The sequence below is a fragment of the Nocardioides rubriscoriae genome (assembly GCF_008087085.1).
GTDB lineage: Bacteria > Actinomycetota > Actinomycetes > Propionibacteriales > Nocardioidaceae > Nocardioides > Nocardioides rubriscoriae.
Genome location: NZ_VIYJ01000012.1, coordinates 1 through 113,532, shown reverse-complemented (window position 1 = coordinate 113,532; position 113,532 = coordinate 1). Strand labels below are relative to the sequence as shown.

Below are 113,532 nucleotides of genomic sequence, written 5' to 3'. Positions count from 1 at the left end.
CGTCGAGCTCGCGCCCGGCGCCCGCGTCGAGGTGCGGATGGACTCCAAGCTCGTGGTGGAGCAGATGTCGGGGCGCTGGCAGGTCAAGCACCCCGACATGCGGCCGCTGCACGCCGAGGCGAGCGCGCTGGCGCCCGCGGACACGACGTACACGTGGGTCCCGCGCGAGCGCAACAAGCACGCCGACCGGCTCGCCAACGAGGCACTCGACGGGCACCGCTCGGGCGTCACCGTGGTCGGCACGCCGGTCGACGAGCAGCCCGCCGAGTCGGCGGTCGAGGAGGCGGAGAAGCCTCCGGCCCGCGGGTGGGGCGGGCTCGGCGCCGCGACCACGCTCGTCGTGGTGCGCCACGGCGTCACCAAGCACACCTCGGCCAAGCGGTTCTCCGGAGGGCTCGGCGGCGACAACCCGCCGCTCAGCGACGAGGGCCGCGACCAGATCAGGGCCGCCGGCGAGTGGTTGCTGCCGATGGCCGACCAGGTCGCCGCCGTCGTGGCCTCGCCCGTGCGCCGCACCCGTGAGTCGGCCGACATCATCGGCGAGATGCTCGGGGTCGAGGTCACCGAGGAGCCCGGCTTCGCCGAGATGGAGTTCGGCCACTGGGACGGCCTGACGTTCGCCGAGGTGGGTGAGCAGCACGGCGACGAGCTCTCGGCCTGGCTGGGTTCGCTCGACGCGGCCCCGACCGGTGGCGAGTCGTTCCGGACCGTGCAGACGCGGGTGCTGGCCGGCCTGGAGCGCCTGCTGGCCGCCCACGCCGGGCGCACGGTCGTCGTGGTGAGTCACGTGACCCCGATCAAGACCCTGGTCGCGCACGCCCTCGACGCGCCGCTCGAGGCGGTGTTCAAGATGGAGCTCTCGCCGGCCTCGGTCACGGTCCTCACCTGGTACGACGACGGCCGCGGCTCGATGCGGCTCTACAACGCCCTGCCGCCGGCACGCGACGCGTTCGCCTCCGGCACCTGGTGAGACTGCGGCCGGTCTGCCGCGGTGGTGGACCGCCTCACGTCGGCGCTCCCGTTACGTCGCACAGGGTCGTGAGCAGGGTCCGGGACTCGGTGGTGGCGGGTGGGGCCGGCGCGTGGTCTCCAGTCCCCGGCACGTCACCGTCGCGGCCACCCGGATCGGGGCGTCCACGGCGGCCGGCTGACCTGGCTCACGGTTCCTCGCGACCCGAACCCCGTCATCGCGGAACCGGCGGGGGTGAGGGTTCTGCCGTGGTGCACCTCGTTCCAGCGCTGCTCCTCGGCACCACAGATCAGATGTCACCTACCTACGCGAGCCGGGCCTGACCGCTGGCTGGCGTGTGATGTTCAGCCGACCTGAGACGAGACAGGACGTGTCGACTGGCTTGGAGTGGGCCCGCCGGTCGCGGCCGCGGCGTCTCGCGTGCGCGCCCAGAGGCTCGCCAGGACCATCGCCGACAGCAGCACGAGGCTGATGCCGGCGATGGTGGCCTCGAGGCTGATCCCCACCACGAGCAGGGGCAGAAGTGCCGTGCCGGCGGCCGAACCCAAGGCTCGTCCCGCCGTGGCCCGGGCGAGGGCGCCGGTCACGTGTCCGGGGTGACGACGGGCAGCAGACGTGTCGAGCAGGCCCTCGAGGGCGGTCATGAACAAGCCGGACGACAGCTGCGCCACGCACAACATCGCGGCGTGGACGGGCGCCAGGACCCAGCCCACCACCATGCCGAGCGCGCACGTGATCCACAGGCCGAGATGTTCCGTGCGGTGTTCCGGGATGCGCCTGGTGAGCGCCGGCGCAGCCAACGACCCGAGGGTGAAGGCGATGGCAGCAGGGGCGACTGCCTCCCGGCCGTGAAGCTCGGCAGCCAAGGCGACCGAGAGGAGCGTGGGCGCTGAGGCGAGGAACATCAGAACAGTACCGCCGACCGTGGTCGCTGAGGCCGCCCCGCGTCGCAGGTGAGGCCTTCGCACACGCCGGCCGCTCGGGGCGATGGACGAGTCGCCCGCCACGATCACCGTCGGCACCAGAGCCAGCACGTAGGCGGCCATCACTGCGAGCAGGACCGTGTCCGGCGAGACACCGCCGCGAGCAGGTAGGAGGGCGGCGACGGCGACGCCCGCCGCCTCGACGGAGGCGACGATCGTTCCGTACCAGGTGAGGGCCGTGGGGCCGCTGCTGACGGCCGCCACCTCGGCCCGCATGCCGGCATACCCAGTCCAGGCCGTGACGTTCATGGTCGAGATGCACAGGGCGAGCACCCACACGGGGGCGCCGGTGAACAGCAGCAGGAACACGCTGACCCGCAGCATCGCCTCGGCGACGGCTGCGCCGCGGAGCAGGTGTCGGCCGCTGAGCAGTGACGCCATCCAGCTGGCCGCGGGCGCGGACAGCGCCACACCGATCAGCATCGCCGCGCTGCACAGCCCGGCAGCCGCGAGACCGTAGGACGCGACGACCTGCAGCATCAGCACGGTCCAGGCCACCGAGAGGCACAGCGAGTCCACCAGCCCGGCCGCCATCAGCCGGACCAGGCGACGGCGTGCGGCCATCGGGTCCATCTGGCTAGGTGCCGACGAAGAAGGGTCGCGGCGGCGGGAAGCCGTTGAAGTGTGAGGCGTAACTCAGCGTGTAGGCGCCCGCGGAAGCGATGAAGACCCGATCGCCCTCGGCCATGGTGCACGGCAAGGGAGCGCCGTAGAACATGGTGTCGGCGCTGTCGCAGGTGGGACCCGTGACCGTGAAGGGCACGTGCGCGGCCACCCCGTGGTCGTGACGCGAGGTCCACAACGGGTAGCGCCACTGACCCACGGTCTGATGTGTCTCGATGAGGCCGTGATAGGCGCTCACGTCGAGGTAGATCCAGTCCTCGCCCGCTCGCTGCTCCCGGCCGAGGACGCTGGCCACCATGACCGCCGACTCCGCGACGATGTGCCGACCGGGCTCAGCGGCGATGAGCGAGGGCTGATAGGGCAACAGGCCGTCCAGGGCACGGTTGACGGTGTCGCCGATGTCGTCGATCGAAGGCACCGGACCGTCGTAGCGGGCGGGGAAGCCGCCCCCCATGTTGAGCATCGTGATCCTGATGCCGTCGTCGCTGAGTTGTCGCATCACTCGACCCATCGAGGCGATGGCCTGGACCCAGGCCGAGGTGGCGACGCACTGGGACCCGACGTGGAACGTGAGGCCGTAGGGCTCCAGCCCGAGCTCCCGGGCCATGAGGAGCAGGGCACGGGCCTCCTGGGCCTCTGCGCCGAACTTGCGTGACAACGGGAAGACGCTGGTGCTGTCGTCGACGCGCACCCGGATGTAGACGGCGCTGCCCGGGGCACATCGTGCGATCTTGCCCAGCTCGTCCTCCGAGTCGGCCGCGAAACGCCATACTCCAGCCTCAGCCGCCCCGACCACGTGGGAGGCGGGTTTCACGGTGTTGCTGTAGAGCACGTCGCCCGGGTTGACGCCCAGCTCCTGGAGCATGCGCAGCTCGCCGAGCGAGGCGACCTCGAAGCTGCTTGCGTGCTCGGCGACCGTGTTGAGCACCTCCGGAGCCGAGTTGCACTTGACCGCGTAGAAGGGCTGCACCTGGGGCAGGGCACCAGCAAATCGCCGCAGGCGTTCTGCGATCATCGCCAGGTCAGTGGCGAGGAACGGCGTGGGCAGGTCGAGGCCGCCGAGGACACCGGGATGGAGGGTGGCCGGCCAGTGGTTCGGCAGACCCAGTGGCTGTCGAACCTCTCTGGCCTCGGACAGGTTCACCCGGGGTCTCCTCATAGGTGTCAGTGGGCCGGACGGACGCGCTCGTGGCGATGCCCATCAGCAGCCCACCGGTCGGATGGCACGACGTGCCAGGGTATTCCTAGCACGCCCGGGGAATAAATCTCCCCCATTGCGGTAACCCGGCGCCGAGCCCGACCGTTATCACGGGGTGACCACCCGACGAGTGGGCCTTGCGAGGCCACCGAGATCGTCAGTGGCAGTGCTGATGATCGCCGCGCTCTGGGTCCTCGGCCTGTTGATGGTCGCCGAGACGCCTGCTGCTCAGCACGTGTCCAACTTCGGACTCGCGGGCGTCGCGCTGCTGGCCGGCTGCGCTGCCTGGGTCCGCGCACGTCGTCACCAGGGTTCCTTCGCGCGGTTCTGGTGGCTTCTGGGCGCCGGGGCTCTCTCGTGGTCGGCAGGGCAGGTGGTGTGGACCTACTACGAGTCGGTGCGGGGCCAGGAGGTCCCCTTCCCGTCACCGGCCGACGTCGGGTACCTGGGACTGCCACCGCTCGCTGCGGCGGCCCTCATGTCACTGCCGCTGGCCGCCCCCACCCTCGCCGGACGGGTCCGCACCCTCATGGACGGGCTGATGGTGGCGACCTCCATGCTCCTGTGCAGCTGGATCATCGTGCTCGGCCCGGTGTTCCGGGCCGGCGCGGACTCGTTCGGGTTGCAGGTGATCTCCCTTGCCTACCCGATCGGTGACGTCATCGTCATCACCCTCGTCCTCTACACCTGGCTCAGGGCACGTCAGCTACATCGACACCTGCCTGTGTCCCTGCCGCTGGTCGGCAGCGGGCTGTTGGCCTTCGCGATCTCGGACTCGGGCTTCACCTACCTGACGACCATCGGCGCCTACAGGTCGGGGAACGTCATCGACATCGGCTGGTTTGCCGGATTCGTGTTGATGCTCGTCGCGGCCATGTGGCCGGAACCGGCGGAGGCGGCGAGCTCCGAGCAGGACCTGACCGTCCGACCCCTGGGCAACCTGCTCCCCTACGGCGCCGTCTCGGTGGCGCTGCTGACCTCGGTCATCGAGCTGGCGCGCACCGGACAGGTGGATGTCGTCGTGTCATGGATGCGCACGGCACTCATGATCCTGCTCGTGGCGCGTCAGATCCTGACCATCAAGGAGAACCAGGCCCTGACCGACCACCTCGAGCAGCGGGTCGAGGCGCGGACGGCCGAGCTCCGCAGGAGCCGCAACCTGCTGGTCGCAGGGTTGGAGAAGGAAGCGGACGCCGTACGCCGATTGCAGGACCTGGATCGGGCGAAGGACGAGTTCGTCGCGACGGTGAGCCACGAGCTGAGGACCCCGATCACGAGCATCATGGGCTATGTCGAGCTGCTGCTCGACGCCCATGCGGACGACGTCGATCCCGTCCACGCGGACATGCTGCGAACCGTGCAGCGCAACGGGGACCGCTTGGCCTCCCTCGCTGAGAACCTCCTCGCCGTCGCACGGCTGGACTCCGATGAGTTCGACCTGGATCTGAAGCCGGTCAATCTCGGTGACGTCGTGGGACGCATCGAGGCGGCCCTGCGCCCCGTCGTCAGCGAACGGGACCTCGACGTCAGCTACACGATCCCGCCGGAACCGATCCTGACCCACGGGGACGTGCAGTACCTGGAGCGGGTCCTGTTCAACCTGATGAGCAACTCCCTGAAGTTCACCGAGGACGGCGGCACGATCGGCTGCACGCTCACGCGGGAGGCTGACCGGGCCGTCCTCGAGATCAGCGACACCGGTATCGGGATCCCCGCCGACGAGCAGAAGCACCTGTTCACGCGCTTCTTCCGGTCCTCCACGGCCCGGCGCCAGGCGATCCAGGGCACTGGCCTCGGACTCAACATCGCGTCATCGATCGTGACTCGTCACGGCGGGGAGATGGACCTCTGGTCCGAGCAGGGGCGCGGGACGAAGGTCCGAGTGGCGCTCCCGACGGTGTCCGCGGTACCAGGCGTCCGGGGGTCTTCACCGTGGAACCCACTGGTCTCGGCGCAGTCGGGCGCCGAGCTGCTGCTCTAGGTGGGGGAGAACCCGACGACGACGCAGAGCCGGTGCGAGCCGGTGGGAGGCCCGTACCGGGGTTGTTCCAGCCTGCGTCGAACGCACAGCTCGGGGCCAGGACGACATGGCCCACCGAGGCGGTCATGGGTCGAGGGTTGCCGATTGCCGCCGCAGCGCACGCCCGACCCTGCCGCTGCCAGGCCAGGCGAGGACGCGGCGGGTCCTCGCCGCGACGTGCGTCGTGTCGATCGGCAGGCCTGATCAGACCTGGGTGACCACGACGTCGAGCTGCGTGCCCTTGGCCGTGGGCTCGCCGACCTCGACGGTCCAGCCGAGGTCGGTGAGCGCGGCGGCCAGTGCGGCGGGGGTGCGCGGGTCACGGCCGTCCTCGAGCAGGGCCCGGACGATGCGGCCCTTGGTGGCCTTGTTGAAGTGGCTGACGACCGAGCGGCGACCGTCGACCTCGTGCAGCACCCGGACGGTGGCCACGCGCGGGGCGAGGTCGGCCGGGGGACGCCAGAACGCGGCGTACATGCTCGAGCGGAGGTCGACGAGCAGGCCGCGGCCCAGGGCGTCGACGACCGCGGGACCGAGGGCGTCACGCCAGACGCCGGCGACGGGGCCGGTGCCGGGCAGCGAGGCGTCGCCGGACAGGCGGTAGGCCGGGATCCGGTCGCCGGGGCGGATCAGGCCGAAGAGGCTCGAGGTGATCGCGACCCGTGACGTGGCGCGGCGCTTGGCGGCCGCGGTGAGCGTGTCGAGCCCGAGGTTGTCGTAGAGGACACCGGTGTAGACGGCGTCGGCGCGCGCGGTCGGCGACGAGACGGCGCGGGCGTTGAGGTCGACGAGGTCGAGCTGCGACTTGGGCACGTCGAGCGCGCGCGCCGCGAGGTCGCGATCGCCCTCGCAGAGCGCGACGAGCGCGTCGAGCACCCGGGTCCGCGCGTCGGTGAGCTCGGGGGAGGAGAGGGCGGCCAGGTCCAGCGGCTTGCCGCGGCGCGGTGCGGACTTGCCCTCGCTCGGCGGCAGCAGGATGAGCACGGCGGCTAGGTTAGGGCCATGTCCAGCAGCCGCGTGGTCCGGGTCCGGACCGACGACAGTGCCGTCGTCACCACGCTCCGCCACGGGATCGAGCAGATCCAGGCCGAGCTCGAGGTGACGCCCGCGTTCCCGCCCGAGGTCGAGGAGGCGGCCGCGCGCGCGGCGGCGTCCCCGCGGCTGCCCGGCCTCGACCGGACCTCGATCCCGTTCGTCACGATCGACCCCGACGGGGCCCGCGACCTCGACCAGGCGCTGCACGTCGAGCGCGACACCGAGCACCCGGGCGGCTACGTCGTGCGCTACGCGATCGCCGACGTGGCGGCGTTCGTCACCGCCGGTGACCCGGTCGACCTCGAGGCCCACCGTCGCGGCCAGACGCTCTACGGGGCCGACTCCAAGGTGCCGCTGCACCCGCCGGTGATCAGCGAGGATGCCGGGTCGCTGCTGCCAGACCAGGTGCGGCCGGCGCTGCTGTGGACGATCCGGGTCGACGAGACCGGCGAGGGCACCGACGTGCACGTCGAGCGGGCCCTGGTCCGCTCGACCGCCCAGCTCACCTACGAGGCCGCGCAGACGGCCATCGACGACGGATCGGCGGTCGAGACGCTGCTGCTGGTCAAGGAGGTCGGCGAGAAGCGGCTCGCGCGCGAGGCCGCGCGCGGCGGGGTGTCGCTGCCCCTGCCCGAGCAGGAGATCGACACCGGTGAGGGCCACACCTGGACCCTGGAGTTCCGCTCGCTGCTGCCGATCGAGCAGTGGAACGCCCAGATCTCGCTGCTCACCGGGTTCGGCGCGGCGACGCTGATGGTTTACGCCCGCGTCGGGGTGCTGCGCACCCTGCCCGCACCCGACCCGCGCGACCTGGCCCGGCTGCGGCGAACGGCGCGGGCGCTGGGGGTCGACTGGCCCGCCGAGCAGCTGCACCCCGACTTCATCCGCTCCCTCGACCCGGGCAACCCCGCGCACGCGGCGGTGATCGTCGCGAGCACCCGGCTGTTGCGGGGCAGCGGCTACGTCGCCTTCGACGGGGAGGTGCCGGCCGAGCCGCAGCACTCGGCCCTGGCCTCGGAGTACGCCCACGTGACCGCGCCGCTGCGGCGCCTGGTCGACCGCTACGGCGGCGAGGTCTGCGTCGCCCTGTGCGCGGAGACGCCCGTGCCCGACTGGGTGCTCAGGGCCCTGCCCGCGCTGCCGGAGGAGATGCGCACCTCGGGGCACAAGGCGTCGGCGTACGAGCGGGCCGTGGTCGACCTCGTCGAGGCCGGGCTGCTGACCGGGCGGGTCGGGGAGACGTTCGACGCCGTCGTGGTCTCGGTCGACGAGCAGGACGAGCGGCGCGGCAAGGTCACCGTCGGTGCGCTGGGGGTCGAGGCCTCGGTGACCGGCACCGCGGCGCTGCCCCTGGGCCACGACGTCCGGGTGCGCCTGGCGAAGGCCGACGTCGCCACGCGCTCGGTGGCGTTCGAGCTCGCGGGCTAGCGGTCGCCCCGGTCGCCGCCGGTGCCGGCCACGAAGTCGCGCAGCACGGCGTCGGGGTGCTCCCACGCGATGCGGAAGGCCGGGTGCAGGCGCAGGGTCGCGACGTCCTCGAGCGGCACCCACCGGTGGTCGTCGCTCTCGGCACGGTCGTGGGTGGCCACCTCGCCCTCGGTCTCGCCGAGCACCGTCTCGTAGGACCAGCCGCCGCACAGGGCGACGCGGGACCCGCGCACCCGTACGGCGTCGGCGGCCACGCCGAGCTCCTCGTGCGACTCGCGCAGCGCGGCCTCGACCGGGGCCTCACCGCGCTCGAGCGCCCCGCCGGGGATCGACCAGGTGCCACCGTGGTGGGCCCACCCCACGCGCAGCTGCAGCAGCACGGTGGCCTCGCGGGCCAGCAGCAGCCCGGCGGCGCCGTACGGACCCCAGTGGGAGTGCCCGGCCGAGCACCTCGTCCAGCTCATCACCCCTCGTCTCACAGCTCGCGGATCACCCGGGCGGGGTTGCCCACGGCGAGCACCCGCGCGGGCAGGTCCTTGGTCACGACCGAGCCGGCACCGACCACGGTGTCGGCGCCGATGGTGACGCCCGGGCACACGATCACCCCGCCGCCGAGCCACACGTTGTCGCCGATCGTGATCGGCTGCGCTCCCTCCCACTTGTCGCGTCGCGGGCCGGGGTCGAGCGGGTGGGTCGGGGTCAGCAGCTGCACGTTCGGGCCGATCTGGACGTCGTCACCGATGGTGATGGCCGCGACGTCGAGGGCGACGAGCCCGAAGTTGGCGAAGCAGCGCGCCCCGATCGTGATCTGCGAGCCGTAGTCGACCTGGAACGGCGGCCGGATCTCGGTGCCCTCGCCCACCGACCCCAGGAGCTGCTCGAGAAGCCGACGGCGCAGCGGACCCTGGCGCGCGGTCGTGGCGTTGTACGCCGCCGCGAGGTCGCGCGCGGCGAAGCTCCACTCCGCCAGCTCGGGGTCGTCGGCGATGTAGTCGTCGCCGGCGAGCATCCGCTCGCGCATCGTGCGCGCGTCGAAGGCTCCGTCGGGCGGGCCGGTGGGGGAGGGCTGCGTGGTCACCCCGACAGCCTAGGAGCCGGTCAGTGACCCTTGCCCTTGCCCTTCGACCCGGACCTGCCCTTGCCCTTCTTGCCCGCCTTGTGGCCGCCCTTGGCGGGGCCGGACCGAGGCCGGGTGGTGCCGGCCTGCGGGGTCGTCCTCGGGGTGCGTGTCGAGGCCGGGCGTGGCGCGGGCGTCCGGACGACGGGGGCGGGGGTGGGTGTGGGGGTGGTGGTCGGGGTGCGCGTGGCGCGCGGTGTCGGCGAGCCGCTCGTGGTCGGGCTCGCCGGGGCACCGGCCTCGGCCGAGGCCGGGTTGCTGCCCGGTGACCCGTCGAGCAGCAGGGCCGACAGGGCGACGACCAGGGCCATCGCGGCCGCGACACCCACCAGGGCCCAGCGAGGGTGTCGCCTCTGGTCGGGCTCGCCGTCCGGTTCGCCGGCCGGTACGCCCCCGGGTGCGCCGCCGGGCGCCGTGCCGAGCGCCGTGCCGGGGACGGCGAGGGGGAGGATCGTCGTGACCGGCTCGTCCGGAGGTGGCGTCACCGCAGGCCCGGCGCCGACCCGGCCGAGGGCCTCGAGGCGCTCGACCACCGCATCGGCGGTGGGGCGCTCGTCGGGCTGTCGGGCGGTCATGGTGGCGATCAGGCCCGGCCAGCCGACCGGGAGCGAGACGGGGACCAGCGGGCTGCGGTGCAGGCGGGCCAGGGCGGCCTCGACCGGCGGGCCGGCGTACTCGCGGCGCCCGGTCAGACCCTCCAGCAGCATCAGGCCGAGGGCGTAGACGTCGCTCGCGGTCGTCACGGGCTCGCCGGTCACCTGCTCGGGGGCGAGGTAGGCGGCGGTGCCGATCGTGTGACCGGTCATCGTCAGCGCCGCGGTGTCGTCGAGGAGCCGGGCGATGCCGAAGTCGGTGAGCCGGGCCCGCCCGGCGCCGTCGATGAGCACGTTGGACGGCTTGACGTCGCGGTGCACGACGCCGTGGCCGTGGGCGTGGGCGAGCGCTGCGGCGACCTGCGCGCCGATGACGGCCAGCGAGGTCGCGTCGATCGGTCCGCGGGCGAAGCGGTCGGCGAGCGTGTCGCCGTCGACGAGCTCGAGGGCCAGCCAGGCCAGGCCCTGGTCCTCGACGCCCGCGTCGAGGACGGTGACGACGTTGGGGTGGGTCAGCAGGGCCAGCAGCCGGGCCTCGGAGGCGAAGCGGCTGCGGTCGACCGCGTCGGTGGTACGCAGCAGCTTGACGGCGACGTCACGGCCGAGGACCGGGTCGTGCGCGCGGCGTACGTCGGCCATGCCGCCGGTGCCGAGCACGGGGCCGAGCTCGTAGCGGCCGCCGACGCGGGCGGGGGTGTCGGGCATGGGCACTTCCGTCGGGTGGGGTTCGACGAAGGTACCCCGATCATGCTGCGACCGCGCGTCAGTCGCCCCTAGGGGTGAAGGGGGGGGCGGGGTGCGGGTCAGGCGCTGCGGCGCTGCTCCTGCAGCAGCGCGGTGTAGGCGGGCTTCGCGCGCCCGTCGTAGGTGAGCAGACCGAAGTTGGACTCCCGGTCGGCGGGGTCGACGGCCGTGTCGCGCAGCGAGTAGAGGTACAGCGGCCCGACGTAGTCGCGGCGCCGGGCCTCGCGGATGCCGGCGACCACCATGTCGGCCTGTTGCTGCAGGCTGACCGCGTCCGGGGAGGTGCCGGTGGGGGCGCCGTACTCGGTGACCCACATCCGGGTGGCGCCGTCACCGTGGGAGACCATGATCTGGCGCAGCTGGTTCATCCGGTAGAAGGTGTTCCACTCCTCGGTGCCGTTGGGCATCGCCGGGTAGCTGTAGGGGTGGACCGAGACGGCGTCGAAGTTGCGCAGCGCGACCCGGTCGTAGATGCCCTGCAGGAAGGTCACGGGCGACACGGCGGTGTGGTCGGGCACGTCGTTGGCCGGCGACATCGCACCGACCAGGATCGGGGCGAGGGGGTCGCCGACGCGGATCCGGGGGGCGACGGCGTTGACCAGCTCGGCGTACTGGCCCGCGTCGGGCGGGGCGATCCAGAACCGCTGGAGGTTGGGCTCGTTCCAGATCTCCCAGGCGCTGACCTTGGACCGGTAGCGGACGGCGGCGGCCTCGGCGAAGCGGGCGAACCCGACCGGGTCGACCGACAGCGGCCGGCCGGCGGAGTCGTAGCGCTGGGCCCAGTCGGGCTGGTAGCCGATGACGGCGAGCACGCGGATGCCGCGGGCGGCGGCCTCGGTGAAGACCCGGTCGGGCTGCGACCAGTCGTAGCGGCCCTGGACGCCCTCGACCCGCGCCCACGACAGGTCGAGCCGGACGCGGTTGATCCCGAGGGCGCGCATCTGGTCGAGGTCGCGGCGCAGGTCGCTGATCGGCTCCTCCATCAGCGAGAAGCCGGGGCTGAACCCGACCGGGACCCGCTGCGAGGTCGCCGACCGCGGCCGCGTCGGACGCGACAAGAGGTTGAGCGGGGCCCGCTGCGCGCTCGGCTGCGCCGTACGGCCTGCGCGGGCGGCGCGGGCAGCGGTCTTGGTGGTCTTGGTGGTGCGGGCGGTGGTGCGGACCGTGACCGACGCGCTCGACCCGGCCGAGGCGGCCGGGGCGGTGACCGCGCGGGGGGCCGGCGTGCTGCTCGCACCGGTGGCGGTGGTCTGGGGACCGACGAGGGCGAGCACGGCCAGGGCGGCGGCGGTGCAGGTGCGTCGGACGAGGCGGGCGTTCACGATCGCGTCCCTCGGGGCTGCGGTGCTGACAGCGACGGGAGCGGCGTGACCCGGGCGGGTGAAGTGGGGGGAGTGGTCACGTCCTGGGTATCGGCAGGTCGCGGTCGCCGGTTGAACGCGGATCCAGAGGCCCTGGGGTGGGACACGGTGACGGGGGCGGCGCGGGCGGACTAGGTTCCCTCCCACGAGGTCCGACGCGGAGGGAGAGGTCGTTGCGATCGTTCGAGCCCGAGGTGTCCGACGGCCAGGCCGTCCCGGTCTTCTTCCTGTCCGACTCGACCGGCATCAGCGCCGAGACGATGGGCAACGCACTGCTCATCCAGTTCCCCGACCTGGTCTTCGAGCGGACCACCATCCCGTTCATCAAGAGCGTGGAGGAGGCGCAGGACGTGGTGCGGATCCTCGACGAGGCCATGGACGGGCCGGTGACGCCGCTGGCGTTCACCACGGCCGCCGAGGACCACATCCGCCACGAGCTGCTGCGCACGCGGGCGCCGATCATCGACTTCTTCGACATGCACATGGACAAGGTCGAGGGCGTGCTCGGCCGCCGCGGCGTGCGTGAGGTCGCGCGGCTGCACGGTGTCGGCGACATCAAGCGCTACAACACGCGGATGGCGGCGGTCGAGTTCACCATCGAGCACGACGACGGTCAGAGCCTGCGCGCGCTCGACCGTGCCGACGTGGTGCTGCTGGCGCCGTCGCGCTGCGGCAAGACGCCGACCAGCATGTACCTCGCGCTGCAGCACGGGCTGTTCGTCGCCAACTACCCGTTGGTCGAGGAGGACCTCGAGTCACGCGACCTGCCGCGTCCGGTGGCCGGGCTGGCCGACCGGTGCTTCGGCATCACGACCACCGCCGAGCGGCTCAGCCGGGTGCGCAACGAGCGCCGACCCGGCTCCCGGTACGCCGCCCTCGACCAGTGCCGCTGGGAGCTGCGCCAGGCCGGCGAGCTCTACGCCGCCCACCACGTCCCGGTCATCGACTCCTCGGCCAAGTCGGTCGAGGAGATGGCGACCCTCGTCCTGCAGACTCTCAAGCGCAGCGGCGGCGTACCCAGCCGCGAACGCATCAAGGCCCGCGACGCCCAGGAGGGCACATGAGTGACAACGTCCGCTGGTTCTCCGAGATCGGTCTCGGTGACCTCGAGCAGGTCGGCGGCAAGAACGCCTCCCTCGGCGAGATGGTCTCGCACCTGACCGACCTCGGCGTGCGGGTGCCCGACGGGTTCGCCACGACCGCCGAGGCCTACCACCGCTTCATCGGCGAGACCGGTCTGGCCGAGCGGATCGCCGGGCTGCTCGAGGACCTCGACACCGACGACGTGCGCCGGCTGGCCGAGGTGGGCAAGGAGATCCGCGAGGCGGTCGTCCTGCAGGACTTCCCCGCCGACCTCGAGGCCGACATCCGATCGGCCTACGACACGCTCGCGGCCGGGTCGGGCGACCAGGCGTCGTTCGCGGTGCGGTCGTCGGCGACCGCCGAGGACCTGCCCGACGCGTCGTTCGCGGGGCAGCAGGAGACCTTCCTCAACGTGCGCGGCATCGACGCGGTGCTGCACGCGGTGCGCGAGGTGTTCGCCAGCCTCTACAACGACCGGGCGATCGCCTACCGCGTGCACCACGGGTTCGCCCACGGCGACGTGGGCCTGTCGGCCGGGGTGCAGAAGATGGTGCGTTCCGACGTCGGCGCCTCCGGGGTCATGTTCACCATGGACACCGAGTCGGGCTTCACCGACGCGGTGTTCGTGACCTCGGCGTGGGGCCTGGGCGAGGGCGTCGTCCAGGGTGCGGTCAACCCCGACGAGTTCTACGTCTACAAGCCCGCGCTGCGGGCCGACCGGCCTGCGATCCTCAAGCGGGGCCTGGGTGCCAAGCTGACCAAGATGGTCTACACCGACGACCCGACCGTCGGTCGCACGACCGAGTTCGTCGACGTCGACCCGGCGCAGTCGGCGCGGCTGTCGCTGACCGACGCCGAGGTCACCGAGCTGGCCCGTCACGCGCTGGTCATCGAGGAGCACTACGGCCGACCGATGGACATCGAGTGGGGTCGCGACGGCGTCGACGGGCTGCTCTACATCCTCCAGGCGCGCCCCGAGACCGTGCAGTCGCGGCGTACCGGTGCGCTGGAGCGCTTCTCGATCGAGAAGGCGGCGACCAAGGACGCCACCGTGCTGGTCGAGGGCCGGGCGATCGGCCAGAAGATCGGCGCCGGACCTGTGCGGGTGCTGCGCTCGGTCGACCAGATGCACGAGTTCGGCGACGGCGAGGTGCTGGTGGCCGACATGACCGACCCCGACTGGGAGCCGATCATGAAGCGGGCCTCGGCGATCGTCACCAACCGCGGTGGCCGCACCTGCCACGCGGCGATCATCGCCCGCGAGCTCGGCATCCCCGCGATCGTGGGCACGACCTCGGCTACCTCGACGCTGGCCGACGGTGCCGAGGTGACCGTCTCGTGCGCCGAGGGCGACACGGGCCTGGTCTACGAGGGCGTGCTCGAGTTCGGCGTCGAGCGCACCGAGCTCGACGCGATGCCCGAGGTGCCGGTCAAGATCATGATGAACGTCGGCACCCCGGAGCAGGCGTTCTCCTTCGCCCAGCTGCCCCACCAGGGCGTCGGGCTGGCGCGCCTGGAGTTCGTGATCAACCGCCAGATCGGCATCCACCCCAAGGCGCTGCTCGACCTGCAGGCCGACCCCGAGCGGCTCGAGCCCGCGCTGCGCGCGAAGGTCCAGGCCGCGGTGGCGGCGTACGACTCGCCGCGTGACTTCTTCGTGCAGCGCGTCGCCGAGGGCGTGTCGATGCTGGGCGCGGCGTTCGCGCCGTACCCGGTGATCGTGCGGATGAGCGACTTCAAGTCCAACGAGTACGCCAACCTCGTCGGCGGCGAGAAGTACGAGCCGCACGAGGAGAACCCGATGATCGGCTATCGCGGCGCGTCGCGCTACCTGTCGGAGGATTTCGCCGACTGCTTCGCGATGGAGTGCGAGGCGCTGCGGTTCGTGCGCGACGAGATGGGGCTGACCAACGTCTGGGTGATGATCCCGTTCGTCCGCACGCTCAAGGAGGCCGAGGGCGTGATCCGGCTGCTCGGCGACAACGGGCTCGTGCGCGGCGAGAACGGCCTCAAGGTCGTGATGATGTGCGAGGTGCCGAGCAACGCGGTGCTCGCCGACCGGTTCCTCGACCACTTCGACGGCTTCTCGATCGGCTCCAACGACATGACCCAGCTGACGCTCGGCCTCGATCGCGACTCGGCGCTGGTGGCCGACGGGTTCGACGAGCGCGACCCGGCGGTGCTGCACATGCTCGAGCTGGCCATCAAGGCGTGCAAGGCGCGCGGCAAGTACGTCGGCATCTGTGGCCAGGGGCCCTCCGACCACCCCGAGCTCGCCGACTGGCTGCTCGAGCAGGGCATCGAGTCGATGTCGCTCAACCCCGACACCGTGGTCGCGACGTGGCAGCGGCTGGCGGCCCAGGGCGCCGCGACGTAAAGATCCGGGCGTTCGGCGGGCGCGGGAACGGCGGGATCGGCACACTGGGCGGGCCGTGTGGCTCCCGCCGCACACCGATCAGGAGGACCCCCCACATGTCCCTCTCCATCCGCATCGCAGGACTCACCACGACCGCCGTGCTGGCGCTGGGCGGCGCGCTCGCGGCGCCCGGGGCCACGGCCGCCGGTGGTGCGCCGGAGCCGTGCAGCCGCCAGCAGGCCCACGTGACCAAGGCCGAGGACGCCCTGGCCCGGGTGACCGCCGTCTTCGCACGTCAGCAGGCCAAGGTCGAGCAGGCCCAGGACGACGTCGCCGCCGCCGAGCCCGGTGAGGAGAAGGCGCAGGCCCGCCGCGACCTGGCTCGGGCCAAGGAGCGGCGCGACGGCACCCGGCAGACCAGGCGCGCCCAGCAGCAGCGTCTGGCCAAGGCCCAGGAGCGGCTCGCCGCCTGCCAGGCCGCCCAGTCGGCCCCGCCCGCCGAGGGCTGAGCCGGCCCGCTCGACCAGCGGCACGGCGCCCCCTCGGGGGTCGTGCCGCTGGGGGCGGGCAGCCGTGACGTCAGTCGCCGGCAGCCGGCCAGAACCCCGCCGGGTCCACCGGCGGGGAGTCGGTGACGGTGCGCAGCAGCGAGCCCGCGCTGTGCTTGTTGCCGGTGGTCGAGGCCGCGAGCATGGCCTCGTGGCCGTCGTCGTCGGAGACCTCGGGCGGGACGACGAGCAGGCGCAGTACTGCGTGGTCGGAGGTGCGCAGCACGATCACGTGGGTGTCGTCGTGGGGGAACCAGCCCACCTTGAGGTGGCCCCCGTCGATCGGCACCCGGCGGGGCGAGGAGTCCCAGTCGGGCGGCGAGAAGAGGGCCCGCACGACCCGGCCGGCTGCTGGCGGGAAATGGTCGACCAGGTCGGCGAGCTCGAGGTCGAGGTCGCGGCTCTGCGGCCACCACGCGCCGTCGAGCGTGTCCTGACCGGGGTGCTCGGCCAGCGCGAGGCGCAGCGGCACGCGGGTGCCGGTCGAAGGGTCCTGCAAGGGCGTCGGCATGAGAGCCGCCTCTCGACCGGTCGGATGGTCCGGCGGAGGATCCGTGGTCGGTCAGTCGTCGCGAACCTACCGCGCCGCGGGCACCGGCGGTGCATCTCGGCGCATCTCGCCGAGAGCTATGCTCCGGCTGATGAGACCCGTGCCCGCGGCCGAGGTCCGGCGGGCCCTCGGGGCGGTCGCGGCCTGGGCCCCCGACCTCGACCCCGACGACCGCTACGTCGACCTCGTCGACCTGGTCGCCTCGGGGCTGCCCGAGCGGGTCTCGCGGCGGCTTCGTGGTGCGCCGCTGCGGGTGGGCTACTCGGCGGTCTCGATGGGCGTCGCCTCGCGGCTGTGGTCGCTGACGGTCGTCCCGGCGCTGCGCGGCGGCATCGTGGTCGACCCAGCGGCGGTGTGCGCCCGCGACGACGACGGGTCCGTCGTGCTCGGCGTACGGCCCGGTGAGGGGTTGACCGACCTCACCCTCGACGACCTGCACGACGTGGTGCTGGCCGTGCTGGGGCCGGTGGTCGAGGCCCTGCCGCTGTCGGCGCAGCTGCACTGGGGCAACGTCGCCGGCAGCCTGGCCGTCGTACCACGTGTGCACGGGCTGCGGGGGGCCGAGCCCGCCGTGGCCGACCTGCTCGGTCGGGCGCCGTGGGTGGGGCTGATGGACGGCGCCCGCCGGCGTACGTGCTGCCTGTTCTACCTCGCGCCGGGCGCGGGGCTCTGCGGCGACTGCGCGCTCGACCGTGTGCCGGCCGTCTGACGTACGGCGGCCACGAACGCGCGGACCCGGTCGTGGTCCTTGACCCCGCGGCTGACCTCGACCCCGCTGGAGACGTCGACGCCCCATGGCGCGAGCTCGGCGATCGCGTCGGCCACGTTGTCGGGGTCGAGGCCGCCGGCGAGCAGCCACCGGCCGGTCGGGCGGGCGCGCAGGTCGCTCGCCGTCCACCGGTGGCCCGAGCCGGGGTCGGGGGAGTCGAGGAGCAGCGCCTCCTCGCCGTAGCTGCCCGTGCGCGGCTCGGGGTCGGCAGCCAGCGAGGTCGCGCGCCACGTGCGCACGCCCGCCTCGGCGGCCGAGGCGAAGGCCGCGGCGTCGTACGTCGGTCCGTGCAGCTGGAGCACGTCGACCCCGGTCGCGCGGGTCTGCGCGACGGCGTCGGCGAGGGCCAGCTCGTTGGTGACCAGGACCGTGAGGGCACGTCCACCGACGCGGTCGACGAGGGCCCGAGCGAGCCCGGGCGTCACGTGGCGCGGGCTGCGGCTGCTCATCACGAACCCCACCGCGTCGGCGCCGGCCGCCACCGCGGCGTCGACGTCGTCGGGGGTGCGCAGGCCGCAGATCTTCACGAACGTCACGGCGCCAGCCTCTCACCCGCGGTTATCCCGTGGCACGCCCCTGCGCGGTCGGGGCAGCATCGCGTGCGTGTCCCCGACCACGCCGACCCTGCCGACGGCCCGCCTGCGCCTGCGGCCCTTCACCGACGCCGACGCGGCCGACCTCGTCGCGCTGCACTCCGACGCGACGGTGCTGCGCTACTGGGACTCCCCACCGTGGCGCGACCCCGCCCGCGCCGAGGTGTTCCTCGCGACCTGTCGGCGGGTGGCGGAGGAGGGCAGCGGCATCCGGCTGGTGGTGGCCCACGGCAGCGACGGCGCCTTCCTCGGGTGGTGCGGCGTGAGCGGGTGGAACCCCGACTTCCGCAGCGCCCGGCTGACCTACTGCCTGCGCGAGAGGGCCTGGGGGCAGGGCTACGCGACCGAGGCCGCGCGTGCGCTGCTGGCCTGGGCCTTCGACACGCTGCCCCTCAACAGGGTGCAGGCCGAGGTCGACACCCGCAACGCCGCGTCGGCGAGGGTCCTGGAGAAGCTCGGCTTCGCGCGCGAGGGCACCCTGCGCGAGGACTGCGTCGTGGACGGGGTGGTCTCGGACTCGTGGGTCTACGGCCTGCTGCGACGCGAGTGGTCGCCGTGATCGAGATCGGGTCACGGACCCGGAGGCTGCCGGCGCCGGCGCACGTCGTGTGGGCGTCGCTGGTCGAGCCCCGACGACCGGGCGCGCGGGCCTGGCTGGACCTCCTGGCCGACGAGGTGGACCCGACGGTGGTGTCGGCGACCGCACCGACACGCGTGGTCTGGTCGTCGCTGTGGCCCGGCCGGCCTGACGACGAGATCTACCTCGACCTCTCCCGGGTGGGTCTGGAGACAGCGCTCGGTTTCACCCTGCTCACGCCGGACGAGATGCCGGACGAGGCCACGACCAACCACCTGCGTCATCGGCTCAACCGGCTGCTGTTCGGCGACCTCAGGCTGTCCTACGGCCAGTGAGACGTCCGCGACCATGCGACGAGCGCAGGCGCCGACGGTCACGGTGCCACTTCGGCTGTCCTGTGGAGGCGATCCAGGCGTCGGACGTGCGCCCGGAACTGCCGAGAGTCAGGCGCGCCCACCCGACGCTGGTCGAGGTGCGACGAGCGCCAGCGAGGAGCCTCGAGACCCGGTGAGCGACCCTGCCAACCCGTGCCCGCCTTGGCAGCGCCGGCTGCGGTGGTTTCGAGGCTCGGCCGCGGGCGGCCTCGCACCTCAACCAGCGGGGTGCCCGACTTTGCCGCCAGGAGGGCTCCGCCCGACCACGCCGCGACCAGTGCTCGCGCCACCGGTCGCGCTCTTGGTGGAGCGGTGGAGACTGCGACAGCCCGCCCTCGTGCGCCTCCAGCGGTACCGTCCGCCGCGTGGCGTTCCTGTTGCACCTCAACGGCCCGCCGGGCATCGGCAAGTCCACGATCGCGCGGCGGTACGTCGACGAGCACCCGGGCGTGCTCAACTGCGACATCGACGTGCTGCGCACCCTCATCGGTGGGTGGTCGGACGACTTCGTGCGGGCGGGAGCACTGATCCGGCCTGCGGCCATCGGGATGATCGAGGGCTACCTCGCAAGCGGTCGCGACGTCGTGCTCCCGCAGCTGCTCGTCGACCCTGGCGAGGTGGCCCACTTCGAGGCCTGCGCCGTGCGCTCGGGCGCCCGTTTCGTCGAGCGGATCCTGATGGACGACGACATGGATCGGGCGATCAGTCGGTTCCACCGGCGGGGGCACGACGAGCCCGACGACCCCTGGCACGCCCGGGTCCGCGCGGTCGTCGCTGCCCAGGGCGGTGACGACGCCCTCCGCGCACGGCACGAAGCGCTTCGAGCGCTGACGCAGACGCGTCCGGACGCCGTCGTCGTCGAGAGCACGGACGGAGACGTGGAGACCACCTACCGACGCCTGCTGGCCACGTTGCCCGCCTGACCTCCGGGGCGGGGCGCACGACGTAGCGTGCACCCATGAACGGCTTGGCTGGCACCGTCCTGCGATCGGCACGCGTGACGCTGCGTCCATTCCGGGACAGCGATGCCGAGGAGCGGGCGGCGCTGGGTCGCGAGGCCGACATCGTGCGCGCCTTCGGCGGGTCGCCCGACTGGGACGGTCACCAGGCGATGAGCCTGGAGGATGCGCGGGACTGGCTCGGCCACGCGCGCGGCGACGACGACCCGCACAGCTGGGCGGTCGAGGTCGGCGGACGCTTCGTCGGGACCGCCCGACTGCACTCGCTGAACGAGGACGACCGCCGGGCGACGTACGCCGTGGGTCTGCTCGACCCGGCCCTGCTCGGCCGGGGGCTCGGGACCGAGGTGACCCGGCTCGTCCTGGACCACGCGTTCGGCGTCCTGGGCTGCACCGCGTGGACCTGCGGGTGCTCGCCGACAACGCCCGCGCGATCGCCTGCTACCGCAGGTGCGGCTTCCGTGAGGAGGGCCGTGAGCGCGAGGCCGCGCTCGTCGACGGCACCTGGCGCGACGACCTGGTCATGGGGATCCTGGCGCACGAGCACACGACCCAGCGTGAGGACCCGGACGACGTCGGTGCTGGTGCGGAGCAGCCGTGGGTCACGCTGGCACCGCACTACGAGCGGGCCCGGGGACGCGAGGACTCGCTGGACCGTCTGGTCGAGTGGCCGCCCAAAGAGGTCCTCGGTGACGTGACAGGACGCTCGGTGCTCGACGTCGGCTGCGGCGACGGGAGCAAGCTCGTCGAGCTCGTACGTGCCGGGGCCAGGGCCTGCGTAGGCGTCGACGTCAGCGGCCACTTCGTCGGTGACGGTGGTGAAGGTGGTGCCGCGGCCCCCGACCCGGAGCTCGTCCAGTGCGATCTCAACGAGCTTGAGTCGATCCCGGGAGTCGCGGGCCGGACGTTCGACCGGGTCCTGTTCCTGCAGTCCTTCGGCTACGCGACCGACCCGGTCCGCACCCTGCGGACCGCGCGTTCGCTGCTCACCGACGACGGGTTCGTCCTGCTGACCAGGACGCACCCCATCCGGTACGCCGTGGAGCGGACCGAGCTCAACGGGACCTCGCTGGGCGAGGAGTACTACTCGACCGAGCGCTTCTCCTACGCCACCGGGTGGAACGACCAGGTCAGGCTCCACAAGCAGCCCTCCACGATCGCCGACCTGCTCACCGTCTTCAGTGCAGCCGGGCTGTGGGTCGAGACCGCCGTCGAGCCCCAGCTGTCGGACGACGACCGGCGCCGCCACCCGCACAAGCAGCGGTGGATGGACACCTACCTCGGCATCCTCGTCTTCCGGCTGCGCCCCCATCCAGGTCGCTAGACGGACGTGGGCCGGGCACCACTCAGCGCAGCTTGTGCTTGGCGGCGATCCCGGACGTGGTCAGCTTGCTCGGCAGGCTCATGTCCCGACGCTACCGACCGATCCTGAGGCGGACCTCGGAGGAGACGCCGGGGCGGGCTACGCTGCGCGGACACGTCTCGTGGAGCAGGAACCCGGTGTGACTCCGGGGCGGTTCCGCCACTGTGACGCCGGACCTCCTCGTACGACCAGCACGACACGCACGACACGGGGAGGCCGGCGCAGCCAGACACTGGCCACGGGACCTCCACCGACAGGGGCGAGAACCCCAGGAGAAACCATGCGCTTCGCGTTGCTGTCCACCTCTGACACCGATCTGCTCTCAGCCAGGGCCGCGGGCGCCCTGGGCGCCGACTGGGTGTGGGCCAACCCCGCCCGCCCCGGGCACCAGTCGATGGCCGAGATCATCGAGGGCTGCGACCTCGTCGTCGGCCGCGTGCTCGGGTCGCCGCAGGACCTGTGCTCCGGGTTCGCCCGGATCCGGGCCACGGGGATGCCGATGGTGGTGCTGGGCGGTGAGCAGCAGCCGAGTGCCGAGCTGATGGAGCTGTCGTCGGTACCGATCGGCGTGGCCGCCGAGGCCCACCGCTACCTCGCTGAGGGCGGCCCCGACAACCTCGCCCAGCTGCACCGGTTCCTGTCCGACACCGTGCTGCTCACCGGCGAGGGGTTCGAGGCGCCGGCGGCGATCCCGGCGTGGGGCTGGGGCGCCTCGGCACCGCCGTCCGAGCTGGGGGGACTGCCGAAGGTGGGGGTGCTCTACTACCGGGCCCACCAGGCCAGCGGCAACACCGCCTTCGTCGACGCCCTGGTCGCCGCCATCGACGCGACCGGGCTCGCCGTCGGCGTCCCGGTGTACGCCGGCTCGCTGCGCTCTGCACCCGATGAGCTCTACGAGGCGCTGGGCCGCCTCGACGCCCTCGTGGTCACCGTCCTGGCGGCCGGGGGCAGCACCCCGGCCGGGGCGAGCGCCGGCGGCGACGACGAGGCGTGGGACGTCGAGCGGATGGCGGCGCTCGACATCCCTGTCCTGCAGGGGCTCTGCCTCACCAGCAGCCGCGCCGACTGGGAGGCCTCCGACGACGGGGTCACGCCGATGGACTCCGCGACGCAGATCGCGATCCCGGAGTTCGACGGCCGCATCATCACGGTGCCGTTCTCGTTCAAGGAGATCGACGCCGACGGCCTGCCGCGATACGTCGCCGACCCCGAGCGGTGCGACCGGGTCGCGCGGATCGCGGTCAACCACGCCCGGCTGCGCCACACCCCGCCCGCCGAGCGCAAGGTCGCGCTGATGCTGTCGGCGTACCCCACCAAGCACAGCCGGGTCGGCAACGCCGTCGGCCTCGACACCCCGGTGTCGACGGTGCGGCTGCTGCGCCGGATGCGAGACGCCGGCTACGACCTCGGGGCGCCCGGCGACATCCCGGGCCTCGAGCTCGAGGACGACACCGAGGCCGGCGACGCGCTCATCCACGCGCTGATCGCCGCCGGTGGCCAGGACGAGGAGTGGCTCACCAACGCCCAGCTCACCGACGCGCACGTGCGCGTCACCCGTGCGCAGTACGACGCCTGGACCGCCGACCTGCCCGCCGACCTCAAGGCCGCCATGGTCGGGGCCTGGGGCGAAGCGCCCGGCAGCCTGTTCGTCAACGACGCGGGTGAGATCGTGCTCGCGACCATCCAGGCCGGCAACGTGGTGCTGCTGATCCAGCCGCCGCGGGGCTTCGGGGAGAACCCGATCGCGATCTACCACGACCCCGACCTCGCGGTGACCCACCACTACCTCGCGGCCTACCGGTGGATCCGGCACGGCTTCGGTGCCCACGCCGTGGTCCACCTCGGCAAGCACGGGTCGATGGAGTGGCTGCCCGGCAAGAACGCTGCTCTCTCAGCTTCGTGCGCGACCGACGCGGCGATCGCCGACCTGCCGCTGGTCTACCCGTTCCTGGTCAACGACCCGGGTGAGGGCGCGCAGGCCAAGCGCCGTGCCCACGCGACGATCGTCGACCACCTGATCCCGCCGATGGCGCGCGCCGAGTCCTACGGCGACATCGCCCGACTGGAGCAGCTGCTCGACGAGCACGCCAACATCGCCGCGATGGACCCCGCCAAGCTGCCGGCGATCCGCGGGGAGATCTGGCAGCTCATGCACGCCGCGGAGATGCACCGCGACCTCGGTCTGGAGGAGCAGCCCGACGACGAGTCCTTCGACGACTTCATCATGCACGTCGACGGCTGGCTCTGCGAGATCAAGGACGCCCAGATCCGCGACGGCCTGCACGTGCTCGGTCAGGCGCCCGCAGGCGAGGCGCGGGTCAACCTGGTGCTGGCGATCCTGCGCGCGGCACAGGTCTTCGGCGGCCAGGAGCAGGCGGTCCCCGGGCTGCGCGCGGCCCTGGGTCTCAAGGAGGGTGCGGAGGAAACCACGGCGGTCGACGAGATCGAGGCGCAGGCGCAGGCGCTGGTGCGGCACATGGACGACGCCGGCTGGTCCCTGGCCGCAGCGAGCACTGCTCACGACGACCCCGAGGTCCAGCGGGTGCTGGCCTTCGCCGCCACCCAGGTGGTGCCGAGACTCGCCCGCACCACCGACGAGCTCGACGCCGTGCTGCACGCCCTCGACGGGGGTTTCGTGCCGGCCGGGCCCAGCGGCTCGCCCCTGCGTGGGCTGGTCAACGTGCTGCCGACCGGGCGCAACTTCTACACCGTCGACCCGCGTGCGGTGCCCTCGCGGCTGGCCTGGCAGACCGGGGCCGCGATGGCGGAGTCGCTGGTCCAGCGCTACCTCGACGACACCGGCGAGCACCCCACCTCCGTCGGTCTGTCGGTGTGGGGCACCTCGGCGATGCGCACCTCCGGCGACGACGTGGCCGAGGTGCTGGCGCTGCTCGGCGTGCGGCCCGAGTGGGACGAGGCCTCGCGCCGCGTCGGCGACCTGCGCGTCGTACCGCTCGAGGAGCTGGGGCGACCGCGCATCGACGTCACCGTGCGCATCTCGGGGTTCTTCCGCGACGCCTTCCCCCACGTCGTCGCGATGCTCGACGACGCGGTGCGGCTCGTGGCCGCCCTCGACGAGCCGCCCGAGCACAACTACGTGCGCGCCCACATGCTCCGCGACCTCGAGGAGCACGGCGACGAACGCCGGGCGACCACGCGCATCTTCGGCTCCAAGCCGGGGTCCTACGGCGCGGGCATCCTGCAGGTCGTCGAGTCCGGCACCTGGCGCGACGACCACGACCTCGCCGAGGTCTACACGGCGTGGGGCGGTTTCGCCTACGGCCGCGGGCTCGACGGCGCCCCGGCCGCGGCTGACATGGAGGCCAACTACAAGCGCATCAAGGTAGCCGCCAAGAACATCGACACCCGTGAGCACGACATCGCCGACAGCGACGACTACTTCCAGTACCACGGCGGGATGATCGCCACCGTGCGCGCGCTGACCGGCGCCGACCCGAGGGCCTACGTCGGTGACTCCACCACCCCCGACGCCGTCCGCACCCGCACCCTGCAGGAGGAGACCAACCGGGTCTTCCGCTCCCGGGTGGTCAACCCGCGCTGGATCGGCGCGATGCAGCGCCATGGCTACAAGGGCGCCTTCGAGCTCGCCGCCACCGTCGACTACCTCTTCGGTTTCGACGCGACCGCGGGCGTCGTGCACGATTGGATGTACGACACCCTGGCGAAGGAGTACGTGCTCGACGCCACCAACCAGGAGTTCATGAGGAAGTCCAACCCCTGGGCGCTGCGCGGCATCGTCGAGAAGCTGCACGAGGCCGCCGACCGCGGGTTGTGGGCCGAGCCGGACGCCGCGGTGATGGCGGCCATGCAGCAGGTCTACCTCGAGCTCGAGGGCGACCTCGAGGACCGCAACGGTGGTTGAGGTGGGGGGACCCAAGCGGGTCCGGGTGATCGGCGTCGGCCCCGGTGACCCCGATCAGGTGACGGTCGAGGCGCTGAGCGCGATGCGCAGCGTTGCCTTCTTCGTGGTCTCCGACAAGTCGCCTCGCGGCGGGATGCCCGACCCGCTCGTGGCGGCGCGGGGCCGGCTGCTCCGGCGCCACCTGGGCTTCGAGCCCGTCGTCGTCCGCATCAAGGACCCGGCCCGCGAGCGTGCGCCCGAGCGCACCGGCACCCAGGAGGAGTACGAGGCCGTCGTCGAGGCGTGGCACGAGGCCCGGTCGCTGGCCTACGAGAAGGCCCTGCTCGCGCACGAGGGGGACGCGGGGTTCCTGGTCTGGGGCGACCCGGCCTTCTACGACTCGACGATCCGGGTGCTCGAACGGGTCGCGCGTCGCGGCCGCCTCGAGCTCGCCATCGACGTCATCCCGGGCATCTCCAGCCTCCAGCTGCTCGCCGCCCGGCACCGGGTCGTGCTGCACGAGGTCGGCCAGCCGCTCCACGTCACCTCCGGCCGCCTGCTGCGCCAGGCGATCGACGCGGGCCAGGACAACCTGGTCGTCATGCTCAACCGGGTCATCGAGCTCGACGGCCTCGAGGACTGGCAGATCTGGTGGGGCGGCAACCTCGGCACGGCCTCCGAGGAGCTCGTCGCCGGCCGGGTCGGTGACGTGCTCCGCGCGATCGAGGTCGCGCGGGAGCGGGCGCGCGAGGCGGCCGGTTGGGTGATGGACATCTACCTGCTGCGGCGGCTGTGATGGTCGCGGGTGCGCTGACCGGCCAGGACGTCGGTCGAGGAGGCTGCGCCAGCAACCGTCACGAGACAATGCGGCCGCAGGTGGGGGTCGGCCTGGGTGGGTCGGTTGCGGTGGTGTGGTCTCGTGACGATCGCGGGCGACCTCCTCGACCACCGTGGGGTGGGTCGTCCACGGTGGTCGAGGTGCGAGGAGCGCTGGCGACGAGCCTCGACACCACCACCACGGGCCGGCCGTCGTGAGCGGGCTGCTGGTCGCCGGCACCACGTCGGACGCCGGCAAGTCGGTGGTGACGACCGGGCTGTGCCGGGCGCTGGCCGACCGGGGCGTGAAGGTGGCGCCCTACAAGGCGCAGAACATGAGCAACAACTCGATGGTCGTCGTCGACGCAGCCGGCACAGCAGGTGAGATGGGGCGCGCGCAGTGGATCCAGGCGGTCGCGGCGCGCGCCGTGCCCGAGGTCGCCATGAACCCCGTGCTGCTCAAGCCCGGCGGTGAGCGCCGCAGCCACGTCGTGGTGATGGGGCAGCCCGCTGGTTCGGTCGAGGCCACCGACTTCGTCGACGGCCGACGGCACCTCGCGGCGGCCGCCCACGCGGCGTACGACGACCTGGCCTCGCGCTACGAGATGGTCGTGGCGGAGGGCGCGGGGAGCCCGGCGGAGGTCAACCTGCGCTCCAGCGACTACGTCAACATGGGCCTCGCGCAGCACGCGCGGCTGCCCACGGTGGTCGTCGGCGACATCGACCGCGGGGGAGTGTTCGCCGCGTTCGTCGGCACCCTGGCGCTGCTCGACGACAGTGACGCGCGGCTGCTGGCGGGCTGGGTGGTCAACAAGTTCCGCGGCGACCTCGGCCTGCTGCAGCCAGGCCTCGACGAGCTCGTACGACGCACCGGCCGGCCCGTGCACGGCGTGCTGCCGTGGCGCCCGGACCTGTGGCTCGACAGCGAGGACGCCCTCGACCTCGAGGCGCGCACCTCGGGCGGCGGGGCGCGCCGGGTCGCGGTGGTGCGGCTGCCGCGCATCAGCAACTTCACCGACGTCGACGCCCTCGGGCTCGAGCCCGACCTCGACGTCGTGCTCGTGTCGACCCCGCAGGGCCTGGCCGACGCCGACCTCGTGGTGCTGCCCGGCACCCGCGCGACCATCAGTGACCTGGCCTGGCTGCGCGAGCGCGGCCTCGACGCCGCGGTCCTGCGGCACGCCGCGGCCGGGCGCCCGGTGCTCGGCATCTGCGGCGGGGCCCAGATGCTCGGCCGGACCATCGCCGACCCGCGCGGCGTCGAGGGCCCGCCGTCGACGGTCGACGGGCTCGGCCTGCTCGACCAGGTCACGGAGTTCGGCCACGACAAGGTGCTGCGGGTGCACGAGCCGGCCGGCTACGAGATCCACCACGGCCGGGTCACCGGGGAGCACGAGCGTGGTCACGTGACCGCCACGATGGTGCACGGCCGGCTCGAGGACGACGACCACCGCGCCGACTATCTCCAGCAGGCACTGGGGATCCGCTCCGCCGCGTCGTTCCCCGCCGCACGCGAGCGGCGCCTCGACCTGCTCGGCGCGCTGGTCGAGGAGCACCTCGACGTCGACGCCCTGATCGCCCTGGCGCAGGCCCGCTGGTGAGGGTGCTCGTGCTCGGGGGCACCGCCGAGGCCCGCGACCTCGCGGCGCGCCTGGTCGACGCCGGCGACCAGGTCGTCACCTCGCTGGCGGGCCGGGTCGCACGGCCGCGGCTCCCGGTCGGCGAGGTGCGCATCGGCGGGTTCGGCGGGGTGGAGGGACTGCGCGACGCGGCGGCCGAGTTCGACGCGGTCGTCGACGCGACCCACCCCTTCGCCGCCGGCATCTCCGCCAACGCCGCAGCGGCCTGCACCGAGGTCCCGCTGTTGCGCCTGCAGCGGCCCGGCTGGGCCGGTGCCGGTGCCGGTGCGGGCGACTGGCACTGGGTCGACGACCACGAGACGGCGGCGACGGTGACGGCCCGACTCGGTCGACGGCCGTTCGTCACCGTCGGGCGCCAGGAGCTGGGCCGGTCCGTGCTCGTGCTGGGTGACCTCGCGGTGCTCGCGCGGGTCGTCGACCCGCCCGAGATCGACGTCCCGCCCGCGTGGACGATCCTCCTCGACCGCGGCCCCTACGACCTCGACGGCGAGCTGGCGCTGATGCGCGGTCACCGCGCCGACGTGCTCGTCACCAAGGACTCCGGTGGCAGCCACACCTACCCCAAGATCCAGGCCGCCGGGCTGCTCGGCGTCCCCGTGGTCGTCGTCCGCCGTCCGCCGGCGCCGGTGGGCGTCGAGACCGTCAGCGACGTCGACGCCGTGCTGCGACGGCTGCGACGGCTGCGGCCCCGGCGCACACCACCAGCGCCGCCAGGTCGACCCGCCGCGCCAACGTCCGGGCGCGGGTGAGGTCGTGCACCGTCGGTGCCCGTCCGTCGCCCAGCACCGGCCGCTGCTCGGTGCGGTCGGCGTAGACCGTCTCCCCACCCAGCCGTACGCCGAGCGCGCCGGCGAACGCCGCCTCGACCGGTCCGGCGTTGGGGCTCGGGTGCGCGCCGGCGTCACGGCGCCAGGCCCGCACGGCGCCGCGGCGGTCGTCGCCGAGCACCACCGCCAGCGTCGCGGCGAGCCGGGCCCCCGGCACGTTGAGCACGTCGTCGAGTCGGGCGGCGGCCCACCCGAAGTGCTCGTAGCGCTCGGTGTGGTGGCCCACCATGGCGTCGAGCGTGTTGGCCGCGCGGTAGGCCAGGAGCCCCGGCGCACCGGCGAGGGCGCCCCAGACCAGCGGCGCCACCACGGCGTCGGACGTGTTCTCGGCCACCGACTCGATCACCGCGCGGGCCACGCCAGCCTCGTCGAGCACGGTGGTGTCACGACCGACCAGGTGGGTGAGCCGCTGGCGCGCGTCGCCGAGCCGACCGGCGTCGAGCAGCGTCTGCACGGCCGCGGCCTCGCGGTCGAGCGAGCGGCCGCCCAGCACCGCCCAGGTCGCGACCGCGGTGGTGACGGTCGTGCGGGGGAGCACGGCGCCGAGCAGGCCCGCCCCGCCGACGAGCACCGCGACGTGGCGCACCCCGGGGCTGCGACGATCGGCGTACCCCACGCGCTCGAGGGTCAGGGCCGCCCGGCCGAAGCCCGCGACCGGGTGGAAGCGGCGCGGGTCGCCGAGCGCCTGGTCGGCGGCGAAGCCCAGCACGAGACCGAGAGGACGGTTCACCGATGAGGATCCTGGTGACGGGGGGCGTGCGCTCCGGCAAGTCGCGCCACGCGGAACGACTCGTGTCGGGGCTGCCGGCGGGGGCGGTCCGCTACGTCGCGCCCGGCCCGCAGCGCGACGACGCCGACTGGGCCGCGCGGATCGCCGCCCACCGGGCCCGTCGGCCCGCGACGTGGGAGACCGTCGAGACCCGCGACCTCGCCGCGGCGCTGGCCACCGACTCCCCGGTGCTGGTCGACTGCCTCGGCACCTGGCTGACCGGGGTGATCGACGAGGCCGGTCGCTGGGACGACGCCCAGGACGACCTCGCGGCCTGGGTCGACGGCCTGGTCGACCAGGCCGTCGCCGCGATGCGCGGTGACGTGGTGCTGGTGACCAACGAGGTGGGCCTCGGGGTCGTGCCGGAGCACCGCTCCGGTCGGCTCTTCCGCGACCTGCTGGGCTCGGTCAACCAACGGTTCGGCGCGGACTGCGACGAGGTGCACCTGGTCGTGGCCGGGCGCGTGCTCACGCTCTAGAGCCACGAGAGCCCCAGCAGCAGCGCCGCCAGGGCGAGCTCGATCGCCGCACCCATGACGTCACCGGTCACACCGCCGAAGCGCTGCGTGCAGCGCCGGACGAGCGCCACGACCACCAGTGCCGGCACGATCCCGAGCAGCACCCCGCCCACGACGGCCACCGGCGTCGGCACCGTCGAGGTGAACGCGACGCCCAGGCCGTCGGGTCGCGCCGCCGGCACCGGCGCGGCGCAGACGACCCAGAGCGCGCACCGCGACAGGCAGACCAGCACGCCCGCGAGCACCGCCAGTCGCCCGTCGCCGACGTACGCCGACAGGGCGGCGGCCTGCACGCCCAGCACCACCACGACGGCGACGACCCCGGCGGGCCCGGCGGTGCCGGACTTCATCACCGCCAGGGAGCGCTCGCGGTCGTAGGAGGCGGTGAGGCCGTCGGCGACGTCGGACAGGCCGTCCCAGTGCAGGGCCCGGCTGCCGGAGGCCAGGGCACCCAGCGCCACGAGCGCGACGGCGAGCGGCGGCAGGTCGACGAGCCCGCCCGCCCACACGACCAGCCCCACGACCACCCCCAGCGGCACGACCGCCAGCGGTGCCAGCAGCATCGCGGCCCGGGCGGTCGACCGGTCGACCCGGCCGGGGGCACCGACCCGCAGGGCGGTGAGGGTGCCGACCGCGAGCCGCCAGCCGTCGACCAGGGTGCTGCTCAACCCATGAGCTCCGACAGCAGGGCGACGTCGCGCAGCAGCGCGGCGGCGCTGCGTACGACCGGCACGGCGGCGACCGCGCCACTGCCCTCGCCCAGGCGCAGGCCCAGGTCGAGCAGCGGCGCCAAGCCGAGCTTGTCGAGGGCCAGGGACTGGGCCGGCTCGGTGGAGCGGTGGCCGGCGGCGAACCACGCGGCCGCGCCCGGGGCGAGCCGATCGGCGGTGAGCGCGCAGGCCACCGACATCAGGCCGTCGAGCAGCACCGGCACCCCCGCCTCGGCCGCTGCCGCGAGGAAGCCGACGGTGGCGGCGAGGTCGGCGCTGCCGAGTGCGGTCAGCGTCTCGACGGGGTCCGCCGTCCGGTCGCCCGCACGGGCCAGGGCCGCCGCGACGACGACGCGCTTGCGTTCGAGGCCGTCGTCGTCGACGCCGGTGCCGCGGCCCACGACGTCCTCGGCCCGTACGCCGAGCCCCGCGGCCACCAGGGCGGCCGCCGGGGTGGTGTTGCCGATGCCCATGTCGCCGGTGAGCAGCAGCTGCGCCCCGGCAGCGACCTCCTCCAGCGCGACGGCCCGACCGGCCGCGAGGGCCTGCCGGGTCTCGTCGGTGGTGAGGGCGTCCTCGAGGTGGATGGCCCCCGAGCCCCGCCGCACCTTGCGGGCCCGAACCTCGTCGGGCACGTCGTCGAGGTCGTCGTCGACCCCGAGGTCGAGCACCCGTACGTGCACGCCGTGGGCGGCCGCGAGGGCGGAGACCCCGGCGCGTCCGGCCACGAACGTGCGGACCATCGCCCCGGTGATCGCGGGCGGGTAGGCACTGACGCCGTGGGCGGCGACGCCGTGGTCACCGGCGAAGATCACCAGCCGCACGCGGTCGACGGTGGGCGGCGGGACCGCGCCCTGGGTGGCCGACCACCAGACCGCGAGGTCGCCGAGCCGGCCCAGCGCCCCGGCGGGCGTGGCGAGCCCGGCGAGTCGCTCGGCCGCCGCCGCCGCGGTGGCGGGGTCGGGCGGGGCGACGTGGGGTGCGGTCACAGCGACGCCGCCAGCTCGCGACGGGCGACGACCGCGCGCTCGCGGTCGTGGAGACGGCCGACGAGCCCCGCGAGGCCGATCCCGATCGCCGCCCACATCACGGTGAGCGTGGCGATCGAGGCGCGCCGGAAGTACCACAGCGTGTCGGCGGGGAAGTCGCCCAGCTCGTCGACGGCGGGCATCAGGGAGCCGACCGCGACCATCGCCACGACGTACGCCGCGACCCCGGCGAGCCCGGCGGTGAAGGCGCCGTGCCGGTCGAGCAGGCGCAGGGCCAGCCCGGTCGCCAGCACCGCGACGACCACGGAGACCAGCAGGAACCCGAAGTAGTCGGTGGTGCGGGCCCCGATCGTGTCGGCGCTGCCGACCGCGGGCGGCGAGGCGGGGTACTTCAGGAACGGCACCAGCGCCACCGCCACGAACCCGATCAGGGCGACCAGGCCGGTGGACTGACGGGGGCTCAGCCGTCCGACCCGGCCGACCGTGCCGGCCGCCACGAGGGCGACCGTGCCGCCCAGCACCGTGGCGATGCTGAGCGAGCCGGTGAGCAGGCCGAGGGTGCGCTGTTGGGTGCGCGGGACGACGGCGACGTCGTCGTGGTGGCCGGCCTCGTCGGTCTCGGTGGCCGCGTGGGCCTCCTCGACCTGCAGGGCGGCCTCGACGTGGGGCTCACCCACGACGTAGGCGGTCGCGAAGGTCGCGAGGCCGGCCAGGAGGCCGACCAGCAACCCGCGCACCAGGAAGGCGCGCGCAGTCATCTCGGCGAGGGCCGTCAGTGGCAGGGGTAGCCGAGCAGGTGGCGGGCGTCGTGCACCCACTCGTGGATCGCGGTGCCCGAGGGCACGGAGACCGCGCCCTGGTCGGCGCTGATGAAGAAGACCACGACGGTCGTGAGCAGCGCGAACAGCAGGGCCCAGGGGCCGAGCTCGCGGAGCGGGATCGTCGGGAGCTGGATCTCGGGGGTGGCGACGGCGTGAGCCATGAGGGTCCTCCTGAAGGGATGAGTGCGTCCCTTGTCGATGGGGTGGAATGCGGACCTTCGGGTCTGACTTCCGCCGCTCCATCGCTGGAGGCGGCGGTCACAGTAGCGCGACTGTGCCGGATTCCCACCGGCTTCCTCGTGCCCGCAGGCTCACCCTAGGGCATCGCGGAGCCCGGCGAGCAACATCTCGGTCACGGGTTGTGGCCGGACCGCGATCCGGACCCAGGTGGCGTCGAGCCCGGGGAAGGTGTCGGCCCGTCGTACGGCGATCCCGGCGGCCCTCAGTCGGGCGTGAACGCCCTCGCCGACACGGGCCAGGACGAAGCTGGAGGTGGAGTCGACGTGGTCGACTCCGAGATCGGCCAGGCCCTGCTGGAGATTCTCCCGCCACTCGGTGATCAGTGCGGCGCGTCGCGCCGACTCGTCCCTCGCCTCTCCAGAGGCGAGAGCGGTGCTCGCAGTGATGGCGGTCGTCGACACCGACCACGGCACCTGGGCCCGTCTCAGCTGGGTCAGGAGGGCCGGCTCGCCGACGACGTAGCCTGCGCGGATCCCGGGGATCGACCAGTGCTTGGTGAGGCTCCGGACGACGAGAGCGCCGCTCTCGCCGAGGACCGAGGCGGGCTCGCCGGGCACGGTGTCCATGAAGGCCTCGTCGACCACGAGCAGCCGCCCGGGCCTGCGCAGGGCGAGCACGACGTCCCGGGGGTGCAGCACGCCGGTCGGGTTGGTCGGGTTGCCCAGCACGACGAGATCGGCGTCCTCGGGCACCAGGGAGGGGTCGAGCACGAAGGGGTGCCGGAGCACCACCGACGTCACCGGGTGCCCGGCCTGCTCGAGCGCGGCGTGCGGCTCGGTGAACTGCGGGTGCACCACGACCGGACGCCGCCACGGTCTGCGCGCCACCAGCGAGAACGCCTCGGCCGCGCCGGCGGTCAGCAGAACCTCGGTGGGATCGCGCCCGTGGTGGGCCGCCACCGCCGCCTGCGCGGCCGCCGGGTCGGGGTAGGCGCCCACGTCGTCGAGGCTGGCCCGCAGGGCGTCGTCGAGCCACCGTGGACGCGGCCCCGGGAAGACGTTGACGGCCAGGTCGAGCAGCCCGCGTGCCTCCACGTCTCCGTGGTGCCGCAGCGGGTCCTCCGGTGCGTGGGGGTCAGGCACGGGCGTGGACGGCGTCGGCGAAGCGCTGGGCCAGGTGGGGGTGACCGGCCCAGTGGGTGTGGAGGTAGGAGGCGTGCAGGGTCGCGCTGCCGAAGCCCACCGGTTGGCCGTCGACGACCCAGGTCGGGTCGAGGCCGGTGACCGGCTCGACCGTCGTGTGGTGGAACTCGTGGCCGGCCACCTGCTCGCCGGCCCGCGTCAACAGCCCGTCGGCCGCGGCGGTCGCCGTGGGGTAGCGGAGGGTCAGCCCGACCATGCGAGCCTCGGCGTCGATGGCGCCGACCATGGGAGTGCCGTCGAGGGTGCGGCACAGGTAGAGCAGGCCGCCGCACTCGGCCACGGTCGGGGTGCCGGACGCGACCGCGTCGCGCACGGCCCCCAGCAGCGCCGTGTTGGCCGAGAGGGCGGCGGCGTGCTCCTCGGGGAACCCCCCGCCCAGGACGAGTCCCGCGGTGCCGTGGGGGAGGGTGTCGTCGAGCAGCGGGTCGAAGGTCACGACGTCGCAGCCGGCGGCCGTGAGCAGCTCGGCGGTCTCGGCGTAGCGGAACGTGAACGCCCGACCCGCCGCCACCGCCACGACCGGGCGGCGCCCCGACGGCGTCGTGACCTCGGCGGTGGGGTCCCAGGCAGGCGCGTCGAGGTCGGGGGCCGCGCCGGCGACCGCCAGCACCGCGTCGAGGTCGACCGTCTCGGTGATGCGTGCGCCCAGGGCTGCGACCAGAGCAGCGCTCTCGTCGCGCTCGGCGACGGTGACCAGACCGAGGTGGCGCGACGGCGTGGCCAGGGTCTTGTCCCGGGGGATGGTGCCGAGCACGGGCAGCCGCACCGACGACGCCACCTCGGCGGCATGGCGGGGGGAGCCCGCCTGGTTGAGGATCACGCCCGCCACCTCGACCGACGGGTCGTAGGTGGCCAGGCCGTGCACGACCGCGCCGACGGTGCGTGAGGACCTCGAGATGTCGACGACGAGCACGATCGGCGAGCGGGTCAGCGCCGCGACGTGGGCGGTCGAGGAGAAGCCGGCGCTGCCGACGCGGCCGTCGTAGAGGCCCATGACGCCCTCGACGACGGCGACGTCGGCCGACGTCGGCACCGTGGCGCCGTGCGCGAGCAGCGGGACGACGCGGTGCTCACCGACCAGGTGCGGGTCGAGGTTGCGACCGGGGCGGCCGCAGGCGAGGGCGTGGTAGCCGGGGTCGATGTAGTCGGGCCCGACCTTGTGGCCGCTCACGACCAGCCCGCGGGCCCGCAGGGCCGCCATCAGGCCGGTGGCGACCGTGGTCTTGCCCTGGCCGGTGCCGGGGGCCGCCACCACGATCCGCGGCAGGGACCGGGGGAGGGGGAGCGCGTTCACCACTCGATGCCCCGCTGGCCCTTCTGGCCCCGGTCCATCTGGTGCTTGACCTTCGTCATCTCGGTGACCAGGTCGGCGGCCTCGACCAGGGCGGGGTGGGCACGACGGCCGGTCACCACGACGTACTGCCGGCCGGGGCGGTCGCGCAGCGTCGAGACCACGTCGTCGACGTCGACCCAGCCCCACTGCATCGGGTAGGTGAACTCGTCGAGGACGTAGAGGTCGTGGCGTTCCTCGGCGATCCGGCGCTTGACTTCGGCCCACCCCTCGGCGGCGTCGCGGGCGTGGTCCTCGGCCTCCCCGGCCTTGCGCGACCACGACCAGCCCGACCCCATCTTGTGCCACTCGACGGGTCCGCCCTCGCCGGTCTGCGCGTGCAGCTCGCCGAGGCGCTCGAGCACGGTCTGCTCGCCGATGCGCCACTTGGCCGACTTGACGAACTGGAACACCCCGACGTCCCAGCCCTGGTTCCAGGCGCGGATCGCCAGGCCGAAGGCGGCGGTCGACTTCCCCTTGCCGTCGCCGGTGTGGACCATCAGCAGCGGCTGGTTGCGGCGTTGTGCGGTGGTGAGCCCGTCGTCGGGGACGACGAGCGGCTTGCCCTGCGGCACGGTCAGCTCCCGTACTTCTCGTGGTGGACGGCATCGGCGAGCGGGCGGCGCTCGCGCCACCCGTGTCGCTCGAGGTCGGGTCGGTCGTGGAGGTGTGAGACCGGCCCGACGCAGAGCCAGGCGACCGGGCGCACCCCTGCGGGGATGCCGAGCAGGTCGCGCAGGAACGGCTCGCGGTAGAACGACACCCAGCCGACGCCGAGTCCCTCGGCGGTCGCGGCCAGCCAGAGGTTCTGGATCGCCAGGCACGTCGAGTAGAGGCCGGCGTCGTCGATGGTGTGCCGGCCCAGCACCTGCGGGCCACCCCGGTCGGGGTCGTGGGTGACGACGACCCCGAGGGTGGCGTCGAGGACGCCCTCGACCCGGATCGCCTCGAAGGTCGACGCCCGCTCCGGCGGCAGCGAGGCGGCGTACGTCGCGCGCTCGGCGGTCACGTGCCCGTGGAAGCGGGTGCGGGTGGCGCGGTCGCGCACCAGCACGAAGTCCCAGGGCTGGCTGTGCCCGACGCTCGGGGCGGCGTGCGCGGCGCCGAGCACCCGGGTGAGCACGTCGTCGGCGACCGGCGCCCCGGTGAACTCGGCGCGCACGTCGCGACGCGTCGCGATCGCCTCGTAGACGTTCACGCGGCGCGCACCGCTGAGGTCAGCGCCTCGGCGGTCACCTCGCCGACCGGCACGTGCTCGGCACCGAGGTCGGCGGCGAGCCGGGCCGCCAGCCCGAGCCGCATGGCTCCGGACTCGCAGTCGACGACGAGCGAGGCGACGCGCTCGGCCGCGAGCAGGCGGGCGGACAGCGCCGTGCGGCCGAGCGGGTCGACACCGCTGGTGGCCCGCCCGTCGGTGACCACCACGAGCAACGGACGACGCCGCGGGTCGCGGATGCGCTCCACCCGCAGCACGCGGTGCGCCTCGAGCAGGCCCTCGGCCAGCGGCGTGCGCCCGCCGGCGGGCAGGTCGTCGAGCCGGCGCGCGGCGACGTCGACCGAGTGGGTCGGTGGCAGTGCGAGGTCGGCGCTGCTGCCGCGGAAGGTGACCAGGCCTACCTTGTCGCGGCGCTGGTAGGCGTCGAGCAGCAGGCTCAGGATGGCCGTCTTGACCTGCTCCATCCTTCGGCGCGCGGCCATCGAGCCCGACGCGTCGACGCAGAACAGCACCAGGTTGGACTCGCGGCCCTCCCGGGTCGCGACCCGCAGGTCGCTGCCGCGGAAGACCACCGGGCCGGTGCCGCGACCACGGGCCGCTTGGTGCGGGGCCGCGGCCCGCAGCGTCTCGAGCAGGTGGATCGGGCCGCGCGTGCCGGTGGTCGACCCCACCCGGCGACCGGCGTCGGTGACCGCGCGGCTGCGCTTGCCGGCCTCGCCGGCACCGGTGCCGTGCACGGTGAACAGCCGGGCGCGGTAGGGCGTGCCCGCCGCGGTGGTGGTCTGCTGGTCGGCACCCTCGGCGTGGGGAGCACCGTCCCCCACGTCGGTCGAGGAAGGTGCGTCGGCGCCTGTCTCGGGACCGTCGACCGACGAGTCCTCCCCACCGCCACCGTCCGGACCGCCGCCCGGGTCGGGCTCCGGGTCCGGCTCGGGCTCGTCGTCGCCCAGCACCTCGTCGAGCAGGTCCTCGTCGAGCCCGGGCGCGTCGAACGGGTTTCGTCGGCGCCGGTGCGGCAACGAGAGCCGTGCGGCGGCGCGCACGTCCTCGAGCGTCACCTCGTCGCGCTCGTGCCAGGCGGCATGGGCCACGGCGGTGCGGGCGGTGACGATGTCGGCGCGCATGCCGTCGACGTCGAAGGCCGCGCACAGCTCGGCGATGCGCAGGAGCATGTCGTCACCCAGCACGACCGATCCGATCCGGGCCTGGGCGGCCCGGATCCGCGCCGTCACCGCTCGCTCGCTCTCGTCGTACGCCGCGGCGAAGGCGACCGGGTCGGCGTCGTGGGCCATCCGGCGGCGCACCACCTCGACCCGCAGCGCGGGGTCGCGCGGCGCGGCGACCTCGACGGTGAGCCCGAAGCGGTCGAGCAGCTGCGGGCGCAGCTCACCCTCCTCGGGGTTCATCGTGCCCACGAGGACGAAGCGCGCGTCGTGGGAGACCGACACCCCGTCGCGCTCGACGGTCGAGCGACCCATGGCCGCGGCGTCGAGCAGGAGGTCGACGAGGTGGTCGTGCAGCAGGTTGACCTCGTCGACGTAGAGCAGGCCGCGGTGGGCCTTGGCCAGCAGGCCGGGCTCGTACTCGGCCTTGCCCTCGGACAGCGCGCGCTCGAGGTGCAGCGAGCCGAGCACGCGGTCCTCGGTGGCGCCCACGGGCAGCTCGACCAGGCGCACCGGGCGGGTCTCCACCGGTGCGTCGGCGGCGTACGACCCGTCGGGCGAGCTGCCGCCCGGGGCACACGAGAAGCGGTCGCCGGCGACGACGTCGATCGGCGGCAGCACGGCGGCCAGCGCGCGCACGATCGTCGACTTGGCCGTGCCTTTCTCGCCGCGCACGAGGACGCCGCCGATCTCGGGCGAGATCGTCGTCAGCACGAGCGCCAGCGACATGTCACCCGCGTCGACGACGGCGGAGAAGGGGTAGGGCAGGTGGTGCTGTGGCATCGGAGGCTCCCGCTCGCTCGCCATGGACAGAAGCCTCGAGGCCGGTCTTCGGACTTCCTGGATCACCGTCGTCGGGTCCAGGTCACCGCAGCGGGCCTGTGCCGGACTCTCACCGGCTTCCCAGATTCTCCCGTCGGTCGCACAGGGTCGTACGACGTCGGGGCACCTCGGGGCTGTGCGGTCAGGCTAGCGACCCGGCTGCGCGTCGCGCAGGCGGGCCGTCCAGTGGTCCACTTCTCGCTGGGTGTGGAGGCGCACGACGACCAGTCCGGGGTGGGCCGTCGCCGCGTCGGGCACCGCCGTGCGCAGGCGGTGCCGAGTCGCGATCGCCCACCGCACGACGTGGCCGCGGTCGGTGAGGAACGTGTGGAGTGGCGCCTCCCGGTTGCCGTTCCACAGGGTCTGACGGCTGAAGCGCCGGCGCAGCGTGCGGCCGGTGAGCCGCCACAGCGTCACGCGGAAGGGCAGGTCGAGCCACACCATCAGGTCGGCGCGGGCGGCCAGCAACGGGCGGGCCGAGGAGTACTGCCACTCGGTCACCCACGCCTCCCGCGCGGTGAACGCGTCGACCTCGGCGGCGAAGGTCGGGCGCGGCTCCCAGTCCTCGCCGTGGAAGAGCGCGTCGATCTCGACGTGCTCGATCCCGAGCACCTCGCCGATCCGCGCGGCCAGCGTCGTCTTGCCGGTGCCGCTGACGCCGGCGACGACGATCCGGCGTGGGCGGTGGGGCAGCGGGTCCGAGGCACCGAGCACGGCGCAGACACTAGCCCGGTAGCGTCTCGGCCCGTGCCCGACCCGCTGCCCTCGCACGTCACCGTCGTCGGCCTCGGCGCCGACGGCTGGGCCGGCCTGTCGCCGCAGTCGCGGTCGCGGGTCTCGGCCGCCGAGGTCGTCGTCGGGTCGTCGCGCCAGCTGGGCCTGCTGCCCGACGTCGCGGGCCAGCAGCGGCGTACGTGGCCGAGCCCGTTGACCTACGACCTGCTCGCCGACCACGCCGACCGGCCCGTGGTCGTGCTCGCCTCCGGCGACCCGCTGGTCTCCGGCATCGCCACGTCGTTGGCGCGTGTCGTCGGCGCCGACCGGGTCGAGGTGCTGCCCGCGGTGTCGTCGGTGTCGCTGGCGCGGGCCCGGATGGTGTGGGACGCCGAGAGCAGCGAGGTCGTCACCGTCGTGGGTCGCCGGGTCGAGGCGGTGCTGCGCCACCTCGCCCCCGACCACCGGGTGCTGGTGCTGTCGTCGGACGAGACGACGCCCGCGACGCTCGCGGGCCTGCTGGTCGACGCGGGCTACGGCGCGACCCGGATGACGGTCCTGGGCGACCTGGGTGCCGACGACGAGTCGCGCACCGAGGGGGTCGCCGCGACCTGGTCGGCGGTGTCGCCGCGGCTCAACGTCGTGGCCCTGGACTGCCGCGGACCGGTCGTCGGCTCGTGGGTCGCCGGGCTGCCCGACGAGGCCTTCGAGCACGACGGCCAGCTCACCAAGCGCGACCTGCGCGCCTGCGCCCTGGCCCGCCTGGCCCCGCAACCCGGCCAGGTCCTGCTCGACCTCGGTGCCGGCGCCGGCTCCGTCGGCATCGAGTGGATGCGCGCCCACCCGACCTGCGCGACCGTCGCCGTCGAGCGCGACCCGGCGAGGGCCGAGCGCATCGCGCGCAACGCCGGCCGGCTCGGCGTACCGGGGCTGCGGGTGGAGTGCGGCGACCTCGACCAGGTGCTCCCGCGACTGGGGCCCGCGCACGCGGTCTTCGTCGGCGGCGGGGCGACCGCCCCCGGCCTGCTCGACCGGTGCCGAGCGTCGCTGCGGCCGGGCGGGAGGCTGGTCGTGCACGGCGTCACCCTCGAGACCGAGCTGGTGCTGGGCGCGCAGTACGCCGACCACGGCGGTGAGCTCACCCGCATCGCCGTCGAGACCGCGGCCCCGATCGGCTCGTTCACCGGGTGGAGCCCCGCCCGCACCGTCACCCAGTGGAGCTGGACCGCACCCGTGGAGGACCGATGACCGTCCACTTCGTCGGCGCCGGACCCGGCGCGGCCGACCTGCTCACGCTGCGCGCCGCCGCGATGCTCGCGGCCGCCGACGTCGTGCTCTACCCCGGCACCTACCTCGACGCCGAGGTGCTCTCGCACTGCCGCCCCGACGCCCGCCTGGTCGACACGCAGGCGCTCGACCTCGACGCGATGGTCGCAACCATGGTCGAGGCGCACGCGGAGGGCCTCGACGTCGTACGGCTCGCGTCCGGCGACCCGTCGGTCTACAGCGCCGTGGCCGAGCAGACCCGCCGCCTCGACGTCGCAGGCGTGCCCTGGGACGTGACCCCCGGGGTCGCGTCGTACGCCGCGGCCGCCGCCGTCGTGGGCCGCGAGCTCACGGTGCCGCTGGTCGCCCAGTCGGTCGTCATCACCCGCGCCCAGGCCCGCTCCACGGCCATGCCCGACACCGAGTCGCTGGCGGCGTTCGCCGCCACCCGCGCGACCCTCGCGGTGCACCTCGCGATCACGCGGGTGCGCGAGGTGATGGCCGAGGTGGTGGCGTCGTACGGCGAGGACTGCCCGGTGGTCGTCGTCTACCGAGCCAGCCAGCCCGAGCAGGTCGTCCTGCACGGCACCGTCGCCGACATCGCCGACCAGGTCGAGGCCGCCGGGCTGCGGCAGGCCGCGGTGATCCTGGTGGGGCGGGCGCTGGCCCGTGACGGCGGGGAGTCCTACCTCTACTCGGCCGACCGAGCGCGCGACTGACTGCTCATCGTGGGTCGGGCCGCGCCTGGCTGCTCGCGCGGAAGTTGACGCTGATGCGTGGGCCGGTCGCGACGGTCTGCTTGGGCACCGAGTGCCGCCAGTCGGTCTGGCACCGCCCGCCCATCACGACCAGGTCGCCCGAGACGGGGGACAGGACGGTGCTGGGTCCGCCGTCGACCGGCCGCACGAGGAACCGGCGGGCGGCGCCCAGCGACAGCACCGGCACCGTGCAGTCGGGGCGCCGGCAGGAAGCGGCGTCGCCGTGCCAGCCGGTGCTGTCGCGGTGGTCGCGGTAGAGGTTCATCCACAGACCGTCGTAGTCGACGCCGTAGTGCGTGGACAGCGCCTGGGCGGCGGTGGCCAGCACGGGGTGCGGCGCGGCCGCGAGGTCGGCGACGTCGGTGGTGAGCCGCGGCTCCGCGACCCTGCCCTGCGGCATCCACCGCTCGCGCTGCTCCCACCCCGTGAGGCCGAGGAGGTGCTCGAACAGCTCGAGGGACCCGCTCAGCCACCCCGGGACGTGCTCGACCCACGAGTGCTCGTCCAGCGGCGTGCGCCGGGCCGTCGCGAACGTCGTGTCGACGCCCAGACCGCCGTCGTCGAACAGGCTCGGTTGCACCGTCATCGCGTCGAGCCTACGAGGGGGTGCTGCGCCGGACCCGGGGCGTGCCGATGACCCCGCGTCCTGGCTGAGGGCGTGGGGTGTGGGGTGGTCAGGGTTGCCGGCGGCGGTCGACGATGTGGATCAGGCCGGTGGGGCTGGTTCACTCGTCAAGGCCGGGGTCCAGCGTGCGGTAGGACCCCCCGCCGCGGGTCCTGGCGCGGTGATGGCGTCGGCAGAGCATCGCCAGGTTGTTTGCGCACGAGAAGCGCGCTGTGGTCAGCAGCAAGACTGCGAGGCGATACGCCTCGACATGCCGAGAGTCGGGCGGTCGGTCCACCACGCCGGTCGAGGTGCGAGGGCTGCTCGGCCCGAGCCTCGAGACCACTCAGGCGCAGGGCGGGGTCTCGACCTCCTGCACCAGGTCTCGAGGTTCGGCCGTGGCCGTCCTCGCACCTTGATCGCCGCGATCTGCCAGGCACGGTGACAGCCCAGCGCGCTCCACCCGGTGGTGCCGCAGCCCGGGTGCCGACGCGTCACCGCCCCCGCAGCACCGCCCGCGCCTGCACGAGCGCGAACCCGAGCAGGTTGAGCCCGCGCCAGGCGCGCGGGGACGCGGCGGCGGGGTCGTCCTCGGCGAACCCGATGCCCCAGATCAGGTCGTCGGGACTCGCCTCCACCAGGGTGCTGTCGCCGGTGCCGTCCAGCACCCGGCCCAGCGCCGGGTGCTGAGCGAACTTGGCGGCGTTGCCCCGCACCACGACGTCGAAGCGGTGCTCGGCCCATACAGCGCTGTCGAAGCCACGGACGCCGCGGCCCAAGGCCTTCGCCTCGGCCGGGCTCGCGACGCCGAGGACGGCCGACTCCGACTCGCGGTCCCCGAAGACGCGCGCCTTCTCGGCCATCATCCAGTGCTCGGCAGTGAGGTAGGTCCGCCCGTCGACGTCGAACGGCGCGACCCACCACTGCGAGAAGCACTCGCGCCCGACGGTGGTGTGGTCGTCGGACTCGTGGGTCCAGAAGAACGTCAGCTCCAGCGACTCACCCGCCCGCTCCCGCTCGACCAAGGACTGCAGCTGCTGCGCAGGATCGATCACGCGTCCATCGTGCCTCACGCCCGGCTGCCGACCGACCGGCTCGTCCACACCGCACCGCCGGCGCTCACGGTCGTGCCCGACGACCCGACGATCAGCAGGCACTTCATGTCGATCGAGGCGGCGTCGAGCTCGGCGAGCGTGGTGACGCTCAACGATTCCTCGGCGCGGCCGACGTCGCGCCCGACGACGACCGGGCGGTCGGCCGGCAGCTCCTCGAGCAACAGCTTCTGGGCCTCGACGACCTGCTCGGTGCGGCTGCGTGAGGCGGGGTTGTAGATCGCCAGCACCAGGTCGGCCCGAGCGATCGCCCGCAGCCGCTGCTCGATCACCGACCACGGCTTGAGCCGGTCGGAGAGGCTGACGACGGCGAAGTCACCCCCGATCGGGGCGCCCGCCCGGGCCGCCACGGCCTGCACCGCGCTCACCCCCGGCAGCACCCGCACCGACACTGACGGGAACTCGTCGGCGACCTCGAAGACCGCCGCCGCCATCCCGAAGACCCCGGCGTCGCCGCCCGAGACGACCGCCACCCGCTCACCCGCCGCGGCCAGCCTGAGGGCGTGGCGCGCCCGGTCGACCTCGACGGTGTTGCCCGACGCGTGCCGCGTCAGGCCTGTGCGCTGCGGCACCCGGTTGACGTACGGCGCGTAGCCGACCACGTGGTCGACCGCGGCGAGAGCACTGCTCACCTCCGGGGTGAGCCAGCGGTCGGGGCCGGGTCCGAGGCCCACGACGAGGAGCTCGGCGGCGTGCTCGACCACGGGCGCCGCCGTGACCACCGACCGGCGCGAGTCACCGGGCACCACGACGAGCGAGAAGTACGGCACCGACGCGGGATCGACCTCGGCCACCGGCAGCCGCCGCTCCTCGTCCTGCGACGCACGCTCGACGTAGACCGCATCGTCGAGGCGACCGGCCGCCGCCAGCGCCCGTCGTACGGCGGGGAAGGTGCGGCCGAGCTTCATGATCACCGCGCCGTCGGTGTCGGCGAGTCGACGGGCGAGCTCGGCCTCGGGCAGCGTGCCGGGCAGGACCGTGAGCACGTCGGTCTGGCGCACCAGGGGCAGGGCGGCCGCGGCGGTCGCGGCGCAGAAGGCCGGCACGCCCGGGACGACCTCGGTCTCGAAGCGCTCGGCGAGCCGGTCGTGCATGTACATGGCCGAGCCGTAGAACAACGGGTCGCCCTCGGCCAGCAGCACCACGTGGCGCCCGGTCTCGAGGTGGGCGGCGAGCGTGGCCGCCGAGGCCTCGTAGAAGTCGGCCATCGCGCCGGCGTAGCCGCCCGGGTGGTCGGTGGTGCCGGTCGTGACCGGGTAGCGCAGCTCGACCTCGATCGCGTCGGCCGGCACCAGGTCGCCGGCGATCCGGCGGGCGTGCGACTGCTTGCGCACCCCGGCGTGGAACGCCACCACGTCGGCGGCGCCGATCAGCCGCGCGGCCTTGAGCGTGATCAGCTCGGGGTCGCCAGGACCCAGGCCCACGCAGGAGAAACGTCCGTCCCCGCTCGACATCGCGCTCACTCCTCGTCCCGCGCGAGGGCGTTGACCGCCGACGACGCCATCGCCGAGCCGCCGCGGCGCCCGCGCACGGTCACGAAGGGGACGTCGATGCCGTGGTCGTCGGCGAAGCAGGCGAGCGCCTCCTTCGACTCCGCAGCGCCGATGAAGCCGACCGGGCAGCCCACGATCGCCGCCGGGCGCGGTGCGCCGGCCAGCAGCATCTCGAGCAGGTGGAAGAGCGCGGTCGGGGCGTTGCCGATCGCGACCACGGCGCCCTCGAGGTGGGGCTCCCACAACGACACCGCGGCCGCGGAGCGCGTGGTCCGCCACGCGGCCGCGAGGCCGGGGACCCGCTCGTCGGTGAGGAAGCAGCGCACCTCGTTGTCGGCCGGCAACCGGCTGGCGGTGACGCCCATCGCGACCATGCGCGCGTCGGTGAGCACCGGCGCACCCCCGGCGAGCGCCGTGCGCGCGGCCGGCACGAGGCCGGGGTGCACGACGAGGTCGCGCACGAGGTCGACCTGGCCGCTGCCGTGGATCATCCGTACGGCGACCTTCTCGGCCCCGGCCGGCACCGACGCCAGGTCGGCCTCCGCCCGGATCGTGGCGAACGAGTCGACGTAGATCGCGGGCCCGTCGGCGACGTAGGGGTAGCGCCGCGGGGGCGGCATGAGGGCGCTCACGCGGCGGCCCCCGGCACCGGCACGAGCACGCCACGCCACGGCGTGACCACGAGCTCGTCGGCACGCGCCGCCAGGTCGGCGGCCAGCAGGGGGCCGACCACCCCGCCGGGCGCCGCGACGTGCACCCCGCCGGCGACCGGTCCGTAGGGCAGCGGGGGAGCGGGTGGCGGCAGCCGCGGGTCGGGCGGCTGCGCCGCGACCAGCCGTACGCCGAGCTCGTCGACGTGCCACGGGGCGTCGGGTCCCGTGCCGCGCGCGTCGGCGAAGCGGCGGGCCAGGTCGTGCAGCGCGGCCGCCGCAGAGACGAGCGGCACGACGCGACCCCAGGCCGCTCCGACGCGCAGCTGCGCGACCGCGGCGTCGAGGGCCACCAGCCCGAGGTCGCACGGCCGCAGCAGGTCGCCGCGCCCGTCGTCGAGCACGAACAGGAAGCGGCCCGGCAGGTCGGCCAGCCCGGGGTCGGCGACCAGCAGCGCCTCGAGCTCGGCCGCCACCGCGCGCAGGTCGGCCCGCCCGCCGTCGTCCCCGCCCGCGAGACCGGTCTGCGGCGAGACCATCACGTTGCGCACCAGGTCGTGGGTGCGCGTGGGCAGCAGTCCGGTCGCGGCGACCGCCTCGACCACGTCGGGGCGCAGCCGGGCCCCGTCGGGTCCGAGCGGCAGCCCGCGCAGCTGCAGGTTGGCGCGCCCGGTCAGGTGCAGGTCGCCGTCGCCGTAGCGTCGGGCCACGGCGCCGACGGCGACGAGCTGGCGCGAGGTGAGGCGCCCGCCGACCAGGCGCAGGCGTACCAGCGCCCCGTCGTCGGCGGCCCAGGGGCGCAGGACGCCCGGACACAGGTCCCGGCGGGTGCGAGGGGTGCGAGGGGTGCGAGGGGTCTGCGGGGTGCGAAATGAGGTGCCGGAGGGGAGCACGAGGGTCCTCGGTGGGTCCAGGACTCTGCGCGTCGTCCTTGTGATGACCTCACGGCGGATGTCGCAAGGGCCAGCAGGTCTTCGGACTCGGGATCGACCGGTACGGAACTCCTTCCCAGGTCAGCTCGACCCAGTGGCTGTCGGACACCGTCCGACGTGCTCCGCCCGTCACCCACACCGCTGCGCGTCAGTCCCGGACTCCCACCGGGTTCCCTGACCCCTCGTGGCGAGAGGTCGACTGGCTCGGCGAGGCTATCAAGGTGCAGACCCGACCCGGCCACCCCGGCCACAGCGTCGTCCAGGTCCCCGTGCCCGCCCTCGAGCCGTTCGTGCGCGCCCGGCACGCCCACTACGACGCCGACTACGTCTCGGCCGACCCCGCCTTCACCCACGCCCACGTCACCGTCATCGGTCCGTTCGTCGACGCGCCCACCGCCGGCGACCTGGCCCGGCTCGCGGCGATCGCCGCCGACACCGCGCCGTTCGACTTCGTCCTCGAGGACCTGCACGTCTTCGCCGACGGGCTCGTGCACCTGCGACCCGTGCCCGCAGACCCCTTCCACGCCCTGACCGCGCGGGTCTTCGAAGCCTTCCCCGACCACCCGCCGTACGCCGGCCGGTTCGAGGAGGTCGTGCCCCACCTGACCCTCGACGTCGTCTCGCCGGAGGTCTCGGTGGCCTCGACCCGCGCCCTGCTCGCAGCGACGGTGCCGTCGCTGCCGGCCCGCTGCCGCGCCGAGCGGCTCGACCTCGCCTGGTACGAGCCGGGCGCCTGCCGCGTGCTCGACTCCTGGCGTCTCGGCGCCGCGCGTCACCTGCCGTTCAGCAACCAGGACTAGGTTGCCCCCATGCTGGGTGACGTACGGGAGTACATCGACCGACTCCACATCGAGGGCTACCGCATCGGCGAGGACCACGACGACGACCCGGTGCTGCTCGACCCCGACGGCCGCGCGGTCGACACCTGGCGCGAGAACTACCCCTACGACGAGCGGATGTCGCGCGAGGACTACGACGAGGCGAAGTACCTGCTGCAGGTCGAGCTGCTGAAGTTCCAGCGCTGGGCGGCCGACACCGGCAGCAAGCACGTCCTGCTCTTCGAGGGCCGCGACGCCGCCGGCAAGGGCGGCACGATCAAACGCTTCATGGAGCACCTCAACCCGCGCTACGCCCGTACGGTCGCGCTGACCAAGCCCAGCGACCGTGAGCAGAACCAGTGGTACTTCCAGCGCTACGTCAAGCACCTGCCGACCGCCGGCGAGATGGTCCTGTTCGACCGCTCCTGGTACAACCGCGGCGGGGTCGAGCGGGTGATGGGGTTCGCCACGCCCGCCGAGTACGAGCAGTTCATGATGCAGGTCCCGCTGTTCGAGCGGATGCTCGTCGACAGCGGCATCTCGCTGACCAAGTACTGGTTCTCGGTGACCCAGTCCGAGCAGCGGACCCGCTTCATCATCCGCCAGGTCGACCCCGTGCGGCAGTGGAAGCTCTCGCCGATCGACCTCGACTCGCTGGAGAAGTGGGGCGACTACACCGCCGCCAAGGAGGCGATGATCCGGCGTACCGACACCGAGTGGTCACCGTGGACGACGATCAAGAGCAACGACAAGAAGCGGGCCCGCATCAACGCGATGCGCCACTTCCTCTCGCGCTTCGACTACGACGGCAAGGACCCCGACGTCGTCCAGGCGCCCGACCCCCTCATCGTGCAGCGCGGGATCGACGCCGTCGGTGACTGACCACCCCGCCCTCGCGGCCCCCGTCTCCACGCGCGGCTCCCCGTCGGTCCGAAAGATCTGCGCACGACGGGGGCCGACGCATGAGATTCTTCGTGCCGACGGCTCCCACCGCCCCTCCCACGGCCTCCGCACTCCCACTGAGCACCACATGCTCCAGACAAGGAACTCCCATGGACCTCGCTCCCGATGACATCAAGGCCATCATCCTGCGCATGAAGAAGGCGAACGGCCACCTGGCCCGCGTCATCGCGATGATGGAGGAAGGGTCGAGCTGCGAGGCGGTCCTGACCCAGCTCGCCGCGGTCAACAAGGCCCTGAGCCGCAGCGGCTACGCCATCGTGGCGACCGGCCTGCAGCAGTGCCTCAGCGAGAGCGACGACGGCCTCGACGGGGTCGACGTCAAGAAGATGGAGAAGCTCTTCCTCTCGCTGGCCTGAGCCTGGCCTGACGCTGGCCTGAACCGGTCCGTGGTTGGGTGGCGCCATGAGAGTTCCCCTGCCGGTCATGCGATCCCTGACCCGCGCCGCGGTCCGCCCGGTGCTCGGCACCCGGTTGCGACCGCCGACGCAGCGGCGGGTCCTCGACGCCCTGACCCGCCTCGCGGTGCTGCCGAAGGGCACGACCGTCGAGGACGCGTTGCTCGGCGGTGGCCCGGCGCTCACGATCCGTACGCCGCTCAGCGACCCCGACCGGGCGCTGCTCTACCTCCACGGCGGTGGCTACACCGTCGGGTCGATGGTCACGCACCGTGCGGTCGCGGCCCACCTGGCTCACCACGCGGGCGCCGTCGCGCACCTGCTCGACTACCGGCTGGCCCCCGAGCACCCCTACCCGGCCGCCGTCGACGACGCCCTCGCCGCCTACGAGGCGCTCCTGGCCCGCGGCGCCGCGCCCGGGCACGTCGTCGTCGCCGGTGACTCGGCCGGTGGCGGCCTCGCGCTCGCCCTGGCCGTGCGCCTGCGGTCGCTGGGTCGTCCGCTCCCGGCGGCGCTGGCGCTCATCTCACCGTGGGTCGACCTCACCCTCGACGGGCTCGACGAGACCGCCGACGACCCGCTGCTGACCCGGGCCTGGCTCGAGCGCTGCGCCCGCGACTACGCCGGCGGCGACCGGCGCGACCCCGGGGTCTCGCCGCTGCTCGCCGACCCCGCCGACCTCGCTGGCCTGCCGCCGCTGCTGGTGCACGGGGCGCGCGACGAGATCCTGCGCGACGACACCGAGCGCTTCGTGGCCGCCGCCCAGGCCGCCGGCGTCCCGGTACGCTACCGCTGCCTGGAGCAGCACTGGCACGTCACCCACCTCTACGCCGGCCTCGTGCGCGAGTCGACCGACGTCGTCGAGCAGCTGGGCGGCTGGGTGCGGGCGGCGTACGTCAGCTGACGACGGTCGCGACGTCCTGGTCGCCGCCGTTGAACGTGATGACGCGGCCCACGGCGGCCTCACCGGCGTCCACCACCGTCGCGACGACCTGCGCCACGGTCGCGCGCGAGACCTCGCGGGACTCGGTGTCGGAGGTGGCGACACCGGTGGCCGGGCCGTCGGTGAGGCTGCTGGGTCGCAGCAGCGTCCACGGCGTCGACGACGCCTGGAGGTGGGCGTCGGCGGCGCTCTTGGCGTCAGCGTAGGCGAAGAAGTCGTGGTCGGGGCTCACCCCGTGGTCGGGACCGGCCCCGAAGTAGGACACCATCACCACGTGCGTGCCGCCGGCGGCCTGCGCGGCGTCGATCGTGCGGATCGCGGCATCGCGGTCGATGGCGTAGGTGCGCTCGGCGCTGCCACCGCCGGCCCCGGCGGACCAGACGACCACGTCGTGCTCGGCCAGCAGCGTGGCGAGCGCGTCGTCCTCGATGCTCACGATGTCGGCGACCACCGGCTCGGCGCCGGTCGCGCGGACGTCGTCGGCCTGCTCGGGCTTGCGGATCATCCCGGTGACCTGGTGGCCGGCCTGGACGAGCAGCTCCTCGGCGAGCAGGGCGACCTTGCCGTGGGCGCCGATGACGAGTACCTGGGACATAGGGGCTCCTTCGAACGATGGACGACGGGGTGTCACCGGCTACAGCACTCGCGACCGCGGGTCCTGTTCCGATCTTCGGGGTGAGCGCCCGGTCGGAGCGGTGTGGCGAACGGGCCGGCCTGTAGGCCGGGTTCTGTCCTCCGCCCTTGCGGGAGGAGGGGCGACCATCCATCTACGACCGCCGTTGCCGACGGCCTCCAGCGATCTACCCGCGCACTCGGGCGAGCAGCCCTCGGACGTGCGCTGTCTGATCTTGCTCCGGGCGGGGTTTGCCTAGCCACGCCGGTCACCCGGCGTGCTGGTGGTCTCTTGCTCCACCGTTTCACCCTTACCTCCCTCGTCGGTGCTACTGACTCGGGAGGCGGTCTGTTCTCTGTGGCACTGTCCCGCGGGTTGCCCCGGGTGGGTGTTACCCACCGCCCTGCTCTGCGGAGCCCGGACCTTCCTCGGTGGCCCTGGAGTGATCCAGGTCCAACGCGGTCGCCCGGCCGGCCCGTTCGCCTTTGCAGGATAGGGCCTGGCGGGCGGGCCGGGGGATCCGGTGCGGTCTCAGCGTGCCGCCCAGGTCTCGGCCCAGGACTGAAGCGGGGCCAGCGCCGTCATGAGCGCCCGCCCGTGGTCGGTGAGGCGGTAGCCGCCGTCGTCGTGGGTGACGACGGCCGCGTCGCGCAGCTCGCGCAGCCGGGTGTTGAGAGTGGCGGGGTTGGTCTCGGCCGCCTCGACGAGGGCCCGGAAGGTCAGGGGGTCGCCGCGCAGCTCCCACAGGACGCGCAGGGTGCCGCGCCGGCCGAGCAGGTCGAGGGCCGCCATGATCGGACGCGTCATGCTTTACAACCTATAGCACCTCGCCTACGCTCCCGGGCATGACTCGCTCTGATCTTGATAGCACTTCCGGCGCCCGGATCGCGCCGGCGACCCCACCCCTCGACCCCGACGTGCAGGCGGCGATCGACCTGGTCATGCGCGGCAACGCGCCGCTGGTGCTCTTCACGACCCTGGCGCGCGATGGTCGGCTCTTCGAGCGGTTCTTCGGCGGTGGGCTGCTCGACCGTGGCCACCTCACGATCCGCCAGCGGGAGATCGTGATCGACCGGGTGACGGCGCGCTGCGGGGCGGAGTACGAGTGGGGCGTCCACGTGGCGACGTACGCCGCCAGGGCCGGCCTCGACGCCGAGCAGGTCGCGTCGCTGACCACTGGGGGTCCCGCGGACCCCTGCTGGACCGACGACGAGCGCGTGCTGGTCGAGCTCGCCGACAGCCTGCTCGACACCTGCGACGTCGACGACTCGCTCTGGTCGCGGCTGGCGCAGGTCCACAGCGAGGAGGCGATCCTCGAGCTGCTGATGCTGGTCGGCGCCTACCGCTCGATCAGCTGCCTGGTGCGGTCGCTGCGGCTGCCGTTCGAGCCGGGAGCGGCCCGCTTCGCCGACGTCACCCGATGAGGTCGGGGTCGACGGCGGGCGGCAGGGTGGCCACGGCGATCAACGTTGTCAGCGGCACGGCGAGCACGAGCCCGATGCTGGTGGCGAGGGTCCGCACGACCTCCTGCGTGATCTCCTCGGTGGCCAGGAGCGTGCTGCCGGGCAGGGCGTAGAGGCGGAGCACCAGCAGGACGGTCAGCGTCGTGCCGGCATAGGCGAACACGATCGTGTAGATCGTCGAGGCGATGTGGTCGCGGCCGATCCGCATTCCGGCGGCGAAGACCCCGGACCGCGACATCGTGGGGGAGGCGGCACGCAGCTCCCACACGGCCGAGGCCTGGGTGATGGTGACGTCGTTGAGCACGCCGAGGCCGGCCACGATGATCGCGCAGGCGAAGACGCCCTGGAAGGACAGGTCGGGGGCGAAGGTGCCGAGCACGCGCGAGCCCTCGTCGGCCACGCCGGTCAGGCGGGTGCCACCCACGGCGAGGTGGCCGATCAACGCCGTCAGGCCGATGCCGGCGAGCGTGCCGCCCAGCGCCGCGCTGGTGCGCAGCGACCAGCCGTGGGTCGTGTAGAGGACGACGTACATGATCGCGGCGGAGCCGACCATCCCGACGAGCACACCGGGCTCGCCCGACAGCAGCGCGGGGAGCACGAAGACCGCGATCACCGCGGTCGCGAAGGCCAGCCCGATCAGGGCCATCAGTCCGCGGAAGCGGGCCACCGCCAGCACCACCACCACGAACAGCCCCAGCAGCAGGACCAGCGGCGCGTCACGCACGGTCCCGAAGTAGTTGATGCGCGCGTCCTGTCCCTCCTGGGCCGGGGTGCGGATCAGCTTGACCGTGTCGCCGGCCCGCAGGTCGGCCTGCAGCACGTCGGGGGGTACGCCGATGGCCACCTTCGCGCCGTCGTCCTCGCCGCCCTCGACGCGCACCTGGATCTGCCCGCAGTCGGCGCCGGCGCTGCCCGGGGCGCAGGGCTCCTGCACCGAGAGCACCTCGCCGCGGGGGAAGGTCACCCCGGGCGCCGCGAACTGCACCTTGCCGGCCAGGTCGTGGACCTCGTCGCCGTCGGGCCACAGCAGCACCAGCCCCACGACCGTCAGCAGCAGGCCGACGACCAACGAGCCGACCAGCACCAGCCGCGGCCCGCGGCGTACGTCGAGGGCGGGCGGGGGGCCGTGCCCGTGTCCGTGGCCGTGCCCGTGGGCGGTGTCGTCGGTACGTCGTGCGTGTGATCCAGCCACGAGGTCTCAGGCTAGACGCGTCACGTCGACCGCGACGGTCATGCGCGAGGTGGCCGCGCCGGAGTAGATGCCGCTGATCGGGCGCACGTCGGTGTAGTCGCGGCCGTGGGCCAGGCTGACGTAGCGGTCGTCGGGCTCGGTGTCGTGGCAGGGGTCGAAGGGGTGCCAGCCGGCGTCCCACCACTCGACCCACGCGTGCGAGGAACCGGTGACGGTGGCGCCGATGACCGGGTCGGGGTCGGGGTGGAGGTAGCCCGAGACGTAGCGGGCGGGGATGCCGACCGTGCGCAGGCCGCCGACGACGAGGTGGGCGAGGTCCTGGCAGACGCCGCCGCGCTGCTGCCACGCGGTCGCGGCGCTCCCGCGCACGTCCGTGGCGCCGGGGGCGTACTCGACCTCGTCGTGGACCATCGCGCAGAGGTCGCGCGCGGCGTCGCCGGGCAGCTCGTGGTCGGCCGCGACCTGCTTGGCCCGCTGGGCGAAGTCGGCCGGCGGAGCGACCAGGTCGGGCAGGGTGAGGAACTCGGTCCACCGGTCGGAGACGTCGCGCGCGGCGACCTGCTCCCAGGTCAGCCCGGCCGGACGCGGGGCGGGCCGGTTGGTCTGCACGGTCGAGGTCGCGGTGACCGTCATGGTGTCGTGCGGGTCGACGACCTCGAAGGCCGTGACCACGGTGCCGAAGTAGTCGGTGTAGGTGAAGGTCCACGGCTTGGGGCTGACCTCGAGGCGGGTGTGCACCACGATCTGCTCGGGCGTGGTGACCGGGGTCAGGCGCGCCTGGTTGTAGGACGCGACGGCCTTGCCGTCGTACTCGAACGTGGTCGTGTGGACGACCCGCAGCTGCATGCTCATGGGCGCTACGCCCCTCCCGTCCCGTGCCAGGCCAGGGACTCGGCCCCGGCGAAGAACCGCTTGGTGACCGCCTCGGTGGCCAGCGCGCAGGTGCGCTGCAGCCGCTCCATCTCGGTCGGCAGGTCGGCGACGACGTCGGACAGCGAGCGGTACTCGAGCTCGGCGCGGGTGCGCCCGATGAGCCGCTGCGCGTCGTTGTGGATGCCTGCGCGCTGGCCCGAGACCTCGAGGTTGTCGAGGCACTGCTCGGCGCGGTTGAGGGAGAACACCACCGACCGCGGGAAGAGCCGGTCGAGGAGCAGGAACTCCGCGGCCGCCCGCTCGGTCGACAGGCCGCGGTAGGTGCGCAGGAACGCCTCGTAGCCGCCGCAGGCCCGAAGCGTGCTGGTCCACTGGTCGGTCGTGCCGCTGGTCACCGACGCGGTCGCGACCAGGCGCGAGGTCATGTCGGCGCGCTCGATGCACCGCCCGAGCATCAGGAACTGCCAGCCTTCGTCGCGGGTCATCGTGGCGTCGGCTGTGCCGTTGATCAGCGCGGCGCGCTCGCGCACCCACTGGAAGACGTGCGGCGTACGCCGGCGCGCGAACGTGCCGGAGACGATGTCGCGGTGAGCGGTGTTGATGACCTCCCACATCGGCACCGACAGCGTCTCGCGGGCGCGCCGGGCGCTCTCGCGGGCCGCGGCGATCGCCGCGGCGATCGAGACCGGCGAGGCGGGGTCGTAGGCCAGCGTCTGCAGGACGAAGTCGATGTCGACGTCGTCGGGGGTCTCCTCGACGCCCATGATCGACAGTAGGCCGTGACAGGTCTCGTCGACGTCGAGGGTGGCGTCCTCGAGCAGCAGCGAGGTCTGGACGTCGAGGATGCGCGCGGTGTCCTCGGCGCGCTCGACGTAGCGCCCGATCCAGAACATCGACTCGGCGATCCGGCTCAGCATCGTGCGCCCCCCTCCTGCTGCTGCTGCTCGGCCTGCTCGTGCGTCGAGGTGAGAGCAGTGATCGCGGGCCCGGGGGTCTCGGGCCTCGTGGCGACCGGGGGTGGTGCCGGTGGCTCGGGGGTCTCGACCTCGACCTCGTGCTCCGGCTGCGGCTCGTCGTCGGACGGCGTGGGCCAGACCGGGGGACCGGCGAGGACCCAGGTGTCCTTGGACCCGCCGCCGCGCGACGAGTTGACGATCAGCTCGCCCTGGGCGAGCGCCACGCGGGTCAGCCCGCCGGGCAGCACCCACACGCGGTTGCCGTCGTTGACCGCGAAGGGCCGCAGGTCGACGTGGCGCGGGCCCAGCTCGCCGTCGACGAAGGTCGGCACCGTCGACAGCTGCACCACCGGCTGGGCGATCCAGTCGCGCGGCGACTGCAGGATCTTGGCGCGCAGCTCGTCGAGCTCGGCCCGGGTGGCGCGCGGACCGATGACGATGCCCTTGCCGCCGGAGCCGTCGACGGGCTTGAGCACCAGCTCGTCGAGCCGGTCGAGCACCTCCTCGCGGGCCTCGGCGTCGCCGACGCGCCAGGTGTCGACGTTGTTGATCACCGGCTCCTCGGAGAGGTAGTAGCGGATGATGTCGGGCAGGTAGGTGTAGACGAGCTTGTCGTCGGCAACGCCGTTGCCGACGGCGTTGGCCAGCACGACGTTGCCGGCACGGGCGGCGTCGATCATGCCGGGGCAGCCGAGCATCGAGTCGGCGCGGAAGTGCACGGGGTCGAGGAACTCGTCGTCGACGCGGCGGTAGATCACGTGCACGGGGGCCAGGCCCTGCGTCGTACGCATCATCACGCGGCCGCGCCGGCACTCGAGGTCGCGGCCCTCGACAAGCTCGACGCCCATCGTGCGGGCCAGCAGCGCGTGCTCGAAGTAGGCGCCGTTGTAGACGCCCGGGGTCAGCACCACCACGGTCGGGTCGATGACGCCTGCGGGGGCGGCGGCGCGCAGGGCCGCGAGCAGCCGCTGGGGGTAGGCCGCGACCGGGCGGATGCGGTGGGCCGCGGTGGTCTCGGGCAGCGCCGAGGTGATCGCGCGGCGGTTGGTCATCACGTAGGAGACTCCCGACGGCACCCGCACGTTGTCCTCGAGCACCCGGAACTCACCCTGGTTGTCGCGGATCAGGTCGATGCCCGACACGTGCACGCGGACCCCGTTGGGCGGGCGCACGTTGGCGGCGGCGCGGTGGTAGTGGCTCGAGGTGGTGATGACGCGGCGGGGGATCACGCCGTCGTCGAAGACCTGCCCCGCGTCGTAGACGTCGGCGAGGAACATCTCGAGGGCCTTGACCCGCTGCTGCACGCCGGCGTCGAGACGCGACCAGGTGTCCTGCTCGATGACGCGCGGCAGGATGTCGAGCGGGAAGGCGCGCTCCTCGCCGCCGATGTCGAAGGTGACGCCCTGGTCGAGGTAGCTGGCCTGCAACGCCTCGACGCGGCTGACGAGCTCGGGGGTGGTGAGGGTCTGCAGGCTCTGGCGCAGCCGGGCGTACGGCGCGCGCACGCCGTCGCCGTCGAACATCTCGTCGTACGCCGGGCCGGTGCTCTCGTAGCCCTCGAACATCGCCATGGCGACGACCCTAGTGCGAGACCGACCTCACACATTCCTACGGCAGGGTGAGCACCTCGGCACCGGTCGGTGTGACCACCAGCGTGTGCTCGAACTGCGCCGACGGCCGCCGGTCGGCGGTCACGACGGTCCAGCCGTCGTCCCACATCTCCACCTCGCGCGTGCCCAGGTTGAGCATCGGCTCGATGGTGAAGGTCATCCCGACCTCGATCAGGTCGTCGTGCTCGGGGTCGTCGTAGTGCGGCACGATCAGCCCGGAGTGGAAGGCCGTGCTGATGCCGTGGCCGGTGAACTCGCGCACCACGCCGTAGTCGAAGCGCTTGGCGTAGGACTCGATGACGCGCCCGATGACGTTGATCCGCCGGCCCGGCCGGACCGCCTTGATCGCCCGGTCGAGCGCCTCGCGGGTGCGCTCGACGAGCAGCCGGGTCTCCTCGTCGACGTCGCCGGCCAGGAAGGTCGCGTTGGTGTCGCCGTGGACGCCGTCGAGGAAGGCGGTGATGTCGATGTTGACGATGTCGCCGTCCTCGACGACCCGGCTGTCGGGGATGCCGTGGCAGACCACCTCGTTGACGCTCGAGCACAGCGACTTGGGGAACCCGCGGTAGCCCAGCGTCGAGGGGTAGGCGCCGTGGTCGCAGAGGAACTCGTGGCCGATCCGGTCGAGCTCGTCGGTGGTGACGCCCGGCGCCACCGCCGCACCCACCAGGTCGCGGGCCTGCGCGGCCAGCCGCCCGGCCACGCGCATCCGCTCGATGATGTCGGCGTCCTGCACGGCCGGGCCGGCGTACGGCGCCGGGGCCTCGCGGTCGACGTACTCGGGGCGGGCGATCTCGCGGGGCACAGGACGTCGCGGGGACACCACGCCGGGAGCGATGGCAGGAGCGGTCGGAGTCACGTACGAGGAGTGTAGTTTCGGCCGCATGGCCGATCAGCCCGAGTACTGGTACTGCATCAAGCACAGCCGCGTCGAGGGTCGCGACGGCTGTCCCAACAAGGAGCGCCTGGGTCCCTACCCGAGCGAGGCCGAGGCCGCGCGGGCCCTCGAGACCGCGCACGAGAAGAGCGAGGCCTGGGACCGCGACCCCGAGTGGAACGACGAAGAGCTGGAAGATTGAGGCAGCGCCGGCGCGTCGCCAAGGCCCCTGTGGCGGTCGACTTCTGGCCCTTCGGCGGCATGATCCTGATGGCCGCGACCTTCTTCCTCTACGCCGTCAGCGGCATCGTCGCGCCGGGGTGGGCCGTGGCGCTGCTGCTGGTCGTCTGGTTCGTCGCGTTCGCCCGCGCGTGCACGTGGTGGTCGACCCACCCGCGACTGATCTCGTTGCTGGCCGTCGGCCTGGTGGCGCTGTGGTTCGCCGTGCTGGTCGCCGGCGGGGTCTGGCTCGACTGGTCGGCCTGACGCAACGTCCGATCCAGCCCCCACGTCACGGTGGTCGAGGAGGTCGCCCGCGACCGACTCGAGACCCTGCGGTCGGGTTGGTCTCGTGACGGTTGCTAGCGCAACCTCCTCGACCGACGTGTGGTCCGGCCCGCGTTCGACGGTCAGGTGGGCTTGACGAGGAGCACCTTGCCCTGGCCGCCGTCGGCGTCGGTGCAGATCAGCAGGTTGCCGTTGCGCAGCTGGGTGACGGTGCGCAGGCGACCGTGGGTGCCGTCGAGGGCCGGGGGAGTCGAGACCCGCTGCAGGAAGCCGCGGGGCCCGAAGGTCAGCGCGAGCAGTCGCTCGCCGGCGAGCGTCGCGACGAAGAGCGCGCCGTCCAGGCTGCCCCACCGGTCGCCGTAGACGAAGGTCGCACCGGAGGTCGCGACCGTCGGGGTGCCGGAGCGCCAGCGAGCGCTGATCTGCTTGCCCGGCAGGCCCTGGTCGGTCATCGGGACCTGCTCGTTGTAGCCCGGCACGGGGTTCCAGCCGTAGTCGCCGCCGCCCACGAGCAGGTTGACCTCGTCGTCGCGGTAGGTGCCGTGCTCGACCGACCACAGCGTGCCGTCGGCGCGCTGGGCGAGACCCTGCACGTTGCGGTGGCCGTACGTCGTGACGTAGCGCTTGGCCTTGACCTTGGCGCGGCGAAACGGGTTGGTGCGCCAGGGCTTGCCGGTGAAGCGGTCGAGCTGCAGGGTCTTGCCGCCGAGCGAGCGCAGGTTGCGCGGGTTGGTGCCGACGGCGGCGTCACCGGTGCCGACGAGCAGCGAGCCGTCGGCGGCCGCGAGGAGCCGGCAGCCGCCGTGGCGCCCGCTGGTCGTGGGCAGCCCGGTCAGCAGGGCGCGCACCAGCGTCGCGCGACGCTCGGCCTTGTCGAGGGTCCAGGCGTTGACGCGGATGTCATGGCCCGGGCCCTGCTTCTCCCAGCCGCTGCAGGTGTAGAAACGACGGTTGTCCACGAAGTTCGGGTCGAGGGCCAGGCCCATCAGCCCGGTCTCGCCGGAGGTCCAGATGCGCGCGGTCGGGAACCGGACGGCGCGCTGGGTGCCGTCGGGCCTGCTGAGCGTCAGGCGCGCGGGGTCGCGCTCGGTGATGAGCAGCGACCCGCTCGGCAGCTCCTTGACGTCCCAGGGGTGGTTGAGCCCCGCGACCCGGGTCGACACCTGCAGCGCCGGGTCGGCGCGGCGCTCGGCGGGGGCCGGGACGGAGTGGACGTCGATCACGGCGTGCGCCGCCGGGACCGTCAGCAGCGGGGCGACCAGGGCCAGGACGACGGCGGGGACGAGGGCTCGACGCATGGATTCACCGTACGCCGATCGGCCGGCGACGTGACCCACCCGAGGGCGCGACGTCGGCGTCCCTACGGAGCCGTGCAGCGGCGTACGAAGGCGGCGAGGTCCTTGCTCTGCTGCAGCCTCGAGGGCTCGTGGACGTACATCATGTGGCCGGCCTCGTAGTAGGCGTGCTCGATGTTGGCGCGCAGCGCGGCCGGCAGCCGGAGGTGGGCCAGCACGTCCTCGGCGGCGTAGTGGGGCGTCGCGCCGTCGTAGTAGCCGTAGGCGACGTGGACCTTGAGGTGCGGGTTGGTGCGCATCGCCCGCTCCAGCTGGGGGCTGACGTCGATCGGACGGCCCTCGAAGTCCTTGAACGACCACGGGTGCACGCGCGAGCTGATCTGCTCGTAGGGCAGGTCGTTCTCGTAGCGCAGCTCGTGGCGGACGTAGTGGTTGTAGGCCGTCGAGTAGGGGCCGCTGATGGCGTCCATCGACGGGTCGGCGTCCATGTGCTCGGCGATGCCGCTGGCCGCCGGCCCGACGAAGCGGCCGTCGATGCGCCCGGCGGTCTGGCCGCGGTCGCGCAGCAGCTCGCCGAAGAACCGCCAGTGCTCGATGCGCAGGTCGGCGCGGTCGACGTAGTCGGGGGTCAGCCCGGTGAGCTCGGCGATCCGCTTGACCGCGGCGGCCCGGTCCCGGGCGCTGAGCCGGTCGCCCTGCGACAGGACCCACGGGTAGTCGCGGGCGGCGTACTCCTCGGCCTCGCGCACCGCCTTCGACAGCGACCCCCGTCCCAGCTTGCCGTGGTAGTGCGCGATGGCGGCGTACGTCGGCAGGTAGAGCGCGTGGGCGCGGTCGTTGCGCTGGTTGTCGAAGTCGATCGACGACAGGTCCAGGACGCTGGAGATGAGCACCAAACCGTTGACGTACATGCCGTAGCGCGACTGCAGCCGCTCCGCGAGCGCTGCGCCGCGCAGGGTGCCGTAGGACTCGCCGAGCAGGAGCTTGGGCGACAGCCAGCGCTCGTGGCGCGAGGTCCACAGCCGGATCAGCTCGGCGATCGAGTCGATGTCGCCCTGGTAGCCGTGGAACGGCTCGGGCTTGGTGCCCTTGACCGCGCGGGAGTAGCCGGTCGACACCGGGTCGATGAGCACCAGGTCGCTCTCGACGAGCAGGCTCTCGGGGTTGTCGGTCAGCCCGTACGGCGGCGGGCGCAGGTCGCCGGCGTCGCCCATGACGATGCGCCGCGGGCCGAGGAGCCCCAGGTGCAGCCAGACGCTGGAGCTGCCGGGGCCGCCGTTGAAGGCGAAGGTGACCGGACGGGTGTTCGGGCCGGCGGCCTTCTCGCCCTCGGGCCGGTCGAGGACGTACGTCGTCATCGACACCTCGGCCTTGGCCTGGTGGCCGACGAAGACGCCGTCCTCGTAGACCTCCTCGCGCAGCACCACGCGGCCGGTGGTGGCGGTGTAGTCGAGGGTCCGGCGCCCCACCTTCAGCCGGTGCCGGGTGGTGACCAGGTCGTCGGTCGGGTCGGCCGGCTTGGTCTCGGTGGTGGAAGTTGGTGATTTGGCGGACACGTCGTCGGGCACCCGGTCACCCTAAAGGCCCAAGCGGGAACAACCAGGAGCCTGGCAGGGTTTGCCTCGCCGACACCGCGAGAGCGACACCCCCACACCACACGCCACGAACCATCGAAGGATCCCAGATGACCTTGACCAGCAACGCCGACCGCCTCTCCGTCCTCGAGGACAGGCTGACCGCGCTGCGGGCCGAGCGCGACCAGGCCCAGGCCGAGACGCGCGCCGAGGCCGTGGGCGACGTCGTCGACCGCGCGACCAACGTCGAGGCCAGCATCCGCCAGTCGATCCTCGAGGAGCGCATCGCCGCCCTCGAGCTCGAGATCGCCGCCGCCGCCCACACCGAGCACGTCGACGGCGTCGTCTCGGTCGGCGACACCGTCACCCTCGACTTCGGTGACGGCCCCGAGTCGTTCTCCATCGGATCGGTCGAGCAGGCCGTCGCCGGCGTCGAGACCATCACCCCCAGCAGCCCCTTGGGCCAGGCCATCCTCGGCGCGGCCGTCGGCACCAGCGTCACCTACTCGCCGCGCAAGGGCGTCTCGCTCTCCGCCAAGATCGTCTCGGCCAGCTGACTCATCGGTCGCCTCCGGGCGGCCCGCGGCCGGCCGGTCATGTAACTGACTGCCCGAGGCACACCCAGGGCGGTAGAGCGCCCAGGGTGAGCGCCGAACAGTCAGTTACATGCGCCTAGGCGTCAGAACGTGTGCTCGGGGCCCGGGAAGGTGCCGGCCTTGACGTCGGCGGCATAGTCCCTCGCGGCCTGCAGGAGCACGGCGTGGACGTCGGCGTACTGCTTGACGAAGCGGGCCATCCTGCCCTGGCGCAGTCCGAGGCGTCCTGCCAGACCAGCACCTGGCCGTCGCAGTCGGGGCCGGCGCCGATGCCGATGGTCGGGATCGCGAGCTGCTGGGTGACCTGGCCCGCGGTGTCGCCCCGGACCATCTCCATGACGACGGCGAAGGCACCGGCCTCCTGGATCGCGAGCGCGTCCTCGACGACGCGGGCACCCGATTCGCCGCGGCCCTGGACGCGGTAGCCGCCCAGGGTGTGCTCGGACTGCGGCGTGAAGCCGATGTGGGCCATCACGGGGATGCCGCCCTGGGTGAGCTTGCGGATCTGCGGGGCCATCTCGGCGCCGCCCTCGAGCTTGACGCAGTGCGCGCCACCCTCCTTCATGAAGCGGACGGCGGTCAGGTAGGCCTGCTCGGCCGAGGCCTGGTAGCTGCCGAAGGGCAGGTCGCCCACGACGAGCGAGCGGCGTACGGACCTCGAGACGGCGCGGGTCAGCGGGAGCAGCTCGTCGACGGTCACCGGCAGCGACGTCTCGTTGCCGTAGACGTTGTTGCTGGCGCTGTCACCCACGAGCAGCACCTCGATGCCGGCCTCGTCGAACGTCGCGGCGGCGTACTGCTCGTAGGCGGTGAGCATCGAGAACTTCTCACCGCGCTCCTTCATCTCGCGCAGGTGGTGGGTGCGCACGCGCTTGGCCGGTACGGCGGTGGCGGGCGTGGCGGGGCCGCTGCCGTACGGCGCGGTCTCCTCGGGCGTGCTCATCGTCGAGTCTCCGATCGGTGTGGTCTCGCGGCCTCCTGGTGAGGTCCACGGACGCCGACCACGCTAGTCGCGTTCGCCGGATCGGGCCGTGTGTCGGTGATCACCTTGACGGTGTCGACAACCAATCCGACCCTGCGAGACTCCCAGCACCATGAAGCGTTCAGTGATCGCGGCCGTCGTCGCATGCGTGCTCGTCCTCCCGCCCACCTCGACGAGCCCGTGGCGGTCGGCCGCGGCAGCCTCGAGCGACGACGCGGCGGTGTCCCGGGTCAAGGAGGACTCCTACTACCCGGCGATCGGCGACCCGTCGGTCGACGTCCTGCACTACGGCCTGGTCCTCGACTGGGACGACGCCGACTCGGTGCTCACCGGTACGGCGACCCTGCGGCTGCGCTCGCCGCGCGCCCAGGAATCGATCCGGCTCGACCTCAACTCCCACCTGCGGGTCGACACGGTGACCCTCGACGGCGCTGCGGTCGGCTTCTCACACCCGGACAAGAACCTCGTGGTCGAGTCCGGGGCCTTGGCCGCGAACAGCCGGCACGTCCTGGTCGTGACCTACGCGGGCAGCCCCGAGCCCTACGACTTCCCCGGCTCCCGCGGCGACATCCCCGCCCTGGGCTGGACGACCAGGCCCGACGGGCAGGTCTGGTCGATGCAGGAGCCCTACGGTGCCTTCACCTGGTACCCCTCCCACGACCAGCCCTCCGACAAGGCGACCTACGACCTCACGGTGACGTCGCGCGCCGACTGGGTGGGCGTCGCCAACGGCGAGCTGCGCAGCAACACGGTCACCTCGGGGCGCCGTACGACGCACTTCCGGCTCGCCTCGCCCACGGCGTCCTACCTCGTGACGATCGCGATCGGCCCCTACCGGCGCTACACCGACCAGGGCCCGCACGGGCTGCCGGTCACCTACTGGGTGCGGCCCGTGGACCGCGACGTGCTGCCGACGCTGCGCCGGACACCGGCGATGCTGCGGTGGCTCGAGCGCGTGCTCGGGCGCTACCCCTTCGACCGGGCCGGCGCCGTCGTCGTCCCCGCCGCCTCGGCGATGGAGACCCAGACCCTGGTCACGATGGGGGCCGACCTCAAGAGGCACGGGCAGACGTTCGCCTCCGACCTGCTCCACGAGTACGCCCACCAGTGGTACGGCGACACCGTCACCCCCGACGACTGGAAGCACCTGTGGCTCAACGAGAGCTTCGCGATGTACGTGCAGATCCGTTGGGAGGTCGCCCACGGCGTCCGCAGCGCCACCGACTGGCGGACGTCGCTGGACCTCTACGACCAGGACTACCGCACCGTCGGGGGGCCTCCGGGCAGCTACAAGCGCAGCGAGTTCGGCTCCGGCTCGGTCTACTACTCCGGCGCCCGGATGCTGTTCCGGCTGCGCGAGCGGCTCGGTGCGGCCACGTTCGACCGGTTGCTGCGGGCGTGGCCGCAGCAGCACCGGTTCGGCAGCGTCGACCGTGGCGACTGGATCCGCTTCGCCGAGCGCGTCACCGGCAGCCCGCTGGGGAGGTTCGTCAACCGCTGGCTGGACGCCGAGCGGTCGCCGCGCTGAGGCGCGGCAGGCCCCTCACACGCGCGAGGCCGCCAGGGGTCGCCGCCCGGCGACGGAGACCACGACCAGGCTGAGCGCGATCGCCCCGATCGCCCCGACGAGCGCGGGTACGCCGCCCCCGAAGGCACCGAGCAGGTAGGGCAGCGCGAAGCCGAGGTAGGTCAGGGCGTAGAAGACGGCGACGGTCGCACCGCGCTCGTCGGGGTGCGAGAGCCGCTCGGTCTCGCGCAGCCCCGAGACCAGCACGCAGCCGTAGGCGCCGCCCAGGATCGGGGCACCGAGGAGCAGCAGCCAGCGCACGTCGGTGACCAGCGCCAGCACGCCGATCGACGCGCCGACGAGCGCGGCGAGCAGCCCGACCTGGCCGGCCAGCAGCGGACGTCGGTCGTCGAGCCGTCGGGCGACGCCCTGGACCGCGACCCCGCAGCCCAGCGTCAGGCCCGAGAGCACCCCGACGAACGCGAGCGCGCCCGACTGCGAGCCGCCGATCTCGCCGGGGAGGTAGGCGATCGACAGGGCCGCGCACCCGAAGACCCACGGCGCCGAGGGGGCGACGACCAGCAGGAACCGGCGTCCGCGGGTCACGTCGGGCACGCCGATCAGCGGCCGCAGCACGACCCCCTCGGGTCGCGGCCCCGGCACGCGCGCCATCAGCACGAGGGCGACCAGGCCGAGCACCACGTGGGGCAGGTACGGCGTCTCGAGGGGGCGCGGTGCCCACTGGCCGACCAGCCCGGTGACGAAGGGGCCGGCCCCGAAACCGGCCGAGAGCGCGATCGCGGCGCGCCGGGGACCGGCGCCGGTCTCGGAGAGCTCGGAGACCCACGCCGTGGCCGCGCTGAAGACCACGCCCGAGCAGGCGCCCGCCAGCAGCCGCCCCACGGCCAGCCCGGCGACCGAGTCGTGCTCGACGATCAGCAGCACGGTCGCCAGCGGCGACAACGCGACGAACGGCAGGACCACCGCGCGCCGACCCCACCGGTCCGACGCGGCGCCCCCGACGAGCAGCGCGGGGACCAGCCCCGCGGCGTACACCCCGAAGAGGAAGGCGCGCGTCTGCACCGACATGCCCAGCTCGTCGCGGTAGGCGATGAGCAGGGGGGTGAACTGGTTGGCGCCCCAACCGACGGCGAACATCGCCAGCGCGATGCGCTGCCAGGACCTCATGGGCTGACCGTAAGCCGTGCGGCCGGTTGCGGGGTGGCCAGGTCGCGATCCACCGGCGGGATCTGCCAGTGGAGCGCGACCTGAGCGCTTGTCCACAGGCACGGGGGACACTCGTTTCGACAGCGAGGCAGCGCGGCAGGCCCTCGGCATGGCGATCCGACCCACCCGCGCCCTCGACCGCGAGCAGCTGAAGGTGCTGTTGACCCTCGTGCAGGACGGGGTGGTGTCGCGTCGACAGCTGCTCGACCTCGGCGCGAACGACGACGACATCGAGCGCATGGTCCGTCGACGCGAGCTGTATCGGCGACACCCCGGCGTCTACGTCAACCACAGCGGCCCGCTGACCCGGCAGCAGCGCGAGTGGGTGGCGGTGCTCGTCCACTGGCCCGCCGCGCTGACCCTGGGGTCGGCCCTGCCGGACCCGCCGTACTCGGCGGTCGTGCACGTGGCGATCGACCTGCGCCGGACGGTCAAGCCGGTCGCGGGAGTGATGGCTCACCGGACGGCGTGCCTCACCGATCGCGTCGACTGGCGGGCGGCCCCGCCCAGGATGCGGCTGGCGCACACCGTGATCGACCTCGCCTCCCGGGTGGTCCTCGCTGACCCGCTCGCCGCGTTCCGGCTCCTGGCCGAGGCGGCCCAGACCCGGCGTACGACGGCCGCGACGATCGCCGACGTCCTCCGCGGTCGGCGGGTGGCGGGCAGGACGTTGTTGCTCGAGATGCTCGACGACCTGGCGACGGGCGCCTGCTCGGTGCTGGAGCGGGAGTACCTGCGTGCCGTCGAGCGCGCGCACGGCCTGCCCCAGGGGCGTCGCCAGAAGCCTTCGTCGACCAGGACGAGGTCGGCCTACCGCGACGTGGAGTACGAGGACCACGACCTGATCGTCGAGCTCGACGGGCGCGCCTCCCACGACTCGGCGAGGGGCCGCGACGCCGATGCTGACCGCGACCTGGAGGCGCGAGTGTCGCAGGGCGCGACGACCGTCCGGCTGACCTACGGCCTGGTGTTCGGCACCCCGTGCCGGACCGCCGGTCACATCGGTACGCTGCTGCAGCAGAGGGGCTGGCAGGGCGCGGCCACGCCCTGCCCCCGCTGCCCGTGACGTCAAGTCGCGCTCCACCGGCAGGATCCGCCGGTGGAGCGCGACCTGAGAGTCACGCGCCGCCCGCGCCGCCCGTTCCGGCGTTGCAGAGCCAGTTGATCCCGAACCGGTCCTTGACCTGGCCGAAGTGGTCGCCCCAGGGCGCCTGCTCGAACGGCACGTCGACGTGGCCGCCCTCGGCGAGCGCCGCGAACCAGCCGCGGATGGTGTCGACCTCGTCGCCGCTGATGCTGATGTGCCCGTTGGGGGTGCTCTCCGGGTGGGTGCTCGGGGCGTCGGCGCCCATGAGCGCGAAGCTCTCCGAGACCGTCAGCTGTGCGTGCATGACCTGCGACTGCTCCTCCTCGGGGACGCCCATGCCGCCGTAGTCGGCGAAGGTCGTGCTGGTCAGCTCACCGCCGAAGACGGACTGGTAGAACGCCATAGCCTCGGCGGCCTGGCCGCGCCAGTTGAGGTAGGGGTTGAGTCGGGTCACCATCGTGTGCTCCTTCGTGGGTGCGTGGTCTGACTGTCTCGTGGAGACTGCGGCACGCCGCGCAACTCATCGCCCGGGCGTCCCTAGACTCGCGGACGTGGACTTCTACTCGGCCTACGCGCACGGGTTCGCCCGGGTCGCGGCCTGCACGCTGCCGGTCGCGATCGCCGACCCGGCGACCAACGCGGAGCGGGTGGTCGAGCAGGCGCGCGCGGCCCACGACGAGGGCGTCGCGGTGGCGGTGTTCCCCGAGCTCTGCCTCAGCGGCTACGCCCTCGACGACCTCTTCCTCCAGGACACCCTGCTCGACGCCGTCGTCGAGGCGGTCGACGAGGTCGTGACCGCCAGCATCACCCTGCGCACCGTGCTCGTCGTCGGCGCGCCGCTGCGCCACCTGGGCCGCGTCTACAACTGCGCCCTGGTCGTCCACGGCGGTCGCCTTCTCGGCGTGGCGCCCAAGGCGCACCTGCCCACCTACCGCGAGTTCTACGAGCGTCGCTGGTTCGCCGCCGGCGACGACGTCGACGGCTCCGACATCACCGTCGGCGAGCACGTGGCGCCCTTCGGCACCGACCTGGTCTTCCGCGCCGACGACCTGCCCGAGCTGACCTTCCACGCCGAGATCTGCGAGGACATGTGGGTGCCGGTGCCGCCGAGCGCCACGGCGGCGCTGCACGGCGCCCACCTGCTGCTCAACCTGTCGGGCAGCCCCATCACCATCGCCCGCGCCGAGGACCGGCGTCTGCTGGTGCGCAGCGCGAGCGCCCGCTGCCAGGCCGCCTACGTCTACGCCGCGGCCGGGCAGGGCGAGTCGACGACCGACCTGAGCTGGGACGGCCAGACGATGGTCTACGAGTGCGGCGACCTGCTGGCCGAGGGCGACCGGTTCCCCGACGGCCCCCGCCTGACCATCGCCGACATCGACCTCGACCGGATCCGCCAGGAGCGGATGCGGCAGGGCACCTTCGACGACAACCGACGCGGCGTCGAGGCGATGATGACCACCGTCGAGTTCACCCTCGGCCCGCCGGAGGGCGACGTCGGCCTGCGGCGTGCCGTACGCCGCTTCCCGTTCGTCCCCGACGACCCGGCCCGTCTGGCCCAGGACTGCTACGAGGCCTACAACATCCAGGTCTCGGGGCTCGAGCAGCGGCTGCGGTCGATGGCCGAGGCCAGCGGCGGCACCTGGCAGCCCAAGGTCGTCATCGGCGTCAGCGGGGGTCTCGACTCCACCCACGCCTTGATCGTCGCGGCCAAGGCCATGGACCGGCTCGGCCGCCCGCGCAGCGACATCCTCGCCTTCACGATGCCGGGCTTCGCCACCGGCGAGACGACCAAGGCCCTCGCGACGCGCCTGTCCGAGAGCCTCGGCGTCACCTTCCAGACCCTCGACATCACCGCCGCCGCGCGCCAGATGCTCGCCGACCTCGACCACCCCTACGCCGAGGGGCAGGAGGTCTACGACATCACCTTCGAGAACGTCCAGGCCGGTCTGCGCACCGACTACCTCTTCCGCCTGGCCAACCACCGCGGCGGCCTCGTGCTCGGCACCGGCGACCTGTCCGAGCTCGCCCTGGGCTGGTGCACCTACGGCGTCGGCGACCAGATGTCGCACTACAACGTCAACGGCGGCGTGCCCAAGACCCTCATCCAGCACCTCATCCGCTGGGCCATCGACACCGACCAGTACGACGCCACGACCGATGCGGTGCTGCAGGAGATCCTCGACCAGGAAATCACCCCCGAGCTGATCCCGGCCGGGGCCGACCAGGCCCCCCAGCGCACCGAGGACTCCACGGGCCCCTACGCCCTGCAGGACTTCACGCTCTACCACGTGCTGCGTCGCGGCTACCGGCCCAGCAAGATCGCGTTCCTCGCCTGGCACGCCTGGCACGACGTCGAGGCGGGGGAGTGGCCCGCGGGCTTCCCCGAGGACCGACGCGGCGAGTTCGACCTCGCGACGATCCGGCAGTGGCTCGAGGTGTTCATCCGCAAGTTCTTCGCCAACCAGTTCAAGCGCTCCGCCCTGCCCAACGGCCCCAAGGTCACCCCCGGCGGCACCATGTCGCCGCGCGGCGACTGGCGGATGCCGTCCGACGCCTCCCCGGCGGCCTGGCTGGCCGAGCTCGCCAACGTGCCGAGGGCGTAGGCGCCCGCCGCCGCCCCCTAGGCTGCACGCATGGGCAAGCAGGAAGACTTCGTACTCCGCGCACTCGAGGAGCGCGACGTCCGCTTCGTGAGGCTGTGGTTCACCGACGTGCTCGGGTTCCTCAAGTCGGTCGCGGTCGCGCCGGCCGAGCTCGAGGGGGCCTTCGACGAGGGCATCGGGTTCGACGGCTCGGCGATCGAGGGCTTCGCGCGCGTCTACGAGGCCGACATGCTGGCCAAGCCCGACCCGTCGACGTTCGCGATCCTGCCGTGGCGCGCCGAGGGCCCGTCGACGGCGCGGATGTTCTGCGACATCGTGATGCCCGACGGCTCCCCGTCGTTCGCCGACCCGCGGTTCGTGCTCAAGCGCACCCTGGCCAAGGCCGCCGAGAAGGGCTTCACCTTCTACACGCACCCCGAGATCGAGTTCTACCTGTTCAAGGACACCCCGCAGTCGGGGGTCGACCCGGTTCCGGCCGACCGCAGCGGCTACTTCGACCACACCGCGCAGTCGATGGGCGCCGACTTCCGCCGCGAGGCGATCACGATGCTCGAGTCGATGGGCATCTCGGTCGAGTTCAGCCACCACGAGGCGGGCCCGGGGCAGCAGGAGATCGACCTGCGCTACGCCGACGCGCTGTCGACGGCCGACAACATCATGACCTTCCGCACCGTCATCCGTGAGGTGGCGCTGAGCCAGGGCATCTGGGCCAGCTTCATGCCCAAGCCCTTCACCACCCACCCCGGCTCCGGCATGCACACCCACGTCAGCCTCTTCGAGGGCGACCAGAACGCCTTCTACGAGGCCGGGTCCGAGTACCAGCTCAGCGAGACCGGCCGCCGCTTCATCGCCGGCGTCCTCAAGCACGCCCCCGAGCTGAGCGTCGTCACCAACCAGTGGGTCAACTCCTACAAGCGGATGATGTTCGGCGGCGAGGCACCGTCCTACATCTGCTGGGGCCACAACAACCGCTCCGCGATGGTCCGGGTGCCGATGTACAAGCCCAACAAGGGCGCCTCGACCCGGGTCGAGCTGCGCACCCTCGACCCCGCGTGCAACCCCTACCTGGCCTTCGCGGTCGTGCTCGCAGCCGGGATGAAGGGCATCGAGGAGGGCTACGAGCTGCCGCGCGAGGCCGAGGACGACGTGTGGGCGCTCACCGAGCGCGAGCGCAAGAGCCTCGGCATCGACCCGCTGCCGCGCAACCTCAACGAGGCGATCACCATTGCCGAGCAGTCCGAGCTGCTCGCCGAGACCCTCGGCGAGAACGTCTTCGACTTCTTCCTGCGCAACAAGCGCGCCGAGTGGGACGACTACCGCGGTCAGGTGTCGGCGTGGGAGCGCGACCAGATGCTGCCGGTGATCTGAGAGCCCGACCCGACGTGCCCGAGATGCCCGCCCCGCTGGTGCTGGTCGTCCAGCACCAGGACAGCTGCCCGCCGGCCCTGCTCGGCGAGTGGCTGGTCGAGGCCGGGTGCGTGCTCGAGGTGGTCCGCCCGTACGCCGGCGACTCGCTGCCCGCGCCCGACGACCTCACCGCCTACCAGGGGCTGGTGGTCCTGGGCGGGTCGATGGACGCCTGGGACCCGGACGTCGCGTGGCTGATGCCCGTACGCCGCCTGGTCCTCGAGGCGGCGGCGCTCGCGGTGCCCACCCTCGGCGTCTGCCTGGGCCACCAGCTGTGCGCGCTGGCCTTCGGCGGCGACGTCGGCCGCAGCCCGCACGGCCAGCAGGTCGGGCTGGGCTGGGTGCGCTGGACCGACGAGGCCGAGCACGACGACCTGGTCGCGCCCGGCGGCCCGCACCCCCTGCCCCAGCCGGGGATCTTCTGGAACGACGACGTCGTCCTGCGCGACCCGCCCGGCGCGTTCGCGCTGGCCCGCACCAAGGACGGCGACGTCCAGGCGATGCGCTTCGGACCCACCACGTGGGGCGTGCAGTGGCACCCCGAGGCCACCCCCGAGATCCTCGCCGCGTGGGCGGCCTCCGACGCCGAGCGCCACCGCGCACGCGGCATCGACCAGCAGGCCCGGCTCGCCGAGGTCGCGGCCGCCGCCACGGGCCTCGAACGGGTCGGGCGCGAGCTCGCCGACCGGTTCGCCGCCCGGGCGCAGGACCTCGCGGCCCAGCGACCAGGGGAGCTCGGGTGAGCCGCGCCCTGTCCGGCCTGGCCAAGGGCAACCTGCTCCGCCTGGGCTTCCAGGACACCGAGCGGGCTCTCGCGCACCTGGCCGAGCTGGGCGACGCCGCCGAGCCGCTGGTCGCGCTGCTGGCCCGCACCGCCGACCCCGACGAGGCCCTGGTCTGCCTGGTCCGGCTCGCCGACGCGGCCGGCGCCGAGCGCGCGGCCCTGCTCGACGCGATCGTCGACGACGAGGGCACCGCGATGCGGCTGCTGTGCGTGCTGGGCGCCAGCGAGGCGCTGGCCCACCACCTCGTGCGCCACCCCGAGCACTGGCGCGAGCTCACCGACCCGACCCTCGGCTCGACCCGCCCCGCGGCGTACGCCGTGCGCGCCGACCTGCTGCGCGCCGTCGGCGCCGACCCCGACGACCCGACGCCGACCGCGACCCTGCCCGACGCGCAGGCCGTCGACGCCCTGCGCGTCGAGTACCGTCGGGTGCTGCTGCGCCTGGCCGCGCGCGACCTCGCCCACGACCTGGGCCTCGACGACGCGGCCGCCGAGCTGTCCGACCTCGCGGCCGGCACCCTCGAGGCCGCGCTCGCGATCGCCCGCCAGCGCCTGGGCGACGAGGCCCGGCTGGCCCGGCTCGCGGTGATCGCGATGGGCAAGTGCGGCGGCCACGAGCTCAACTACGTCAGCGACGTCGACGTCATCTTCGTGCACGAGCCGACGGCCGGGGCCAGCGACGGCGCAGCCCTGCGGGCCGCGACCCGGCTGGCCAGCAACCTGGTCCAGGTCTGCTCCGACCACACCGGCGAGGGCACCATCTGGCCGGTCGACGCCAACCTGCGCCCCGAGGGCAAGAACGGTCCGCTCACCCGCACCCTGGCCAGCCACCGGGGCTACTACGAGCGCTGGGCCAAGCCGTGGGAGTTCCAGGCGCTGCTCAAGGCGCGCCCGGTCGCCGGCGACCTCGCGCTCGGCCGTGACTTCTGCGCCACCGTCGAGCCGATGGTCTGGAGCGTGGCCGACCGCGACGGGTTCGTCGCCGAGGTGCAGGCGATGCGCCGCCGGGTGCTGGAGCACATCCCGGCCAAGGAGGCCGACCGTCAGCTCAAGCTCGGCTCGGGCGGGCTGCGCGACGTGGAGTTCGCCGTCCAGCTGCTCCAGCTGGTGCACGGCTGGGCCGACGACCGGATCCGCTCCTCGACCACCCTCAGCGCGCTCTCCCAGCTCACCGAGCACGGCTACGTCGGCCGCGAGGACGGGGAGGCCCTGCACGAGGCCTACGCGTTCCTGCGGACCCTCGAGCACCGCCTCCAGCTGCGGCAGCTGCGGCGTACCCACGTCGTGCCGGAGGACCCCGACTCGCTGCGGCGCCTGGGCCGCAGCGTCGGCTTCCACAAGGAGCCGGCCGCCACGCTCGCCAAGGTCTGGGAGCACCACCGGCGCGAGGTCCGTCGCCTGCACGAGAAGCTGTTCTACCGCCCGCTGCTGACCGCCGTCGCGCGCGTGCACAGCGGCGAGGTGCGGCTGTCGTCGCAGGCGGCCGGGGCGCGGCTCGCCGCCCTGGGCTACGACGACCCGCAGGCCGCGCTGCGCAACCTCGAGGCCCTCACCAGCGGCGTCACCCGCACCGCGTCGATCCAGCGGGCGCTGCTGCCGGCGATGCTCAGCTGGTTCGCCGAGGGCGCCGACCCCGACGCCGGTCTGTTCGGCTTCCGGCGGCTCAGCGAGGCCCTGGGGCGCACCCCGTGGTACCTCAAGACCCTGCGCGACGAGGGCCAGGTCGCCGAGCGCCTGGCCCACCTGCTGTCGACCTCCCGCTACGTCACCGGCCTGCTCGAGCGCGAGCCCCAGGGCGTGCGGATGCTCTCGGAGGACCTCGCGCCCCTCGACGCCGAGACGATGCTCGACGAGATGCGCTCGCGCTCCGAGCGCCAGGACGACGTCGACAAGGCCGTGCGCGCCGCCCGCGCCGTACGCCGCCGGGAACTGCTGCGCGTCGCGGCCGGCGACGTGCTCGGGCTGACCGACGTCGCCGAGGTGGGGGCGGCGCTGTCGCGCATCACCGACGCCACCCTCGAGGCCGCGCTCGAGGCCGCCGGGCGCGGCGTATGCCGGGCGCGCAGGCTCGACACCGCCCCGACCCGGCTGGCCGTGGTCGCGATGGGCCGCTACGGCGGCTTCGAGCTGTCCTACGGCAGCGACGCCGACGTGCTCTTCGTGCACGTGCCCGTCGACGGCGCCGACCCGCAGGTGGCCTCGTCGTACGCCACGGCGGTCGCCAACGAGCTGCGTCGCATGCTGGCGTTGCCCGGCACCGACCCGGCCCTGGTCGTCGACGCCGACCTGCGCCCCGAGGGCAAGCAGGGCGCCCTGGTCCGCACCCTCGACTCCTACGCCGCCTACTACGCGAAGTGGTCGAAGGTCTGGGAGGCCCAGGCCCTGCTGCGCGCCGACGCCGTGGTCGGCGACCCGGGCGTCCGCGAGGCGTTCACCGCCCTCATCGACCCGTTGCGCTACCCCGTCGCCGGTCTGCGCGAGGACGACGTCCTCGAGGTCCGCCGGATCAAGGCGCGTGTCGACCGCGAGCGCCTGCCGCGCGGCGCCGACCCGACGCTCCACCTCAAGCTCGGACGCGGGGGACTGGCCGACATCGAGTGGACCGTCCAGCTGTTGCAGATGCGGCACGCCGGCGAGGTCGAGAGCCTACGCACCCCGCGGACCCTGCCGGCCCTCGAGGCCGCCCGCGACGCCGGCCTGGTCGCCTCCGACGACGCCCGGCTGCTCTGCGAGGCCTGGCGGACCGTCAGCCGGGTCCGCAACGCCGTCACCCTGGCCCGGGGCAAGGCCGGCGACGAGATGCCGCGCGACACCCGCGAGCGGGCTGCGGTCGCGAGCATCCTGGGCTACCCGCCGGGCAGCACCGACGAGATGGTCAACGACTACCTGCGGGTCACCCGCCTGGCCCGGGGCGTGGTCGACCGGGTCTTCTGGGGCTGAGCCGACGGACAGACGCCGGTGATTGCCCGGTTGTGTTGATAAGTGACAGGATGTTCCATCGCGGGCCGTGACCGATCCCCCCAGAGGTCGCGGCCCGCGGTCGCGCCCCGGTCCGTATGACGCGTCCGTGCTCGCGCCTCGGAGCCGGTCGCAGAGGTATTGAGCAGTTCTTGAGGTTTTCTGGATCAGGACCTGATGAGCGGCCTGCAGGATGGGAAGTCACGATCCGAGGGAGATCCGTCCATGACCGCGTTCGACCCGAGCAGGTTGCTCGACCTCGTCGACGATGCCTCCCAACGGCCGTTCGTCCTCGAGCTCGCGCGCACCTACCGGCGGATGCTCGAGCCGCGGGTCGCACGCGTGCTGGCCTCGGTCGGCGCGGGCGACGTCGACGAGGCGATGGACGCGGTGCTGAGTCTCAAGGTGTCGTCGACCATGACTGGCGCCGACGAGCTGTCCGGGCTCGCAGCGCACCTCGAGACCGACCTGCGGCGGGGCGACCTGCGCTCGGCGGGCGCCCAGGCCCTGCTCCTACCCGACGCGGCGCAGCGCGCCGCAACGGCGATCGACACCTACCTCGCCCAGGACCCGACCGCGGCCGAGGCCTTCGAGGGCCACGGGGCCCGCACGTCCTGACGTCTTGGGCCGAGCCCGCAGCGGGTCGCCCGCCGCGGGTCGGTCAGTCCAGCGACTCCATGCGGTAGCCGACGCCCCGCACGGTCTTGATGAACTTGGGGCGGCCGGAGCCCTCGCCGAGCTTGCGTCGCAGGTTGCCGATGTGGACCTCGACGAGGTGGGTGTCGCTGGCCCAGTCGGTGCCCCAGACCGAGCGCAGCAGGGCCTCGCGGGTCCAGACCCGGGCGGGGGTGCGCATCAGCTCGGTGAGCAGGTCGAACTCGGTGCGGGTCAGCGAGAGCTCGTCGGCAGAGCGGAAGGCACGGCGTCCGTCGACGTCGACGCGCAGCGGCCCGTGCTCGAGGACCTCGTGGTCGGGCTGGAGCGCGACGGCGATGGCGGCCTGGGACGAGGCCGGCGCGGGTCCGGCCGCGCCGACGCCACGACGCGGACGGCGGAAGAGCGCGTTGATGCGGGCCTTGAGCTCGCGCACGCTGAAGGGCTTGGACAAGAAGTCGTCGGCGCCGGTCTCGAGCCCCAGGAGGCGGTCGATCTCGTCGTCGCGGGCCGTGATCATCACGACGTAGGCGTCGGTGTGCTCGCGGATCCGGCGGCAGGTCTCGATGCCGTCGATGCCCGGCAGCCCCAGGTCGAGGGTCACCAGGTCGGGGTCGAACTGCTTGACCTGCTCGATGCCGTCGAGGCCGGTCGCGACCGAGCGGACCACGAAGCCCTGAGTGGTCAGGGTGAACTCGATGAGCGACCGGATGTCCTCGTCGTCCTCGACGACGACCGCCCGGCGCTCCTCATGTTGCTCCTGTGACACGCGGGGGAGTCTGCCAGAGTCTGCGCAGGATGCCAGCCACCCCCCGCCGCAGCGTCTGGCGCGGTCTCGCGTCGACGGGCGGGTGAGGGGCGTCACACGCCGGATCCGTCCAGCGACACGGCGACGAAACAATCGCGACACCCGCGGCTCCTAGGTTCACCGCAGGCGGCGGCGCCCGAGGCCGGCGCACGCTCGGCCCGACATCGAGGGAGCCCCGCCCATGACCGCCAACCCCGTACGCCTGCAGGCCATCGCCGCCGTCGAGGCCTACGTCCCGCCGCCCATCAGCTTCGACCCCGGCGAGGAGCCCGGCGAGATCTTCGGCTCCAACGTCTTCAGCCTGACGGTGATGCAGAAGCGCCTGCCCAAGTCGGTCTACAAGTCGGTCGTCTCGACGATCGAGAAGTCCACGCCGCTCGACCCCGACGTCGCGGACGCGGTCGCGTCGGCGATGAAGGACTGGGCGCTGGAGAAGGGCGCCACCCACTACGCCCACGTGTTCTACCCGCTCACGGGGCTGACCGCCGAGAAGCACGACAGCTTCCTCGACCCGGTCGGCGACGGGACCGCCCTCGCGTCGTTCTCGGGCAAGACCCTCGTGCAGGGCGAGCCCGACGCCTCGTCGTTCCCCAACGGCGGGCTGCGCAACACCTTCGAGGCGCGCGGCTACACCGGCTGGGACGTGATGAGCCCGGCGTACGTGCTGGAGAACCCCAACGGCAACACCCTGTGCATCCCGACGGTCTTCATCTCGATGACCGGCGAGGCCCTCGACCACAAGACGCCGGTACTGCGCTCGCAGCAGGCGATGTCGGTGCACGCCAAGCGCGTCTTGGAGCTGTTCGGCCACACCGAGCCCGACAACGTCGTGGCCTACTGCGGTCCCGAGCAGGAGTACTTCCTCATCGACAGCCACTTCTTCTGGTCGCGCCCCGACCTGCTCAACGCGGGCCGCACCCTGTTCGGCGCCAAGCCGCCCAAGGGCCAGGAGTTCGACGACCACTACTTCGGCGCGATCCCCGAGCGCGTGCTGGGCTTCATGATGGACACCGAGCGTGAGCTCTTCAAGCTCGGCATCCCCGCCAAGACGCGGCACAACGAGGTCGCCCCCGGTCAGTTCGAGGTGGCGCCGATGTTCGAGCGCGCCAACGAGGCCTCCGACCACCAGCAGCTGCTGATGACGACGTTCAAGTCGGTCGCCCGCAAGCACGGCATGGAGTGCCTGTTCCACGAGAAGCCGTTCGACGGGGTCAACGGCTCGGGCAAGCACGTCAACTTCTCCCTCGGCAACGCCGAGCTCGGCTCGCTGCTCGTGCCCGGCGACAACCCGCACGACAACGCGCAGTTCCTCGTCTTCTGCGCCGCCGTCATCCGCGCGGTCCACCTGTACGGCGGCCTGCTGCGCGCGTCGGTCGCCTCGGCGTCCAACGACCACCGCCTGGGCGCCAACGAGGCGCCGCCCGCGATCATCTCGATCTTCCTCGGCGACCAGCTGGCCGACGTGTTCGACCAGATCGCCAAGGGCGGCGCGACGCACTCCAAGGAGAAGGGGACGCTCACCATCGGCGTCGACACCCTGCCCAACCTGACCAAGGACCCCGGCGACCGCAACCGCACCTCGCCGTTCGCCTTCACCGGCAACCGCTTCGAGTTCCGCGCCCCCGGCTCCCACCAGACCGTGGCCGGCCCGATGGCCATGATCAACACGATTATGGCCGAGGCGCTCGACCACTGCGCCACGTCGCTCGAGACCGCCGTGGCCGCCGGCACCGACTTCAACGAGGCCGTCCAGACGCTGCTGTCCGAGATCGTCGCCAACCACGGTGCGGTCATCTTCAACGGCAACGGCTACTCCGACGAGTGGCCGATCGAGGCCGAGCAGCGTGGCCTCAAGAACCTGCGCACCACCGTCGACGCCCTGCCCGAGCTCATCTCGCCCGAGGCGATCGAGCTGTTCGCGAAGTACGGCGTCTTCAACGAGGGCGAGGCGCACAGCCGCTTCGAGGTCGGCTGCGAGCAGTACGTGCTCGCCGTCACGGTCGAGGCCAACCTCACCCTCGAGATCGGGACGACGACCGTGCTGCCGGCGGCGCTGCGCTACCAGACCGAGCTCGCGCTCAACGTCAAGGCGCTCACCGACGCGGGCCTCACCCCCGACCGCTCGACCCTCGAAGCCGTGAGCACGCTGGTCGGCTCCCTGACCTCGGCCCTGGCCGACCTGAGGACCCTGCTCGCCCACGAGCACGCCGACGACCTGCTCGAGACCGCGACCATCGTCCGCGACCGCGTGCTGCCCGCGATGGCCGCCGTCCGCGCCGCCGCCGACGAGCTCGAGGGCCTCGTCGCCGACGACCTGTGGCCGCTGCCGACCTACCAGGAGATGCTGTACATCCTTTGATTCGTCGCTGACCGGTGGGCTCGCGCGGCGGGCTCATGCCCGTGGGCGGCACGGGGGCGCGATGCTGTCCCGGTGCGGTCGGGGGTCTCGTGACGCTCCCTAGCGGGAGCTCCTCGACCACCGTGGGGAGGGCGGGTGCGACGCGCGGGCCTGGGGCAGGGTCACTGTCGCCGCTGGTAGGCGCGGACCTGGCGGCGGGCGATCCGCAGCACGTCGCCCAGGGCGATGTTGAGGTCGAGCAGGTGCAGGCCCCAGGTGGCGTCGGGGGACGGCGACAGGTGGCGGGCCCCGGCGAGGGGGCGCAGCAGCAGCACGCGGGCGCCGTTGACGGTCTCGCAACGGGCCGAGTAGCGGTCGGCCGGCCGCAGCCACGGCGTGTCGGCGCTGGGCGGCGGGCCGCCGTACAGCTGGAGCGCGAGCACGCCCAGGACGCCGGGCAGCATCTCGGAACGGACCAGGGTGGTCACCGGCCGGCGCGCGTTGCGCCGCAACGACGCGGGGTTGGTGCACGCGACCTCGTAGCGGGCGCCCTCGGGCAGACCGAGCCCGGCCGACGGCTGGTCGTCGAGCGGGGGCCGACCGAAGCGGCTGTCGTCGGGCGGCGTGTCGCCGAACGTCGACCACGCCAGCACGCAGTGCAGCTGGGTCGCGGTGCGGCACAGCCGCAGGTGGGCGAAGTCGCCGCCCCGGTCGCGGCCGCGGCGCACCAGCACGTTGGCCCCGGGCAGGATCGCCGAGACCAGACGGCGGCGCAGCCGCGGCATCGGGTCGATCTCCTCGCGGACCAGCTTGCGCAGCAGGCGCGAGCCCTGGGAGTGCCCGACCAGCAGGAACGGGCGCCCGCGGTTGTCGTGCGCCAGGTAGGACCGCCAGGCGGTGAGGACGTCGCGGTAGGCCAGGCGGTTGAAGCCGGCGCGCTGGCGCTCGGTGAACGCCCGCTCGGCGGCCAGGGCGGCCAGCGTGCGCTGCCGGTAGAGGGGCGCGTAGGTCCGGCAGACCTGCGAGAAGCGCATCGCCTGCTGGCGGGCCACGGCCCGCACCGACGCCTCCGTGGTGCGGCGCGCGTTGGGCGTCGGCTGCTGCGAGGCCGTGGGGTAGACGTAGAAGCAGTCCACGCCGGGTCGGCGATCGCGGGCGGGTCGGACCACCGACGCGGTGCCGTCGCTGCGGCGCACGGTCGTGGTCAGGTCGCCGACGCAGGGCTGTGCGCCCTGCGCCGGGCGGCACAGCCAGGAGACCGAGCCGTTGACGGCGTGAGCCGGGGCCGGGGTGGTCGCCAGCAGCCCGGCGACCAGGGCGAGCACCGTCAGGAGGCAGGTGTGGCGGGCACGGGTCAGCACGGGGGTGAGGCTCTCACACCGTCGTGGCGCCGACCTCCCCCTCGCGACGTCCGCGCGAGGTCGCCACGAGCACCCGCGGCGGCGTCGCCGGTCGGTACGGCGACCGGCCGGGACCACCGACACGGCCTCCGGCCTCGGTCAGCAGCAGCGAGCCCGGGGCGTGGTCCCAGGGCTTGGTCTTGAACCAGACACCCCACCCCGCCTCGCCGGTCGCCAGGCGCGGGTAGTCGACGCCGCAGCAGGAACCGGTCCGACTCCGGCTCGGGTGGGCGGTGCGGGTGGTGTCGAGCCGGACGCCGTCGCGCCACGCCCCGGCGCCGCGCTCGGCGACGTAGGCGGTGCGGTGCTGGGGCTGCCAGATCCAGCTGCGCACGACCACGCCGTCGCGCAGCTCGGCGACCATCACCGCGTGGTCGGGTGAGCCCTGGACGAAGTTGCGGGTGCCGTCGACCGGGTCGACGGTGAACACGTGGGGCGCGTGGGCCCAGCCGCGCAGCAGCGACGGGTCGGCGGCGACGGCCTCCTCGCCGAGGACCACGGCGTCGGGGTGGGAACCGCGCAGCGCGGCGGTGATCAGCACCTCCGCCTCGCGGTCGGCGACCGTGACCAGGTCGCCGGGCCGCCGTTTGCTGGTGACCTCGCCGCGCCGCAGCGACCGGAACCGGGGGTCGACCACCTCGGCCGCGACCTCCTGCAGCAGGGCCAGGACGTCCTCGGTCTCCACACGCGCACGCTACCCACACCGGGGCCGGCTCCCACCTGCGCGGGTGGAGAGGCGCCGGCCGCCGAGGGGCACGGTGGACTGATGACCACCATGCCCACAGAACCGCAGCCGGCCACGCCGGACGAGCATCCCGACGTCGTGCCCAGCCTCGACCCGGACCAGCCCATGGCCGACCCGCAGACGCACCCGGCGCCCGAGCCCGAGGGGAGCTGACCCATGGACACCCCCACCATCGTCGCCGTCCTGGTCGCCGCGGTCGTCGTGCTGGTGCTGCTCGCCCTGCTCGTCGTGCTGCTGCGGCGCCGCTCGGCCCACACCCGCGAGCAGCGCCTCGCCTCGGCCGAGGAGCTGCGCGGCCGGGCCGCGAGCCACGACCCCGACGTCCGCTCGGCGGCCCAGGAGGCGCGCGTCGCGGACGCCCAGGCCGAACGCGCCCGGGCGCAGGCGCAGCAGGCCGAGCAGGTCGCCGAGGGGGCCCACCGCCGCCTCGCGCACGAGCAGGCGACCCAGGAGGACGTCGTACGCCGGGCCGACGAGCTCGACCCGCGCATCGACACCTCGGCGCCTGACTACGAGCCCGTCACCGGTCCCGCGCTCAAGGGCGCGCACGCCGATGACGTGGTGGCACCGACGACGCCGACCGACCCCGCGACCCGCGAGACCGAGGTCGTCGACCCGGCTCCTGGTCCCGCGACGCAGGGCACGCACCGCGCGGAGTGACCTCCGGTACGCCTGGCCGTCAGGCCGCCTCGGGGGGTCTGACGGCGAAGGCGTGGGTGGTCCCGTCGTCGAGCACCACGAGTCCGCAGCGGCCGGGCCGTGCGCGCAGCCAGTCCAGACCGTCGAGCCCCATCGCGTAGGCCGCGGTCGCGTCGATGTCGGCCCAGGTCAGGTCGCCGGCCACGACCGTCACCGACGCCACCCCGACCGGAGCCCGACCGGTGCGGGCGTCGACGACGTGGGCGCCGCGGTGGGCCGACCCCGAGGTCGCGACCGCGCCGCGGCGCAGCGGCACCCGCGCCACGAGCCGCGACGGGTCACGCGGGTCCTCGATGCCGACCTGCCAGGCCGGGTCGCCCGGGTCGGCCACGTGGGCCGCCAGGTCGCCCCCGCCGCCCAGGCAGAAGTCGGTGTCGGGCAGGGCGGTCAGGTGCGCCGACGCCCGCTGCACCGCCCAGCCCTTGACCACCCCGCTGGGGTCGAGCCGCAGGGTCCGCGTCGCGGTGCGACGTCGTACGTCGAAGGCGCCGGCGGACTCCACGCGCGCCTGCTCGCCCAGGGCGAGCACCTCGTGCACCTCCCGCGGGGCCTCGGCCAGGGTCAGCTCGCCGGAGTCGAGACGAGAGACCACCGAGTCGGCCCGGTAGGTGCTGAACACCCGGTCGACCTCACGCAGCTCCGCGACGACCGCGGCCCACGCGTCCTGGCCGGTGCGGTCACCCGCGTGGCGACCGCGCAGGGCGACACTGACCGGCAGGCCCATCACCTGCGCGACCGCGCGCCAGGGGGTGCTCACAGCCCGACTCACAGGCCGGCCTGGTCGAGCGCGCTCTGCAGCGACTGCGCGTAGCCGACGCTGGTCACGGTCGCGCCGCTGACCATGTCGATGTCGGCGCTCTGGGCGTCGAGGGTCGACTGCACCAGGATCGGCAGCGCGTAGCCGTTGATCTCGGCGTCCTTGCCGTTGCCACTGGGGTACTGCAGCACCTGCACCGCGGTGATCGTGCCGTCGGCGACGCTCACCTCGACCTGCACCGGGCCCCACTGGGTCTGCGCGCTGTCGCCGGTGTAGGTGGTGCTCGTGCCGGCGCTCGTGCCGCTGGAGGTGGAGCCGTCGGAGGTGGAGCCGCTGGAGGTGGGGTCCGTCGTGGGGTCCGTCGTGCCGGCCAGGGTGCCGGAGTACGCCGCCGGGGGTGCGGCCGCCGTGGCCGCACCCTCGGTCGAGGTGTGGTAGCCGAACAGCAGGACCAGGACGCTGAGCGTGCTCAGGGCCCACAGGGAGATACGAGTCATGGGGTCACCAACCAAAGGTCTCGAGGTGGAGGTGCTCGGGCGGCAGCCCGGCACGCAGGAGGTCGGCGCGGACCAGGTCGGTCCACGCCTGCGGGCCGCAGACGTAGACGTCGCGCTCGGCGACGTCGGGCACCCAGTGCGTCAGCGCCTGGAGGTCGCCGACCTGGGGGTGGACGCCGGCGCCGAGCCACGAGTCGGGAGCACGTCGTGACCCCGGGAGCGGGACGACGACCAGGCCCCGCTCGTGGCGCAGGACGTCCAGCTCCGCGGCGAACAGGGGGTGTCGGGTGTGGCGGTGCAGCAGGACGGCCTCGCCCGGGCGGTAGTCGAGGCCCTCGGCCAGGGAGCGCAAGGGCGCCAGGCCGACCCCGGCACCGATGAGCGCGACCTTGCGACGGCTGCGGGCCCGGGGGCTGAGCCGCCCGTAGGCGCCCTCGACGGCGACCCGGGTGCCGGGCCGCAGGGTCGCGAGAGCACCGCTCCCGTCGCCGACGTCCTGCACGGTGATCCGCAGGCTGCGACCGTCGGGGGCGGCCGAGAGGGAGTAGGGGTTGGCCCGGGTCCAGCCGCGGCGCCCCAGGAAGCGCCAGACCAGGAACTGCCCGGCCTCGGCGCCGAGGTCGTGCAGGCGCCGGCCGGTGACGTAGACCGACACCACGCCGGGGGCCTCGGGCACGACCCGGGTGACGCGCAGCCCGTGACGCAGGGTGCGCGCCAGCGGCAGCGCGACCCGCCACAGCAGCACGGCCGCGGCCGTCAGCCCCCACGCGCTCCACCAGAGCACCGTGCGGGCCGGCGAGGAGACCAGCTCCTGGCCGGTCCACAGCTGGTGGGGGAGCGCCAGACCGACGCCGAGGTAGGCGTACAGGTGCAGCAGGTGCCACGACTCGTAGCGCAACCGGCGGCGGGCCGCCTTGATGCTGGTCACCATCACCATGACCAGGCACACGGTGCCGGCTGCGGCCAGCAGCATGCCGGGGTGGTCGACCGTGAGCTCCCACAGCATCGCCGGGGTGCGCAGCAGCGAGCCGGCGGCGTACCCCCAGGTGACGAGCACGACGTGGGCCACCATGAGGGTCAACGACGTGAAGCCGACCCAGCGGTGGGTCCGTGCCAGGCGGTCCTGGCCGAAGGCGGCCTCGAGCGCGGGGACCCGGGCCATCAGCAGCACCTGGGCCAGGAGCAGCACGGAGGCGACCAGCCCGGTGAGCCGCCCGAGCGAGGTCAGGGCGTCCCCGAGGGCCGCGAGGTCCTGGACCCCACCGCCCGCGACCCACCAGGAGGTGACCAGCAGGACGCTGAGCCACAGGGTCGCCCCGGCGGCGTGGCGTACGACGGCGTCGCGGCGCGCCCGCTGCCCGAGCGGGCCGGGTGCACGGGGTGCACGGGCGGCCTGGGCGACAGGGGAGTGCCGGCAAGGGGAGGCTGCCGGGGTCACCGGGCGCGGCGCGACGAGGCTCATGCCGCGGACGTGCCGGTGCCGGCGACGAGGCTCGGCACGACGTACCACGACGACGTCGTGCCGCTGCTCTGGTCGTCCTGGCCCGGGTCGAAGCCGTCAGGGCCGCCGCCGGGCAGGGTGCCGCCGGGGACCGTGCCGCCGGGGACGGTGCCCTGGCCCGGCAGACCGCGCGGGCCGCCGAGGTCGCCGTCCCCGTCGAAGCCACGGTCGCGGTCGCCGAGGTGCCCGTCGCGGACGCCGCCCGGCTGGCCGCCGTCGTCGGGGGCCGTGCCGCGGCCGAGCGCGAAGAGGCCCAGGCCGACGCCCAGCAGCAGGAACGCCACCGCGCCACCCGCGCCGAGGCGGGCTCCGCGCGGAGCGTGTTGCCAGCGGTCCTTCAGGCCGCGGCGCTGGGGCACGGGCGGCGGGGCCCACGCGTCCGCCGGGGGCGGGGGCGGCGGGTCCTGGACCGCGGTGGCGCCCGGGGGCGGGCCGTCGGGGGTCTGGGGTGCGGGGGCCTGACCTGCGGGGGCCGGGCCTGCGGTGGGCTCCCAGCGGTTGCCGCTGGTGGACGGGTCGGTCACGGGGTTCCTCCTCGGTGGTCTGTTCGAGGACGACTCTGGCGGCGGGACCTGGGCCCGGGTTCTGACGCCCTTGTGAGCCACCTGTGTGCTGACGTCAGGTGGTGCAGGGACGAGTGACCCGGGGTGCGTCGTGTTCGACGAGTGCTGCGGGGAACGAGTGACTCAGGGTGCGTCGCGTTCCGCCCCTTCCCGACCGGAACTCGACGCGGGGTGGGTCAGGTCTTGCTGCCGGGGGTGGTGGAAGTCGACGCGGGGCGCGTCAGGCGATGTGGCGCGCTCCGGCCCACGGGTCACGGCGTGCCGGTGGAGGGGTGGGTGAGCACCCGCAGCGCCAGCTCGGTCGTCTCGGCGACGCCGAGGTAGCCGACGACCCGCGCCACCGCGGCGGGATCGACCGGCAGCCGGCCGGGGCCGGACCCGTCGGGGGAGACCGCGAGGTCGACGTCGGCGCGGCTGGTCATCATCGAGCGGTTGAACTCGAACTGCTCGCGGGCGCCCGGGGCCGTGAGCTTCTTCAGCACCCCGGCGCCGATGCGGCGCCCGCCCTGCTCGGCGGCGATCGAGTCGAGGGTCGCGACCAGGTTGGCGCCCCCGGCGTGCTCGATGTCGGCCCACACCTCCTGCATCGACCCCATCCCGGCCAGCAGCAGCTCGGCGGTCTTCTTGCCGATGCCCGACACCCCCGGGAGGTTGTCGCTCGCGTCGCCGCGCAGCGCCGCGTAGTCGAGGTAGTGCTCGGCCGCGACGCCGTACATCGTGAAGAGGCGGGCGGGGTCGAGCAGCGGTGAGCCGTGGATGCCGCCGTCGATGAGGCGCAGCACCCGGGTCGAGGCACTGAGGTGGGCGAAGGTGTCGCGGTCGGAGGTCACCACCACGCACTGCCAGCCCTCGCGCTCGGCCCAGGCGGCCGCCGACGCGCTCACGTCGTCGGCCTCGAGACCCGCGGGCGTCACGGTGTGCAGGCCCATCGCCGTGAGCATCGCAGCCGCCCGGTCGAGCTGGTCGACGAGCTCGGGCTGCTTCTGCGCCCGCCCCGCCTTGTAGTCCGGGTACGTCGCTGATCGCACCGACGAGGTCCGGTCGTCGAACCCGAACACCGCCAGGTCGGGGTCGAACCGGTCGATGGCCTCGAGGACCTGGCGCAGCATGCCGTGCAGGGCCCACGCGGGCCGGTTGCCCAGGTCGCGCAGGTCGGACCCGACGCGGGCGTGGTGGTTGCGGTGCAGCAGCGACGGCGCATCGACGACGAGCAGGAGACGTTGCGGAGCCGGGTCGGAGGTGGGCATCGGGCGCCCAGCCTAGGGTGGCCGGCCCGTGCGCGTCAGGCCGGACGACGCGAAAGACCCCGACCGCAGAGCGGTCGGGGCCTTTCGTGAGAGTGAGACGTCAGGCGATGCGGACGTTCTCGGCCTGGGGGCCCTTGGGACCCTGGGCCAGGTCGAACTCGACCTTCTGGTTCTCGTCGAGGGACTTGTAGCCGCTCGTCTGGATCGCGGAGAAGTGGACGAACACGTCCTCGCCGCCGCCGTCCTGCGCGATGAAGCCGAAGCCCTTGTCAGCGTTGAACCACTTGACGGTGCCCTGAGCCATGATCTTTTCCTTTGTTCGGTGCCGGGAGCACTGTGCGCCCAGCCGCTGAAGACATCCACTGTGCTGATGTCCAGCGAACCGAAGACCAGAAGTACGAAACATGGGCCGCGACTTGGTGCGCGGCACGGATGGCCTGCAGCGCCATCCCTTCAACGAGGACCACAGTAGTACCTCGGGAGCGATATCGGGGTTTCGGCGCGCACCCGGTTTCGCGCCGAGGCTCGCGCCGCCCGTCGTCGGCGCCCCGAAACCGATCGGTGCGGGGCCTCAAGACCCTGTCGTGGCCTTCCGAGACTCCGGGTGAGCCCCCACGTCTCCTGGAGTGACCGTGACCGACCTGCGCCCCGCGCCGCCCGTCCGCGAGCGCACCGAGGGACCGCTCACCCGGCGTGGGGTGTCCCGGAGCCTGCTGGCCGGCCTGGCCGCCGTCGCCGTGGCCCCGGCCATCGAGGCCGCGCCCGCCGAGGCCGCCCTCGGCCGTCACCACGCCCGGACCTGCCAGCACTGGCACCGGTGCAAGAAGCACCGGTCCCACACCTGCCACCACCTGCACCGGTGCAAGCACCGCTTCCACCAGGCGCCCGCCCCGACCGAGCCCGCCCCGACCGAGCCCGCGCCGACCGAGCCCGCGCCGACCGAGCCCGCGCCGACCGAGCCCGCGCCGACCGAGCCCGCGCCGACCGAGCCCGCGCCGACCGAGCCCGCGCCGACCGAGCCCGCGCCGACCGAGCCGGCCCCGACCGAGCCCGCGCCGACCGAGCCCGCGCCGACCGAGCCGGCCCCGACCGAGCCCGCGCCGACCGACCCCGACTTCGTCAGCTCGCCGCTGCCGACGGCCGAGTCGTTGCACCTGGGCAACCGGTTCACCTACGCGATGACCCCGGCGCTGCACGCCCAGATGCGCGCGGCGGGCAGCCCGCAGGCCTGGTTCGCCCAGCAGCTCGACCCGGCGGGGATCCCCGACGCCGACGCCGACGCCATCCAGGGCTGGTGGACCTCGATCGACCTGGACGCCGCCACCCTCGCGCAGCGCGACCGCGACCGGGTCGAGGGGGGTTGGCAGGCGATGGAGAACTACGCCCGCTGGTGCCTGGTGCGCCGCATCTACTCGCAGCGCCAGGTCCTGGAGGTGATGGCGGAGTTCTGGGAGAACCACCTGCACGTGCCGGTCTACGACGACGGCGTCTACACCTACCGCGCCGCCTACGGGAAGATGATCCGCTCGCACGCCCTGGGCCGCTTCGACGAGATGCTCGTCGAGGCGATCACCCACCCGGCGATGGGGATCTCGCTCGACAACGCCAGCTCGACCAAGCGCGCCCCCAACGAGAACCTGGGTCGCGAGCTGCTCGAGCTGCACACCCTGGGCCGCGGCAACTACACCGAGGACGACGTCAAGGCGTCGGCTCGCATCCTCACCGGCTACCGCGTCGACGCCTGGCGCACGTGGGCCGCGGCGTACGACCCCGCCAGCCACTGGACCGGGGCCGTACAGGTCGTCGGCTTCACCCACCCCAACACCGACCCCGACGGTCGGGCGGTCGCCCAGCAGTACCTCACCTACCTCGCGCACCACCCCCGCACCGCCGAGCGGCTGGCCCGCAAGCTCGCCCTCCAGTTCGTCTCCGACCACCCGTCCGACGAGCTCGTCGCCCACCTCGCGCAGGTCTACCTCGACCACGACACGGCCATCAAGCCGGTGCTCCTGGCCCTGGTGGCGCACCCGGAGTTCAAGGCGTCGGCCGGCCTGAAGGTCCGCCAGCCCACCGACGACGTCGTCGCGACGTACCGCGTGCTCGACACCAGGATCGCCCCGCCGACCTACTACGGCTCGACCGCCAACGTCATCCTCTGGCAGAGCATGGACCTGGGCCACTCCCCGTTCCAGTGGGGTCGACCCGACGGACCGCCGCGGGACAACGGGTCGTGGTCGTCGGCCTCGCGGGTGCTCGCCTCGTTCGAGTCGCACTACAACATGGCCGGGCGGTGGTGGCCTCAGGAGGACATGACCTACCGCACCTACGAGTCGTGGCTGGCGGTGCCGGGCATGCGCTTCGACGCGTTCGTGGACCACCTGTGCACCCAGCTGCTCGGCAAGCACGCGCCCGACCGCCTGGTCCAGGCCGCGTGCGCCGTGACCCAGACCGGTGTGGCCGAGTCGATCACCACGGCCCACCCGGTCCTGCGCTGGAAGATGCCGCTGCTGCTGACGACCCTGCTCGACACCCCCGACCACCTGCAGCGCTGACGGAGGAACCGTGACGACCACCCCCAGCACCCCCGGCTCGTGCTGCGAGGACTACCGCGGCACCTCGCGCCGCGGGTTCCTGCGCGGTTCGCTCGCGCTCGGCGGCGCCACCGCCGCGACGGTCGCCTACGGCACCACCGTGGCCCAGACGGCGTACGCCGCGGAGCCGGCCCAGCAGGTCCTGGTCGTGCTGTCGATGCGCGGCGCGGCCGACGGACTGAGCCTGGTCGTCCCGCACGCCGACCCCGTCTACTACTCCGCACGGCCCTCGATCGCGGTGCCCTCGGACCGTCTGCTGGTCAAGAACGGCATGTTCGGGCTGCACCCCGCGCTCGCCCCGCTGCTGCCCCTGTGGAACGCCGGGCAGGTCGCCGCCGTGCACGCCGCCGGCCTCCCGGTGGCCAACCGCTCCCACTTCTCCGCGATGGAGGAGCTCGAGGACGCCGACCCGGGCTCGCCGGCACGCGTCGGCTGGCTCAACCGTCTGGTGGGCCGCGACGGGACCGGGTCGCCGATCGAGGCGATCCAGATGGGCGGCGGGGTGCCCAACGCGGCCGTGGTCGGCCCGGAGCCGGTCCTGGTCACCTCCGGGGTCGACGACGTCCGCCTGGCTGCGTCGGACGGGAGCAACGACGCGCCGCGTCGCGCCGCGCTGAGCGCCGCCTGGTCGGGAGCGACCGGGGACCTCGCGGCCGGCCTGCACTCGGCCCTCGACGTCGTCACCGACTTCGCGCCCGTCCGGGCGTCCGCGGACACCCCGCAGAACGGGGCGTCGTACCCCTCGACCGACCTGGCCAAGGCGTTGCGCGCCTCGGCGCGCACGATCCGCGCCGACGTCGGGGCCGAGATCATCACCGTCGACCACGGGTCCTGGGACCACCACACCTGGATCGGCCAGCCCGACAACGGCAACCTCAAGGCGATGGCGGCCGACTTCGCCGGCTCCGTGGCGGCCTTCTTCACCGACCTGGGACCGCTGGCCGCCAAGGTCACCCTGGTGACGATCAGCGAGTTCGGGCGCCGGGTCGTGGAGAACGCCAACCAGGGCCTCGACCACGGCTACGGCAACGTGATGTTCACGATGGGCGCTGGGGTCAAGGGGGGCTACTACGGCACGTGGCCCGGCCTGACCAAGACGACCGACGCCGACCTGCTGGTCACCACCGACTACCGCAGCGTGCTCAACGAGGTCGTGACGACCCGGATGGGCGCCTCCACCGCGCAGGTCTTCCCGGGGTTGTCCCCGCAGACACTGGGGTTCATGACCTCGCTGTGACCCCGGCACGGGAGTCCGGCCCCCGACCGTGAGGGCCCCGGCAGGTTCCGGAGCCCTCACGGTGGTCAGTACGGCGGTCGCTCAGTCGACGTCCGAGCCGGGCAGGGCCGCGCCCGGCACCTCGCTGGGCAGGTACACCCGTGCGTCGCCCGGGTAGGGCAGGTCCCAGTGGTGGGCGTCGTACCAGGTGAACCGGTTCATCAGCTCGGGGTTGGCGAAGTCGGGCCGGGCGTGGGAACCGCTCAGGTGCTGGCGTGAGGCCCACTCCTGCCAGGCCGTCGCGTACGACGTCACCTGCGGGCTCGCCGCCGACGCCGTCGACCGCGCCGCTGACCGGGCGGCCCGGCTGCCGGCCGGGGTGTCGAGGCCGCAGGCCGGCGGGACCGCGATGTTCTCGGTGAGGGAGACCCGGTTGGCCCGCGCGGTGTACGGCGTGTAGTCCGGCTTCTTGGCGGCGAAGGCGTCGTACATGGGGGCTGCGGCGGCGACCTTCTGGTTGAGCGGCTCGGCGCCCAGGATCTGCTCGATCGTGCGGACCATCGAGATCTGGGAGTAGTAGGTCGAGACCGTCCGGCCGTGGGTGGCCCAGGGGCTGATCACCTGGATCGGCGCCCGGTGGCCGTCGACGTGGTCGGGCCCGTTCTGGCTGTCGTCCTCGAGGACGAAGATCGCGGAGTCCTTCCAGTAGCGGCTGTGGGTGATCGTGTCGACGATCTTGCCGAGCGCCAGGTCACCGCCGGCCACGTTGGACCGCGAGGTCACGGGCCCACCGGTGTGGTCGTCGGAGAGCCACACCATGTTGAAGTCGGCCGGTCCGTTGGCCTCGAAGTCCTGCTTCCAGATCGAGTAGCGGTAGAGGTCGGGCACCGACATGTCGAACGGCGGCGAGGTCGGGTTGGTGATCGCGTTGAGCGACGGGATCACCGAGCCGTAGTCGCCCTTGAGGTCGGGCGTGGTCAGCTGGGCGGGGTCGCCGCCGGCCTCGACGCTGCGGCTCGCGCAGTAGTACTGCTGCCAGGTGCCGGCCGGCTTGCCCTCGGTGTAGATGAACTCGCCGTAGTTGCGGGCCGTGTGGCCGGCCGACTGGATCGCGGTCCACAGGAAGCCGGACCGCTGGTGGCCCAGGACGTCCTCCTCGGTGTCGTAGCTGCGCACGTACTCACCGGCGCTGGACTCGGTGTACTCCGGGTCGTCGCCCTGCATGATCCAGTTGTGGCCCTCGGCGGAGTTGGTGCCGATGTCGTAGGTGTTGTCGTAGAGGCCGAACTGGCGCGACAGCGCGTGGATGTTGGGCGTCACCTGCTCGCCGAACTGCGCGAGCGACGGGTCGCCGTTGCCCTCGGGCATGTCGCCGTGGACCTGGTCGTAGGTGCGGTTCTCCTTCACGAGCATGAAGACGTGCTTGATCGTCGAGGGGTCCCCGATGCGCCGGGGCACCGCGACGGCCTTGGCCCGCTTGCCCGTGGCGTGCTTGACGTCGGTGTCGGCCATGCCCCAGTCGTTCTGGGCGAAGACGGCCCGGGTGTGGACCTCCTTGATCTCGCGGTCGGAGGGGAGGGTGAACCGGGTCAGGGAAGCCGTCGTGCCGTGCGTGCCGTAGCCGGTCGCCGGGGTGGTGCCGAAGCCCTTGTCGAAGGTGATCTGGGGGCCCCGCGCGTCGATGCCGCGACGGTTGGCGACGACGAGCCCGTCGCCGACGCTGAAGACGTCCTCGGGGTAGTAGTCGGTCGGCACGAGGCCGACGTAGCTGACCGGGTCGAGCGCGCTGGTGCCCAGCCGGTAGACCGCGATCGCGTTGGCGCGGCCCAGGCTCACCAGGAGCCGGCCGTCGTGCACCGTGACGGCGTCGGGCTGGTAGCCGACCGGCGAGCCCTCCCACGGGCGGGTGGCGATCGTCTGCACGACCTGGTGGGTGGCGGTGTCGACGACCGAGACGGTGTCGTCGTTGGTGTTGGTGACGTAGAGGACGCCGTCGCTCTGGTACATCGCGGTGGGGTGCAGGCCGACCTCGATCTCACGCGGCGCCGCGGCGGCGGCGGTGAGGTCGATGACGCTGAGGGTGCCGTCGGTCGAGGTGCCGAGGTAGGGGTCGGCGGCGACGGCGGTGCCGTAGGAGTCCTGGGTGTCGTCGCTCGCGCGGGCCCGGCGTCCACCCTCGTCGCTCACGTAGAGCTCGCTGCCCACGACCTCGACCTGCCGGGGGGCGACCCCGACGTCCCAGGTCTGCTTCACGGCGCCGGTGACCGGGTCGAGGGCGACGACGGTGTTCTGGCCGTTGAGGGCGGCGTACAGCGTCGAGCCGTCGGCGGAGTAGGCCAGACCGGCCGTCAGCGCCTTCTGGTCCCCGATCGTGGGCAGGGCGAACCTGGTGCCGGTGCCGAGGGTGCCGTCGGCGTTGACCGGGAAGCGGGTGAGCCCGGTGGCGTTGGGCATCCAGAGGAAGGTGCCGTCGGGGGAGTAGAGCGGACCCTCCTGGCCGACGGTGTTGTCGGACAGGCGCGCGTCGACACCGGCGGCGGTCCCGCCGCGCCAGATCAGTCGGTACGACGTCAGGTCGAAGACCTGCAGCGAGACCGAGCGGTCGTTGGACGTCGCGGCCAGGAAGCGGCCGTCGGGGCTGACGGTCGAGCCCATGAACTTGCCGTAGGGCGTCATCAGCCGCTCGCCGAGCGGCTTGAGGACCTGGTTGGACGAGACCTGCAGGCCGTCGGCGTACTCGGTGCCGACCTGCCGGTCGCCGAAGTCCCCGGCGGCGTAGGCGACACCGGTGAGCGTCAGGGCCAGCCCGCTGACGGCGAGGACAGCGGGCACCCGGCGGCTGAACAACCGGGTGAGGGGTCGGGTGAAGGGCCGTTCGGCCGGTTTCACCGTGCGGTTGCGCATGACATTCATGAGGGACCTCTCTCAGCGGGGTGGAGCAGGTCGACGAAGCCGTCGAACTGCCAGAGGGGGTTGGGCGCGTCCCCGGTGGGGACGCGGACCATGAAGTAGCCGTTGACCTCCTGCGGGCCGTCGCCGTCGGCGACGAAGCGCCCGTCGGCGGTCACGTCGAGCTGGTAGATCGCGGTGCCGGTGGCGGTCGACCCGGGCAGGGTCCAGGTCACGACGCAGCGCCAGTCGCTGCCGGGGCCGGTGTCGTCGACGCGTTCGCCGCCCTTGTCGCAGCGTGCGGTGGTCTGCAGCTGGGCGGTGGTGACCGGCGGGCGGTTGAGCTCGTCGGTCTGCAGCACGTAGAGGGACGAGAACGACGTCGCGAGGGCGGCCTCCAGCCGGGGGCGCTCGACCCCGGACCCGGTCGCCCCGGTCGCCGTGGCCACGACGAGGGTCGTCGCCGCGACCAGCCCGACCAGCGGCAGCAGCCCGACCGCGACGAGGCGGCGTCCGGCGCCCGCGTGGCCGAGGTCGGTGAAGTCGCGGCGGGTGAAGAGCCGGTAGGCCAACCCCGTGGCCAGTGCCACCCAGGCCGCGCTCACCGCGACCCCGGCCCACACGGGGTCGAGCTGGGTCGGTGAGGTGAGCAGGCCGCGGTAGCCGAGGAAGGCGCTGGTCGGCAGCGCGACGCGCAGCGCGACCGGCACCGGCAGCAGCTGCAGGCCCTGCAGGACGAGCGCGACCACCACCGGCATCAGCAGCCCGAGCGGGGAGCGCCCCAGGGCCACCGACCCCAGCAGGCCCAGCGCGAAGAAGGCCAGGGTGGGCGGGACCGCGAGCAGCCACGCCAGCGCGACCGTGCGGGCCAGCTCGCCGGCCACCATGAGGTGCCCGTCGAGCCCGGGCAGCGGGTGGGAGCCGATCGAGAGCAGGCCCCCCACGGTCGAGGAGACCGCGAGGGCGACGAGCAGCGCCAGGGTCACCGTGAGGGCGGCCAGCGTCTTGGCCCAGAAGATCCGGGGAGCCGAGCCGACGGCCACCAGCAGGCTGCGCCAGGTCCCGAGCCGGTCCTCGACGGCGAACACGTCACCCGCGACGACGCTGGTGAGGAGCGGCAGCACGAGGGTGCCCACGAACACCAGGACCACCAGGGATCCGGCCCACCCCGACTGGTTCATCCAGCGGCCGTAGACGGCGTCGGCCGGCAGCGAGGTCTGGCGGCTGACCACGGCGGTGTAGACGGCCGGGGCGAGCAGGCAGGCCAGCAGCACCAGGCGCATGCGCCACTGCGAGAAGAGCTTGACCAGCTCGAAGCGGTAGGCCCGGCGCAGGGCCACGGGGCGGACGACCGGGTTGGCGCTCGTCGCGGCCCCGGCCCTCTCAGCGGTCGTCGTCATCGAGCAGCGCCCGGGGTGCCGGTCAGCGCCAGGAAGGCCGCCTCGAGCGGCGGGACCACCGGCCCGAGCTCGCGGATCGCGACGCCGGCGGTCACCAGCCGGGCCACCAGCTCGTCGACGGCGGCCTCGGACCCGCGCAGGACGAGCGCTCCGTCGGTCTGCGACGGCGCCCGGCGTGCCGTGGACGGACGCAGCGCCGGTACGGCGGCCGCGAGGTCGCGCGTGCGCTGCGGGTCGGAGGTGACGAGCCGGTAGTCGAGCTCGTCGTTCTCGGCCGCCAGCTTGCTCACCGGGCCCGAGAACACCACCCGACCCGTGGCGAGCAGGGTGACCTCGTGGCACAGCGCCGCGAGGTCGTCCATCTGGTGGCTGGAGATGATGACGGTCGCGCCGTCGTCGGCGAGGTCGCTGAGCACCTCGTGCACCTGGCGCTTGCCGACCGGGTCGAGACCGTTGGCGGGCTCGTCGAGCACGAGCAGCCGCGGGTCGCCGAGCAGTGCGGCGGCCAGGCCGAGGCGCTGCCGCATGCCGAGGGAGAAGCCCCGGACCTGGTCGTCGGCGACCTCGCCGAGACCGACGCGGTCCAGCAGCGTGCCGACCTCGCGGCGTACGTCGTGGCGAGACCCACCGCGCCCACCGCGCAGCGAGACGAGGGCGGTCAGGTTCTGGCGGGCCGTGAGGGTCGGGTAGAGGCCGGGGCCGTCGACGAAGCCCGCGACGCGCGAGGGGAGCGCGAGCGCCCGGCCGACCGGCGTCCCGAGCACCTCCAAGGTGCCGGAGTCGGGCACCCCGAGCCCCAGGAGCAGCCCCAGCAGCGTCGTCTTGCCGGCGCCGTTGGGGCCGATGAGCCCGTGGACCTGACCCGCGGCGACGTCGAGGTGGAGCCCGTCGAGGGCGATCACGTCGTCGTAGGTCTTGGTGACACCGCGCGCCCGGACCGCTGCGGTCGACTGCATGCTTCCTCCGTCCGGCAGGGCCACCCGAGAACCACCGGCACCTGCGCAACGACGACGACGTTAGGCAGCCCCCGTGGCCGGGCACGGTCCCTGCGGCGAACGAACGGCGAACGGCAGTCGCACCTTCGGGAGGTCGAGCCCTGCGTCGGGCCCGACTCGGGTCCAAGGGCCCTGTCGGGTGCCGGACGCACGGCGAAAGGTGTCGACAGGGGGGACCGACGGGGTGGCGCAGTGGCGCCGCGCGGCTGACGAGGGGGAGATGCGATGCGAGCCACCGGCCGGGTACGCCGAGGGGGCGGCCCGACCCACCGGGCGGCACCCGCGACGACACGGGTGCGGACCGCCGAGGTCCATCTCGAGGAGGTCGGCCCGCACTCCCGGTTGCGGTCGCTGCTCACCACCCTGGGGGGCTCCTACGGCAGCACGCCGCTGCGCTTCGTGGCACGCGCGTGCGACGACGGCGACGACGCGGCCGACGACGTGGCGACCGGGGCGACGTTCCCCGGGATGAGGGTGGCCGACCTCGACGAGGTCCAGGACCCTGACGGCGTCTGGCTGGAGATCGCCCTGGCCCGCCTCGACGAGCTCGACGTGGAGCTGTGCGCCGCCGGCTGGCGCCGCTGCATCACCGACGGACGCCACTGGTGGTCGCGGACCTACGCCATCTGGTGACCCGGTCCGGCCCACGACCGACAGGCCCCCCGCCACGTGGCGGCGGTCGTCACGGGGCCCTCAGGGTCGACCGGGTCGACCGGGTCGACCGGGTCGGCCGACTGAGTCGCCCGACGACGCCGCAGGACTGCTCACGCTGCGTGGCCCGCCCCGCACGGCTTCCCCTCGGCGCTGCGCACCACCAGCTGCGCACGGGGTCTTGGCCGACCTCGGCGATCCGTGCTACGAAACGGATCCGACTCGCCCCGCGGGCACCGGCTCGACCGGTGCCTGCAGCGGGGCGGTCCGCCAGAGACCCCAGGCCAGAGCGACCATGCTGCCACCCACCAGCAGGTGGACCAAGGCGGTGCCAGGCGACTCCTCCAGCCTCGAGGTGACCGCGAGGGCCGGGACGGCGAGGGTGTAGGTCCACGCTGCCGGGCGCGGGTGGACGCCCGCGCGGATCAGCGAGGCCCCGAACAGCACGGCCCCCACGACGAAGATCAGTCCGTCGACGGCCAGCAGGACGCCGGTCGGCCCGTTCCGCAGCTCGGTCACGGTGGCGTCGTCGAGGAAGAACAGCACGCCGTTGAGAGCGAACGCCACCCCGGCGAACAACCCCGTCCCGACGAGGTTGACTCCGTAGGCCAGGACACCGAAGCGCCCGGCGCGCTCCACCTGGGTGGCGTGGAGGCCGACCACGAGGACGATGGCGAGCGCAGGCGAGAAGCTGAGCAGGACACTGGTGGTGGTCGACTCACCGACGAAGCCGTCGATCACGCCGGGCACGGCGATCAAGAGTCCGCTCAGGAAGCCGCAGACGGCGCTGAGGCGAAGAACGGGCGAGATGGTCATGACGAGCCTCCAGGGATCGGTCGAATCGGGACGCCCTGACGCTAGGAGTCGACGACGGCCGACCAGAAGTGCCCAGCAGCCACACCGGTCGTGACCATCGGCCAGGTCCGGGTCGGCGCCCGGCCGGGCGCCGTGGGGTGGTCAGAGCGGTCAGAGCAGGCCGACGTCGCGCGCCCACAGGGCCGCTTGGGTGCGGTCGCGCAGACCGAGTCCGACCAGGATCCGTGAGACGTGGTTCTTGACCGTCCCCTCGCTCACGTGGAGTCGGGCGGCGATCTGGCGGTTGGTGGCACCGGTACCGATCAGCCGCAGGACGTCGAGCTCGCGCGGCGAGAGGTCGATCTCGGGCGTGCGGGGCGGGCGGTGCACGGTGAGCGAGCGGGTGACGGCGCCGGAGAACTGACCCACCCCCGCCGCCGCGAGGCGTACGGCGTCGGCGAGGTCCTGGGTCGGCAGGTCCTTCAGGAGGTACCCCACGGCGCCGGCGGCGAGCGCATCACCGACGAGGTCGGCGTCGTCGAAGGTCGTCAGGATCACGACGCGGCTCGTCGGAAGGACGTCCTTCAGGCGAGCGGTGGCTGCGATACCGTCGAGCACAGGCATGCGCGCGTCCATCAGCACGACATCGGGCGCCAGTCGGGTCACGACCGTGATCGCCTGCTCCCCGTCGGCGGCGTCACCCACCACCTCGATGCCGTCCTGCTGCGACAGCACCGACACCAGCCCGTCCCTGACCAGGTCCTGGTCGTCCACCACGACCACCCGCACCGGCGCGGTGCTGTCGTGGCGTCCTCGGCCGGTCATCCGGTGACCACCACGCGCACCGTCGAGCCGCGACCGCGCTCGCTCGAGACCTCCAGCACGCCACCGACCTCCACGACCCGTTCACGCATCCCCGTCAGCCCGTGGCCGTCGTGTGAACCGTCGCGGAACCCGTCGCCGTCGTCGCGGACGGTCAGCACCGTGGCGGCCGGCGCGAACTCGACCACCAGCTCCGCGCGGGTCGCCCCGCTGTGGCGGCGTACGTTGGTCAGGGCCTCCTGGGCCGCCCTGAACATCGTCGTGCGGGTCGCCTCGTCGAGGTCCCGCTCGGTCCCCACGATCTCCAGGGCGACGTCGAGCCGGTCGTCGCGGACCTGCTGCGCGAGCTCGTGCAGCGCCGTGCCGAGGCTGGGGACGCGGAGCTGACCCCGCAGGGCCCCCACGGACGTGCGGACGTCACGCAACGCCGAGCGCGTCGACTCGCGGGCGGCCAGGACCGCCCGGTCGGACGACTCGCGGTCGGTCGCGCCGAGCACCGTCGCCTTGTCCAGCTGCAGGGAGATGGCGGTGAGGTGATGACCGAGGCTGTCGTGGATCTCGCGCGCCAACCGGGCCCGTTCGGCGGCGGCTGCGAGACCGGCGATCTGCACCCGGCTCTGCTCGGCCTCGTGCGCCACCGCCGCCATCGTCACGGCGAGCATGATGCCGATCCCCAGCATGAGGACGTCGGGCAGCGGCCCGGCCTGGTCGTAGTCGGGCGGGTTGAGCGCCAGGGTCGCGGCGACCAGGGCGAGTGCGCCCGCTGCGACGACCGCACCGCGCCTGACGCCGTACGCCACGACCGCGAGGAAGGGCACCAGGACGAAGACCGCTCTCGAGAGGCCGGAGGTGTCGCTCAGCGCCACCACCGTGAGCAGGACGAGTCGCACGGCCAGGCCCCACGCTGTCCGTGGTCCTTCGGGGCGGATGCGCCAGCGGACCTCGAGCAGCATGAGCAGGAGACAGCCGACGACGAGCCCGGTGACGCGCGCGCGGCCCTCGCGACCCGTCACGTCGGCGTCACCGAGGCCGAGGCCGGCCGGCAGGATGAGGGCGTAGACGACCAGCGGGATCGCGTCGACGACCCGCAGCGGGTCGCTGATACGCCGGTCGAGCATGGCCCGAGTCTAGGAAGCCGCTCGGCGCCGATCACCGCGCGCGGGCGAAGTCTGGCCAGAAGTCATGCCGGCCCCTGCCCACCCGTCCAGGCCACGACCGCGCGACGCACGCCCACGACGTCCAGCCCGTGCGAGGCGATGTGGTCCTCGGGCATCCCGTAGCGACGCAGCTCCTCTCGGCCGACTCCCAGCGACAGCAGCCGGTGCGGCACGTCGACGAAGGTCTCCGCGACCAGCCGCGCCGAGGTCCCGGCGAGGTACGGCTCGATGAGCACGACCTCCGGGGTCCCGCCCGCCACGGCGCGCAGCGTCCGGTGGTCGAAGGGCCGCACGACGTTGGCGTACAGGACGGTCACGTCGAGGTCGGTCGTGGCCGTCAGCACCGTCGACAGGGTGGGTCCCACGGCGACGACCACCGGGCCCGACCCTCGCCGTACGACGTGGAAGCGGCCCGGTCGGACGGGGTACGACACCTGGTTCTGCTGCTCGACGACGCGGATGTAGTCCCTCCCCGACCCGGCCACCGCCAGTCGGGTCGCCTCCTCGACCTCGGTGGCCGTGCCTGGCACGTGGACGGCCCAGCCGGCCAGGGTGTCGACGAGGGCGACGTCCCCGGGGGACTGATGGGTCCGGCCCCCGCTGGCGATGTCGAAGGATCCGGCCGAGCCGACCAGGACACCGCCGACGTCTTGGTGGTTGAACCCGAGCTTGACCTGCTCGAAGGCTCGTTCGACCAGGAAGGAGGCGAAGGTGTGCACGATCGGGCGCAGGCCGGTGAGAGCCAGGCCCGCGCCGACGCTGACCATCAGCTGCTCGCGGATGCCGACGTTGACCACCCGTCGGGGATGGCGGCGCTCGACGTCGGCGAAGTACTGGCCGCTGATCTCGGCGTAGACGAGCGCCATCGACCCGTCGTCGTCGACCAGCTGGCCGGCCGTGCGGGCGAAGGCCTCTCGAGGGGTCGTCACTTCGGCTCCAACTGCGCCACGACGGCCGTCGGACGCCCGGGCACCCGGCGGCTCAGGGTCGCCTCCAGCTGGGCGTGATCCCGTCCGTCGACCGTCGTCACGGCCCAGCCCTCGGTCTCGAAGCGGCGCGCGACGAGGCCCGGCTCGTTCCACGTCGACGACCGGTTGTCGATCACGACCGCGGTGAGCCGGTCCAGGCCCCAGGCCCCGGCCAGCTCACGTGCCTCCTGGTTGCTCCCCTCGTCCAGCTCTGCGTCACCGACCAGCACCACGACCCGCGAGTCGAGGTCCTGCGCCCGGAGCCCGAGTGCGGATCCCAGGGCGAGTGGCAACCCGTGGCCGAGCGAGCCGCTCGAGATCTCCACCCCCGGCACCAGGACGCGGTCCGGGTGGTGGCCGAGGGGTGAGTCCCAGGTCGCCCACGCCGGCAGCCACGAGACCGGGAAGAACCCCTGGGCGGCCAGCGTCGCGTAGTAGGCCATCGGACCGTGACCCTTCGAGAGGTAGAAGCGGTCACGAGACGGGTCGTCGACCGTGTCGGGAGAGACCCTCAGGACCCGGTCGTAGAGGACCCACAGCACGTCGAGGGTCGAGGTCGCGGCGGGGGAGTGCTTCTCGTCACCGGTCATCAGGCTCATCAGGCCGGGTAGGTCGTCGTAGCCGGTCGTGCGGGTCAGGGCATCCAGGGATCGCGTCATGGCGGCGATGCTGCAAACTCAAGTGCACTTGAAGTCAAGTCGCGTCGACCACGGCCGGGTCGTGAGTGGGACGCCTTCGACGTGACGGTGGCCGCTGACGGTGGTGCGGGAGCATCGTGCTGACCGACGCGGCTCAGCGGCTGGCCCCCCTTACGATTTCAGTGAGATGAGTCGGCGGTTCGTGCGACCCTGAGTTCGTGTCCAGCTCGCCGGCCTGCCCCCGCGGCCACACCGACGCGCGAGTCGTACGGGACGGGGTCCAGCGGACCGGTGGCAGGGAACGGCAGCGGTGGCGGTGCATCAGCCCGGACAACAGCTACCACCGGTTCCTGGGTGCGATGAGCAGGACACGCGCGCTCGACGGGACCTGCGTCGAGTGCGAGAACCATCTCGAGGCGCACCAGGGACCGGGCGCACCTGCGGAGTTCGAGTACCTGGTGCGCGAGGTCGCGACCGCGCTGGTGAACCTGGGCCGTGGGATGAGCTACACCGACGCAGCGAAGCGTGTCCGGATGACCGCCAACGTCGGCAAGACCGCGGCACTGCGGGAAGTCGTGAACGGGCAGACAGTCGCGGAGTGGATGGCCGACTTCGTGCCCGTGGTCGCAGCCCGCCACCAGGAGACCGAGTGGCCAGCCGTGCTCGTCCTGGACAGCACCCGGTTCATCTGGACCAACAACCGCTCTGGACAGACCTTCGACCTGTTCAGCGTGCTGGCGGCGTACGGCTACGACAAGGACGGCGAGAACGGCCGGCTGTGGAAGCTCGCGGCCGCTCCGACGAACGACGGCCCAGCCTGGGAGGAGTTCCTGGCCAGCCTGCCCGGCCGGCCGCTGTCGGTGGTCTGTGACCGCGACTACGGCATCATCGGGGCGGTTCAGCGGCACTGGGGCCGCGGCAAGAACGCCGTGCCCATCCAGCTGTGCGAGTTCCACATCATCGAGAAGGGCCGCCAGGCGCTCCGCAAGGACGGCGTCGAGTACGACGACCCGCTCTGGGAGCTCCTGCACGCCGCGCTCCAGTCCCGAGCCGGCTGGGACGCGTTCGACGCCGCCGTCACCGACCACCCCGCGGCGGCGAACGGCCGCAAGTGGGTGGCGTACTGGCGGCGCCGGATGCGCGCCCAGACCGACCGCCGACCGAGCCTGCCGCCGGTGTACGGCAACGGCGCCATCGAGGAGCCCATCCGCCGCGTCCGCGCGGTGCTCGAGTCGCGCCGCTGGACCTTCCGAAACCGAGCTCGCATGGACCTCCTGCTAGAGCTGGTCCGGCTGGCCCATCTACGTGCCGACGACGCCGGCGTCTACGCCATCGACATCCGCGCCCACCTCGCCAAGCACGCGGGCATGCCGTCGCGCCGCTACCGCGCCTTGTACGACTCGTGGGGACCGAAGACCAGCCAGCAGCGCACCTACAGCCTATGGTCCACCCCAGCGGAGAAGGCCGCGAAGGAGCTGCGCAACGCAGCGCGGAAGAAGACCGGCCAGCCACCCAAGCCCGCAGCGTCCGCTGGCGCGGTCGCACAGCAGGAGGCGGAGCCGGTCGGAATCGACTTCTGAGGGTTGGCGGCTGGTCAGACCGGCTCGAGACCAGACGCGAGCGCTCGCGTCACGGCCCACTGCCGGTCGTGCCCGCTCGACCGGGGGAAGCCACCGGTGTCAAACACCCTCTGGAGGTACGAGACGAACGACGTCGCCGTGTCGGTGACCATGAGTGCGTCGGCGCAGGCGTCAGGAAGGACAAGGCCATACGGCGCACCACCGCTGACGTTGTTCTTGTGCAGGTGGTCCGGCGCGACGGGCAGCTGGAACGGCCTGCCCTCCGGGTACTCGCGCCACTGCTCGAACTCGTCGAGCAAGTACGGGCGGACGTCGTCCCTGGGGTAGCGCAAGCCCGCTACCTCGACGACGAGCGGGTCCGACGCGGCCGAGGTCTCCCAGTCGGGGTGGGTGCCGACCATCCACACGTCGCCGACGATGCGCACCCACGACGACAACACCATCGGGACGGGACCGAAGGTCTGGTCAAGCCAGGCGACGAAGTCCTCCGTGTCTGGCCCCGGGCCGGTCAAGGGTTGGACGGGTGTGCCGTCGTCGTCGTTCTCGTGGAACCGGTAGCCCTGCTCGAGCAACCGCTCGATGAGCACCTCGATGTTGCGGCGCGCCCGGCGGGCCATCTCGTCACAGACCGCTTGAGCCTCGTCGGCGAACTTGGGGTCGCGCACCTGAGCACCGAGCTGGCGCAGTTCGTGCCACACCATGTCCCGCTCGCCGTCCAGGTGGCGAGCAAGCCAGCGGGGGTGCGACGTCACGAGAGGGACTGTGCCGGACTGTCGCAGTTGCGGCAATGCGCCACCCGCTTATCTCACTGAAATCGTAAGGGGGGGCGGCTGGTCAGCCGGCGACGCGGCCAGGGCGCCGGCCACCAGGCTGACCAGCCCGGTCACCAGCAGCACCCACCATCCCTTGCTGATCGTGTCGATCTGCGCCCGTGTCCAGGTCCTCGCGACCGCCGAAGGCGCACACCAGCATCAACATGTGCACCGCGTTGTTGACCACCACCTCGAGGTGGTGGCGCAGGTCGTCGGCGTCCGCGAACTCCTGCTGGCAGTAGGGACACAGGTGGAGGTCGGAGGTCGGGCTCGCAGGGTCGGCAGGCGAGGGGACCAGGGCGCCGAGCAGCATGCGGTGCGCGGTGTCCACGTCACCGTCGGTGTTGAGCAGGTGCGCCGCCGCCGCGGTGGCCATCTGCAGCGTGCCGGTCGCGTCCGGGTCCGCCGTACGGGCGCGCGCGAGCAGCGCGGACGCACCGGCCAGGCTCCCGGTGACGTTGGCGCCGAGGTACGCCGCGGCGGCCAGCCGCCGGGCCTGCGCCGGTCCCGTCGACAGGTCGGCGAGGTCCCGGACGTGACGGTCGCGCGCCAGGTCGGCCAGGCGGCGGTGGGCCGCACGACGTTCGGGGTCGCTGGCCTGGTCGACGACCGCCGCCCGCACGAGCGGGTGGCTGAAGCGCAGCCGTTGCGGGTCGGGGTGCACCGTCACGAGGCCGGCGACCTCGCAGAGGGCGAGCTGGGCCGCGGACCCGGCGAAGATCTGCACCAACGCCGCGTCGTCCCCGTGGTGCAGCGCCGCGAGGAGCAGCAGCCGCCTGCTGGGTCCGGGGAGCGCTGCGATCCGGGAGTCGAAGAGCCGTCGCAGCCGCACGCTGTGCGGCAGGGTCGCCGGCAGGGTGTCGGCGGCCGTCTCCCTCCTGGGTGGTGGTCAGTCCTCGGGGCAGCTCGATCAGGGCCAACGGGTTGCCGCCCGCCTCGGCGACGACCCGCTGGCCCACCGAGGGATGCACGTGGGGGTAGCTGGCCCGCAGGAGGGCGGCCGCGTCGTCGGCGGAGAGGGGCGACAGCTCCAGGGTGGGGATCGACGCCCGGTCGAAGAACGTCTCGTGGCCCGAGCGCTGGGCCAGCAGGAGCGCGACGGCGCGGCCGCCGAGCCGTCGAGCCACCACGCTGAGCAGCAGCAGGCTCGCGCGGTCGACCCACTGGAGGTCGTCGACGACCACCAGGAGGGGGCGGTCACGCGACAGGTGGCCCAGCAGGGCGACCGTGGCGGTGGCCAGGGACAGCAGCTCGGGTGCGCCGTCGGACTCGAGGTCGAGCGCCGCGCGCAGGCCGGCGTAGCCGAGGTCGTTTTCGGGTCTTCCGGCCGGCCCAGTGCCCTGGCGTCCGTGCCTGCGCGCGTACGGCGCGCCCGGGACGAGGTCTCTAGTCGTGGTGACGCGCAGGCGCCTGCGAGACGAACCACGTAGCCGCGGAGGCGGTGATGGTCCCGAGGACCGCGAGGCCGGTGAGCATCAGTGCCACGGCGACCAGCCGGCCGGTGGTGGTGACCGGGTAGAGGTCGCCGTACCCCACGGTGGTCAGGGTCGTGGTCGCCCACCACAGTGCGTCGCCGAACGTCGTGATCGTCGCGCCCGGTGCGTCGCGCTCGGCGTCGAGGACCGCCAGGGCTGCCAGACCCACCGCGGCCACCGCCGTGCCGACGACATAGCTGGTGACGCGGCCCGCGACCGTGCCGGCGAAGCCCCGGTTGAGCATCCGGGCCAGCGCCAGCAGGCGCAGCAGGCGCAGGGGTCGCAGCATCGGCAACGCGATCAGGGCGACGTCGTACCAGTGACGTCTTGCGTAGGACCCTCGCTGGTCGGCCAGGACGAGCCGGACGGCGAAGTCGAGTGCGAAGACGACCCAGACGGTCCACGAGGTGACCGCCAGTGCGGTCTCGACGGAGGAGTCCAGCCGCGGGTCGAGCACCGGCCACGCGTAGGCGACCAGGAACGCGACCGCCAACAGCACGAGGGGGACCTCCGTGCGGGCTTCCCACCGCTTGACCCGAGACGTCGTCACGGCAGGGTCTCTGCCCCGATCGGGCGTCGGCATGCGTGGTGCTGCTCGGCGATCGCCGGTCGAGCACCACGCAGGATGCGTGGGCGCGCCTCGGGGAGCGGCGGCGCGGGGCCGGCGAGGGGGCCGGTGAGGGTGCCGGCGAAGGTGCCGGTGTCCTCACACGAGCGGGCGCAGCAGGGACAGCAGGGTGGCTCGCTGCTCGCTGTCGAGCGCGGCGAAGGGGAGGTCCTGGCTGTAGAGCGCCTTCTCGAACCGGGCGTAGAGGTCGCGGCCGTCGCGGGTGGCGGAGATGACGATCACGCGCCGGTCCTCGCTGCTGCGTTCGCGTGTCACCAGGCCCTGGCGCTCGAGGCGGTCGACCAGCCCGGTGATGTTGCTGGCGACGCGGCGCAGCCGCTCGGCGAGCACACTCATGGGCTGCGGTTCCTCGAGCAGACCGAGCAGGGTCGCCTGCTGCCGGGTCAGTCCGTGCTGGACCGCGACGGACTCGAAGCGGTGCTGCAGCGCATCCGTGAGCTGGAAGACGAGGCCGACGAGCTCGGCGTCCTGGCGTCCGTGGAGCCGCTTCGACGTGGGCATCGCACCAGGCTACGACAGAAACAGTTGACAACATCAAAGATCGGGGTAGCGTGACAATTACTTCAGGACATCAATGATCGGGTCAACGAAGGAAAGAGGTGCTCGATGGAGTCGGAGGACGTTGGTTCGTCCGCGCAGCCGAATCCCCAGCGGTGGCGCGCGTTGTTCGTGCTCGCGCTCGTCCAGTTCATGCTCGTCCTCGACAACACCGTGGTGAACGTCGCGCTGCCGTCGGTGCAGCGTGACCTGGGCCTGAGCCCGACCGGGCTGGCGTGGGTGGTCAACGCCTACGTCATCACCTTCGGCGGGCTCCTCCTGCTCGGCGGTCGGGTCGCCGACGGGGCCGGGCGGCGACGCACCTACCTGGTGGGCGTGCTGCTGTTCGCGGTGGCCTCCGGCGCCTGCGGGGCGGCTCAGGACGGTGGCACGTTGATCGCCAGCCGGTTCGTGCAGGGGCTCGGCGCCGCCGCGGTCGCGCCAGCCGCGCTGTCGATGGTGACCCTGCTGTTCACCGATGCCGCCGAGCGGGCTCGGGCGTTCAGCATCTGGGGCGGCCTGGCCGCCCTGGGCGGCACCACCGGGGTGGTGCTCTCGGGGGTGCTGGCCGACCTCGCGAGCTGGCGGTGGATCTTCTTCGTCAACCTGCCCGTGGCGGCGTTCTGCCTGGTGGCGCTCCCGCGCCTGGTCGCCGAGAGCCGGGCGCCCGTGAGACGACGCCCGGACTGGGCGGGTGCGGCGCTCGCCACCACGAGCCTGGTCAGCCTGATCTACGCCCTGCTCGAGGCCGGCTTGTCCGGGTGGGGCCGCGCCGAGACGGCGGTCCCGCTGGTCGTCTCGATGGTCGCCGGAGCGGGCTTCATGGTCGTGGAGGCCAGCAGCCGCGAGCCCCTGGTGCCGCTGCGTTTCCTACGGCACCGCACCCGCGCCACGGCGTACGTCGCCGGGCTGGCCGTGATGGCGGCTTTCTTCGCCACGTTCTTCTCCGTGACCCTCTTCCTCCAGGACGTCCTCGGGTTCTCGCCGCTGAGGGCCGGCCTGGCCTACGTGCCCTACGGCGTGGCGCTGGTGATCGGCATCGCCGCCTCGAGTGCCGCCACGCGTCGCCACGGCGCCCGATCCGTGCTTGCTCCCGGCCTGCTGGTCGCCTGCGCCGGCCTCACCGTGCTGTCCCGGCTGACGGCCGATGGCAGCTACGTGGACGACCTCCTGCTCGGGCTGGTCGTGCTCGGTCTCGGCAACGGGCTCGCCATACCCGCCGTGACCCTGGCCGGCCTCAGTGACGTCCGGCCGGCAGAGGTCGGTCTGGCCAGCGGCCTGCAGAACACCGTGCTGCAGGTCGGCGGCGCTGTCGGGCTCGCCGCACTGGTGAGCCTCGGCACCGCCCACGCGCGGGGCCTCGACGCCGGAGGGCTATCTGCTGCTGCCGCCGCGACGGCCGGGTTCGGCTGGTCCTTCCGGATCGGTGCGGCCGTGCTGCTGGCCAGTGCCGTCGCAGTCGTGCTCGGTCAGCGTGGCCGGTCCTCGAGCAGGCCGCCGTCCCCGTCCGTGCCGTCCGACCACCCGTCCGGCTCGACCACCCTCGGAGGATCCTGATGCTGCTGCCCACCCCTGACGAGCTGCCCTACGAGCCCGTCCCCGCCACCCTGGTCAAGACCTATCGCACCGGTCTGTGGTTCGAGGGCGTCGCCCAGGGCCCCGACCACAGCCTCGTGCTGGCGGGCATCTCCAGGGTCGACCACACCACCGGCGACACCCGAGGCATCCGCGGTGAGCTGATCCGCCGAGCCGCGGACGGAGGTGAGCGCACGCTGTTCTCGCCGCCACCCGGCACGGCCGCCGGCGTCACGGCCGTGGCTCCGGACGGCGGCCTGTTCATGGCCGCCACCGGCAGCGCCGCGGGGCGGGGGCTCTGGCGTGTCGAGCCCGACGGTGACGGACACCTGCTGGCTGCGACACCGGACGGCTCGTGGCCCAACGGCGTGAGCTTCGGCCCGTCGGGACCCGGTGGCCCGGTCTACCTCGCCGACAGTGCGCTCGGGGTCATCTGGTCGATCGACCCCGCCACGGGCGCGCTCGACCGCGCCTTCACCGGCGACGTGCTGCGGGCTCGTCCCGGGGCGCTGGCCCCGGGCGCCAACGGGATCCAGGTGTTCGGCGACCAGATGTACGTCACCAACTCCGACGCCGCCAGGCTCGTGCGCTTCGACGTCGACGACCGCGGGGCCCTGCAGAACCCCACCGTGGTCCTCTCCGGCGTGCCGGCCGACGACTTCGCCTTCGCCGAGGACGGCACGGTCTACCTGACGACCCACGTCTTCGACACGGTCGTGCGCGCGGACCCCGACGGGCGCCGCGCCGTCATCGCGGCCGGCCCCGAGCACGTCGCCGGGGCCACGGACTGCACGCTGGCCCGCGGCGACGACGGCAACCCCGTGCTCTACGTCGTCACCGACAACGGTGGGCTCGTCACCGGCGACACGTCTGCGGCCGGAGCCCTCGTGGCTCTCCACGTCTAGCTGGTGGCACGCCGCGCAGCCCGCGACAGCCGTCCGCCCCGCCGGCGCCGGCGGGTGCGGGGGTGTGCGTTCACTGCGGGTGTGGCGCCTGTCGGTCACCCGGAGCCGTGTCGCGGTCGGGAGATGTCAGCCGCGACGATGCGGCACGTGCGTCGAAGTGCACGGTGACGGTCAGGCCGCCCCCGTCGGTCTCGCTCAGGCTGATCGTCCCACCGTGGGCGACGACGATGTCACGGGTGATCGCCAGGCCGAGTCCGGTTCCGCCTGGGGCGGCGCGCTGGGCATCGGCCCGCCAGAAGCGCTCGAAGGCACGTGTGCGCTGCGCGTCGGTGAGTCCGCCGCCGTGGTCGACCACGGTCAGGGTGGCCCCGGACGCGCCGTCGGCGACGTGGACCTCGACCTCGGTGCCGTCGGGAGTGTGGTGCACGGCGTTGGTCAGGAGATTGTCGACGACGCGGCGCAGCGCAGTCGCGTCGGCGGCGACCTCGACGAACCGTCCTGCGTGAATGGTGACGTCGTGGGTCCGGGTGGTGATCTGGAGGTCGGCGACTGCCTGCGCGCAGACCGAGCTGAGGTCGAGGAACGTGAGCGAGAGCGGTTCATGGGCATCGAGGCGGGCCAGGGTCAGCAACTGGTCGACGAGGTCGCTCATGCGCTGCGACTCGGCCCGGATGTGGGTCATGGCGTCGTCGATGCCGTCCCAGTCGTCGATGCCGCCGCTCACGTAGAGATCGGCCCAGCCGTGAATCGTGCTCAGCGGGGTCCGGAGCTCGTGCGAGGCATCGGCGACGAAGCGCCGCAACCGACTCTCGCTGGCCTCCCGCTGGTCGAACGCCTGGTTGAGGGCGAAGGACACAGCGCCCACCTCGGTGCGCGGGTCGCCCACCGGTAGTCGACGTCCGAGGTCACCACGACCGATCTGACGTGCGGTCTCGACGACACTGCGCAAGGGGGCGAGCCCGGTGGAGAGCACACCACGACTGGCGAGGAGCACGAAGAGCAGGATGACAGCGGCACAGGCGATCTCGACGTGCACCAGGTTGCGCAGGGTGGCGGAATCGTCAGCGCGCGAGATCCCGACCACCAGCCGTGTCACTTCGTAGGCCTCGCCCTCGTCGACGAAACGCATCGGTCGCTGATCAGGCAGCGTGATCCCGACAGCGCGAATGTCACCATCGGGAACCGACTCGAGGGTGACAGGGTCATCACCTACTGGATTCTCGGCCGTGCGCGCACTCGTGGCACCGTCGAGGGTGGACCGCTCGAACACCTGCCGCCCGTTCGCGTCGTACATCGCGAGGTAGACGTCACTCGGCATCAGCCGCTCGACCGTCTCCGCCGTGACCGGTTCCCCGCTGGAGCGCAGCACGGCTTCTCGGCCACGCTCGGCCACGACCGTCAGGTTGCGGTCGACGCGGTCGGCGAGGAACGCGCGGACCGCGAGGTAGGCGGTGACGTCGCCGGCGAGGAGGCCGGCGGCGACGAGCACCATGGTGCCGACGGTCAATCGGCCGCGCATGGTCGCAGAGCGAGCCCTCACCTGGACCCGCTCATGGACTGACCCGGAGCACATAGCCGAATCCGCGCACGGTGTGGAGCAGCTGCGGGTGCCCGTCATCTATCTTGCGACGCAGCTGGCTGACAAACTTCTCGACGACCGCGGGGTCACCGGCGAAGTCGTACTGCCACACCTGCGCCAGGATCTGCTGCTTGGACAACACGCGGCCGGCGTTCTCCAGCAGAAACCGAAGCAGCTTGAACTCGGTGGGGGAGAGGTCGACGGGCTGGCCGGCGCGCTGGACCTCGTGCGAGTCGTCGTCGAGCTCGAGGTCGCCGACCCGCAGCACCGACGAAGCCGCTCCAGCCCCGCTGCGGCGCAGCACCGCGTTGACGCGGGCCACCACCTCGGCGACGCTGAACGGCTTGGTGATGTAGTCGTCCCCGCCGAGGTTCAGACCGGTCAGCCGGTCCTCGAGGGCGTCCCGAGCGGTCAGGAAGACGACGGCGAGGGCAGGATGGGTCTCGCGGAGCTGGTGGCACAGGTCGAACCCCGTGCCGTCGGGAAGCATCACGTCCAGGATCGCCAGCTCGGGTGGACACTCGGCGGCGCTGGCCATGGCTGCGCCGCACGAGGCGGCTGTACGGGTCGCGAAGCCGGCGACGCGCAACGTGCGGTGCAGCAGGTCGGCGATGGCGGGCTCGTCGTCGACGACCAGGACACGAGCGTCGCGCAGTGATCGCAGGCTGGTGTCGCTCCGGTGCGGTCGAGCAGCGCGGTCCCTCACGGACCCAGTGTGCGGCCCGGGGGACGCCCCTGGTCGCCGAGGAGGCCGATCGTCAGTAAACGGGAAGGTTCCCAGCGGGTCGACGACAGGTCGGCACCGTTGAGTACAGCCATGGCCCCACTCGCACCGTCAAGCGCCCGTTCACGGAAACGCCGCCACCTCCCAGTGCTCGCGGGCGTGACCGTGCTCGCGTTGGCGGGGGGCGAGTGGGGTCTGCACCGCTTGGTCGAAGATCACCTGGCCGAGGGCGCGGCCTGCCGCCTGACGGATCCGACGGCCGAGCTGGATCTGAGCATCGTCACCCCGCACCTGGTCAGCGGTCACCTCGGTGACGTCCGGATCGGCGGCAGCCTCGGGAGCGACGCCCCGGTGGGGGCGACGCTGGAAGCACGGCTGGACGACGTACACGTGGGGTTATTCGGCTCCGGGCCCCGTACGGCGAGCGACGGATCGGCGAGGGTCACCGTCGGCTGGGCCAACCTGCCGCTCGACTCGTTCGGTGGACCTCTGGGCGGTGCCCTGCGGCCCGGTGAGCAGGACGGGTACCTGGCTCTCGAAGGTCCCGGCCTCACCCTGCTCGCGGCGGTCGATGTCGCCGACGGCGAGCTCCGCGTCACACCCGACGTGCTACTCACCCAAGGACAGGAGATCCAGGTGTCTCGCTTCCTCCCCCTGATCGAACAACGCTCTCCCGAAGCGGCTACGCAGCTGCAACCACGCAGCGTGCCCCTGCCCGACCTCCCCGACGGCGTCACCCTCACCGGTGCCGAGGTCAGTGGCACCGGCCTCGTCCTCAACGCCGACCTCGACCCCACCGCGCTGCTCGCCGACTCCGAGGCCTGCTCGTGAACGGTCGCGGGAGCCCGTGGGAGCGGTTCCTGCCGGCCGATGCCCTCCATTTCCCCGGGCCGCGTTGGGTGCCTGTGGTGCTGGGCCTCTACTGCGCGGTGCTGACCGGGCGCAGCCTGGTGCACATCCTCGCGCCCGACGGTGGTGCCGAGTCGATCGCCACCATCGACACCGACGTGGAGGGCGGTGACGTGATCATCGGGATGTTTGCCCAGTGGGGCCTGACCCAGCTGATGCTCGCCGCCGTGGTGTGGGTCGTCGTGCTCCGCTACCGCGGCCTGGTGCCGCTCGCCGCACTCCTGGTGTGGGTCGAACCCGTGCTGCGCATCGTGGTCGGGCAGATGAAGCCGATCGAGACGGTCGGCACCGCTCCCGGCGCGACGGCGTCGTACCTGCTGGTCCCAGGGCTGCTCGTGCTGCTGGTAGCGAGCCTCTACCTCCGGCCGGAACCCCCCGAACCGGATCGCCCGACCCTGACCACCGCACCCGAACCCGCACACGACAACGAGGACTGAGACATGCGCACCAAGCTCGACGCCTACGGACGACTCGCGGCCCGACACCCGCTCCGCGTGCTGGGCGCCTGGCTGCTCCTGATGCTCATCCTGGTCGGTACCTGGGGCGCGATCGGCACAGCGATCGACGACACGATCGTGATCCCCGACAGCGACAGCAACGCCGCCCAGAGCGTTCAGGAGGAGGAGTTCCCCACCTCTGCGCTGGGCAACGGGACGCTTCTCTTCACCGGCGACCTCGGTGAGCTCGACACCGCACAGGCTCGCGAAGCCGTAGAGGCCTCGCTCGCTGCTGTGGCCGGGGTCCCAGGCGTCACCCAGGTGCTCAGCCCCTTCCCCGAGGAGGACGGTGGCCCCGCCCCGCGGTTGAGCAGCGATGCCTCGACCGCCTACGCCCAGGTGTACTTCGACGTGCCCTCCTCGGCACTGGACGAGGGGACCTCCGACGCCGTGCTCGCCGCGGCCCAACCGGCCCGCGACGCCGGTCTCGAGACCATGCCGGGTGGCCAGCTCGCCGTCGCGGCGGCCGGGGAACCCGGACACACCAGCGAGCTCATCGGGATCGGTGTCGCCGCGATCGTGCTGCTGGTCGCCCTGGGGACGGCGGCGGCGATGGGCGTACCGATCCTGTCGGCGCTCATCGGGCTCGTCGGAGGTTTGGCCGCGGTGGGCCTGCTCAGCCAGATCGATGCCATCCCCGGGACGGCGACGACGGTCGCCACGATGATCTCGCTCGGTGTGGGCATCGACTACGCGCTGTTCATCCTGGTCCGCTACCGCACCCTGCGGCACGAGGGGATCGAGCACGAGCCAGCTGTCGGCACTGCCGTCTCCACCGCCGGGGCAGCGGTCCTCTTCGCCGGCGCCACGGTCGCCATCGGACTGGGCGGACTGCTCCTCGCCGGCCTGCCCCTGCTCACCGCACTTGGCTGGACCGCCGCAGTCGGCGTCGGCCTCGCCGTCATCACGGCCCTCGGCGTGCTCCCGGCCGTGATCGGCCTCCTCGGAGCGCGCCTGGAAGCGGGGAGCTTGCCGCGCAAGCATCCGCTCGTGCCGGGGCAGGGATGGTGGCGCCGGATCGGCGAGACGACTGCACGTCGACCACGAACTGTCGTCGGTCTGGCCACCCTGCTGCTGGCGCTGGTCATCGCCCCCGTGACGCTGATGGACCTCGGTCAGCAGGACGACGGCAACGACCCGACCGGTACCTCGACCCGCGCCAGCTACGACCTCCTGGCCGCCGACTTCGGTCCAGGGTCGAACGGTCCGCTCCTGGTCGTGGCCGACCTCGGGGAGGAAGCCGTTGCCGACCCGGCAGCCCTGGAGGCGTCGCTGACCGAGCTCACCGGCGCGCTGACCGACCAGCCCGGGGTCGCTTCGGTCCAGGGGCCGTCGGTCGCGGAGTCGCAGACCGCTGCGCTGTGGCAGGTCGTCCCGACCACAGCGCCGAGTGACGACGCCACGGGGGATCTCGTTAGCACCCTGCGCGACGAGGTGCTGCCGGCCTACGAGGTCGCGGGGACGTCGCTCCACGTGGGCGGGCAGACCGCCGCCAAGATCGACCTGACCCAACAGGTGAGCGACAGCCTGGTGCTGGTGATCTCGGTGGTGATCCTGCTCAGCTTCCTGCTCCTGGTGCTGCTGTTCCGCTCGGTCGTGATCCCGCTCACGGCGGCGGTGATGAATCTGCTGTCGGTCGGCGCCGCGTTCGGCATCCTCACCCTCGTCTTCCAGGAGGGCTACGGGATCGGCCTGGTCGGCCTCGACGGGCCGGTGCCGATCGAGAGCTTCGTGCCGCTGATGTTGTTCGCCATCCTCTTCGGGCTCTCCATGGACTACGAGGTGTTCCTCGTCAGCTCCATCGCCGAGCGGTGGCACCACCTCGGTCGCGACACGCGCGAGGCCAACACCGAGGCGGTGGTGGGAGGCCTTGGGCTCTCAGGCCGTGTCGTCACGGCTGCCGCCCTCATCATGTTCAGCGTGTTCATCAGCTTCACCGGTCAGGACGACCCGGTGATCAAGATGTTCGGACTCGGTCTCGGCGCCGCAGTGCTCATCGATGCCCTGATCGTGCGTGGCCTCTTGGTGCCCGGACTCATGGTCCTGCTGGGCCGCAGCAACTGGTGGTTCCCCGCCTGGCTTGACCGCATCACGCCCCACCTCGACCTGGAGGGTCCGCTCCCCACTGCGGACGAGGACGTCGAGCGGACGGCGGTGACCGCGTGAGGATCCTTCCGGGAGGGCGCTGGACCGGACCGGCGCATCGAGGCACCGTCCTGATGACGGGCGCGGGGGTCTGGAGTCTGCTCGACGTCGCGCTCCACGTGGTCGTCGACGAGGTCGATCCTGTGCGGGTAGCCGGCAACCTCGTCGTCGTGGCCGCCGCCGCGGTGGTCGCTGCGTTGGTGTGGGCGCAGCGCCCAGGGGCCGCCGCATGGGTGGGTGCCCTCGCCGTGGTCGAGACCTTCACGCTCGGGGTGACCTGGTGTGTGACGAGTGGACGGATTCCGGTGGCGGCCTTGGTGCTGATCGGCGTCGCGGTCGGGCTGGCGACCGCGGCAGTACGGGTGCTCGCGACGACGCCACGGAGACGGGCGCGGCCACGCCTGCTGGAGATCCCGCGGTGGCGGTGGGCGGCTCGCGCCGGGCTCGTCGCGGCTACCGGAGGGGTCGTCGCCGCGAGCGCCCTCTCCGCTGTCCTCTCGGCGATGACCACGCAGCTCTATGACGGTCGATTGGTCGCTGCCGACTACTTCACCCAGACGCCGCAGATCCTCTCGGCCGGACTCGGCTTCGACGGCACCATCGGGATACCCGCTCTGGAGGAGGGCGCCGTCCGCGCGGCCGGCGGAGCCTGGGCCGACGACCTCGAGTGCGCGCCCGGAACCGACATCGACGACTCCCAACGCACCAGCGCTGCCGTGACCGACCACCTGGGCGGCGCCTTCCGGGTCGCCGAGGATGGGGACGACATCGCGCACGCCGACGGTCTCCCCGTCGTGTTCAGCTGGCCGGTGCGGTCCGACACCATCGCGCCGGACCAGTTCCGGCTGACGCTGACCGACGGGCAGGTCGTCTACCCCCGGGCCGCCGGCGTCGTCCCCAACTGGGAGCTGAACGAACGCCAGACCGTCGTGCTCTTCGGGGAGTTCGGTGACCGTGGCGACGGTGAGGGTGCGTTGTTCCCTGCCCGGATCGACATCGTGGAGTCCGGCGACGGCGCCGATCTCAGGCTTGCCGGGCCCGGGGGGGACGTCGACGCCACCGGGCTGAGCCTGACCATGGACAGCAGCGGCTACATGACCGGCCCGACCCTGGTCGCCGCCAAGCTCACGAACGTAGATCCCGAGACCCCGGGCGAGGGCGGGGTCGTCGTGCTGGGCAGCGCGAACCAGCCCAACGACGAGGTCTCGCTCTACGGAGACGAGGCCGACTTCCGGCTGCGGATGCTCACGACCGGCGGGTTCTCCCCGGACGGGGTGACCGGGTTGCGGCCCACCGACTTCGAACGCTACTTCCGGCTGGTCGCCACCGGACCTGACGGCCGGCCTGTCGAACTGAGCGAGGTCGGCGTCGACTACGAGGTGGCGGGAGGGACCCTGCGGGTGCTCGGCCTCTCCGACCTCGGCCGCAGGTTGGGGGACGGTAGGCCCTCGGCGTACGACGACTGCTATGCCGAGGACGCCGACAACCAGATCGACATCGTCCTGTCCGGCGACGCCGAGGCCGCGCGCTCCGTGACCTCTCTGGAGATGCCGGTCGACGAGCCCGGCTACGCCGGTCTCTACAACCCCGGTGGACCCGGACCCACCCCGTTCCCCGGCGTCAGGTACTCCGCGCCGTCTCCAGCGTTACGGATCGCCGTCACGCAGGCGCTCGACGACCCCATGCAGGTCACGCGGGACTGACCACCCGGCCGTCAGCGCTCATGTCGTCGCGCCGCCGGTGCGCTCGCCGGCAATGATCGGTCCGGCGCCCGCGGGGAGGGTCGAAAGCGCGAGAACCCCGGTCGGGGCCGGAGTTCTCACACTCCATTCACTGAGATTGAATCGCCCTGGGTTCTGTAGAGGCTCGGGCTATTGGATTCCGACCAGGGGTTGGTCGGTCCTGGCACGAGCGTAGAACGTGTCCTCGTACTCGTCGGGTGGGACGTCGCCGAGGTAGCCGTGGA

The 113,532-nt window shown here is 73.0% G+C and carries 103 protein-coding genes, 1 other RNA gene, 3 pseudogenes and 3 riboswitches (1 of these 110 only partly in view); of the genes and pseudogenes, 47 read left to right on the top strand and 60 right to left on the bottom strand.

Features of this window, described 5'->3' with window-relative positions; all coding sequences use genetic code 11:
• Positions 1-970, top strand: partial view of a bifunctional RNase H/acid phosphatase gene (locus FZC61_RS20405; RefSeq protein WP_148616020.1) — the 3' portion only. 188 nt of this gene lie to the left of the window's left edge; the window shows 970 of its 1,158 coding nt (coding positions 189-1,158); the start codon falls outside the window, past its left edge; its stop codon occupies positions 968-970.
• Positions 971-1,314: 344 nt separating this feature from the next.
• Here the strand turns inward: FZC61_RS20405 and FZC61_RS20400 are convergent, their stop codons facing one another.
• Together FZC61_RS20400 and FZC61_RS20395 are read right to left on the bottom strand one after the other, a co-directional pair.
• Positions 1,315-2,517 carry a hypothetical protein gene (locus FZC61_RS20400; RefSeq protein ID WP_148616019.1) on the bottom strand — a complete coding sequence of 401 codons (1,203 nt, stop codon included), beginning with the start codon at positions 2,515-2,517 and terminating at the stop codon, positions 1,315-1,317.
• A gap of 13 nt (positions 2,518-2,530) precedes the next feature.
• Positions 2,531-3,592: a type III PLP-dependent enzyme gene (locus tag FZC61_RS20395; RefSeq protein ID WP_211357357.1), complete on the bottom strand. Its 1,062-nt coding sequence runs from the start codon at positions 3,590-3,592 to the stop codon at positions 2,531-2,533.
• A gap of 355 nt (positions 3,593-3,947) precedes the next feature.
• On the opposite strand from FZC61_RS20395, the gene FZC61_RS20390 reads away from it, so the two are divergent.
• The gene (locus tag FZC61_RS20390; RefSeq protein WP_246142827.1) at positions 3,948-5,756 is read left to right on the top strand and encodes a sensor histidine kinase; all 1,809 of its coding nucleotides are present in this window, start codon (positions 3,948-3,950) and stop codon (positions 5,754-5,756) included.
• Between the two features lie 243 nt (positions 5,757-5,999).
• Here FZC61_RS20390 and yaaA read toward each other — a convergent pair whose 3' ends face one another.
• Positions 6,000-6,779, bottom strand: a complete 780-nt coding sequence (gene yaaA, locus FZC61_RS20385; RefSeq protein WP_148616016.1) for a peroxide stress protein YaaA — start codon at positions 6,777-6,779, stop codon at positions 6,000-6,002.
• A gap of 18 nt (positions 6,780-6,797) precedes the next feature.
• On the opposite strand from yaaA, the gene FZC61_RS20380 reads away from it, so the two are divergent.
• Positions 6,798-8,258, top strand: a complete 1,461-nt coding sequence (locus tag FZC61_RS20380) for an RNB domain-containing ribonuclease (RefSeq protein ID WP_148616015.1) — start codon at positions 6,798-6,800, stop codon at positions 8,256-8,258.
• Here FZC61_RS20380 and FZC61_RS20375 read toward each other — a convergent pair.
• The 4 genes from FZC61_RS20375 to FZC61_RS20360 form a co-directional block, all read right to left on the bottom strand.
• Positions 8,255-8,722, bottom strand: coding sequence for an NUDIX domain-containing protein (locus FZC61_RS20375; RefSeq protein WP_148616014.1), 468 nt, complete (start codon positions 8,720-8,722; stop codon positions 8,255-8,257). The two genes, FZC61_RS20380 and FZC61_RS20375, sit on opposite strands and share 4 nt — an antisense overlap.
• A gap of 11 nt (positions 8,723-8,733) precedes the next feature.
• Positions 8,734-9,336, bottom strand: coding sequence for a sugar O-acetyltransferase (locus FZC61_RS20370; protein WP_246142824.1), 603 nt, complete (start codon positions 9,334-9,336; stop codon positions 8,734-8,736).
• A gap of 20 nt (positions 9,337-9,356) precedes the next feature.
• Positions 9,357-10,673 (bottom strand): serine/threonine-protein kinase, encoded by a 1,317-nt coding sequence (locus FZC61_RS20365; protein ID WP_148616013.1) that lies wholly within the window; start codon positions 10,671-10,673, stop codon positions 9,357-9,359.
• 98 nt (positions 10,674-10,771) lie between these two features.
• Positions 10,772-12,034: a cellulase family glycosylhydrolase gene (locus FZC61_RS20360; protein ID WP_148616012.1), complete on the bottom strand. Its 1,263-nt coding sequence runs from the start codon at positions 12,032-12,034 to the stop codon at positions 10,772-10,774.
• Between the two features lie 212 nt (positions 12,035-12,246).
• On the opposite strand from FZC61_RS20360, the gene FZC61_RS20355 reads away from it, so the two are divergent.
• From FZC61_RS20355 to FZC61_RS20345, 3 genes are all read left to right on the top strand, one after another.
• Positions 12,247-13,137: a pyruvate, water dikinase regulatory protein gene (locus FZC61_RS20355; protein ID WP_148616011.1), complete on the top strand. Its 891-nt coding sequence runs from the start codon at positions 12,247-12,249 to the stop codon at positions 13,135-13,137.
• Positions 13,134-15,533 carry a phosphoenolpyruvate synthase gene (ppsA, locus tag FZC61_RS20350; protein WP_148616010.1) on the top strand — a complete coding sequence of 800 codons (2,400 nt, stop codon included), beginning with the start codon at positions 13,134-13,136 and terminating at the stop codon, positions 15,531-15,533. The genes FZC61_RS20355 and ppsA overlap by 4 nt, the downstream gene beginning before the upstream one ends.
• Positions 15,534-15,628: 95 nt before the next feature.
• Positions 15,629-16,021, top strand: a complete 393-nt coding sequence (locus FZC61_RS20345; RefSeq protein WP_148616009.1) for a hypothetical protein — start codon at positions 15,629-15,631, stop codon at positions 16,019-16,021.
• 70 nt (positions 16,022-16,091) lie between these two features.
• Here the strand turns inward: FZC61_RS20345 and FZC61_RS20340 are convergent, their stop codons facing one another.
• A complete protein-coding gene (locus FZC61_RS20340; RefSeq protein ID WP_148616008.1) occupies positions 16,092-16,571 on the bottom strand; it encodes a DUF5994 family protein in 480 nt (159 codons plus the stop codon).
• A gap of 130 nt (positions 16,572-16,701) precedes the next feature.
• On the opposite strand from FZC61_RS20340, the gene FZC61_RS20335 reads away from it, so the two are divergent.
• Positions 16,702-17,319, top strand: coding sequence for a (2Fe-2S)-binding protein (locus FZC61_RS20335; protein ID WP_170286203.1), 618 nt, complete (start codon positions 16,702-16,704; stop codon positions 17,317-17,319).
• On the opposite strand, the gene FZC61_RS20330 is transcribed toward FZC61_RS20335, so the two are convergent.
• Complete coding sequence (locus FZC61_RS20330) at positions 17,256-17,915, bottom strand: phosphoribosylanthranilate isomerase (RefSeq protein WP_148616006.1); 660 nt, start codon at positions 17,913-17,915, stop codon at positions 17,256-17,258. The genes FZC61_RS20335 and FZC61_RS20330 overlap by 64 nt on opposite strands.
• A gap of 67 nt (positions 17,916-17,982) precedes the next feature.
• Here FZC61_RS20330 and FZC61_RS20325 point away from each other — a divergent pair, with 67 nt between their 5' ends.
• From FZC61_RS20325 to FZC61_RS20290, 9 genes and pseudogenes are all read left to right on the top strand, one after another.
• Positions 17,983-18,531: a GNAT family N-acetyltransferase gene (locus FZC61_RS20325; protein ID WP_148616005.1), complete on the top strand. Its 549-nt coding sequence runs from the start codon at positions 17,983-17,985 to the stop codon at positions 18,529-18,531.
• Positions 18,528-18,884, top strand: coding sequence for a hypothetical protein (locus FZC61_RS20320; protein ID WP_148616004.1), 357 nt, complete (start codon positions 18,528-18,530; stop codon positions 18,882-18,884). The genes FZC61_RS20325 and FZC61_RS20320 overlap by 4 nt, the downstream gene beginning before the upstream one ends.
• Positions 18,885-19,288: 404 nt before the next feature.
• Entirely contained in the window at positions 19,289-19,846 is a 558-nt protein-coding gene (locus FZC61_RS20315; RefSeq protein ID WP_148616003.1) for an AAA family ATPase, read from the top strand.
• Positions 19,847-19,881: 35 nt separating this feature from the next.
• Positions 19,882-20,241 (top strand): annotated as a pseudogene (locus tag FZC61_RS24110) (GNAT family N-acetyltransferase); the annotation flags it as partial.
• A gap of 38 nt (positions 20,242-20,279) precedes the next feature.
• Positions 20,280-21,206: a methyltransferase domain-containing protein gene (locus FZC61_RS20310; protein WP_246142823.1), complete on the top strand. Its 927-nt coding sequence runs from the start codon at positions 20,280-20,282 to the stop codon at positions 21,204-21,206.
• A 166-nt stretch (positions 21,207-21,372) separates the two neighbouring features.
• Positions 21,373-21,480: riboswitch (cobalamin riboswitch) on the top strand.
• A 45-nt stretch (positions 21,481-21,525) separates the two neighbouring features.
• Complete coding sequence (gene cobN / locus FZC61_RS20305) at positions 21,526-25,128, top strand: cobaltochelatase subunit CobN (RefSeq protein ID WP_148616002.1); 3,603 nt, start codon at positions 21,526-21,528, stop codon at positions 25,126-25,128.
• 1 nt (position 25,129) lies between these two features.
• Positions 25,130-25,903, top strand: a complete 774-nt coding sequence (gene cobF / locus FZC61_RS20300; protein WP_170286202.1) for a precorrin-6A synthase (deacetylating) — start codon at positions 25,130-25,132, stop codon at positions 25,901-25,903.
• A gap of 235 nt (positions 25,904-26,138) precedes the next feature.
• Positions 26,139-27,524: a cobyric acid synthase gene (locus FZC61_RS20295; RefSeq protein ID WP_148616001.1), complete on the top strand. Its 1,386-nt coding sequence runs from the start codon at positions 26,139-26,141 to the stop codon at positions 27,522-27,524.
• The gene (locus FZC61_RS20290; RefSeq protein ID WP_148616000.1) at positions 27,521-28,312 is read left to right on the top strand and encodes a cobalt-precorrin-6A reductase; all 792 of its coding nucleotides are present in this window, start codon (positions 27,521-27,523) and stop codon (positions 28,310-28,312) included. Before FZC61_RS20295 ends, FZC61_RS20290 begins: the two co-directional genes overlap by 4 nt.
• Here FZC61_RS20290 and FZC61_RS20285 read toward each other — a convergent pair.
• The gene (locus FZC61_RS20285) at positions 28,206-29,120 is read right to left on the bottom strand and encodes a cobalamin biosynthesis protein (RefSeq protein ID WP_148615999.1); all 915 of its coding nucleotides are present in this window, start codon (positions 29,118-29,120) and stop codon (positions 28,206-28,208) included. The genes FZC61_RS20290 and FZC61_RS20285 overlap by 107 nt on opposite strands.
• 2 nt (positions 29,121-29,122) lie before the next feature.
• Between FZC61_RS20285 and cobU the strand changes: the two genes are divergently transcribed.
• Positions 29,123-29,638 carry a bifunctional adenosylcobinamide kinase/adenosylcobinamide-phosphate guanylyltransferase gene (gene cobU, locus FZC61_RS20280; RefSeq protein ID WP_148615998.1) on the top strand — a complete coding sequence of 172 codons (516 nt, stop codon included), beginning with the start codon at positions 29,123-29,125 and terminating at the stop codon, positions 29,636-29,638.
• Here cobU and FZC61_RS20275 read toward each other — a convergent pair.
• From FZC61_RS20275 to FZC61_RS20235, 9 genes and pseudogenes are all read right to left on the bottom strand, one after another.
• Positions 29,635-30,345 carry an adenosylcobinamide-GDP ribazoletransferase gene (locus tag FZC61_RS20275; RefSeq protein WP_246142822.1) on the bottom strand — a complete coding sequence of 237 codons (711 nt, stop codon included), beginning with the start codon at positions 30,343-30,345 and terminating at the stop codon, positions 29,635-29,637. The genes cobU and FZC61_RS20275 overlap by 4 nt on opposite strands.
• Positions 30,342-31,376, bottom strand: a complete 1,035-nt coding sequence (cobT, locus tag FZC61_RS20270; protein WP_148615997.1) for a nicotinate-nucleotide--dimethylbenzimidazole phosphoribosyltransferase — start codon at positions 31,374-31,376, stop codon at positions 30,342-30,344. The genes FZC61_RS20275 and cobT overlap by 4 nt, the downstream gene beginning before the upstream one ends.
• Positions 31,373-32,134 (bottom strand): CbtA family protein, encoded by a 762-nt coding sequence (locus FZC61_RS20265; RefSeq protein ID WP_148615996.1) that lies wholly within the window; start codon positions 32,132-32,134, stop codon positions 31,373-31,375. Before FZC61_RS20265 ends, cobT begins: the two co-directional genes overlap by 4 nt.
• 14 nt (positions 32,135-32,148) lie before the next feature.
• A complete protein-coding gene (locus FZC61_RS20260; RefSeq protein WP_148615995.1) occupies positions 32,149-32,358 on the bottom strand; it encodes a CbtB domain-containing protein in 210 nt (69 codons plus the stop codon).
• A 150-nt stretch (positions 32,359-32,508) separates the two neighbouring features.
• Positions 32,509-34,873, bottom strand: a pseudogene (gene cobBC, locus FZC61_RS24105) (bifunctional hydrogenobyrinic acid a,c-diamide synthase/histidinol phosphate aminotransferase CobBC).
• Positions 34,870-35,484 carry a cob(I)yrinic acid a,c-diamide adenosyltransferase gene (cobO, locus tag FZC61_RS20250; protein WP_148615994.1) on the bottom strand — a complete coding sequence of 205 codons (615 nt, stop codon included), beginning with the start codon at positions 35,482-35,484 and terminating at the stop codon, positions 34,870-34,872. The pseudogene cobBC and the gene cobO overlap by 4 nt, the downstream one beginning before the upstream one ends.
• Positions 35,485-35,486: 2 nt before the next feature.
• Positions 35,487-36,107: a 5,6-dimethylbenzimidazole synthase gene (gene bluB, locus FZC61_RS20245; protein ID WP_148615993.1), complete on the bottom strand. Its 621-nt coding sequence runs from the start codon at positions 36,105-36,107 to the stop codon at positions 35,487-35,489.
• On the bottom strand, positions 36,104-38,071 hold the full coding sequence (locus tag FZC61_RS20240; protein ID WP_148615992.1) for a magnesium chelatase subunit D family protein: 1,968 nt from the start codon (positions 38,069-38,071) through the stop codon (positions 36,104-36,106). Before FZC61_RS20240 ends, bluB begins: the two co-directional genes overlap by 4 nt.
• 22 nt (positions 38,072-38,093) lie before the next feature.
• Positions 38,094-38,256: riboswitch (cobalamin riboswitch) on the bottom strand.
• 1 nt (position 38,257) lies between these two features.
• Entirely contained in the window at positions 38,258-38,824 is a 567-nt protein-coding gene (locus tag FZC61_RS20235; RefSeq protein WP_148615991.1) for a P-loop NTPase family protein, read from the bottom strand.
• Between the two features lie 33 nt (positions 38,825-38,857).
• Here FZC61_RS20235 and cbiE point away from each other — a divergent pair, with 33 nt between their 5' ends.
• Together cbiE and cobM are read left to right on the top strand one after the other, a co-directional pair.
• Positions 38,858-40,072: a precorrin-6y C5,15-methyltransferase (decarboxylating) subunit CbiE gene (cbiE, locus tag FZC61_RS20230; protein ID WP_246142819.1), complete on the top strand. Its 1,215-nt coding sequence runs from the start codon at positions 38,858-38,860 to the stop codon at positions 40,070-40,072.
• Positions 40,069-40,809, top strand: coding sequence for a precorrin-4 C(11)-methyltransferase (gene cobM / locus FZC61_RS20225; RefSeq protein WP_148615990.1), 741 nt, complete (start codon positions 40,069-40,071; stop codon positions 40,807-40,809). The genes cbiE and cobM overlap by 4 nt, the downstream gene beginning before the upstream one ends.
• A 4-nt stretch (positions 40,810-40,813) precedes the next feature.
• Here the strand turns inward: cobM and FZC61_RS20220 are convergent, their stop codons facing one another.
• From FZC61_RS20220 to FZC61_RS20200, 5 genes are all read right to left on the bottom strand, one after another.
• Entirely contained in the window at positions 40,814-41,434 is a 621-nt protein-coding gene (locus FZC61_RS20220; RefSeq protein WP_148615989.1) for an alpha-ketoglutarate-dependent dioxygenase AlkB, read from the bottom strand.
• Between the two features lie 512 nt (positions 41,435-41,946).
• Positions 41,947-42,507 carry a riboflavin biosynthesis intermediates N-glycosidase gene (locus tag FZC61_RS20215; protein ID WP_246142818.1) on the bottom strand — a complete coding sequence of 187 codons (561 nt, stop codon included), beginning with the start codon at positions 42,505-42,507 and terminating at the stop codon, positions 41,947-41,949.
• A gap of 14 nt (positions 42,508-42,521) precedes the next feature.
• Positions 42,522-44,018 (bottom strand): precorrin-2 C(20)-methyltransferase, encoded by a 1,497-nt coding sequence (locus tag FZC61_RS20210; protein ID WP_148615988.1) that lies wholly within the window; start codon positions 44,016-44,018, stop codon positions 42,522-42,524.
• A 5-nt stretch (positions 44,019-44,023) separates the two neighbouring features.
• Complete coding sequence (locus FZC61_RS20205) at positions 44,024-44,677, bottom strand: precorrin-8X methylmutase (RefSeq protein WP_148616045.1); 654 nt, start codon at positions 44,675-44,677, stop codon at positions 44,024-44,026.
• Between the two features lie 8 nt (positions 44,678-44,685).
• Positions 44,686-45,600: a nitrite reductase gene (locus FZC61_RS20200; protein WP_148615987.1), complete on the bottom strand. Its 915-nt coding sequence runs from the start codon at positions 45,598-45,600 to the stop codon at positions 44,686-44,688.
• A gap of 54 nt (positions 45,601-45,654) precedes the next feature.
• Positions 45,655-45,858, bottom strand: a riboswitch (cobalamin riboswitch).
• A 2-nt stretch (positions 45,859-45,860) separates the two neighbouring features.
• Between FZC61_RS20200 and FZC61_RS20195 the strand changes: the two genes are divergently transcribed.
• The 4 genes from FZC61_RS20195 (at position 45,861) to FZC61_RS20180 (ending at position 48,719) form a co-directional block, all read left to right on the top strand.
• Complete coding sequence (locus FZC61_RS20195; RefSeq protein WP_148615986.1) at positions 45,861-46,439, top strand: 2'-5' RNA ligase family protein; 579 nt, start codon at positions 45,861-45,863, stop codon at positions 46,437-46,439.
• Between the two features lie 9 nt (positions 46,440-46,448).
• Positions 46,449-47,339, top strand: coding sequence for a polyphosphate kinase 2 (gene ppk2, locus FZC61_RS20190; protein ID WP_148615985.1), 891 nt, complete (start codon positions 46,449-46,451; stop codon positions 47,337-47,339).
• Positions 47,340-47,509: 170 nt separating this feature from the next.
• Positions 47,510-47,776: a metal-sensitive transcriptional regulator gene (locus FZC61_RS20185; RefSeq protein WP_148615984.1), complete on the top strand. Its 267-nt coding sequence runs from the start codon at positions 47,510-47,512 to the stop codon at positions 47,774-47,776.
• 46 nt (positions 47,777-47,822) lie between these two features.
• Positions 47,823-48,719 carry an alpha/beta hydrolase fold domain-containing protein gene (locus FZC61_RS20180; RefSeq protein ID WP_148615983.1) on the top strand — a complete coding sequence of 299 codons (897 nt, stop codon included), beginning with the start codon at positions 47,823-47,825 and terminating at the stop codon, positions 48,717-48,719.
• Here the strand turns inward: FZC61_RS20180 and FZC61_RS20175 are convergent.
• The 3 genes from FZC61_RS20175 to FZC61_RS20165 all read right to left on the bottom strand — a co-directional run bounded on the left by FZC61_RS20175 (position 48,712) and on the right by FZC61_RS20165 (position 50,178).
• Positions 48,712-49,353 (bottom strand): SDR family oxidoreductase, encoded by a 642-nt coding sequence (locus FZC61_RS20175; protein WP_148615982.1) that lies wholly within the window; start codon positions 49,351-49,353, stop codon positions 48,712-48,714. The two genes, FZC61_RS20180 and FZC61_RS20175, sit on opposite strands and share 8 nt — an antisense overlap.
• 106 nt (positions 49,354-49,459) lie before the next feature.
• An RNA gene (gene rnpB / locus FZC61_RS20170) (RNase P RNA component class A) lies at positions 49,460-49,849 on the bottom strand.
• A 53-nt stretch (positions 49,850-49,902) separates the two neighbouring features.
• Positions 49,903-50,178, bottom strand: coding sequence for a winged helix-turn-helix transcriptional regulator (locus FZC61_RS20165; RefSeq protein ID WP_211357356.1), 276 nt, complete (start codon positions 50,176-50,178; stop codon positions 49,903-49,905).
• A 38-nt stretch (positions 50,179-50,216) separates the two neighbouring features.
• On the opposite strand from FZC61_RS20165, the gene FZC61_RS20160 reads away from it, so the two are divergent.
• On the top strand, positions 50,217-50,795 hold the full coding sequence (locus tag FZC61_RS20160) for a carboxymuconolactone decarboxylase family protein (RefSeq protein WP_148615981.1): 579 nt from the start codon (positions 50,217-50,219) through the stop codon (positions 50,793-50,795).
• Here the strand turns inward: FZC61_RS20160 and FZC61_RS20155 are convergent.
• Genes FZC61_RS20155 through map form a run of 5 tightly spaced genes read right to left on the bottom strand, consistent with a single transcriptional unit; the run spans position 50,785 to position 56,324 of the window.
• A complete protein-coding gene (locus FZC61_RS20155; protein ID WP_148615980.1) occupies positions 50,785-52,026 on the bottom strand; it encodes a YibE/F family protein in 1,242 nt (413 codons plus the stop codon). The genes FZC61_RS20160 and FZC61_RS20155 overlap by 11 nt on opposite strands.
• 6 nt (positions 52,027-52,032) lie before the next feature.
• A complete protein-coding gene (locus tag FZC61_RS20150; protein ID WP_211357355.1) occupies positions 52,033-52,878 on the bottom strand; it encodes a transglutaminase family protein in 846 nt (281 codons plus the stop codon).
• A 5-nt stretch (positions 52,879-52,883) separates the two neighbouring features.
• A complete protein-coding gene (locus FZC61_RS20145) occupies positions 52,884-53,816 on the bottom strand; it encodes an alpha-E domain-containing protein (RefSeq protein ID WP_148615979.1) in 933 nt (310 codons plus the stop codon).
• A complete protein-coding gene (locus tag FZC61_RS20140) occupies positions 53,810-55,426 on the bottom strand; it encodes a circularly permuted type 2 ATP-grasp protein (protein WP_148615978.1) in 1,617 nt (538 codons plus the stop codon). The genes FZC61_RS20145 and FZC61_RS20140 overlap by 7 nt, the downstream gene beginning before the upstream one ends.
• 37 nt (positions 55,427-55,463) lie before the next feature.
• Complete coding sequence (gene map / locus FZC61_RS20135; RefSeq protein ID WP_246142816.1) at positions 55,464-56,324, bottom strand: type I methionyl aminopeptidase; 861 nt, start codon at positions 56,322-56,324, stop codon at positions 55,464-55,466.
• 25 nt (positions 56,325-56,349) lie between these two features.
• Here map and FZC61_RS20130 point away from each other — a divergent pair, with 25 nt between their 5' ends.
• Complete coding sequence (locus tag FZC61_RS20130; RefSeq protein ID WP_148615976.1) at positions 56,350-56,544, top strand: hypothetical protein; 195 nt, start codon at positions 56,350-56,352, stop codon at positions 56,542-56,544.
• The gene (locus tag FZC61_RS20125) at positions 56,541-56,828 is read left to right on the top strand and encodes a hypothetical protein (protein ID WP_148615975.1); all 288 of its coding nucleotides are present in this window, start codon (positions 56,541-56,543) and stop codon (positions 56,826-56,828) included. The genes FZC61_RS20130 and FZC61_RS20125 overlap by 4 nt, the downstream gene beginning before the upstream one ends.
• A gap of 143 nt (positions 56,829-56,971) precedes the next feature.
• Here the strand turns inward: FZC61_RS20125 and FZC61_RS20120 are convergent, their stop codons facing one another.
• Positions 56,972-58,147, bottom strand: a complete 1,176-nt coding sequence (locus FZC61_RS20120) for a PQQ-dependent sugar dehydrogenase (protein ID WP_148615974.1) — start codon at positions 58,145-58,147, stop codon at positions 56,972-56,974.
• Positions 58,148-58,209: 62 nt separating this feature from the next.
• Positions 58,210-59,712, bottom strand: coding sequence for a S10 family peptidase (locus FZC61_RS20115; protein ID WP_148615973.1), 1,503 nt, complete (start codon positions 59,710-59,712; stop codon positions 58,210-58,212).
• Positions 59,713-59,828: 116 nt separating this feature from the next.
• Between FZC61_RS20115 and FZC61_RS20110 the strand changes: the two genes are divergently transcribed.
• Positions 59,829-60,275 carry a GreA/GreB family elongation factor gene (locus tag FZC61_RS20110; RefSeq protein WP_148615972.1) on the top strand — a complete coding sequence of 149 codons (447 nt, stop codon included), beginning with the start codon at positions 59,829-59,831 and terminating at the stop codon, positions 60,273-60,275.
• Between the two features lie 122 nt (positions 60,276-60,397).
• Here the strand turns inward: FZC61_RS20110 and panB are convergent.
• Positions 60,398-61,131, bottom strand: a pseudogene (gene panB / locus FZC61_RS20105) (3-methyl-2-oxobutanoate hydroxymethyltransferase).
• A 277-nt stretch (positions 61,132-61,408) separates the two neighbouring features.
• Here panB and FZC61_RS20100 point away from each other — a divergent pair.
• Entirely contained in the window at positions 61,409-62,824 is a 1,416-nt protein-coding gene (locus FZC61_RS20100) for a M1 family metallopeptidase (protein ID WP_148615971.1), read from the top strand.
• 15 nt (positions 62,825-62,839) lie between these two features.
• Here the strand turns inward: FZC61_RS20100 and FZC61_RS20095 are convergent, their stop codons facing one another.
• A complete protein-coding gene (locus FZC61_RS20095; RefSeq protein ID WP_170286201.1) occupies positions 62,840-63,991 on the bottom strand; it encodes an MFS transporter in 1,152 nt (383 codons plus the stop codon).
• 148 nt (positions 63,992-64,139) lie between these two features.
• Here FZC61_RS20095 and FZC61_RS20090 point away from each other — a divergent pair, with 148 nt between their 5' ends.
• The gene (locus FZC61_RS20090; protein WP_148615969.1) at positions 64,140-65,096 is read left to right on the top strand and encodes a type IV toxin-antitoxin system AbiEi family antitoxin domain-containing protein; all 957 of its coding nucleotides are present in this window, start codon (positions 64,140-64,142) and stop codon (positions 65,094-65,096) included.
• A 52-nt stretch (positions 65,097-65,148) separates the two neighbouring features.
• Here FZC61_RS20090 and FZC61_RS20085 read toward each other — a convergent pair whose 3' ends face one another.
• Positions 65,149-65,574, bottom strand: coding sequence for a VOC family protein (locus FZC61_RS20085; RefSeq protein WP_148615968.1), 426 nt, complete (start codon positions 65,572-65,574; stop codon positions 65,149-65,151).
• A gap of 94 nt (positions 65,575-65,668) precedes the next feature.
• On the opposite strand from FZC61_RS20085, the gene FZC61_RS20080 reads away from it, so the two are divergent.
• From FZC61_RS20080 to FZC61_RS20060, 5 genes are all read left to right on the top strand, one after another.
• Positions 65,669-67,720, top strand: a complete 2,052-nt coding sequence (locus FZC61_RS20080; RefSeq protein WP_148615967.1) for an NAD(+) synthase — start codon at positions 65,669-65,671, stop codon at positions 67,718-67,720.
• Positions 67,721-67,750: 30 nt separating this feature from the next.
• A complete protein-coding gene (glnA, locus tag FZC61_RS20075) occupies positions 67,751-69,088 on the top strand; it encodes a type I glutamate--ammonia ligase (protein WP_148615966.1) in 1,338 nt (445 codons plus the stop codon).
• Positions 69,089-69,111: 23 nt separating this feature from the next.
• Entirely contained in the window at positions 69,112-69,870 is a 759-nt protein-coding gene (locus FZC61_RS20070) for a type 1 glutamine amidotransferase (RefSeq protein ID WP_148615965.1), read from the top strand.
• Complete coding sequence (locus FZC61_RS20065; RefSeq protein ID WP_148615964.1) at positions 69,867-72,851, top strand: bifunctional [glutamine synthetase] adenylyltransferase/[glutamine synthetase]-adenylyl-L-tyrosine phosphorylase; 2,985 nt, start codon at positions 69,867-69,869, stop codon at positions 72,849-72,851. Before FZC61_RS20070 ends, FZC61_RS20065 begins: the two co-directional genes overlap by 4 nt.
• Before the next feature lie 243 nt (positions 72,852-73,094).
• Positions 73,095-73,487: an Hpt domain-containing protein gene (locus tag FZC61_RS20060; protein ID WP_170286200.1), complete on the top strand. Its 393-nt coding sequence runs from the start codon at positions 73,095-73,097 to the stop codon at positions 73,485-73,487.
• A 43-nt stretch (positions 73,488-73,530) separates the two neighbouring features.
• On the opposite strand, the gene FZC61_RS20055 is transcribed toward FZC61_RS20060, so the two are convergent.
• On the bottom strand, positions 73,531-74,292 hold the full coding sequence (locus FZC61_RS20055; RefSeq protein WP_148615962.1) for a response regulator transcription factor: 762 nt from the start codon (positions 74,290-74,292) through the stop codon (positions 73,531-73,533).
• Positions 74,293-74,512: 220 nt separating this feature from the next.
• Here FZC61_RS20055 and FZC61_RS20050 point away from each other — a divergent pair, with 220 nt between their 5' ends.
• The gene (locus FZC61_RS20050; protein WP_148615961.1) at positions 74,513-76,690 is read left to right on the top strand and encodes a glutamine synthetase III family protein; all 2,178 of its coding nucleotides are present in this window, start codon (positions 74,513-74,515) and stop codon (positions 76,688-76,690) included.
• A 161-nt stretch (positions 76,691-76,851) separates the two neighbouring features.
• Here the strand turns inward: FZC61_RS20050 and FZC61_RS20045 are convergent, their stop codons facing one another.
• Together FZC61_RS20045 and FZC61_RS20040 are read right to left on the bottom strand one after the other, a co-directional pair.
• On the bottom strand, positions 76,852-78,030 hold the full coding sequence (locus FZC61_RS20045; protein WP_170286199.1) for a DUF3089 domain-containing protein: 1,179 nt from the start codon (positions 78,028-78,030) through the stop codon (positions 76,852-76,854).
• A gap of 13 nt (positions 78,031-78,043) precedes the next feature.
• A complete protein-coding gene (locus FZC61_RS20040; RefSeq protein WP_148615959.1) occupies positions 78,044-78,754 on the bottom strand; it encodes an inositol monophosphatase family protein in 711 nt (236 codons plus the stop codon).
• Positions 78,755-78,835: 81 nt separating this feature from the next.
• On the opposite strand from FZC61_RS20040, the gene FZC61_RS24010 reads away from it, so the two are divergent.
• Together FZC61_RS24010 and FZC61_RS20035 are read left to right on the top strand one after the other, a co-directional pair.
• Positions 78,836-78,967 (top strand): hypothetical protein, encoded by a 132-nt coding sequence (locus FZC61_RS24010; protein ID WP_281289853.1) that lies wholly within the window; start codon positions 78,836-78,838, stop codon positions 78,965-78,967.
• Between the two features lie 3 nt (positions 78,968-78,970).
• Entirely contained in the window at positions 78,971-79,474 is a 504-nt protein-coding gene (locus FZC61_RS20035) for a hypothetical protein (RefSeq protein WP_148615958.1), read from the top strand.
• A 19-nt stretch (positions 79,475-79,493) separates the two neighbouring features.
• Here FZC61_RS20035 and FZC61_RS20030 read toward each other — a convergent pair whose 3' ends face one another.
• From FZC61_RS20030 to FZC61_RS20005, 6 genes are all read right to left on the bottom strand, one after another.
• Positions 79,494-80,270 (bottom strand): FAD:protein FMN transferase, encoded by a 777-nt coding sequence (locus FZC61_RS20030; RefSeq protein ID WP_246142815.1) that lies wholly within the window; start codon positions 80,268-80,270, stop codon positions 79,494-79,496.
• Between the two features lie 8 nt (positions 80,271-80,278).
• Positions 80,279-80,767, bottom strand: a complete 489-nt coding sequence (locus FZC61_RS20025; protein ID WP_148615957.1) for an FMN-binding protein — start codon at positions 80,765-80,767, stop codon at positions 80,279-80,281.
• 4 nt (positions 80,768-80,771) lie between these two features.
• On the bottom strand, positions 80,772-82,229 hold the full coding sequence (locus FZC61_RS20020; protein ID WP_148615956.1) for a ferredoxin reductase family protein: 1,458 nt from the start codon (positions 82,227-82,229) through the stop codon (positions 80,772-80,774).
• Positions 82,226-82,792 (bottom strand): hypothetical protein, encoded by a 567-nt coding sequence (locus tag FZC61_RS20015; RefSeq protein ID WP_148615955.1) that lies wholly within the window; start codon positions 82,790-82,792, stop codon positions 82,226-82,228. The genes FZC61_RS20020 and FZC61_RS20015 overlap by 4 nt, the downstream gene beginning before the upstream one ends.
• Before the next feature lie 290 nt (positions 82,793-83,082).
• Entirely contained in the window at positions 83,083-84,078 is a 996-nt protein-coding gene (locus tag FZC61_RS20010; protein ID WP_148615954.1) for a 5'-3' exonuclease, read from the bottom strand.
• Positions 84,079-84,178: 100 nt separating this feature from the next.
• Positions 84,179-84,382 carry a cold-shock protein gene (locus tag FZC61_RS20005; RefSeq protein ID WP_148615953.1) on the bottom strand — a complete coding sequence of 68 codons (204 nt, stop codon included), beginning with the start codon at positions 84,380-84,382 and terminating at the stop codon, positions 84,179-84,181.
• Positions 84,383-84,710: 328 nt separating this feature from the next.
• On the opposite strand from FZC61_RS20005, the gene FZC61_RS20000 reads away from it, so the two are divergent.
• Positions 84,711-86,630, top strand: a complete 1,920-nt coding sequence (locus FZC61_RS20000) for a DUF1800 domain-containing protein (RefSeq protein ID WP_148615952.1) — start codon at positions 84,711-84,713, stop codon at positions 86,628-86,630.
• 10 nt (positions 86,631-86,640) lie between these two features.
• Positions 86,641-87,906 carry a DUF1501 domain-containing protein gene (locus FZC61_RS19995; RefSeq protein ID WP_148615951.1) on the top strand — a complete coding sequence of 422 codons (1,266 nt, stop codon included), beginning with the start codon at positions 86,641-86,643 and terminating at the stop codon, positions 87,904-87,906.
• 81 nt (positions 87,907-87,987) lie between these two features.
• Here the strand turns inward: FZC61_RS19995 and FZC61_RS19990 are convergent, their stop codons facing one another.
• From FZC61_RS19990 to FZC61_RS19980, 3 genes are read right to left on the bottom strand one after another with little or no spacing between them, the layout of a single operon-like run.
• Positions 87,988-90,798 (bottom strand): alkaline phosphatase family protein, encoded by a 2,811-nt coding sequence (locus FZC61_RS19990; RefSeq protein ID WP_148615950.1) that lies wholly within the window; start codon positions 90,796-90,798, stop codon positions 87,988-87,990.
• A complete protein-coding gene (locus FZC61_RS19985; RefSeq protein WP_148615949.1) occupies positions 90,795-92,174 on the bottom strand; it encodes an ABC transporter permease in 1,380 nt (459 codons plus the stop codon). The genes FZC61_RS19990 and FZC61_RS19985 overlap by 4 nt, the downstream gene beginning before the upstream one ends.
• Complete coding sequence (locus FZC61_RS19980) at positions 92,171-93,130, bottom strand: ABC transporter ATP-binding protein (protein WP_148615948.1); 960 nt, start codon at positions 93,128-93,130, stop codon at positions 92,171-92,173. The genes FZC61_RS19985 and FZC61_RS19980 overlap by 4 nt, the downstream gene beginning before the upstream one ends.
• A 264-nt stretch (positions 93,131-93,394) precedes the next feature.
• Here FZC61_RS19980 and FZC61_RS19975 point away from each other — a divergent pair, with 264 nt between their 5' ends.
• Complete coding sequence (locus FZC61_RS19975; RefSeq protein WP_148615947.1) at positions 93,395-93,802, top strand: hypothetical protein; 408 nt, start codon at positions 93,395-93,397, stop codon at positions 93,800-93,802.
• A gap of 222 nt (positions 93,803-94,024) precedes the next feature.
• On the opposite strand, the gene FZC61_RS19970 is transcribed toward FZC61_RS19975, so the two are convergent.
• The 5 genes from FZC61_RS19970 to FZC61_RS19950 form a co-directional block, all read right to left on the bottom strand.
• Complete coding sequence (locus tag FZC61_RS19970; protein WP_148615946.1) at positions 94,025-94,636, bottom strand: hypothetical protein; 612 nt, start codon at positions 94,634-94,636, stop codon at positions 94,025-94,027.
• A 150-nt stretch (positions 94,637-94,786) separates the two neighbouring features.
• Positions 94,787-95,440: a response regulator gene (locus tag FZC61_RS19965; RefSeq protein WP_148615945.1), complete on the bottom strand. Its 654-nt coding sequence runs from the start codon at positions 95,438-95,440 to the stop codon at positions 94,787-94,789.
• Positions 95,437-96,555, bottom strand: a complete 1,119-nt coding sequence (locus tag FZC61_RS19960; RefSeq protein WP_148615944.1) for a sensor histidine kinase — start codon at positions 96,553-96,555, stop codon at positions 95,437-95,439. The genes FZC61_RS19965 and FZC61_RS19960 overlap by 4 nt, the downstream gene beginning before the upstream one ends.
• A 62-nt stretch (positions 96,556-96,617) precedes the next feature.
• Entirely contained in the window at positions 96,618-97,523 is a 906-nt protein-coding gene (locus tag FZC61_RS19955) for a transketolase family protein (RefSeq protein WP_148615943.1), read from the bottom strand.
• Positions 97,520-98,221 (bottom strand): thiamine pyrophosphate-dependent enzyme, encoded by a 702-nt coding sequence (locus FZC61_RS19950; protein WP_148615942.1) that lies wholly within the window; start codon positions 98,219-98,221, stop codon positions 97,520-97,522. Before FZC61_RS19950 ends, FZC61_RS19955 begins: the two co-directional genes overlap by 4 nt.
• A gap of 437 nt (positions 98,222-98,658) precedes the next feature.
• Here FZC61_RS19950 and FZC61_RS19945 point away from each other — a divergent pair, with 437 nt between their 5' ends.
• Complete coding sequence (locus tag FZC61_RS19945; protein ID WP_148615941.1) at positions 98,659-99,780, top strand: transposase; 1,122 nt, start codon at positions 98,659-98,661, stop codon at positions 99,778-99,780.
• Positions 99,781-99,794: 14 nt separating this feature from the next.
• On the opposite strand, the gene FZC61_RS19940 is transcribed toward FZC61_RS19945, so the two are convergent.
• From FZC61_RS19940 to FZC61_RS19925, 4 genes are all read right to left on the bottom strand, one after another.
• On the bottom strand, positions 99,795-100,445 hold the full coding sequence (locus FZC61_RS19940; protein WP_148615940.1) for a hypothetical protein: 651 nt from the start codon (positions 100,443-100,445) through the stop codon (positions 99,795-99,797).
• 169 nt (positions 100,446-100,614) lie between these two features.
• On the bottom strand, positions 100,615-101,424 hold the full coding sequence (locus FZC61_RS19935) for a hypothetical protein (protein WP_148615939.1): 810 nt from the start codon (positions 101,422-101,424) through the stop codon (positions 100,615-100,617).
• Positions 101,425-101,978: 554 nt separating this feature from the next.
• A complete protein-coding gene (locus tag FZC61_RS19930) occupies positions 101,979-102,617 on the bottom strand; it encodes a potassium channel family protein (RefSeq protein ID WP_211357354.1) in 639 nt (212 codons plus the stop codon).
• Between the two features lie 156 nt (positions 102,618-102,773).
• Positions 102,774-103,196, bottom strand: a complete 423-nt coding sequence (locus tag FZC61_RS19925; RefSeq protein ID WP_148615937.1) for a MarR family winged helix-turn-helix transcriptional regulator — start codon at positions 103,194-103,196, stop codon at positions 102,774-102,776.
• A gap of 105 nt (positions 103,197-103,301) precedes the next feature.
• On the opposite strand from FZC61_RS19925, the gene FZC61_RS19920 reads away from it, so the two are divergent.
• A complete protein-coding gene (locus FZC61_RS19920; protein ID WP_148615936.1) occupies positions 103,302-104,789 on the top strand; it encodes an MFS transporter in 1,488 nt (495 codons plus the stop codon).
• On the top strand, positions 104,789-105,712 hold the full coding sequence (locus FZC61_RS19915) for an SMP-30/gluconolactonase/LRE family protein (protein ID WP_148615935.1): 924 nt from the start codon (positions 104,789-104,791) through the stop codon (positions 105,710-105,712). The genes FZC61_RS19920 and FZC61_RS19915 overlap by 1 nt, the downstream gene beginning before the upstream one ends.
• A gap of 70 nt (positions 105,713-105,782) precedes the next feature.
• Here FZC61_RS19915 and FZC61_RS19910 read toward each other — a convergent pair whose 3' ends face one another.
• Positions 105,783-107,330 carry a sensor histidine kinase gene (locus FZC61_RS19910; protein ID WP_211357353.1) on the bottom strand — a complete coding sequence of 516 codons (1,548 nt, stop codon included), beginning with the start codon at positions 107,328-107,330 and terminating at the stop codon, positions 105,783-105,785.
• The gene (locus tag FZC61_RS19905; RefSeq protein WP_148615934.1) at positions 107,263-107,997 is read right to left on the bottom strand and encodes a response regulator transcription factor; all 735 of its coding nucleotides are present in this window, start codon (positions 107,995-107,997) and stop codon (positions 107,263-107,265) included. Before FZC61_RS19905 ends, FZC61_RS19910 begins: the two co-directional genes overlap by 68 nt.
• 177 nt (positions 107,998-108,174) lie before the next feature.
• Here FZC61_RS19905 and FZC61_RS19900 point away from each other — a divergent pair, with 177 nt between their 5' ends.
• The 4 genes from FZC61_RS19900 (at position 108,175) to FZC61_RS19885 (ending at position 113,269) form a co-directional block, all read left to right on the top strand.
• Positions 108,175-108,846, top strand: coding sequence for an LmeA family phospholipid-binding protein (locus tag FZC61_RS19900; protein WP_170286198.1), 672 nt, complete (start codon positions 108,175-108,177; stop codon positions 108,844-108,846).
• Between the two features lie 77 nt (positions 108,847-108,923).
• Complete coding sequence (locus FZC61_RS19895) at positions 108,924-109,361, top strand: hypothetical protein (RefSeq protein WP_148615932.1); 438 nt, start codon at positions 108,924-108,926, stop codon at positions 109,359-109,361.
• A gap of 3 nt (positions 109,362-109,364) precedes the next feature.
• A complete protein-coding gene (locus FZC61_RS19890) occupies positions 109,365-111,587 on the top strand; it encodes an MMPL family transporter (RefSeq protein ID WP_148615931.1) in 2,223 nt (740 codons plus the stop codon).
• 53 nt (positions 111,588-111,640) lie between these two features.
• Positions 111,641-113,269, top strand: a complete 1,629-nt coding sequence (locus FZC61_RS19885) for a phospholipase (RefSeq protein WP_148615930.1) — start codon at positions 111,641-111,643, stop codon at positions 113,267-113,269.
• Positions 113,270-113,532: the final 263 nt, after the last annotated feature.

Excerpts from the sequence above, each read along its gene's own strand:
- FZC61_RS20400 (WP_148616019.1), bottom strand. The coding sequence starts at position 2,517 with ATGGCCGCACGCCGTCGCCTGGTCCGGCTGATGGCGGCCGGGCTGGTG.
- FZC61_RS20395 (WP_211357357.1), bottom strand. The coding sequence starts at position 3,592 with ATGATCGCAGAACGCCTGCGGCGATTTGCTGGTGCCCTGCCCCAGGTG.
- FZC61_RS20390 (WP_246142827.1), top strand. The coding sequence starts at position 3,948 with ATGATCGCCGCGCTCTGGGTCCTCGGCCTGTTGATGGTCGCCGAGACG.
- FZC61_RS20380 (WP_148616015.1), top strand. The coding sequence starts at position 6,798 with ATGTCCAGCAGCCGCGTGGTCCGGGTCCGGACCGACGACAGTGCCGTC.
- FZC61_RS20375 (WP_148616014.1), bottom strand. The coding sequence starts at position 8,722 with ATGAGCTGGACGAGGTGCTCGGCCGGGCACTCCCACTGGGGTCCGTAC.
- FZC61_RS20365 (WP_148616013.1), bottom strand. The coding sequence starts at position 10,673 with ATGCCCGACACCCCCGCCCGCGTCGGCGGCCGCTACGAGCTCGGCCCC.
- ppsA (WP_148616010.1), top strand. The coding sequence starts at position 13,134 with ATGAGTGACAACGTCCGCTGGTTCTCCGAGATCGGTCTCGGTGACCTC.
- FZC61_RS20345 (WP_148616009.1), top strand. The coding sequence starts at position 15,629 with ATGTCCCTCTCCATCCGCATCGCAGGACTCACCACGACCGCCGTGCTG.
- FZC61_RS20340 (WP_148616008.1), bottom strand. The coding sequence starts at position 16,571 with ATGCCGACGCCCTTGCAGGACCCTTCGACCGGCACCCGCGTGCCGCTG.
- FZC61_RS20335 (WP_170286203.1), top strand. The coding sequence starts at position 16,702 with ATGAGACCCGTGCCCGCGGCCGAGGTCCGGCGGGCCCTCGGGGCGGTC.
- cobN (WP_148616002.1), top strand. The coding sequence starts at position 21,526 with ATGCGCTTCGCGTTGCTGTCCACCTCTGACACCGATCTGCTCTCAGCC.
- cobU (WP_148615998.1), top strand. The coding sequence starts at position 29,123 with ATGAGGATCCTGGTGACGGGGGGCGTGCGCTCCGGCAAGTCGCGCCAC.
- FZC61_RS20265 (WP_148615996.1), bottom strand. The coding sequence starts at position 32,134 with ATGACTGCGCGCGCCTTCCTGGTGCGCGGGTTGCTGGTCGGCCTCCTG.
- FZC61_RS20260 (WP_148615995.1), bottom strand. The coding sequence starts at position 32,358 with ATGGCTCACGCCGTCGCCACCCCCGAGATCCAGCTCCCGACGATCCCG.
- FZC61_RS20240 (WP_148615992.1), bottom strand. The coding sequence starts at position 38,071 with ATGCCACAGCACCACCTGCCCTACCCCTTCTCCGCCGTCGTCGACGCG.
- cobM (WP_148615990.1), top strand. The coding sequence starts at position 40,069 with ATGACCGTCCACTTCGTCGGCGCCGGACCCGGCGCGGCCGACCTGCTC.
- FZC61_RS20220 (WP_148615989.1), bottom strand. The coding sequence starts at position 41,434 with ATGACGGTGCAACCGAGCCTGTTCGACGACGGCGGTCTGGGCGTCGAC.
- FZC61_RS20210 (WP_148615988.1), bottom strand. The coding sequence starts at position 44,018 with ATGTCGAGCGGGGACGGACGTTTCTCCTGCGTGGGCCTGGGTCCTGGC.
- FZC61_RS20205 (WP_148616045.1), bottom strand. The coding sequence starts at position 44,677 with ATGCCGCCCCCGCGGCGCTACCCCTACGTCGCCGACGGGCCCGCGATC.
- ppk2 (WP_148615985.1), top strand. The coding sequence starts at position 46,449 with ATGCTGGGTGACGTACGGGAGTACATCGACCGACTCCACATCGAGGGC.
- FZC61_RS20185 (WP_148615984.1), top strand. The coding sequence starts at position 47,510 with ATGGACCTCGCTCCCGATGACATCAAGGCCATCATCCTGCGCATGAAG.
- FZC61_RS20180 (WP_148615983.1), top strand. The coding sequence starts at position 47,823 with ATGAGAGTTCCCCTGCCGGTCATGCGATCCCTGACCCGCGCCGCGGTC.
- FZC61_RS20175 (WP_148615982.1), bottom strand. The coding sequence starts at position 49,353 with ATGTCCCAGGTACTCGTCATCGGCGCCCACGGCAAGGTCGCCCTGCTC.
- FZC61_RS20165 (WP_211357356.1), bottom strand. The coding sequence starts at position 50,178 with ATGACGCGTCCGATCATGGCGGCCCTCGACCTGCTCGGCCGGCGCGGC.
- FZC61_RS20160 (WP_148615981.1), top strand. The coding sequence starts at position 50,217 with ATGACTCGCTCTGATCTTGATAGCACTTCCGGCGCCCGGATCGCGCCG.
- FZC61_RS20150 (WP_211357355.1), bottom strand. The coding sequence starts at position 52,878 with ATGAGCATGCAGCTGCGGGTCGTCCACACGACCACGTTCGAGTACGAC.
- FZC61_RS20145 (WP_148615979.1), bottom strand. The coding sequence starts at position 53,816 with ATGCTGAGCCGGATCGCCGAGTCGATGTTCTGGATCGGGCGCTACGTC.
- FZC61_RS20140 (WP_148615978.1), bottom strand. The coding sequence starts at position 55,426 with ATGGCGATGTTCGAGGGCTACGAGAGCACCGGCCCGGCGTACGACGAG.
- FZC61_RS20130 (WP_148615976.1), top strand. The coding sequence starts at position 56,350 with ATGGCCGATCAGCCCGAGTACTGGTACTGCATCAAGCACAGCCGCGTC.
- FZC61_RS20120 (WP_148615974.1), bottom strand. The coding sequence starts at position 58,147 with ATGCGTCGAGCCCTCGTCCCCGCCGTCGTCCTGGCCCTGGTCGCCCCG.
- FZC61_RS20110 (WP_148615972.1), top strand. The coding sequence starts at position 59,829 with ATGACCTTGACCAGCAACGCCGACCGCCTCTCCGTCCTCGAGGACAGG.
- FZC61_RS20100 (WP_148615971.1), top strand. The coding sequence starts at position 61,409 with ATGAAGCGTTCAGTGATCGCGGCCGTCGTCGCATGCGTGCTCGTCCTC.
- FZC61_RS20095 (WP_170286201.1), bottom strand. The coding sequence starts at position 63,991 with ATGAGGTCCTGGCAGCGCATCGCGCTGGCGATGTTCGCCGTCGGTTGG.
- FZC61_RS20090 (WP_148615969.1), top strand. The coding sequence starts at position 64,140 with ATGGCGATCCGACCCACCCGCGCCCTCGACCGCGAGCAGCTGAAGGTG.
- FZC61_RS20085 (WP_148615968.1), bottom strand. The coding sequence starts at position 65,574 with ATGGTGACCCGACTCAACCCCTACCTCAACTGGCGCGGCCAGGCCGCC.
- glnA (WP_148615966.1), top strand. The coding sequence starts at position 67,751 with ATGGGCAAGCAGGAAGACTTCGTACTCCGCGCACTCGAGGAGCGCGAC.
- FZC61_RS20070 (WP_148615965.1), top strand. The coding sequence starts at position 69,112 with ATGCCCGCCCCGCTGGTGCTGGTCGTCCAGCACCAGGACAGCTGCCCG.
- FZC61_RS20060 (WP_170286200.1), top strand. The coding sequence starts at position 73,095 with ATGACCGCGTTCGACCCGAGCAGGTTGCTCGACCTCGTCGACGATGCC.
- FZC61_RS20050 (WP_148615961.1), top strand. The coding sequence starts at position 74,513 with ATGACCGCCAACCCCGTACGCCTGCAGGCCATCGCCGCCGTCGAGGCC.
- FZC61_RS24010 (WP_281289853.1), top strand. The coding sequence starts at position 78,836 with ATGACCACCATGCCCACAGAACCGCAGCCGGCCACGCCGGACGAGCAT.
- FZC61_RS20035 (WP_148615958.1), top strand. The coding sequence starts at position 78,971 with ATGGACACCCCCACCATCGTCGCCGTCCTGGTCGCCGCGGTCGTCGTG.
- FZC61_RS20025 (WP_148615957.1), bottom strand. The coding sequence starts at position 80,767 with ATGACTCGTATCTCCCTGTGGGCCCTGAGCACGCTCAGCGTCCTGGTC.
- FZC61_RS20020 (WP_148615956.1), bottom strand. The coding sequence starts at position 82,229 with ATGAGCCTCGTCGCGCCGCGCCCGGTGACCCCGGCAGCCTCCCCTTGC.
- FZC61_RS20010 (WP_148615954.1), bottom strand. The coding sequence starts at position 84,078 with ATGCCCACCTCCGACCCGGCTCCGCAACGTCTCCTGCTCGTCGTCGAT.
- FZC61_RS20005 (WP_148615953.1), bottom strand. The coding sequence starts at position 84,382 with ATGGCTCAGGGCACCGTCAAGTGGTTCAACGCTGACAAGGGCTTCGGC.
- FZC61_RS19990 (WP_148615950.1), bottom strand. The coding sequence starts at position 90,798 with ATGAATGTCATGCGCAACCGCACGGTGAAACCGGCCGAACGGCCCTTC.
- FZC61_RS19985 (WP_148615949.1), bottom strand. The coding sequence starts at position 92,174 with ATGACGACGACCGCTGAGAGGGCCGGGGCCGCGACGAGCGCCAACCCG.
- FZC61_RS19980 (WP_148615948.1), bottom strand. The coding sequence starts at position 93,130 with ATGCAGTCGACCGCAGCGGTCCGGGCGCGCGGTGTCACCAAGACCTAC.
- FZC61_RS19975 (WP_148615947.1), top strand. The coding sequence starts at position 93,395 with ATGCGAGCCACCGGCCGGGTACGCCGAGGGGGCGGCCCGACCCACCGG.
- FZC61_RS19970 (WP_148615946.1), bottom strand. The coding sequence starts at position 94,636 with ATGACCATCTCGCCCGTTCTTCGCCTCAGCGCCGTCTGCGGCTTCCTG.
- FZC61_RS19965 (WP_148615945.1), bottom strand. The coding sequence starts at position 95,440 with ATGACCGGCCGAGGACGCCACGACAGCACCGCGCCGGTGCGGGTGGTC.
- FZC61_RS19960 (WP_148615944.1), bottom strand. The coding sequence starts at position 96,555 with ATGCTCGACCGGCGTATCAGCGACCCGCTGCGGGTCGTCGACGCGATC.
- FZC61_RS19950 (WP_148615942.1), bottom strand. The coding sequence starts at position 98,221 with ATGACGCGATCCCTGGATGCCCTGACCCGCACGACCGGCTACGACGAC.
- FZC61_RS19925 (WP_148615937.1), bottom strand. The coding sequence starts at position 103,196 with ATGCCCACGTCGAAGCGGCTCCACGGACGCCAGGACGCCGAGCTCGTC.
- FZC61_RS19920 (WP_148615936.1), top strand. The coding sequence starts at position 103,302 with ATGGAGTCGGAGGACGTTGGTTCGTCCGCGCAGCCGAATCCCCAGCGG.
- FZC61_RS19915 (WP_148615935.1), top strand. The coding sequence starts at position 104,789 with ATGCTGCTGCCCACCCCTGACGAGCTGCCCTACGAGCCCGTCCCCGCC.
- FZC61_RS19910 (WP_211357353.1), bottom strand. The coding sequence starts at position 107,330 with ATGACGGGCACCCGCAGCTGCTCCACACCGTGCGCGGATTCGGCTATG.
- FZC61_RS19890 (WP_148615931.1), top strand. The coding sequence starts at position 109,365 with ATGCGCACCAAGCTCGACGCCTACGGACGACTCGCGGCCCGACACCCG.
- FZC61_RS19885 (WP_148615930.1), top strand. The coding sequence starts at position 111,641 with ATGACGGGCGCGGGGGTCTGGAGTCTGCTCGACGTCGCGCTCCACGTG.